The 115,343-nt window shown below is 35.9% G+C and carries 125 protein-coding genes (2 of these 125 cut by a window edge); 7 read left to right on the top strand and 118 right to left on the bottom strand.

The genetic code is table 11. The features are described 5' to 3' along the window. The 81 genes from dpaA to smc all read right to left on the bottom strand — a co-directional run. Positions 1-84 carry the start of a dipicolinic acid synthetase subunit A gene (dpaA, locus tag BMY57_RS00910; protein WP_091772129.1) on the bottom strand. 792 nt of this gene lie to the left of the window's left edge, so 84 of the gene's 876 nt are visible here — the first part of the coding sequence; the start codon lies at positions 82-84; its stop codon lies off the left edge, out of view. A gap of 102 nt (positions 85-186) precedes the next feature. Then, entirely contained in the window at positions 187-426 is a 240-nt protein-coding gene (locus BMY57_RS00905; protein WP_091772128.1) for a YlmC/YmxH family sporulation protein, read from the bottom strand. Positions 427-446: 20 nt separating this feature from the next. Further along, the gene (locus tag BMY57_RS00900) at positions 447-1,667 is read right to left on the bottom strand and encodes a M16 family metallopeptidase (RefSeq protein WP_091772127.1); all 1,221 of its coding nucleotides are present in this window, start codon (positions 1,665-1,667) and stop codon (positions 447-449) included. A 163-nt stretch (positions 1,668-1,830) separates the two neighbouring features. Then, positions 1,831-3,942, bottom strand: coding sequence for a polyribonucleotide nucleotidyltransferase (gene pnp, locus BMY57_RS00895; protein ID WP_091772126.1), 2,112 nt, complete (start codon positions 3,940-3,942; stop codon positions 1,831-1,833). Between the two features lie 76 nt (positions 3,943-4,018). Next, positions 4,019-4,288: a 30S ribosomal protein S15 gene (rpsO, locus tag BMY57_RS00890; protein ID WP_091772125.1), complete on the bottom strand. Its 270-nt coding sequence runs from the start codon at positions 4,286-4,288 to the stop codon at positions 4,019-4,021. Positions 4,289-4,413: 125 nt separating this feature from the next. Next, positions 4,414-5,355, bottom strand: coding sequence for a bifunctional riboflavin kinase/FAD synthetase (locus BMY57_RS00885; protein WP_091772124.1), 942 nt, complete (start codon positions 5,353-5,355; stop codon positions 4,414-4,416). Positions 5,356-5,376: 21 nt separating this feature from the next. After that, entirely contained in the window at positions 5,377-6,273 is an 897-nt protein-coding gene (gene truB, locus BMY57_RS00880) for a tRNA pseudouridine(55) synthase TruB (protein WP_091772123.1), read from the bottom strand. Between the two features lie 65 nt (positions 6,274-6,338). Next, positions 6,339-6,686 carry a 30S ribosome-binding factor RbfA gene (gene rbfA / locus BMY57_RS00875; protein ID WP_091772122.1) on the bottom strand — a complete coding sequence of 116 codons (348 nt, stop codon included), beginning with the start codon at positions 6,684-6,686 and terminating at the stop codon, positions 6,339-6,341. Positions 6,687-6,710: 24 nt separating this feature from the next. Beyond that, entirely contained in the window at positions 6,711-6,989 is a 279-nt protein-coding gene (locus BMY57_RS00870; RefSeq protein ID WP_091772121.1) for a DUF503 domain-containing protein, read from the bottom strand. Beyond that, on the bottom strand, positions 6,986-9,151 hold the full coding sequence (gene infB, locus BMY57_RS00865) for a translation initiation factor IF-2 (protein ID WP_091772120.1): 2,166 nt from the start codon (positions 9,149-9,151) through the stop codon (positions 6,986-6,988). The genes BMY57_RS00870 and infB overlap by 4 nt, the downstream gene beginning before the upstream one ends. 16 nt (positions 9,152-9,167) lie before the next feature. After that, positions 9,168-9,467 (bottom strand): L7Ae/L30e/S12e/Gadd45 family ribosomal protein, encoded by a 300-nt coding sequence (locus BMY57_RS00860; RefSeq protein ID WP_091772119.1) that lies wholly within the window; start codon positions 9,465-9,467, stop codon positions 9,168-9,170. Continuing rightward, a complete protein-coding gene (gene rnpM, locus BMY57_RS00855; RefSeq protein WP_091772118.1) occupies positions 9,467-9,739 on the bottom strand; it encodes an RNase P modulator RnpM in 273 nt (90 codons plus the stop codon). The genes BMY57_RS00860 and rnpM overlap by 1 nt, the downstream gene beginning before the upstream one ends. A gap of 5 nt (positions 9,740-9,744) precedes the next feature. Continuing rightward, the gene (gene nusA / locus BMY57_RS00850; protein ID WP_091772117.1) at positions 9,745-10,818 is read right to left on the bottom strand and encodes a transcription termination factor NusA; all 1,074 of its coding nucleotides are present in this window, start codon (positions 10,816-10,818) and stop codon (positions 9,745-9,747) included. A gap of 17 nt (positions 10,819-10,835) precedes the next feature. After that, positions 10,836-11,306, bottom strand: coding sequence for a ribosome maturation factor RimP (gene rimP / locus BMY57_RS00845; RefSeq protein ID WP_091772116.1), 471 nt, complete (start codon positions 11,304-11,306; stop codon positions 10,836-10,838). A gap of 191 nt (positions 11,307-11,497) precedes the next feature. After that, positions 11,498-15,787: a PolC-type DNA polymerase III gene (locus BMY57_RS00840; protein ID WP_091772198.1), complete on the bottom strand. Its 4,290-nt coding sequence runs from the start codon at positions 15,785-15,787 to the stop codon at positions 11,498-11,500. Positions 15,788-15,992: 205 nt separating this feature from the next. After that, entirely contained in the window at positions 15,993-17,693 is a 1,701-nt protein-coding gene (locus tag BMY57_RS00835) for a proline--tRNA ligase (RefSeq protein ID WP_091772115.1), read from the bottom strand. A gap of 30 nt (positions 17,694-17,723) precedes the next feature. Continuing rightward, entirely contained in the window at positions 17,724-18,989 is a 1,266-nt protein-coding gene (gene rseP, locus BMY57_RS00830) for an RIP metalloprotease RseP (RefSeq protein ID WP_256205213.1), read from the bottom strand. Positions 18,990-18,998: 9 nt separating this feature from the next. Further along, positions 18,999-20,153, bottom strand: a complete 1,155-nt coding sequence (gene dxr, locus BMY57_RS00825; RefSeq protein WP_091772114.1) for a 1-deoxy-D-xylulose-5-phosphate reductoisomerase — start codon at positions 20,151-20,153, stop codon at positions 18,999-19,001. 17 nt (positions 20,154-20,170) lie between these two features. Beyond that, positions 20,171-20,962 carry a phosphatidate cytidylyltransferase gene (locus BMY57_RS00820; protein ID WP_091772113.1) on the bottom strand — a complete coding sequence of 264 codons (792 nt, stop codon included), beginning with the start codon at positions 20,960-20,962 and terminating at the stop codon, positions 20,171-20,173. Between the two features lie 13 nt (positions 20,963-20,975). Then, positions 20,976-21,722, bottom strand: a complete 747-nt coding sequence (gene uppS / locus BMY57_RS00815; RefSeq protein WP_338157634.1) for an undecaprenyl pyrophosphate synthase — start codon at positions 21,720-21,722, stop codon at positions 20,976-20,978. A gap of 101 nt (positions 21,723-21,823) precedes the next feature. After that, a complete protein-coding gene (gene frr / locus BMY57_RS00810) occupies positions 21,824-22,381 on the bottom strand; it encodes a ribosome recycling factor (protein WP_091772111.1) in 558 nt (185 codons plus the stop codon). Beyond that, positions 22,374-23,108, bottom strand: coding sequence for a UMP kinase (pyrH, locus tag BMY57_RS00805; protein ID WP_091772110.1), 735 nt, complete (start codon positions 23,106-23,108; stop codon positions 22,374-22,376). Before pyrH ends, frr begins: the two co-directional genes overlap by 8 nt. Before the next feature lie 86 nt (positions 23,109-23,194). Continuing rightward, complete coding sequence (tsf, locus tag BMY57_RS00800; protein ID WP_091772109.1) at positions 23,195-24,079, bottom strand: translation elongation factor Ts; 885 nt, start codon at positions 24,077-24,079, stop codon at positions 23,195-23,197. A 117-nt stretch (positions 24,080-24,196) separates the two neighbouring features. Then, positions 24,197-24,949: a 30S ribosomal protein S2 gene (gene rpsB / locus BMY57_RS00795; protein WP_091772108.1), complete on the bottom strand. Its 753-nt coding sequence runs from the start codon at positions 24,947-24,949 to the stop codon at positions 24,197-24,199. A 146-nt stretch (positions 24,950-25,095) separates the two neighbouring features. Further along, positions 25,096-25,548 carry a DUF6115 domain-containing protein gene (locus BMY57_RS00790; RefSeq protein WP_091772107.1) on the bottom strand — a complete coding sequence of 151 codons (453 nt, stop codon included), beginning with the start codon at positions 25,546-25,548 and terminating at the stop codon, positions 25,096-25,098. A 17-nt stretch (positions 25,549-25,565) separates the two neighbouring features. Then, positions 25,566-25,868 carry a hypothetical protein gene (locus BMY57_RS00785; protein WP_091772106.1) on the bottom strand — a complete coding sequence of 101 codons (303 nt, stop codon included), beginning with the start codon at positions 25,866-25,868 and terminating at the stop codon, positions 25,566-25,568. Between the two features lie 12 nt (positions 25,869-25,880). Then, a complete protein-coding gene (locus tag BMY57_RS00780) occupies positions 25,881-27,272 on the bottom strand; it encodes a flagellar assembly protein A (RefSeq protein WP_175614616.1) in 1,392 nt (463 codons plus the stop codon). 45 nt (positions 27,273-27,317) lie between these two features. Further along, a complete protein-coding gene (locus BMY57_RS00775) occupies positions 27,318-28,082 on the bottom strand; it encodes a FliA/WhiG family RNA polymerase sigma factor (protein ID WP_091772104.1) in 765 nt (254 codons plus the stop codon). Between the two features lie 32 nt (positions 28,083-28,114). Next, entirely contained in the window at positions 28,115-28,606 is a 492-nt protein-coding gene (locus tag BMY57_RS00770) for a chemotaxis protein CheD (RefSeq protein WP_091772103.1), read from the bottom strand. Positions 28,607-28,609: 3 nt separating this feature from the next. Beyond that, a complete protein-coding gene (locus BMY57_RS00765; protein WP_091772102.1) occupies positions 28,610-29,233 on the bottom strand; it encodes a chemotaxis protein CheC in 624 nt (207 codons plus the stop codon). A 19-nt stretch (positions 29,234-29,252) separates the two neighbouring features. Then, a complete protein-coding gene (locus tag BMY57_RS00760) occupies positions 29,253-29,696 on the bottom strand; it encodes a chemotaxis protein CheW (RefSeq protein ID WP_091772101.1) in 444 nt (147 codons plus the stop codon). A 14-nt stretch (positions 29,697-29,710) separates the two neighbouring features. Next, the gene (locus BMY57_RS00755; protein ID WP_091772100.1) at positions 29,711-31,732 is read right to left on the bottom strand and encodes a chemotaxis protein CheA; all 2,022 of its coding nucleotides are present in this window, start codon (positions 31,730-31,732) and stop codon (positions 29,711-29,713) included. Continuing rightward, on the bottom strand, positions 31,733-32,779 hold the full coding sequence (locus BMY57_RS00750) for a protein-glutamate methylesterase/protein-glutamine glutaminase (protein WP_091772099.1): 1,047 nt from the start codon (positions 32,777-32,779) through the stop codon (positions 31,733-31,735). A 1-nt stretch (position 32,780) separates the two neighbouring features. Next, a complete protein-coding gene (locus BMY57_RS00745; RefSeq protein WP_091772098.1) occupies positions 32,781-33,659 on the bottom strand; it encodes a MinD/ParA family protein in 879 nt (292 codons plus the stop codon). Next, complete coding sequence (gene flhF, locus BMY57_RS00740) at positions 33,653-34,765, bottom strand: flagellar biosynthesis GTPase FlhF (protein WP_091772097.1); 1,113 nt, start codon at positions 34,763-34,765, stop codon at positions 33,653-33,655. Before flhF ends, BMY57_RS00745 begins: the two co-directional genes overlap by 7 nt. After that, a complete protein-coding gene (gene flhA / locus BMY57_RS00735; RefSeq protein WP_091772096.1) occupies positions 34,762-36,798 on the bottom strand; it encodes a flagellar biosynthesis protein FlhA in 2,037 nt (678 codons plus the stop codon). Before flhA ends, flhF begins: the two co-directional genes overlap by 4 nt. A gap of 19 nt (positions 36,799-36,817) precedes the next feature. Next, positions 36,818-37,900, bottom strand: a complete 1,083-nt coding sequence (gene flhB, locus BMY57_RS00730) for a flagellar biosynthesis protein FlhB (RefSeq protein WP_091772095.1) — start codon at positions 37,898-37,900, stop codon at positions 36,818-36,820. Between the two features lies 1 nt (position 37,901). Next, positions 37,902-38,681, bottom strand: a complete 780-nt coding sequence (gene fliR, locus BMY57_RS00725) for a flagellar biosynthetic protein FliR (RefSeq protein WP_091772094.1) — start codon at positions 38,679-38,681, stop codon at positions 37,902-37,904. A gap of 2 nt (positions 38,682-38,683) precedes the next feature. Beyond that, a complete protein-coding gene (gene fliQ, locus BMY57_RS00720; protein WP_091772093.1) occupies positions 38,684-38,953 on the bottom strand; it encodes a flagellar biosynthesis protein FliQ in 270 nt (89 codons plus the stop codon). Positions 38,954-38,968: 15 nt separating this feature from the next. Further along, positions 38,969-39,637, bottom strand: coding sequence for a flagellar type III secretion system pore protein FliP (fliP, locus tag BMY57_RS00715; RefSeq protein WP_091772092.1), 669 nt, complete (start codon positions 39,635-39,637; stop codon positions 38,969-38,971). Then, positions 39,630-40,277, bottom strand: a complete 648-nt coding sequence (locus BMY57_RS00710; protein ID WP_091772091.1) for a flagellar biosynthetic protein FliO — start codon at positions 40,275-40,277, stop codon at positions 39,630-39,632. Before BMY57_RS00710 ends, fliP begins: the two co-directional genes overlap by 8 nt. Before the next feature lie 20 nt (positions 40,278-40,297). Continuing rightward, the gene (locus BMY57_RS00705) at positions 40,298-40,660 is read right to left on the bottom strand and encodes a response regulator (RefSeq protein ID WP_091772090.1); all 363 of its coding nucleotides are present in this window, start codon (positions 40,658-40,660) and stop codon (positions 40,298-40,300) included. Positions 40,661-40,678: 18 nt separating this feature from the next. Beyond that, positions 40,679-41,830 carry a flagellar motor switch phosphatase FliY gene (gene fliY, locus BMY57_RS00700; protein ID WP_091772089.1) on the bottom strand — a complete coding sequence of 384 codons (1,152 nt, stop codon included), beginning with the start codon at positions 41,828-41,830 and terminating at the stop codon, positions 40,679-40,681. Beyond that, the gene (fliM, locus tag BMY57_RS00695; RefSeq protein ID WP_091772088.1) at positions 41,823-42,815 is read right to left on the bottom strand and encodes a flagellar motor switch protein FliM; all 993 of its coding nucleotides are present in this window, start codon (positions 42,813-42,815) and stop codon (positions 41,823-41,825) included. The genes fliY and fliM overlap by 8 nt, the downstream gene beginning before the upstream one ends. 37 nt (positions 42,816-42,852) lie before the next feature. Next, the gene (locus BMY57_RS00690; protein WP_091772087.1) at positions 42,853-43,275 is read right to left on the bottom strand and encodes a flagellar basal body-associated FliL family protein; all 423 of its coding nucleotides are present in this window, start codon (positions 43,273-43,275) and stop codon (positions 42,853-42,855) included. Next, the gene (locus tag BMY57_RS00685) at positions 43,268-43,486 is read right to left on the bottom strand and encodes a flagellar FlbD family protein (RefSeq protein WP_091772086.1); all 219 of its coding nucleotides are present in this window, start codon (positions 43,484-43,486) and stop codon (positions 43,268-43,270) included. The genes BMY57_RS00690 and BMY57_RS00685 overlap by 8 nt, the downstream gene beginning before the upstream one ends. Positions 43,487-43,530: 44 nt before the next feature. Continuing rightward, positions 43,531-44,427 carry a flagellar basal body rod protein FlgG gene (gene flgG, locus BMY57_RS00680; protein WP_091772085.1) on the bottom strand — a complete coding sequence of 299 codons (897 nt, stop codon included), beginning with the start codon at positions 44,425-44,427 and terminating at the stop codon, positions 43,531-43,533. 81 nt (positions 44,428-44,508) lie between these two features. Continuing rightward, a complete protein-coding gene (locus BMY57_RS00675; RefSeq protein ID WP_091772084.1) occupies positions 44,509-44,880 on the bottom strand; it encodes a TIGR02530 family flagellar biosynthesis protein in 372 nt (123 codons plus the stop codon). After that, positions 44,881-45,324, bottom strand: coding sequence for a flagellar hook assembly protein FlgD (flgD, locus tag BMY57_RS00670; RefSeq protein ID WP_256205212.1), 444 nt, complete (start codon positions 45,322-45,324; stop codon positions 44,881-44,883). 2 nt (positions 45,325-45,326) lie between these two features. After that, a complete protein-coding gene (locus BMY57_RS00665) occupies positions 45,327-46,565 on the bottom strand; it encodes a flagellar hook-length control protein FliK (protein ID WP_091772083.1) in 1,239 nt (412 codons plus the stop codon). 30 nt (positions 46,566-46,595) lie between these two features. Then, positions 46,596-47,156, bottom strand: coding sequence for a MotE family protein (locus tag BMY57_RS00660; RefSeq protein WP_177176301.1), 561 nt, complete (start codon positions 47,154-47,156; stop codon positions 46,596-46,598). Positions 47,157-47,160: 4 nt separating this feature from the next. Then, positions 47,161-47,607: a flagellar export protein FliJ gene (gene fliJ, locus BMY57_RS00655; RefSeq protein WP_091772081.1), complete on the bottom strand. Its 447-nt coding sequence runs from the start codon at positions 47,605-47,607 to the stop codon at positions 47,161-47,163. Continuing rightward, a complete protein-coding gene (gene fliI / locus BMY57_RS00650; RefSeq protein ID WP_091772080.1) occupies positions 47,600-48,922 on the bottom strand; it encodes a flagellar protein export ATPase FliI in 1,323 nt (440 codons plus the stop codon). Before fliI ends, fliJ begins: the two co-directional genes overlap by 8 nt. A 1-nt stretch (position 48,923) precedes the next feature. Beyond that, positions 48,924-49,673, bottom strand: a complete 750-nt coding sequence (fliH, locus tag BMY57_RS00645) for a flagellar assembly protein FliH (protein ID WP_175615304.1) — start codon at positions 49,671-49,673, stop codon at positions 48,924-48,926. After that, complete coding sequence (gene fliG, locus BMY57_RS00640) at positions 49,666-50,679, bottom strand: flagellar motor switch protein FliG (protein ID WP_091772078.1); 1,014 nt, start codon at positions 50,677-50,679, stop codon at positions 49,666-49,668. Before fliG ends, fliH begins: the two co-directional genes overlap by 8 nt. An 11-nt stretch (positions 50,680-50,690) precedes the next feature. Continuing rightward, a complete protein-coding gene (fliF, locus tag BMY57_RS00635) occupies positions 50,691-52,292 on the bottom strand; it encodes a flagellar basal-body MS-ring/collar protein FliF (protein ID WP_091772077.1) in 1,602 nt (533 codons plus the stop codon). 36 nt (positions 52,293-52,328) lie between these two features. After that, the gene (fliE, locus tag BMY57_RS00630) at positions 52,329-52,601 is read right to left on the bottom strand and encodes a flagellar hook-basal body complex protein FliE (protein WP_484573254.1); all 273 of its coding nucleotides are present in this window, start codon (positions 52,599-52,601) and stop codon (positions 52,329-52,331) included. Positions 52,602-52,651: 50 nt separating this feature from the next. Then, entirely contained in the window at positions 52,652-53,107 is a 456-nt protein-coding gene (flgC, locus tag BMY57_RS00625) for a flagellar basal body rod protein FlgC (RefSeq protein ID WP_091772076.1), read from the bottom strand. Between the two features lie 2 nt (positions 53,108-53,109). Continuing rightward, positions 53,110-53,499 (bottom strand): flagellar basal body rod protein FlgB, encoded by a 390-nt coding sequence (flgB, locus tag BMY57_RS00620; RefSeq protein ID WP_091772075.1) that lies wholly within the window; start codon positions 53,497-53,499, stop codon positions 53,110-53,112. Positions 53,500-53,730: 231 nt separating this feature from the next. Continuing rightward, positions 53,731-54,510: a GTP-sensing pleiotropic transcriptional regulator CodY gene (gene codY / locus BMY57_RS00615; protein WP_091772074.1), complete on the bottom strand. Its 780-nt coding sequence runs from the start codon at positions 54,508-54,510 to the stop codon at positions 53,731-53,733. Positions 54,511-54,536: 26 nt separating this feature from the next. After that, a complete protein-coding gene (hslU, locus tag BMY57_RS00610; protein ID WP_091772073.1) occupies positions 54,537-55,928 on the bottom strand; it encodes an ATP-dependent protease ATPase subunit HslU in 1,392 nt (463 codons plus the stop codon). Between the two features lie 3 nt (positions 55,929-55,931). Further along, positions 55,932-56,489, bottom strand: coding sequence for an ATP-dependent protease subunit HslV (gene hslV, locus BMY57_RS00605; protein ID WP_091772072.1), 558 nt, complete (start codon positions 56,487-56,489; stop codon positions 55,932-55,934). 17 nt (positions 56,490-56,506) lie between these two features. Beyond that, positions 56,507-57,406, bottom strand: a complete 900-nt coding sequence (xerC, locus tag BMY57_RS00600) for a tyrosine recombinase XerC (protein WP_439895777.1) — start codon at positions 57,404-57,406, stop codon at positions 56,507-56,509. A gap of 259 nt (positions 57,407-57,665) precedes the next feature. After that, positions 57,666-59,741: a type I DNA topoisomerase gene (gene topA, locus BMY57_RS00595; RefSeq protein WP_091772070.1), complete on the bottom strand. Its 2,076-nt coding sequence runs from the start codon at positions 59,739-59,741 to the stop codon at positions 57,666-57,668. A gap of 117 nt (positions 59,742-59,858) precedes the next feature. Further along, entirely contained in the window at positions 59,859-60,749 is an 891-nt protein-coding gene (dprA, locus tag BMY57_RS00590; RefSeq protein WP_177176300.1) for a DNA-processing protein DprA, read from the bottom strand. Positions 60,750-60,820: 71 nt separating this feature from the next. Then, positions 60,821-61,723 carry a succinate--CoA ligase subunit alpha gene (gene sucD / locus BMY57_RS00585; RefSeq protein WP_091772068.1) on the bottom strand — a complete coding sequence of 301 codons (903 nt, stop codon included), beginning with the start codon at positions 61,721-61,723 and terminating at the stop codon, positions 60,821-60,823. Positions 61,724-61,739: 16 nt separating this feature from the next. Continuing rightward, on the bottom strand, positions 61,740-62,900 hold the full coding sequence (sucC, locus tag BMY57_RS00580) for an ADP-forming succinate--CoA ligase subunit beta (RefSeq protein ID WP_091772067.1): 1,161 nt from the start codon (positions 62,898-62,900) through the stop codon (positions 61,740-61,742). Between the two features lie 127 nt (positions 62,901-63,027). Then, the gene (locus BMY57_RS00575) at positions 63,028-63,291 is read right to left on the bottom strand and encodes an EscU/YscU/HrcU family type III secretion system export apparatus switch protein (RefSeq protein WP_091772066.1); all 264 of its coding nucleotides are present in this window, start codon (positions 63,289-63,291) and stop codon (positions 63,028-63,030) included. Next, positions 63,288-64,841: a TP0910 N-terminal domain-containing protein gene (locus BMY57_RS00570; protein WP_091772065.1), complete on the bottom strand. Its 1,554-nt coding sequence runs from the start codon at positions 64,839-64,841 to the stop codon at positions 63,288-63,290. The genes BMY57_RS00575 and BMY57_RS00570 overlap by 4 nt, the downstream gene beginning before the upstream one ends. Before the next feature lie 15 nt (positions 64,842-64,856). Next, positions 64,857-65,627 carry a ribonuclease HII gene (rnhB, locus tag BMY57_RS00565; protein WP_091772064.1) on the bottom strand — a complete coding sequence of 257 codons (771 nt, stop codon included), beginning with the start codon at positions 65,625-65,627 and terminating at the stop codon, positions 64,857-64,859. A gap of 42 nt (positions 65,628-65,669) precedes the next feature. Beyond that, entirely contained in the window at positions 65,670-66,521 is an 852-nt protein-coding gene (gene ylqF / locus BMY57_RS00560) for a ribosome biogenesis GTPase YlqF (RefSeq protein WP_091772063.1), read from the bottom strand. A gap of 98 nt (positions 66,522-66,619) precedes the next feature. Next, complete coding sequence (rplS, locus tag BMY57_RS00555) at positions 66,620-66,964, bottom strand: 50S ribosomal protein L19 (RefSeq protein ID WP_091772062.1); 345 nt, start codon at positions 66,962-66,964, stop codon at positions 66,620-66,622. Between the two features lie 98 nt (positions 66,965-67,062). Next, entirely contained in the window at positions 67,063-67,812 is a 750-nt protein-coding gene (gene trmD, locus BMY57_RS00550; protein ID WP_091772061.1) for a tRNA (guanosine(37)-N1)-methyltransferase TrmD, read from the bottom strand. Next, entirely contained in the window at positions 67,812-68,330 is a 519-nt protein-coding gene (gene rimM / locus BMY57_RS00545) for a ribosome maturation factor RimM (protein ID WP_091772060.1), read from the bottom strand. The genes trmD and rimM overlap by 1 nt, the downstream gene beginning before the upstream one ends. An 11-nt stretch (positions 68,331-68,341) precedes the next feature. After that, positions 68,342-68,728 (bottom strand): YlqD family protein, encoded by a 387-nt coding sequence (locus tag BMY57_RS00540; RefSeq protein ID WP_091772059.1) that lies wholly within the window; start codon positions 68,726-68,728, stop codon positions 68,342-68,344. Between the two features lie 275 nt (positions 68,729-69,003). Continuing rightward, positions 69,004-69,231, bottom strand: coding sequence for a KH domain-containing protein (locus BMY57_RS00535; protein ID WP_091772058.1), 228 nt, complete (start codon positions 69,229-69,231; stop codon positions 69,004-69,006). A gap of 17 nt (positions 69,232-69,248) precedes the next feature. Next, positions 69,249-69,518, bottom strand: a complete 270-nt coding sequence (rpsP, locus tag BMY57_RS00530) for a 30S ribosomal protein S16 (protein ID WP_091772057.1) — start codon at positions 69,516-69,518, stop codon at positions 69,249-69,251. A 78-nt stretch (positions 69,519-69,596) separates the two neighbouring features. After that, positions 69,597-70,940 (bottom strand): signal recognition particle protein, encoded by a 1,344-nt coding sequence (ffh, locus tag BMY57_RS00525; RefSeq protein ID WP_091772056.1) that lies wholly within the window; start codon positions 70,938-70,940, stop codon positions 69,597-69,599. Positions 70,941-70,952: 12 nt separating this feature from the next. Then, complete coding sequence (locus BMY57_RS00520) at positions 70,953-71,279, bottom strand: putative DNA-binding protein (protein ID WP_091772055.1); 327 nt, start codon at positions 71,277-71,279, stop codon at positions 70,953-70,955. A gap of 17 nt (positions 71,280-71,296) precedes the next feature. Further along, positions 71,297-72,292, bottom strand: a complete 996-nt coding sequence (gene ftsY, locus BMY57_RS00515) for a signal recognition particle-docking protein FtsY (RefSeq protein ID WP_091772054.1) — start codon at positions 72,290-72,292, stop codon at positions 71,297-71,299. An 18-nt stretch (positions 72,293-72,310) separates the two neighbouring features. Continuing rightward, positions 72,311-75,880, bottom strand: coding sequence for a chromosome segregation protein SMC (smc, locus tag BMY57_RS00510; RefSeq protein WP_091772053.1), 3,570 nt, complete (start codon positions 75,878-75,880; stop codon positions 72,311-72,313). A gap of 120 nt (positions 75,881-76,000) precedes the next feature. Here smc and BMY57_RS00505 point away from each other — a divergent pair, with 120 nt between their 5' ends. After that, complete coding sequence (locus tag BMY57_RS00505; protein WP_091772052.1) at positions 76,001-76,222, top strand: DUF1128 domain-containing protein; 222 nt, start codon at positions 76,001-76,003, stop codon at positions 76,220-76,222. Positions 76,223-76,263: 41 nt separating this feature from the next. Here the strand turns inward: BMY57_RS00505 and rnc are convergent, their stop codons facing one another. The 9 genes from rnc to sdaAB all read right to left on the bottom strand — a co-directional run bounded on the left by rnc (position 76,264) and on the right by sdaAB (position 84,243). After that, entirely contained in the window at positions 76,264-76,938 is a 675-nt protein-coding gene (rnc, locus tag BMY57_RS00500) for a ribonuclease III (protein ID WP_091772051.1), read from the bottom strand. A gap of 65 nt (positions 76,939-77,003) precedes the next feature. Beyond that, positions 77,004-77,237 carry an acyl carrier protein gene (gene acpP / locus BMY57_RS00495; RefSeq protein WP_091772050.1) on the bottom strand — a complete coding sequence of 78 codons (234 nt, stop codon included), beginning with the start codon at positions 77,235-77,237 and terminating at the stop codon, positions 77,004-77,006. 51 nt (positions 77,238-77,288) lie between these two features. Then, positions 77,289-78,029, bottom strand: coding sequence for a 3-oxoacyl-[acyl-carrier-protein] reductase (fabG, locus tag BMY57_RS00490; RefSeq protein ID WP_091772049.1), 741 nt, complete (start codon positions 78,027-78,029; stop codon positions 77,289-77,291). 3 nt (positions 78,030-78,032) lie between these two features. Beyond that, positions 78,033-78,974, bottom strand: a complete 942-nt coding sequence (gene fabD / locus BMY57_RS00485) for an ACP S-malonyltransferase (RefSeq protein ID WP_091772048.1) — start codon at positions 78,972-78,974, stop codon at positions 78,033-78,035. Between the two features lie 3 nt (positions 78,975-78,977). Further along, positions 78,978-79,979: a phosphate acyltransferase PlsX gene (plsX, locus tag BMY57_RS00480; RefSeq protein WP_091772047.1), complete on the bottom strand. Its 1,002-nt coding sequence runs from the start codon at positions 79,977-79,979 to the stop codon at positions 78,978-78,980. A 15-nt stretch (positions 79,980-79,994) separates the two neighbouring features. After that, a complete protein-coding gene (gene fapR, locus BMY57_RS00475) occupies positions 79,995-80,555 on the bottom strand; it encodes a transcription factor FapR (RefSeq protein ID WP_091772046.1) in 561 nt (186 codons plus the stop codon). A 72-nt stretch (positions 80,556-80,627) separates the two neighbouring features. Then, positions 80,628-82,664: an ATP-dependent DNA helicase RecG gene (gene recG, locus BMY57_RS00470; protein WP_091772045.1), complete on the bottom strand. Its 2,037-nt coding sequence runs from the start codon at positions 82,662-82,664 to the stop codon at positions 80,628-80,630. Positions 82,665-82,684: 20 nt separating this feature from the next. Beyond that, on the bottom strand, positions 82,685-83,563 hold the full coding sequence (gene sdaAA / locus BMY57_RS00465) for an L-serine ammonia-lyase, iron-sulfur-dependent, subunit alpha (protein ID WP_091772044.1): 879 nt from the start codon (positions 83,561-83,563) through the stop codon (positions 82,685-82,687). 17 nt (positions 83,564-83,580) lie between these two features. Further along, entirely contained in the window at positions 83,581-84,243 is a 663-nt protein-coding gene (gene sdaAB / locus BMY57_RS00460) for an L-serine ammonia-lyase, iron-sulfur-dependent subunit beta (protein WP_091772043.1), read from the bottom strand. 156 nt (positions 84,244-84,399) lie between these two features. Here sdaAB and BMY57_RS00455 point away from each other — a divergent pair, with 156 nt between their 5' ends. Beyond that, positions 84,400-85,665: an NCS2 family permease gene (locus tag BMY57_RS00455; RefSeq protein ID WP_091772042.1), complete on the top strand. Its 1,266-nt coding sequence runs from the start codon at positions 84,400-84,402 to the stop codon at positions 85,663-85,665. Positions 85,666-85,854: 189 nt separating this feature from the next. Here the strand turns inward: BMY57_RS00455 and BMY57_RS00450 are convergent, their stop codons facing one another. The 3 genes from BMY57_RS00450 to BMY57_RS00440 all read right to left on the bottom strand — a co-directional run bounded on the left by BMY57_RS00450 (position 85,855) and on the right by BMY57_RS00440 (position 88,867). Further along, positions 85,855-86,586: a class I SAM-dependent methyltransferase gene (locus tag BMY57_RS00450; RefSeq protein WP_091772041.1), complete on the bottom strand. Its 732-nt coding sequence runs from the start codon at positions 86,584-86,586 to the stop codon at positions 85,855-85,857. Between the two features lie 209 nt (positions 86,587-86,795). Next, on the bottom strand, positions 86,796-88,475 hold the full coding sequence (locus BMY57_RS00445) for a DAK2 domain-containing protein (RefSeq protein WP_091772040.1): 1,680 nt from the start codon (positions 88,473-88,475) through the stop codon (positions 86,796-86,798). 32 nt (positions 88,476-88,507) lie between these two features. Then, positions 88,508-88,867 carry an Asp23/Gls24 family envelope stress response protein gene (locus BMY57_RS00440; RefSeq protein ID WP_091772039.1) on the bottom strand — a complete coding sequence of 120 codons (360 nt, stop codon included), beginning with the start codon at positions 88,865-88,867 and terminating at the stop codon, positions 88,508-88,510. Between the two features lie 190 nt (positions 88,868-89,057). On the opposite strand from BMY57_RS00440, the gene rpmB reads away from it, so the two are divergent. Continuing rightward, a complete protein-coding gene (gene rpmB / locus BMY57_RS00435) occupies positions 89,058-89,246 on the top strand; it encodes a 50S ribosomal protein L28 (RefSeq protein WP_091772038.1) in 189 nt (62 codons plus the stop codon). A gap of 66 nt (positions 89,247-89,312) precedes the next feature. On the opposite strand, the gene spoVM is transcribed toward rpmB, so the two are convergent. The 14 genes from spoVM to BMY57_RS00365 form a co-directional block, all read right to left on the bottom strand. Next, entirely contained in the window at positions 89,313-89,390 is a 78-nt protein-coding gene (gene spoVM / locus BMY57_RS16440) for a stage V sporulation protein SpoVM (RefSeq protein ID WP_091772194.1), read from the bottom strand. A 38-nt stretch (positions 89,391-89,428) separates the two neighbouring features. Then, positions 89,429-90,073, bottom strand: a complete 645-nt coding sequence (locus BMY57_RS00425; protein ID WP_091772037.1) for a thiamine diphosphokinase — start codon at positions 90,071-90,073, stop codon at positions 89,429-89,431. An 8-nt stretch (positions 90,074-90,081) separates the two neighbouring features. Beyond that, a complete protein-coding gene (rpe, locus tag BMY57_RS00420; RefSeq protein WP_091772036.1) occupies positions 90,082-90,732 on the bottom strand; it encodes a ribulose-phosphate 3-epimerase in 651 nt (216 codons plus the stop codon). A 3-nt stretch (positions 90,733-90,735) separates the two neighbouring features. Further along, on the bottom strand, positions 90,736-91,617 hold the full coding sequence (gene rsgA, locus BMY57_RS00415; RefSeq protein WP_091772035.1) for a ribosome small subunit-dependent GTPase A: 882 nt from the start codon (positions 91,615-91,617) through the stop codon (positions 90,736-90,738). Next, positions 91,618-93,630 carry a Stk1 family PASTA domain-containing Ser/Thr kinase gene (pknB, locus tag BMY57_RS00410; RefSeq protein WP_091772034.1) on the bottom strand — a complete coding sequence of 671 codons (2,013 nt, stop codon included), beginning with the start codon at positions 93,628-93,630 and terminating at the stop codon, positions 91,618-91,620. Then, on the bottom strand, positions 93,627-94,373 hold the full coding sequence (locus BMY57_RS00405; protein ID WP_091772033.1) for a Stp1/IreP family PP2C-type Ser/Thr phosphatase: 747 nt from the start codon (positions 94,371-94,373) through the stop codon (positions 93,627-93,629). Before BMY57_RS00405 ends, pknB begins: the two co-directional genes overlap by 4 nt. A 26-nt stretch (positions 94,374-94,399) precedes the next feature. Beyond that, positions 94,400-95,737, bottom strand: coding sequence for a 16S rRNA (cytosine(967)-C(5))-methyltransferase RsmB (gene rsmB / locus BMY57_RS00400; protein WP_091772032.1), 1,338 nt, complete (start codon positions 95,735-95,737; stop codon positions 94,400-94,402). Between the two features lie 4 nt (positions 95,738-95,741). Next, positions 95,742-96,680 (bottom strand): methionyl-tRNA formyltransferase, encoded by a 939-nt coding sequence (gene fmt / locus BMY57_RS00395; RefSeq protein WP_091772031.1) that lies wholly within the window; start codon positions 96,678-96,680, stop codon positions 95,742-95,744. Between the two features lie 12 nt (positions 96,681-96,692). After that, the gene (gene priA, locus BMY57_RS00390; protein ID WP_091772030.1) at positions 96,693-99,104 is read right to left on the bottom strand and encodes a primosomal protein N'; all 2,412 of its coding nucleotides are present in this window, start codon (positions 99,102-99,104) and stop codon (positions 96,693-96,695) included. Further along, a complete protein-coding gene (gene coaBC / locus BMY57_RS00385) occupies positions 99,101-100,306 on the bottom strand; it encodes a bifunctional phosphopantothenoylcysteine decarboxylase/phosphopantothenate--cysteine ligase CoaBC (protein ID WP_091772029.1) in 1,206 nt (401 codons plus the stop codon). The genes priA and coaBC overlap by 4 nt, the downstream gene beginning before the upstream one ends. A 103-nt stretch (positions 100,307-100,409) precedes the next feature. Beyond that, a complete protein-coding gene (gene rpoZ / locus BMY57_RS00380; protein ID WP_091772028.1) occupies positions 100,410-100,616 on the bottom strand; it encodes a DNA-directed RNA polymerase subunit omega in 207 nt (68 codons plus the stop codon). Beyond that, positions 100,613-101,233, bottom strand: coding sequence for a guanylate kinase (gmk, locus tag BMY57_RS00375; RefSeq protein WP_091772027.1), 621 nt, complete (start codon positions 101,231-101,233; stop codon positions 100,613-100,615). Before gmk ends, rpoZ begins: the two co-directional genes overlap by 4 nt. An 11-nt stretch (positions 101,234-101,244) precedes the next feature. Continuing rightward, on the bottom strand, positions 101,245-101,505 hold the full coding sequence (remA, locus tag BMY57_RS00370; protein WP_054751566.1) for an extracellular matrix/biofilm regulator RemA: 261 nt from the start codon (positions 101,503-101,505) through the stop codon (positions 101,245-101,247). A 97-nt stretch (positions 101,506-101,602) separates the two neighbouring features. After that, entirely contained in the window at positions 101,603-102,481 is an 879-nt protein-coding gene (locus BMY57_RS00365; protein ID WP_091772026.1) for a YicC/YloC family endoribonuclease, read from the bottom strand. A gap of 145 nt (positions 102,482-102,626) precedes the next feature. Between BMY57_RS00365 and BMY57_RS00360 the strand changes: the two genes are divergently transcribed. The 3 genes from BMY57_RS00360 (at position 102,627) to BMY57_RS00350 (ending at position 105,159) form a co-directional block, all read left to right on the top strand. Then, positions 102,627-104,327, top strand: a complete 1,701-nt coding sequence (locus BMY57_RS00360; RefSeq protein ID WP_091772025.1) for an Rqc2 family fibronectin-binding protein — start codon at positions 102,627-102,629, stop codon at positions 104,325-104,327. Positions 104,328-104,448: 121 nt separating this feature from the next. Further along, on the top strand, positions 104,449-104,925 hold the full coding sequence (locus BMY57_RS00355; protein WP_091772024.1) for a DUF2975 domain-containing protein: 477 nt from the start codon (positions 104,449-104,451) through the stop codon (positions 104,923-104,925). Between the two features lie 9 nt (positions 104,926-104,934). Further along, a complete protein-coding gene (locus BMY57_RS00350; protein WP_091772023.1) occupies positions 104,935-105,159 on the top strand; it encodes a helix-turn-helix domain-containing protein in 225 nt (74 codons plus the stop codon). A gap of 257 nt (positions 105,160-105,416) precedes the next feature. Here BMY57_RS00350 and BMY57_RS00345 read toward each other — a convergent pair whose 3' ends face one another. The 3 genes from BMY57_RS00345 to BMY57_RS00335 form a co-directional block, all read right to left on the bottom strand. After that, a complete protein-coding gene (locus tag BMY57_RS00345; RefSeq protein WP_091772022.1) occupies positions 105,417-106,088 on the bottom strand; it encodes an O-methyltransferase in 672 nt (223 codons plus the stop codon). Positions 106,089-106,413: 325 nt separating this feature from the next. Then, positions 106,414-106,662: an NUDIX domain-containing protein gene (locus BMY57_RS16550; RefSeq protein WP_439895776.1), complete on the bottom strand. Its 249-nt coding sequence runs from the start codon at positions 106,660-106,662 to the stop codon at positions 106,414-106,416. Further along, entirely contained in the window at positions 106,652-107,224 is a 573-nt protein-coding gene (locus tag BMY57_RS00335; protein ID WP_091772021.1) for a GNAT family N-acetyltransferase, read from the bottom strand. Before BMY57_RS00335 ends, BMY57_RS16550 begins: the two co-directional genes overlap by 11 nt. Positions 107,225-107,488: 264 nt before the next feature. On the opposite strand from BMY57_RS00335, the gene BMY57_RS00330 reads away from it, so the two are divergent. Beyond that, positions 107,489-109,075 carry a cation:proton antiporter domain-containing protein gene (locus BMY57_RS00330; RefSeq protein WP_091772020.1) on the top strand — a complete coding sequence of 529 codons (1,587 nt, stop codon included), beginning with the start codon at positions 107,489-107,491 and terminating at the stop codon, positions 109,073-109,075. A 75-nt stretch (positions 109,076-109,150) separates the two neighbouring features. Here BMY57_RS00330 and BMY57_RS00325 read toward each other — a convergent pair whose 3' ends face one another. The 8 genes from BMY57_RS00325 to carB all read right to left on the bottom strand — a co-directional run. After that, complete coding sequence (locus tag BMY57_RS00325; RefSeq protein ID WP_091772019.1) at positions 109,151-109,717, bottom strand: nucleotidyltransferase family protein; 567 nt, start codon at positions 109,715-109,717, stop codon at positions 109,151-109,153. A 64-nt stretch (positions 109,718-109,781) separates the two neighbouring features. After that, on the bottom strand, positions 109,782-110,219 hold the full coding sequence (locus tag BMY57_RS00320; RefSeq protein ID WP_091772018.1) for a PH domain-containing protein: 438 nt from the start codon (positions 110,217-110,219) through the stop codon (positions 109,782-109,784). 36 nt (positions 110,220-110,255) lie between these two features. Continuing rightward, complete coding sequence (locus tag BMY57_RS00315; protein WP_091772017.1) at positions 110,256-111,347, bottom strand: metallophosphoesterase; 1,092 nt, start codon at positions 111,345-111,347, stop codon at positions 110,256-110,258. A gap of 137 nt (positions 111,348-111,484) precedes the next feature. After that, positions 111,485-112,087 carry an orotate phosphoribosyltransferase gene (gene pyrE, locus BMY57_RS00310; protein ID WP_091772016.1) on the bottom strand — a complete coding sequence of 201 codons (603 nt, stop codon included), beginning with the start codon at positions 112,085-112,087 and terminating at the stop codon, positions 111,485-111,487. After that, positions 112,062-112,778 carry an orotidine-5'-phosphate decarboxylase gene (pyrF, locus tag BMY57_RS00305; protein ID WP_091772015.1) on the bottom strand — a complete coding sequence of 239 codons (717 nt, stop codon included), beginning with the start codon at positions 112,776-112,778 and terminating at the stop codon, positions 112,062-112,064. Before pyrF ends, pyrE begins: the two co-directional genes overlap by 26 nt. Beyond that, positions 112,775-113,683: a dihydroorotate dehydrogenase gene (locus BMY57_RS00300; RefSeq protein WP_091772014.1), complete on the bottom strand. Its 909-nt coding sequence runs from the start codon at positions 113,681-113,683 to the stop codon at positions 112,775-112,777. The genes pyrF and BMY57_RS00300 overlap by 4 nt, the downstream gene beginning before the upstream one ends. After that, positions 113,680-114,441, bottom strand: a complete 762-nt coding sequence (locus BMY57_RS00295) for a dihydroorotate dehydrogenase electron transfer subunit (protein WP_091772013.1) — start codon at positions 114,439-114,441, stop codon at positions 113,680-113,682. The genes BMY57_RS00300 and BMY57_RS00295 overlap by 4 nt, the downstream gene beginning before the upstream one ends. Further along, positions 114,441-115,343, bottom strand: the 3' portion of a protein-coding gene (carB, locus tag BMY57_RS00290; protein WP_091772012.1) for a carbamoyl-phosphate synthase large subunit. The gene runs 2,298 nt beyond the window's last position; only the last 903 of its 3,201 coding nucleotides appear in the window; its start codon lies off the right edge, out of view; the stop codon is at positions 114,441-114,443. The genes BMY57_RS00295 and carB overlap by 1 nt, the downstream gene beginning before the upstream one ends.

Genomic DNA, 115,343 nt, shown 5'->3' with positions numbered 1-115,343 from the left:
TGCGTCCTTTTCAATTAGTTGATTCATCATTTCAACATGGCGTGCATCACCGCCAATTACCACGATCGACTTTCCAGTTAACATTTTTTATCACCTCGCCTACGTCATTCAGCCCAATATATCTTATGTAGGAGCCCAAAAAAAGTGAAAAAACTGACCCTCAAACTTTTGAGAGTCAGCTTCAAATTAAGTATGATCTGGTTTTACGATAATCATGTCTTCACCAATGACTTCAATATCTTTCCAATTTATTCTCGCATTGGTATCTCCCTTTTTTAAACCGAGCATAGAAAAATCTTGAATGACAATCGAGTTAATCCGACCAGTCTGAGGATTAATATCAAGATCTGTATTACCTAAAACCCCGAGTCTTTCTCCTTTATATGCGTCGATTAACTCTTTACCAGTCAAATCTCGATAACGCATAAATAATCACCTCTGATACATTATACGTCCATTGGAAGAATACATGCTTTTGATGGAGAATTATTAAATATTTCAGAGGCAATTTTCATAATTTCATCACGAGTTACTTTTTCAATTTGCTCTATTAACTCATCTAACGTTAAATGTGGTTGATATAACAATTCATTTTGGCCATTTCGATGCATTCGGCTATTAGGATTCTCTAAACCTAATACAAGTTGCCCTTTTAATTGTTGTTTCGTATTTTCGAATTCTCTTTGGGTTATTCCTTGTTTTTGCAATTCATCAATCGTCTTATACACTTCATATTCCAATTGTTCTAATTGTTCAACAGTCGTAGCACCATAAATGGTTAGTAAACCATTGTCTCTAAACGCATTGTGATAAGAAAAAATAGTATAAGTTAATCCGAGATCTTCTCTAATCTTTTGAAATAACCGTGAACTCATGCTGCCACCTAGTACATTATTTAGGATGGATATATCATAAATAGATTTATTTCCAATAGGAATACCTTTATAGCCTAAACAGATATGAGCCTGGTTTGTATCTTTTCTTTTCTCAAGTGTTTGACTGGAATAACAATCTGTCAATAAATCATCAGGCGTTTTTTTTCTAGGGATTTGTTCAAACAAGGTTTTTACTTTTTGAGATATCTCGTCTGTGATATTCCCGGCAAGAGATATAACAATTCGATCAGCTGCATAAAAATTCTCTTTATATTTTAATATGTCGTCTCTAGTAATACTATCTAATGAACTATGATCGCCTAGTATTGGTTTAGATAACGGGTGATCTTTAAAACTGATATCATGTAAATAATCATGTATGATGTCATCTGGGGTATCTTCTGTCATCGCTATTTCTTCATAGATGACATTTTTTTCTCTTTCTAATTCTTCTTCATCAATTTTAGAATTAAACAACATATCAAACATTAAATCTAATGCATAATCAGCATGAAGATCCATTACTTTGGCATATAGGCAAGTGTATTCTTTAGAAGTAAAGGCGTTTGCATGACCGCCAATTGAATCAAAGGCTTCTGCAATATCTCGGGCAGTTTTAGTCGGTGTCCCTTTAAAAAGCATGTGTTCAATTAAGTGAGAAATACCATTATTTGAATCGGTTTCATTCCTTGATCCGGATAAAACCCATACCCCAATTGATATCGAACGTAAGGCAGGTAGGGCCTCTTCGACAATCCGAACACCATTTGATAATTCAAAACGGTTAATCATTTTTCCTCCCTCTTCCGTACAAGAAAAAATATTTTTTATTAAAGAACCATTTGATTGATTATTCATTCTATTAAAACGAAAAGAAAAACTTGGCTCCCGCCAAGCCTCGTAAAAATTTTATCCGCTAAACAGGAAAAAAGAACTGGCAAAACCAGCTCTATACCTACTGACTTTCTTTAGCTTCTTGTTCTTGAAGTGCTGCTTTTCTAGATAAGTTAACTCTTCCTTGACGATCGATTTCTTTAACTTTTACAAGCATTTCGTCACCAATATTAGCGACATCTGTGACATTTTTAACGTGTTTTACATCTAATTCACTAATGTGAACTAAACCATCTTTACCACTAAACAATTCGACAAATGCACCAAACTTCTCAATCCGTTTAACCTTACCTAGATAAATCTGTCCGACCTCTACTTCACGAACTAAATCTTCAATGATTTGTTTCGCTTTAGCGATTTTGCTACGGTCTGGAGATGAAATAAAGATTGTACCATCTTGTTCAATGTCGATTTTCACATCGGTTTCTTCAATAATTTTATTTATTTGCTTACCACTTGGACCAATGACATCTCTGATCTTATCAGGGTTAATTGCAATTGATTCAATCTTAGGAGCATATTCAGATAGTTCTTCTCTAGGCTGTGAGATTGTTTGCATCATATGTTCTAAGATATCCATACGGCCATTTTTAGCTTGGGATAACGCTTCATCTAGAATCTCTCTAGATAAACCATCCACTTTAATATCCATTTGAAGTGCTGTTACACCTTTAGAAGTTCCAGCTACTTTAAAGTCCATATCACCTAGTGCATCTTCCATGCCTTGAATGTCGGTTAATACGGTGTATTTTTCACCTGATTTTACTAATCCCATCGCAATACCAGCAACAGGAGCTTTAATTGGTACACCAGCATCCATCATGGCCATTGTACTTGCACAAATACTTGCCTGTGATGTAGAACCATTCGATTCTAATATTTCTGATACGACTCGAATTGTATAAGGAAAGTCTTTTTCACTTGGGATAATTGGATCTAATGCACGCTCACCTAATGCTCCATGACCAATTTCACGGCGACCAGGTCCACGGATTGGTCCTGTCTCTCCAACACTATATTGCGGGAAGTTATAATGATGCATAAAACGTTTTTCTTCTTCTAAATCTAATCCGTCTAATACTTGTACATCACCTAAAGCACCAAGTGTACAAATGCTTAGAGCTTGTGTTTGTCCACGAGTAAACATCGCTGACCCATGCGTACGTGGTAGTACATTTGTTTTAGAAGATAACGGTCTAATTTCATCTACTTTACGGCCATCTGGACGTACTTTTTCCTCAGTTATTAATCGTCTTACTTCACCTTTAACTAGTTGATCTAAGACCGTTTTAACTTGAGAAATATAGTCTTCTTCTACTTCTTCCGCTTCATATTTTTCTACGATTTCTGTTTTGACCGCATCAATATTCTCTTCACGTTCTTGTTTATCGAACGTTTGAATAGCTTTGACTATCTTTTCTTTAGCTATTTTACTAACTTCTTGAACAACTTCTTCATCAGGTGTGAATAGCTGAACTTCCATCTTTTCTTTACCGACTTCTCGAACAACTTCTTCTTGGAAAGCGACAATTCGTTTAATCTCTTCATGACCAAACATAATCGCTTCTAACATAACATCTTCCGGTACTTCATCTGCCCCTGCTTCAACCATATTAATGGCATCCTTAGTACCTGCTACAGTTAAATCAATATCACTTTCTTTTGCTTGTTCAACTGTAGGGTTAATAATAAATTCCCCATTAACTCGGCCAACATGGACTCCAGCAATCGGTCCATCAAACGGAATATCTGAAATAGATAGAGCTAATGAAGAACCAATCATAGCAGCAATTTCAGAAGAGCAGTCTTGATCAACACTCATTACGGTACTAATCACTTGTACTTCATTACGAAAACCGTCAGGGAATAATGGACGGATTGGACGGTCAATTAATCTTGAAGAAAGAACCGCTTTATCACTTGGTTTACCTTCTCTTTTAATAAAGCCTCCAGGAATCTTACCAACTGCATAAAGTCTCTCTTCATAATTAATAGTTAATGGAAAAAATGGAAGATCCTTTGGTTCTTTTGAAGCTGTTGCTGCAACTAGTACAGATGTATCTCCATAACGAACCATAGCAGCTCCATTAGCCTGCTTAGCGACTTCTCCTACTTCAAAAGTCAGAGTTCTGCCTGCAATATCAATGGAAAAAGATTTCATCTCATTGGACATATTGTTGAATACCCCTCTCAAAACTGTAAAACTATGTAAAAGTAAAGAAAAAGCGGGTATTCCCCCGCTTTTTCGTTTATCTACGTAGTCCTAATTTGTTAACTAAGTCACGATAGCGTTGGACGTCTTTATTACGTAAATAGTTTAATAAATGACGACGTCTACCTACCATTTTCATCAATCCACGACGTGAGTGATGGTCTTTCTTGTGCTCACGTAAATGATCGTTTAACGTGTTGATTTGCTCAGTTAGGATAGCTACTTGTACTTCTGGTGAACCAGTGTCGTTATCATGAGTTTTGAACTCACTGATTAATTCTTGTTTGCGTTCTTGTGAAATTGCCATCCTGTTACACCTCCTATTTTTGATCCCCTCACTCCTCGCAAACGTCGGTGAATCGTTGTGCCAAGAATAAGGTTGATTAATTACATTACTACGATACATTTTTTTTACTAAAAATGCAAGTCATTTCACCTTTGAATTTTAAAGAAATTTTTAGTCTGTGCCTCATCTTGTTTCATGTACTCAATGAGCTCTTCAACATTATTGAATTTTTCTTCGGGTCTGATGTAATGATGAAACTCAACTTCAATTGTTTCATTGTAAATAGATTGGTTAAAATCAAAGATGTGAACTTCTACAAGTGGCCGTTCTACGTCATCTGTAAATGTCGGGTTGTAACCAATATTCGCCATTCCATAGTAAGGTTGCTGATTCACATATACTTTTACAGCATAGACTCCAATTTTTGGTAGTTTATGACTTGAATCAACATCTAGATTGGCAGTCGGATACCCAATTTCCCTACCTCTTTTTTCACCATGTACAACCTTAGCCGTTAATGTAAATGGTCGTCCTAATAGTTTGCTGACTAACGACATATTCCCTTCTGTTAATAAATCTCTTACTCGTGTGGAGCTCACCTTTTCTCCTTCATAAGTAACTTTATCGACAACGGAATACGTTAACTGACCATTTGAATAGTCATCCATATACTGAATCTTTCCAGCACCTTTATGGCCAAATGAAAAATCAAACCCTCCGACTACATGTTTAACATTCATCTCGATAAAAAATTTATTTACAAACTCCTCAGGTGATAATTTAGCTAAATCATGATTAAATGTGACCACAAATAAATAATCTACGTTCATATCCTTAAGAATGTTAACTTTTTCATCAAGACTTGTGATTAAGAAATCTTTTAATGGAGCTTTTTTAATCACGGTGATTGGATGTGGATTAAATGTCATAACAGCACTTTTTATTTTTCGTTGCTCCGCTTCATTAATGGCTTCTTGAATGACCTCTTGATGCCCTTTATGTACGCCATCAAAATAACCGACTGCTACACTAGTCGGATCTAAGTCCATTTGATATTGACTTGGATAATTTAAATGAACGATTTGCATACTTTCACCAACTTTTTATCTTTAAAATACTTTAAATGGCTTCACCTTACCTCTTTTCGAAGGATGTGCTTGATAAATGGCTATTAAATGATTAGACTCATCCACAACTTTAAATAATGATGAGTAACATTGGTTATCAGGTTGATCTAATACTTGTCCGTGATGATATCGTTTTGCTTCTTCATCTGTTACATATAAAGACGGGATGGTTAATGCATCAGCCATATTAATGAACGGTAAATCATCATTATTAAGAGCTGTTTCAAGGTCCTGAAATGTATAAGTGTCTTTTAAATCAAAATTTCCAACTTTAGTTCTTTTAAGATCACTCATATGAGCTGGAAAACCTAAACCCTGACCAATATCTACACATAGAGTACGAATATAAGTGCCACTTGAACAAGATACCTTAAATCTAAAACGTACATCATAATCATTATACCAAGTTATCTCATTTGATAACATCTTTATTGAATGAATTTGTATCTCTCGACTTGGTCGTTCAATTACGATGCCTTCTCTAGCGTATTCATATAGCTTCTTCCCATTAACCTTTACAGCTGAATACATAGGTGGAGTTTGTTCAATTGTCCCAAGGAATTTTGATAGAATATCTTCACATGTTTCAATTTCGAGAGTTGAGCTTACTGCTTCTTTCTTCACTATCTCTCCACTATGGTCTTCAGTCGTTGTTAAGGTACCTAATGAAATTTCAGCTACATATTCTTTAGTCTGACCTGTTAAAAGCGATGCAATTTTGGTTGCTTTACCTACACAAATCGGTAAAACACCTTCTGCATCTGGGTCCAACGTTCCCGTGTGTCCTACTTTTTTCGTTTTTAATAAACGCCTGATTCTATTGACACAATCATGCGAAGTCATCCCTTTAGGTTTATTTAGTGGTATGACACCATCCATTGTGTCACCTCCTAAACCGTTATTACAATCTAAAAGGATAGACAATTTGTCTATCCTTCTAGAAATTAATGATCTTCATTTAAATCATGAATGATTCGTTCAATCTTATTACCATATTCAATCGTTTCATCAATTTCGAATGATAACTCAGGGACTTTTCGAAGTCTAATACGGTTACCAATTTCAGATCGAATGAATCCTTTAGACTTCGCTAAACCAACTAAAGTATCTTCCTTTTGTTGTTCATCACCAAAAATGGAGATAAATACTTTAGCTTGTTGTAAATCACCGGATACTTGAACATCCGTAACTGTTACAAATCCAACTCTTGGGTCTTTTATTTTACGGGATAAAATATCACCAAGTTCTTTTTTCATTTGTTCAGCTACACGATTTGAACGAATATTACTCACGTTAATCACCTCAAAAGCTAGAGGTTAAAGCCACTCGTATTCTACGATAGTGACTTCTAAATCCGTTCGTTGATCGATAGTACGAACGACCTCTTGTAATGTTTTTTCTGCCATGACTTTCTCTTTAGCAACAGCAGCAATCCCAAATGCACACCGCTGCCAAAGGTCGTGAAAGTCCATTTCAGTAATACTAATGTTAAATTTATGTTGAGTTTGATGAATGGTTTGTTTAATAATAGAACGTTTTTCTTTTAATGAATGGACATCATAAAGCATACATTCTACATAAACATATCCAATCATGTACGTTCAATTTCCTTCATAACAAATGCTTCAATGATGTCCCCAACTTTAAGGTCATTATAGTTTACAACAGTAATACCACATTCATAACCTTGTTGGACTTCTTTTACATCATCTTTATAACGTTTTAAGGAATCGATTTCGCCTTCAAATGTAACTACTCCATCACGAATCACACGAATTCCAGAATTACGTGTAATCTTACCTTCCGTTACATATGAGCCTGCAATCGTACCAACTTTAGAAACCTTAAATGTTTCTCTAACTTCAGCCTGACCGATGACTTGTTCTTCAAATTCTGGATCTAGCATACCTTTCATAGCAGCTTCAATCTCTTCAATCACTTTATAAATGATACGGTGTAGTCGAATATCAATATTTTCTTGTTCAGCAGTACGCTTCGCATTAGCATCTGGACGTACGTTAAACCCAATGACAACCGCATTTGAAGCAGAAGCTAATATGATATCTGATTCAGTGATGGCACCAACACCTGTATGAATAATCTTAATGTTAACGCCCTCTACTTCTATCTTCTGTAAAGAAGAAGCAAGGGCTTCAACCGTACCTTGTACATCAGCTTTGACGATGACATTGATTTCTTTAACGTCACCTTCTTGAATTTGTTTGAATAAGTCATCCAAACTTACTTTGCTCGATTCTTCACGTTGTGATTCAATTTCTTTTTGTTTTCTTAGGTCAGCAATTTGCTTAGCTTTTTTCTCATCATTAAAGACAACAAAACGGTCACCAGCCTGCGGAACATCTTGTAAACCGATGACTTCTACAGGTGTAGAAGGTCCAGCTTCATTAACCCGTTTACCCAAATCGTTCGTCATCGCACGAATTTTTCCGTAAGTGTTTCCGACTACAAGCGGGTCACCTACTTTTAATGTTCCATTTTGTACTAAGAATGTCGCAACAGGTCCACGACCTTTATCAAGCTCAGCCTCAATCACCGTACCATCAGCTAAACGATTAGGGTTGGATTTTACCTCTTCTACCTCAGCTACTAACTTAATCATTTCAAGAAGGTCATCAATTCCTTCACCTTGAATAGCTGATAACGGTACAAAGATGGTTTCGCCACCCCAGTCTTCTGGTACGAGTTCATATTCCATTAACTCTTGCATCACTCGGTTCGGATCGGCGCCTTCTTTATCCATTTTATTTACAGCTACAATAATAGGTACTTCTGCAGCTTTAGCATGGTTGATGGCTTCAACTGTTTGTGGCATCACGCCATCATCAGCTGCTACAACTAAAATAGCAATATCCGTTACTTGAGCTCCGCGTGAACGCATGCTTGTAAATGCAGCGTGACCTGGAGTGTCTAAGAAAGTAACTTTCTTACCATCAGTTTCGATTTGGTAAGCGCCGATATGTTGGGTAATCCCCCCAGCCTCTCCTTCTGTCACTTTAGTGTGACGAATGGAATCTAACAATGTTGTTTTACCGTGGTCAACGTGACCCATAATTGTTACTACTGCTGGGCGCTCTTGAAGTTGTTCAGGCTGATCTTCTTCGATGTAGTTTAATAAGTCTGTTTCTTCAACCACAACTTCTTCTTCAACTTCAACACCAAAATCTTCACAAATTAGTTCAATGGATTCTGGTTCTAAGTTCTGGTTTTTAGTCGCCATAACCCCTAACATCATAAGCTTTTTAATAATTTCTGAACTTTCTTTATTAAGTTTCTCAGCTAATTCTCCAACCGTTAATGAACCTTGGTAAGTAATTTTGTCTGGAGTTTTATTTTTAGCCTCTTGTTTTTGAGGTTGTTGTTTTTGCTGGTTCTGATTATTCTTTTGGTTTCGTTGCTTACCTTTTTGCTTTTTATTATGATGTTGCTGGTTCTTTCCTTTATGATGCTGTTTTTGATTTTTGTTTTTATTTCCTTGTTGATTTGATTGATTTTGTTGTGGTTTAGTATTTTGATTTGACTGTGATTGTTTTTGATCTGATGATTGCTTTTGATTACTTTGTTTCGTTTGTTCTTCAGATTTATGATTTAATTTATTATCGAGCTGACGCTTCGCATTCTCATTAATTGTTGACATATGATTAGATACTTCAATATCTAATTCCTTTAATTGATTAATGACTTCTTTACTTGATAAGTTGTTCTGTTTAGCGTACTCATAAACTCGCATCTTTTTCATACATTCACCCCCGTAATTAATCGTTAATCAATTGCAAGAATTTCTTTGTAAATCCTTCGTCTTTTATGGCAGCTGCTACTCGATCGTGCTTACCTAAAGCATGGGAGATTTCATCCCTAGTACCGACAACACGGTATGGTACCTCATAGCTTTGGCACTTATCCGTTAATTTTTTCTTCGTATTTTCTGAAGCATCACTTGCAATTAAGACTAACGTTGCCTGCTTTGATCGAATATCTTGTATAATGTTTTCTTCTCCTAAGCTTACTTTTTTTGCTCTAAAAGCTAAGCCTAATAAGTTTAAGTATTTTGACATTAAGAATCTCCCACTTTATCAAGGAGTTCCTGATAGATCGATTCATCAACAGAAGTATTCAATTGTTTATTTAAAATATTCGATTTCTTCGCCTTTTCAATGATTGTTTTATCCTTACTTAAGTAAGCGCCTCTCCCATTCATTTTCCCAGTTTCATCCACAAAAACTTCACCGTCTTTATTACGAACGATACGGATTAATTCATTTTTAGGGAGCATTTCTTGCGTTACAACACATTTCCTAAGCGGTTGTTTCTTCTTAGCCACAGTCATACCTCCTATTCGTCTAAGTCGTCATGATCTGCGTCTAATAAACCAGCTTCCCGTGCTTCTGATTCACTCTTTATGTCGATTTTCCACCCTGTTAATTTAGCAGCCAATCTAGCATTTTGCCCACGTTTACCAATGGCTAAAGATAATTGGTGGTCTGGAACAATAACTGTTGTCGCATGCTCTTCTTCATCTACTAATACCTCAACAACTTGAGAAGGGCTTAAAGCATTGGAAATATAGACAACCGGATCTTCTGACCACTGAACGATATCTATTTTTTCCCCTCTTAATTCATCAACAATCGTTTGAACACGTTGTCCGCGTTGACCTACACAAGCCCCTACTGGATCCACTTCAGGATCCTCAGCATAAACACTAATCTTAGAACGATCTCCTGCTTCACGTGCAACAGAACGTATTTCAACAATTCCTTCATAAATCTCTGGTACTTCCATTTCAAATAATCGTTTTAATAAACCTGGATGAGTTCTAGAGACAAATACTTGTGGTCCTTTACCAGTGTTTTCAACTCTTGTGACGTAAACCTTGATTCGATCATGAATATCATAAGATTCATTTGGCATCACTTCATTAAATGGCAATTTTCCCTCAAGTTTTCCTAAATGTACATATAAGAAGCGCTGATCTTTTCGTTGGATTTTTCCAGTCATAATATCATCAACACGATCGATGAAATCGTTATAAATGACACCACGCTCAGCTTCTCTTACTCGTTGTGTGACAACCTGTTTAGCGGCCTGTGCTGCAATACGCCCAAAGTCTCTAGGAGTCACTTCTTTATCAACAACATCTCCAACCTCATAGGATGGATCAAGCTCTTTAGCTTCTTCTTCACTGATTTCTAATTGATCATCCATGACTTCATCTACGACTTCTAGTCTGGCAAAAACTTTCATTCCCTCTGCTTCATTTAATTCCACTCTAACGTTTGTTCTTGAATTAAAATTCTTCTTGTAAGCAGATACCAAGGCTGCATCTAAGGCTTCTAATAATGTTTCTCGGTCAATTCCCTTTTCTTCAGATAAATACTCAATGGCACTATATAATTCCGAACTCAACTGATTTACCTCCTCAATTAAAATGTCACTGCTATGTTGGCTTTTGCAATTTTGTCATATGGGATTTGAATTTCTTTTTCTCTTGTTTTCTCTTTAATCACTAGTGTGACCAAATCGTTTTCAAATGCTGTCAAATCACCATAAAACTCTTTATTCCCATCGATAGGTTCATATGTTTTGACATATATATGTGAGCCAACAAAGCGTTCAAAATCAGAACGTTTCTTCAAACGACGTTCAACACCAGGAGAAGAAACTTCTAGAAAATAAGCTTGCTCTATTGGGTCAGCTTCATCGAGTTTTTCACTTAGTTGTTCGCTTACTTTCCCGCATTCTTCTATGTCGATTCCGCCTTCTTTATCAACATATACGCGTAAAAAGTAATTATTTCCTTCTTTTACGAATTCAACCTCAACTAATTCTAAATTCATCTCATCGACAATAGGTTGAACTAATTCTTCGGTTAACTCAACGATCTTTTTGCTCAATTGAATGCCTCCTTTAATAGAAAACCATTCTGTCTATTTTAAGTAATGTCCTTTTCATTAAATTTCCCTGCTGAAACCAGCAGGGAAAGATAAAACGAAAGAGTGGGAGGCGACCCACTCTTTCTTACTTTACCGTATCTTTTGCTTAACCAATTGAAAATATACCATAATAACCAATAAAATGCAAACGGTTAGAACAGTGACAATTGGTTTTGATCCGGTAAACCTTCAAGACAACCGTGTTGATCTAGATACTCTAAAACCGTTTTTGAAATACGACTACGTTCACGTAAATCCTCTTTAGATAAAAATTCACCGTCTTCTCTAACTTTCACAATATTGATTGCGGCATTTGTTCCTAGACCATCTACTGCGTTGAACGGAGGAATTAGCGTGTTTCCATCCACGATAAACTCACTCGCTTTAGAACGGTATAAATCTACTTTTTGGAAAGAAAATCCACGTTCACACATTTCAAGTGCTAACTCTAGTACAGTTAATAAGCTTTTTTCTTTAGGTGATGCGTCATTCCCTTTGTTTAGAATCTCTTCAATTCTAGCGCGAATGGCTTCAGAACCTTTCACCATCGTATCTAGTTCAAAATCACTAGCTCTAACTGTAAAATATGCTGCGTAGAATTCAATAGGATAATGGACTTTAAAATAAGCAATTCGAACCGCCATTAATACATATGCAGCAGCGTGTGCTTTCGGGAACATATATTTAATCTTTTTACAAGATTCGATATACCAGTCCGGAACACCGTGTTTTTTCATTTCTTCAATCCATTCATCAGCTAACCCTTTACCTTTACGTACATGCTCCATAATCGTAAAGGCTAAAGATGCTTCTAGTCCCTTATGCATTAAATAAACCATAATATCATCACGGCAACCAATAACATCACCTATTTCACATATGCCGTCATTGATTAACTCTTGAGCATTACCTAACCATACATCGGTACCGTGTGATAACCCTGATATAATAACTAATTCAGCAAAGGTAGAAGGCTTAGTATCTTCAAGCATCTGACGTACAAATCGAGTCCCGAATTCAGGAACGCCCAATGTACCTGTCTTACAAAGGATTTGGTCAGCAGTCACTCCTAAAGGTTCTGGACCTTCAAAGATTTTCATCACTTCAGGGTCATTAGTCGGAACATCTTTCGGATCAATTCCTGTTAAATCCTGCAACATACGAATAACGGTCGGATCATCGTGCCCTAGTATATCTAGTTTTAATAAGTTGTCGTGAATGGAATGGAAGTCAAAGTGTGTTGTCTTCCACTCAGAGTTACGATCATCTGCCGGATATTGAATAGGTGTAAAATCGTAAATTTCTTGATCATCTGGTACAACGATAATTCCACCTGGGTGCTGTCCAGTCGTCCTCTTAACACCGGTACACCCTTTTACGAGTCGAGAAATTTCAGCTTGACGGTACATTAAGGAATGGTCTTGAGCATATCCTTTTACATAACCAAAGGCCGTTTTTTCTGCTACGGTTCCAATGGTACCCGCACGATAAACGTTATCTTCTCCAAATAGTACCTTTGTATAATGGTGTGCCTTAGGCTGATATTCTCCTGAGAAGTTCAAATCAATATCCGGTACTTTATCCCCTTTAAATCCTAAGAACGTTTCAAACGGAATATCTTGTCCATCACGTACTAAGTCATGACCGCATTCAGGACATGCTTTTTCTGGTAAATCAAAACCAGAGCCAACTGACCCGTCATCAAAGAAATGATAATAACTACAATGATCACAAACATAATGCGGAGGTAATGGGTTAACTTCTGTAATATCTAACATAGTCGCTACAAAAGAGGACCCTACCGAACCACGAGAACCTACCAAGTAACCGTCACTTAAAGATTTTTTTACTAATTTTTCCGAGATCAAGTAAATAACAGAGAAACCATTATCTATGATACTTTTTAATTCTTTTTCAAGTCGGTTAACAACAATGTCAGGTAAGTTTTCGCCATAGATCGACTTTGCTCTGTTGTAACATGTTTCCCTAATTTCATCATCTGCACCTTCAATATTTGGTGTATATAAGTCATCTTTGACTGGTTTTATGTCATCAATTTGTTCTGACACCCAATTTGTATTGGTAATCACAATCTCTTTAGCCTTTTCTTCACCTAAAAACGCAAAATCCTCCAACATCTCATTTGTCGTTTTAAAGTAAACATCAGGCATTGTCTGTCGGTTCAATGGATTACCACTTTGTGAAGCCACTAATATTTTGCGATAAATTTTCTCATGTGGATCTAAGTAGTGAGTATTGCCAGTCGCGACAACTTTCTTATTTAGCTTCTCGCCAATTTTAACTAATTTTTTTATCAATTGTTTAATATGTTCAACCGATTGAGCTTGTTCTTTTTCAATTAAATGATAGTAATTCATCGGCGGTTGCACTTCGATATAATCGTAAAACTCAGCTACTTTTTCTGCCTCATCTTCGGACTTAAGCGCAATCGTATCGAATAACTCTCCTTGGTCACAACCTGAACCCACAATAATCCCTTCACGATGTTCAACTAATTTAGAACGCGGGATTCTAGGTACACGATAGAAGTAGTCAACGTGTGCTAACGATACTAACTTAAATAAATTCTTCAACCCTTCTTGGGTTTTAGCTAATAGAATGGCATGGTTAGGACGGGAACGTTTATAAGCATCCCCTTCACCTACATGACGATTCAACTCGTCATGGTTTATCATATCTTTCTCCATCGCTGATTTAACTAAATTCCAAAGCAAGTAACCTGTTGCTTCTGCATCGTAAATAGCACGGTGATGCTGTGTCAATTCTATGTTTAAATGTTTACAAAGGGTGTTTAAACGGTGATTCTTTAAGTTAGGATATAGTAGACGCGCCAGCTCTAATGTATCAATGACTGGGTTCGTGACTTTTTCATAGTTAATTCTTTCAAAAGCTGCATTAATAAACCCAATATCAAAGCTAGCATTATGGGCAACTAAAATATCTTGTCCCATCCATTCATGAAAGTCTTTCATAACCTCATCTATTTCTGGAGCCCCGACGAGCATATCATCTGTAATTCCAGTTAGATCAATCGTAGTTTGACTTAATTTCTGATGCGGATTAGCGAAACGTTCAAAACGATCAATAATTTCACCTTGATAGACTTTTACCGCAGCTAATTCAATAATTTTGTCGTAAGCAGCTGATAAACCAGTCGTCTCAACGTCAAATACGATATAGGTTGCTTCATTCAAATCAACAGGTGAAGGGTTATAAGCTACAGGAACCCCGTCGTCAACTAGATTTGCTTCTAATCCATATAAAACTTTTATTCCATGTTTTTCGCCTGCCGCATGTGCTTCAGGAAAAGCCTGAACAACAGCATGGTCCGTTATAGCAACAGCAGGGTGTCCCCATTTAGCTGCTCTAGCAATTAAGTTAGAGGCTGAAACTGTTGCATCCATTTGACTCATCGTCGTATGGGCATGTAATTCTACACGCTTGTTCTCTGAGAAATCTTGGCGCTCTTTAGGTTTTACTTCATGTAAATCATTACCCATCATCATGAGTTCGTTCGTAAATGTGTCTGTTTGGATGCTTCCTCTTGCTTTAATCCATACACCTTCTTTAACTTGCTTGAATAACTCTTTTTGTTCATCGCCTTTAGAGAACATTTTAATTTGAATAGAATCTGTATAATCCGTTAGACTGACGATTAACAAATCACGACCAGAGCGCAAATTACGAATATCTACATCGAAAATATATCCTTGAATCACCATACTCTTTTCTTCTTCAAGAATATCTCGAATCGGAGAAGGTTCGTCTTGAATTTCTCTACCAATTTTAAGAGGTAAATTCTCTGTGCCTTGTTCTTTATCCTGTTTAGCTCGCTCTTCTTTTTCTTTAATGGCTCGCTCGATATAACTTTGTTCTTCTTCTTTCTTTTGTTTTTGAAATTGCTCAAATTCTTCATCGTTTCGAGATATTTCAAAGTGTAACTGGTAATTTCTTAGACCTTTTTTCTGACAGAAGTCTTGAAACAGTGGATCTATTTTTCTCTTAATCATTTGGGCTTCAGTTTCATTTCTTGCATAAATGGTTAGCTGTGCACCATTGACCTCAGGTACCTGATTACAAATATAATCCTTATATGCTGGAAATAAATCATGTATGGAGTTGATGAAAAACTTCCAATAAGAACTAATCGCTGCTTCTGGTAGATCCTTTTCATCAGTTTCAACCGATACATCCACTTCAGCTATATGACGAAATGAATCTGTTAATCTTGCAATAAATATCTCTAAAGCCTCACTAGAAAAAGGGTTAGGATTATGTAATTGGAACTGCCATACTTTTCGATCTTTAATAACAGTTAATTTATCTAAGTATGCTTCATTAAACTCTCGGTCTATAAGCTCTTGTGGAATTCCGATTTGATTTAATAAGAGATTTAATTTCTCTTTTTTACTAAGGTCCATCATGATTTCCCCGCCTTAAATTATAATGTTCATTATGAGAATAATTGATTTTAAACAAGTCGTAAAGAGGAGATTAATCATCTTTACAACACTATTAAAAGACATAACAGTCCGATCATCAAATAAAAAATTCGCCTTTGGTTTACTAACATAGTCCAAAGGCGGATAGTTTTAAGTTTATGAAAAGAACTATTATAGACTTAGATTAGCCTAGTAGATTTTTTAAATGATTGAGTAAATCATCATTATGAATATCCTCTTGATCCCCTGTTTGACGATGTTTAAATTCAACATATCCTTCACTAGCTCGTTTTCCAATCACAATGCGATATGGAACACCTATTAAATCACTATCGTTAAACTTAACTCCAGGACGTTCTTGTCGATCATCGTATAATACATCAATTCCAGCATCTAACAGTTTGTTATAAATATCGTCTGCTAGTTCAACTTGTTCTTCTTTTTTAACATTTAGGTTAATTAGGTGTGCTTGGAAAGGAGCTAAATTTTTAGGCCAAACAATGCCATTGTCGTCATGATACTGTTCAACAATGGAAGCTAAAGTACGAGAGACTCCAATTCCGTAACAACCCATGACGTAAGTTTGTGCACGACCTTCTTTGTTCAAGAATGTAGCACCTAAGTCATCAGCATATTTTGTACCTAACTTAAAGACATGTCCAACTTCGATTCCTCTAGCAAATTCAATCGTTCCGTTCCCGTCAGGAGATAGATCTCCTTCTTGAATAAAGCGTAAATCAGCGTATTGGTTAACTTTGAAATCACGTTCAGGGCTCACATTTTTATAATGATAACCATCTTCGTTTGCACCACATGTTGCATTAACTAAATACTCAACGGCATGATCTGCTACCACATCAACGTTTTCTGGTACATTGATAGGGCCAAGTGAACCGAACCCTGCACCGATGACTTCTTTTGTTTCTTCTTCCGAAGCTAATTCAACAATTTCAGCTTCATATAAATTCTTTAATTTTACATCGTTAACTTCGTGGTCCCCACGAGTCACAACCATGACGAACTGTTCATCAACTTTAAACATAATGGCTTTCATGCCTTGATCTAAATCGTGCCCTAAAAAGTCAGCTACTTCTTGCATTGTTTTAGCATTTGGGGTTTCTACTTTTTCTAATGGCTTTGCTTCTTCAGCTGACTTTTCATAATTTGGAACAACTGGCGCCATTTCAATATTGGCTGCAAAATCAGATTCATTTGAATAAGCTATTGTGTCTTCTCCAACTTCTGATAATACCATGAACTCATGAGTATCTTTACCTCCCATTGCTCCGGAATCGGCAATGACAGCTCTAAAGTTCAAACCACAGCGTTCAAAAATACGTTTATACGCGTTAAAGATCACTTCATATGTTTCATCAAGAGAATCAAAATCCTCATGAAATGAATAAGCATCCTTCATTAAAAATTCACGACCACGTAATAGGCCGAACCTTGGACGTTTTTCATCACGATACTTTGCTTGAATTTGATAAAGAGTAAATGGCAATTTTTTATAAGAATTAACTTCGTCTCTTACTAATGCTGTCACCACTTCCTCATGGGTTGCACCTAAAGCGAAGTCACGTTCATGTCGATCTTTCAATCTCATTAACTCTTGTCCCATTGTATTCCAACGACCAGTCGTCTGCCATAACTCTGCTGGTTGTAACGCAGGCATTTGTACTTCTTGAGCACCAGCACGGTCCATTTCTTCACGTACGATATTTTCTACCTTACGAAGAACCCTTTTACCTAATGGTAAGAAGTTATATACACCTGATGCTAATTGTCGAATAAATCCGGCTTTTAGTAATAATTGATGGCTTTTAAGATCTGCTTCAGCAGGTACTTCCCGTAACGTTGGGATCAGTAAATTGCTCTGTCTCATAGTATCTCCACCTTTTTATTCGTTTTTCTCTTACATAAACAGTCGTTCAATATCATTCCAGGTTACGACAATCATTAACAGCATTAACAAAGCAAACCCTATGAAATGTACAAACCCTTCTTTTTCTGGATCAATTGGCTTACCTCTTACCGCTTCTAAACCAATAAACATTAGGCGTCCACCATCTAACGCAGGTAAAGGAAGTAAATTAATGATCCCTAAATTAATACTTAACATTGCTGTCCAAGTTAAGAAATTTAGAAAACCAGTCTGAACAACTTCATCAGTTGCATCATAAATTCCAACCGGTCCGGCTAATGCATCGAGTGATAACTGCCCAGTTACGAGTTGACCAAGGGCTTGTAAGATTAATACAGCCACATCGTATGTTTGTGTAAACCCAAATTTAATGGCACTCAGAGGTCCCTCAACAAAATTCCGCTGAATTCCAACCTGCCCAATCGATTCACCATTTTCTATTTCACGTGACATGGTCGTTAAGTTTAGCTCCATAACTTCACCATTACGTTCAACTGTCATGTTTATTTCTTCATTTGGCCGTTCTTGTACGTATTCTACAAAACCAACCCAATCATCAATGGATTCACCATTAATACTTAAAATTTCATCGCCAGTCATTAATCCAGCTTCATCTGCAGGAGAATCGACTTGCACATCGCCAACGACTGCTTCATTGTCAGGTACTCCTTGAAACAATCCTAAGCCTATAAAGATGGCAATCGCTAATAAGAAGTTCATCAACGGACCAGCAAAAACTTGCATTCCTTTTTTACCAACTGATTTGGATGCGAATTGCCGGTCATAAGGAGCGATTAACGTTTCCTTTTCATCCATTACAAATAATGCCTTACGGTCGACTTTATATTGATAACGCTCATCCGAATTGATATCAAAGCAGTCAATTATTAAGTCATGATCTAAATCAATTCGCTCAACTTCTACAATCTTAGCATTGGGGTGCTTCGATTTGTTATTAACAATAATTTTGTTTACCTTTTGTTGATGGTCAAACTCTAAACCGATATGGTATCCAGGTTTCAGGTCAATAATTTCAGGGTCTTCACCCGCTACTCTCACATAACCACCAATAGGGAGTAGTCGAACTGTATATAACGTTTCATCACGACGATAAGAGAATATCTTAGGGCCAAAACCTATCGCAAACTCACGAGCTAACATGCCCGCACGCTTAGCAAAAATCAAATGACCAAATTCGTGAATGAACACTAACACTCCAAACATAAAAATAAACGCAATAATTGTATCAAAATTCAAATTTAGCACCTACCTTTTGAGCACTGCATGACTAACGCTTTTCCTTATTTCTTGATCCAATTCTAAAATAGTATCTAAGTCAGGTTCTTTAATAACATGATGTCTTTCTAACTCTTTTTCAATAAGTTCTTCTATTTCTAAAAACGTGATTCGATCTTGTAAAAATAAAGAGACCGCTTCTTCATTTGCTGCATTTAAGACAGTTGGTAGTGAACCACCAATACGCCCTGCCTCATATGCCATTCTTAAACAAGGGAACCGTTCAAAACTCATCTCTTTAAAATTTAGTTGTCCAATTTTAACTAAATCAAGTGGCTCACTCGAATTAAATGGAAAACGATTAGGATAAGTTAAGGCATACTGAATTGGAATACGCATATCAGGGGTTCCTAACTGAGCCATAATACTTTGATCAACATATTCAACCATGGAATGAATAACACTTTCATTATGTAAAATGACATCAATTTGATTATACGGAACATCGAATAACCAATGAGCCTCAATCACTTCAAGTCCTTTATTCATCATCGTTGCAGAGTCAATGGTAATTTTAGCCCCCATGCTCCAATTCGGGTGATTTAAAGCATCATTTTTTGTAACCCCGATTAACTCTTCTCTTGTCTTATCTCTAAAGCTGCCACCAGATGCCGTTAGAATAATTTTCTTAATTTCATCTTGATGCTCACCTTTTAAACTTTGATGGATCGCTGCATGTTCGCTATCTACTGGTAATAATTCTACACCATATTTTTTAGCTTCTTTCATAACTAAATGACCAGCTGTCACTAATGTCTCTTTATTAGCAAAAGCAATCTGCTTATGAGCTTTGATCGCTTCTAATGTTGGTTGTAGCCCAACACTACCTAATACCGCGTTCACAACTAAATCCACTTCAGGTAATGAAACAATCTCGTTTAAAGCATCGATCCCAAATTCAACTTTGGGGTTATAACTTATTTTATTATTCAACTTTGATAAAATTTCATGATTTTGTACAACAATATATTTAGGTTTAAGATCTTCTATGATAGGTAAAGCTTTCTCGATATTAGAACCAAATGCAAAAGCATATAACTCAAATTCTTGTGGATGTTTTTTTATGATTTCAATCGTTTGTAAACCAATTGATCCTGTTCCACCTAACAGCGTTATTTTCTTCATCTTAATCCCTCATTTTATTATGTTATGAATTGGATAAAGTGCAAAAATGGCACCATAAATATTAGGCTGTCAAAGCGATCTAAGATACCGCCATGACCGGGTAAAATTTGTCCCGAATCTTTAATGTCATATATTCTTTTAAATGCAGATTGAATCAAGTCACCAATTTGAGCTAATAATGAAGCGAAAATAGAAACGAGTATGACAATTAATAAACTATCATGAAAATTGAACATAATTTGTAGAATAATGCCGATGATCACAGCTCCAATTATTCCACCAACAAAACCTTCGATGGTTTTCTTAGGGCTTATGATTGGCCATAATTTATGCTTTCCAAAAGCTCTTCCAGCAAAATAAGCTCCAGAATCCGTAAACCAAACAATTAAAAGAGCATATAAAATAAATTCAATCCCCGCCAAACGGGTTTCAATGACATACCCAAACCCAATTCCAACGTACAATGCTGATAATAAAACAAATGAGACATCATCAAATGAAAAACGATTTTTTACTAAAACAGTATAAGCTAATAAAATAAAAACCAATGCATATAAAATTTCGGTTTGAGTAAGTGGGATTGTATCAAGAAAACTTGAAAATTTATCACTAACTAAGAAAAACCATAACAAAAGAACACCAACAAGTGAAGGAAACGATATAATGGGAACTCTTTTCATCTTCAAAAGTTCAAATAAACCTACAGTTGCGATGATGTAAATAAATAAAATGAATGGCCAACTTCCATAAAAGACAAATGGTAAGAATATAACCAAACCTATAATTGCTGTAATTATGCGTGTCTTCATTAACTATCACACCTTATAGACCACCAAATCTTCTTTTGCGGTTCTGAAATTCGATTATTGCTTCATCTAATGCCGATTGATCAAATTCCGGCCATAATTTTTCAGTGAAATAAAACTCAGAATAGGCAACTTGCCATAGTAAATAGTTACTCAACCTTTGCTCCCCACTTGTTCGAATGACAAGGTCTGGATCTTGTATATGTCTAGTATATAAATAATCGGATATAATACCTTCATCTATATCTTCAACACTTAAATTATTTGATTGCACATCTTCGCAAATACTCTTAACAGCATCCACTATTTCAGAACGACTTCCATAGTTTAAAGCGAAGTTTAACACTAAACCTGTATTATTCTTAGTTTGTTCAACAGAATATTGAACAGCTTGTTTTGTTAATTCAGGTAATCCATCGTAATGGCCAATCGTAGTTACCCTAACATTATTTTGTATCAAATCTGGTAAATATGTATCTAAAAATTGAGAAGGCAACTTCATGATAAATTCTACTTCTTTTGGCGGACGTTTCCAATTTTCAGTAGAAAACGCATATAAAGTCAGCGCATCAAGCTCTAACTCTACTGCTCTTTCAACCACTTTTTTTATCGTTTTCATACCTTCTCTATGTCCAGCGACTCTTGGAAGTCCTCTTTTTTTAGCCCAACGACCATTGCCGTCCATTATGATCGCGACATGTTTTGGGACATTGGTAAGGTCTAAACTATTCTGTTCTTGATTTTTTTTCGTTTTAAATCTCATGTCCATCCCTCGCCAATAAATTAAGAAAAATTTAGCTTTCGCATGATGCGAAAGCTACTATTAAATATTATATCAGAAAACATAAATGTGTATATCTAGATTTATACTTCTGTGATTTCCTTCTCTTTAGCTTCTAATAGATCATCAATTTCTGCGATATGCTGGTCTGTTTCTTTTTGTACATCGTCTTGATAAGCACGTAGTTCATCTTCTGTGATATCGCCGTCTTTTTCTAATTTCTTTAATTGATCATTAGCATCACGACGAATATTACGAACTTGAACCCTAGCTTCTTCAGCATACTTCTTCGTCACTTTAACTAAATCTTTACGGCGTTCTTCAGTTAGAGCAGGAATGCTGATTCTAATAACATTGCCGTCATTATTCGGAGTTAATCCTAAGTCAGCTTTTTGAATTCCTTTTTCAACGTTTTCAATAGCTGATTTATCAAAAGGAGTAATGACTAATAAACGTGGTTCAGGAGCTGAAACAGTTGCTAACTGATTTAACGGAGTGTTCGCTCCGTAATACTCAACATAAACACTGTCTAAAATCGCTGGGTTCGCTCTTCCCGCGCGAACAGTTGATAATTGTTTTGAGAAGGCTTGAACAGCTTTGTTCATTTTGTCTCTGCACTCTTGAATTACTGAATCACTCATGGTCTTCTTTCCTCCTAATAATTGTTCCAATATTTTCTCCAGTTAAAACTCTTTTAATATTTCCTTTGTCTAATATTGAGAATACTATTAATGCGATGTTGTTGTCCATACATAATGATGAGGCAGTTGAATCCATAACGCCTAATCCTTCATTCAATAAATCTAAGTATGAAAGCTCGTCATATTTGTATGCATCAGAGTCAACTAATGGGTCCGCATTATAAACACCGTCCACATTATTTTTAGCCATAAGAATAACATCTGCTTCCATTTCAGCAGCTCTTAACGCAGCAGTAGTATCAGTAGAGAAGTAAGGGTTACCAGTACCACCTGCAAAAATGACAACTCGTTTTTTCTCGAGATGACGCATGGCTCTTCTACGAATATAAGGCTCTGCCACTTGGCGCATTTCAATTGAAGTTTGGACACGAGTCGGTATATCTAAGTTTTCTAGACCGTCTTGTAAAGCTAATGAATTCATAACTGTCGCAAGCATTCCCATATAATCGGCGTTCGCACGATCCATACCTACTTCACTACCTATTTTACCACGCCATAGGTTACCGCCGCCAACAACAATTGCAATTTCTACACCTAATTCATGAATTTCTTTAATTTGTTCCGCAATTGATTTTATAAATTTAGGATCAATTCCATATCCTTTATCTCCACTTAGGGCTTCGCCGCTCAATTTAAGTACAATACGATTATATTTTGCTTTCGACATAATTACCTCCGTTATGTTTGCAGATTATTGTATGTCCAGGCTTGAAAAATAGGAGACACATTGTGTCCCCTATTCATCAGTACCACTTATTTATTGACTTGGTTCATAACTTCATCTACGAAGTTATCTTCACGTTTCTCCATACCTTCGCCAACTTCATAACGAACGAATGATTTAACCGTTGCACCGCTAGCTTCAACAAATTTTCTAACTTTCTGATCAGGGTCTTTTACAAATTCTTGATCTAATAAGCAGATTTCTTCAAAGAATTTTCTTAGTCGACCTTCGACCATTTTTTCTACGATGTTTTCAGGTTTTCCTTCGTTTAAAGCCTGTTGTTTTAGCACTTCACGCTCTTTATTAACTTCCTCTTCAGGAACTTCTTCACGAGAAACATAACGAGGGTTTACAGCAGCTACGTGCATAGCAACATCTTTAGCCACTGATTCATCTGTAGTACCTTCTAGTAATGTCAGAACGCCGATACGGCCACCCATGTGTAGGTACTGACCAAACGCAGAGTTATCATCTTTTTCTACGATTTCAAAGCGACGAAGGGAGATTTTTTCTCCGATTTTTGCAATTGCAGACTTGATATAATGCTCAAGTGTATCGCCTTCACCATGTAGCTTCTGTTCCATTGCTTCTTCAACAGTAGCTGGCTTAAATTTAAGTAAATGTTGTGCAAGATCTTCTAATAAGTTCTTGAATTGTTCGTTTTTAGCAACAAAGTCTGTTTCACTGTTCACTTCAATAATAACCGCTGTATTGCCTTCACTTACGATATGTGTTGAACCTTCAGCTGCTACACGGTCAGCTTTTTTAGCTGCTTTAGCCATACCTTTTTCACGTAGATATTCAACAGCTTTGTCTAAATCACCATCTGTTTCAGTAAGTGCTTTTTTACAATCCATCATACCAGCACCAGTTTTTTCACGTAATTCCTTAACCATTTGCGCTGTTACAGCCATATGAATCCTCCTTAACCTAATTCATTTAATATAAGTTAATTATAGCCTCGCCAATATTGGCGAATTTATTGCTTTAAAAAAGGTGATAAAAGGCTCAACCTCTTATCACCTCACCTTTTACTCTTGCACTGTTTCAGTTTCTTCTACTTGTTCTTCAGTAGTTTCTTCAGAAACATCTTGAGTTGTTTCACCTTGTTTTACTTCTAAAATAGCGTCAGCCATTTTTGCTGTAATTAGTTTAACTGCACGAATAGCATCGTCGTTAGCTGGGATAACATAATCTACTTCATCAGGATCGCAGTTTGTATCAACCATTGCAACGATTGGGATGTTTAATTTGTGAGCTTCTGCTACAGCAATACGTTCTTTGCGTGGGTCAACGATAAATAATGCATCAGGTAACTGATCCATATCTTTAACGCCGCCTAAGAACTTTTCAAGACGCTCTTTTTCTTTAAGGATCATAACAACTTCTTTTTTAGGTAATACATCAAATGTACCGTCTTCTTCCATACGCTCAATGTCTTTTAGACGGTTAACACGTTTTTGGATTGTTTTGAAGTTAGTTAAAGTACCACCTAACCAACGTTGGTTTACATAGTACATTCCAGAACGAAGAGCTTCTTCTTTCACAGTATCCTGTGCTTGCTTCTTCGTACCAACGAATAGTACACTACCTCCGTCTTCAGCTAATTCTTTAACGAAGTTGTACGCTTCATCAATCTTCTTAACTGTTTTTTGTAGGTCAATGATGTAAATGCCGTTACGCTCAGTGAAAATGTATTTTTTCATTTTCGGGTTCCAACGGCGAGTTTGGTGTCCAAAGTGAACACCTGCTTCAAGTAGTTGTTTCATTGAAATAACAGACATACTTTAAATTCCTCCTATGGTTTTATTCCTCCGCTCATATCATAAATGAATCTAACTTATGTTTATAAGCACCAAGATTCATTTCAATAAGCGTGTGTATTAACACCAAAAGTTAATATATCATAACACTCTTATACAAGCAAGGATTAATAGTGTATTTTTTGATTAAATTTTACAATTAGGTCGACTTCAGTATTTCCCTTATTTAATTTTTTAGCAATCTCTTCAATGGTATACCCTTGATCAAACAAATATAATATTTGTGCCTCATCAGAAGGTTGTTCCATATTAACTGGCACATCATCTTGGTCTTCTTGATTTATTTTTTCATAGTCATCATTCGTTTTAGAGTCTACTTTATCATGATTAAATGTATCCGTATCTGAAGTTTCTAGTTTAGAGACTTTATGGATAAACTTTTCATTCTCATCTTTAATTTCCAGTAGATAAGAATTGAGCATATCCTCCGTTTCTTTAACCTTTTGTTCAAAATATGCATCACTAGAGTTAATGTTTTGAACTTTTTGGTATAATTTAAAAATCACAACGAAGGAAACGCCATGTAATAACAAACTTAATAACATTAAAAAAGAGTTCATGGATACCTTCCTTATCTTTAACCTCTGTAATCAACTTGTTGACCTAAAAATGGATGCTGAGAATCAGGTCGATCTCTAGTGTGTTGATCCTCACCTGAATGATTGAACCCATTATCCTGTTTGGATGTTTTTTGCTCGGAAACTTCTTCAGATTGATTCGTAACCTGTACTTGCTTTCGTTTAGCCGTTTCTTCTTCTAGGTGTGATTGTACAAGGTGATGTTGTAGTTGTTGGCCCCTTTGATTTAACTGTTCTTGAATTTGAGCAGCATCTTGGACCCTCGGTAATGCAACTTGCAACTCAACTGCCTTCCAACTCACTTTAACCTCTCCTTAATCAATCGGCTCTGTATAAAAATCATTTTCTTTAAAAAGAACAACAACCTTTTGTTGGATCCGATTAAACTTTTTTGAGTACTTTCCGCTAAACATTTCTGTGTTTGGATATAGAGTACCATGAATCGTCAACTTCATAAACTCCGACAGATCATAATATTGGTCAAATGCTTCATACTCTTTGCTCAACTCTTGTAATTTAAGTTGTTTTTCAACTAAAAGTTGAGTTTGTTTTTCTAATGTTAGTTTTTCTTTGTTTGATAATCCTTCTTGTTGCTGTTTACGCTTTAATAGCTGTCCTAATTGTGTTAGTTTGGATACTTCAGATTTCAACTTCTCATATTCTATGTCTGTGTTGACACGATGTTCTCTTGAAGTCTTACTTTCACCAAGAAAAACCTGAGTAGGTGTATGCATGCGATTTCCAATATCTTGGCAGGAGATGGAATTCCCAGCAGAAACAGTCCCGCCGATTACATGACCCTTTTGACATGATATAGAGGCCCCCGCAGACACGTTGCTGTGTATGATGGATTGTTCAACTCTAATATGACGCCCTGCATAAACATAACCTTGATTAATGTGATTAGTGGTAAGATCAACTCCTGCTTTAATAGCCCCTTTTCCAATAGCCGTAATCCCTTCTCTGATGTAAATGGAGCCACCTGCAGTTATATTTGCACCTTCTACTAATCCTTCAATCGTTATATCACCTTTTGCATCAACCTTAAAACCTTCAGGTACGTCACCTTTAATTAATACAGAACCGTTAAAGTCGATACTACCAGTTTTCAAGTCTAACGTACTTGATACTTCATAAAGAGGTAGTACTTTTATTTCCTGATTAATTAATGAGACTTGGCCAAAATTTGAAGCATAAATCGCTTGTTCTTCTTCTACATAAGTCGTGTTCTCACCTGCTGCTAAAGAAATAGAAACTCCTTCTTTAGGTTTCAATACCTCCCCGTATACGTTTTTACCCGCTTGTCCTATTGTCGGATCATGTATGACAGCAATGATTTCACCAGGTTCTACCGTAGGGATTTTCATAACATTTTTAAAATCAATTTGTTCACGCTTATTTAATTCCATCCTAACAGAATGATCCACCTTAAATTCTACACTTCCATCGACACCATTAACAGGTGGCATACCTTCAGCAATCAGCACTGGAAACTGAACCTCATCTATATTCTTTATAATTGAATGCAGGACATCCTGTTTAATACCATATTGGATTTTATGGTGATGTAAAAATTTAATGAGTTCATTTATCAAAACATCACTTGGTTCATGACTCGACTCCCATTCTGAGCGATTGACCAAATGAAGATACGCATATAAATATTGGTCAGATGTCGTTATGTTAAAGATTTTTTTTAAATCCACTGCCTCCCACTCCCTTACGGCAAAAAACTTTATAGGTTTACATAATTATTTTACGAACAACTTATCCCGTAATTTAACAATAGATTTACTATGAATTTGAGATATTCTTGAGGTTGAAAGGCCCAAAATTTCGCCAACTTCTGTTAAAGTTAATTCTTCTTTATAAAATAAACTGATCACTAATTGTTCTTTTTCATTCAATTCTTCAATAGCTCTACTAAGTTCTTCAATATTTTCATCTTTTACCACTGCCTCAAAAGGTGTTGGCCTTTTATAATCCGGAATAGTATTTCTTAAGCTTTCACGCTGCTCTTCTGTTGAATCGTTTGTTTTTTCTTCTATAGATAATACATTCGCGTATAAAGTATCCTTTACAACCTCTGCAACTTCCTCTTCTGTTAAGTTAACATCGCTGGCAACTTCTTCGATTGTAGGAGTTCGTTTCAACTTTTGCTCTAACTCTTCGTATGTTTTTTCTATTAGCTTAGATTTCTCTCTTACTGTTCTAGGTAGCCAATCTTCTTTCCTTAATCCATCAATAATGGCACCTTTTATTCGAAAAGAAGCATATGTATCAAACTTTAAATCTCGATTAAGGTCGAATTTCTCGAGAGCATCAACTAAACCCATAAATGCCAAGCTTTTCACATCTTGACGATCAACGTTTTGGGGAAGATGAGCAAAAACACGATTGACCTGATAATCCACTAATGGCATATAGTATTCCACCAATAGGTTACCCGCTTCTTTGTTTCGATCTTTTTGCCATTTATCCCAAAGTGTCGTTAAAGAAGCTGTCGCTTGTTTCATCACCAATCCCCCTTAATATTGTTCAAGAAAGTTTATATAAAAGAAACACCTTGATAAACCGTTCTAATTTTCAACTTAAATGTTTCTAAATTAAACTCTATTGATCGTCCATTATGCCCACCAATATCTTTAGAAACGATGGGGATGCCGATCTGATTCAGTTTCTCTTCAACCGCAAGTACATTTTTATTTCCTATATTAAGCTTATTCCCTGAAGTTGTCTTAAACATTTGAGCTCCGCCAGCTATTTTGGCTTTAAGATTTGTTATTTTACTTCCCTCTTTTAGTAACAGGTTGATGAGTTCGTCAGTGCCTGTGTCCGCAAATTTACCTACTTTAAAATCATTTTGTCTGGATAAAGAAGAATCAGGAAGCATGATGTGGGCAAGTCCTGCTACAGATAACGTTTCGTCGTAAATTACTAATCCAACACAAGACCCAAGTCCTGAGGTCATTAACATTTGAGGTTGTTTAGCTGTTTTAATATCAGCGATTCCAACCTTTACTTGACTACAATTATTCATTTTTTATTTGACTCCTAAACGATCAAAAATCTTCTCAAATGCTCCAGGATCAGGCAATAAAAAGAAATGACCTTTTATGTCTTGTTTAAAATGTTCTGATTGGAACACGGTTTCAATAATGATTGAGTAATCTGAAACAACAGAAGTCTCAATTAAACCTTGTGTCATAATAGCGCCTGCCATATCTACTGTTGCATTAGGAACATGAGCATATAAATTTACTTGTAGGAAGTCTGATAGTGCCCTTAAATATGAACCCGTTAAAATATTTCCTAATTCCAAAAATGCAGAATGAGCCAGCTTTTGATCATCATTTAATATGGATTGCTGCTCATCCTGAATTAATATTTGGACAAATTGGTCTGCTTGATCTGGTGAAATAAAGAAAAAAACATTACCTGTAAAATCACCACTAAATTCCAAAAATGTAGTGGCCATCACTTCTTCAGGTCCACCTGTTAACTCCACCATCTCATCAAACGATACAACTTTGACAGTCGGAACACTCATTTGAACGGGTACTGATAATAAGTTAGATAACGACGTCGTCGCGTTCCCAGCACCTATATTACCTACTTCTTTTAATAAATCTAGGTGTATGTTTTTTAAATTAAATAAATCGCCCATGTCTTTTGTCTCCTTCAAGCTATTCAACTAATTGTACTAACTCACTATTAAAAATTTGATTTAGATCTAGAAGTACGATTAGTCGATCTTCATCCTTAATAACCCCTGTTATATAATCCATTTGAACTTGATCAAATGTTTCAGGAGTGGGTTTGATGTTGCTCTCGTCAATTTCTATAACATCGTTAGCTTCATCTACTATCAAACCTGTTGAATCATCTTGGAGATGGGCAATAATAACTCTCGTATGGTCATCTTCTGCTTTAGCATTTAACTTCAATCTCTCACGTAAATCTATAACAGGCGTTATGATTCCTCTTAGGTTCATGATTCCCTTTACAAATGACTTTGTGTTCGGAACCCGTGTAATAGATTGAATACGTTCAATCGATTGTACTAATCGAACAGGTATAGCATAAAATTCTTGATCCAGCTTAAATACAATAAATTTTTGGTTTTCCATACCTTATCTCCTCTCTATTTAATTAACGCATTCGTATCTAAGATAAGTGCGACCTCTCCATCTCCTAAAATAGTGGCTCCAGAAATACCGAATACATCTTTTAAATATGTTCCTAAATTCTTTAAAACTATTTCTTTTTGTCCTATAAACGAGTCAACAATTAACCCTGCTAGATTATTACCTTTACGAACTATGACAATCGAATATTCTGTAACATCTTGATCTTGTTCAGTGACGTCTACATTAAACACTTCTCTTAAATTAACTAGGGGAATGATTTGTCCTCTAAAATCAATAACTTCTCGATCTTGTACTTTATAAATGTCGCTACGTTGAATAACGGCCGTTTCCATAATGGTTGATAATGGAATAGCATAAGTTTCAGTATTTAATCGAATTAATAGAGCCGAAATAATTGATAGAGTTAATGGTAATTTAATAGAGAAAGTTGTCCCTTCATTTAACTCAGAATCAATCTCAATAGTTCCACCTAGTGATTCAATTGTGTTTTTTACCACATCTAATCCAACGCCTCGACCAGAAATATCCGAGATTTCCTCAGCTGTTGAGAATCCACTTGACATAATTAATTCATAAATTTGTTGGTCAGTAAGGTTCGATGTCTCTTCTTTTGAAATCACTTGATTTTGAATGGCTTTATTTAATACTTTCTCTTTATGAATCCCTGCACCGTCATCCTGAATTTCAACAAACACATGATTTCCGCTATGATAAGCTTTTAGAATTAACTTACCAGTTTCCGGTTTCCCTAATTGTTTTCTCTGTTCGGGTGTTTCAACCCCATGATCAATAGCGTTTCGAATTAAATGTACAAGTGGATCGCCAATTTCATCAATGACCGTACGATCTAATTCTGTCTCTGCACCTAAAACTTCTAAGTCAATTGATTTTCCTAATTCTTTTGATAACGATCGAACCATTCTTGGAAAACGATTAAATACTTGATCGATCGGTACCATTCTCATTTTCAATATGACATTTTGTAATTCACTGGATGTACGGGTCATTCGTTCAACCGTTTCTTTAAAATCATGATGTTCAATTGTTTGAGCTAATTGTTCTAAATGACCTCGGTCGATAATTAATTCTTCAAATAAGTTCATTAAGTCATCTAAACGCTCAATATTGACACGAATAGATTTACTAGCAGCTGGCTTTGGTGTCGATTTATTATTGGACTCTTCAGTAGTTTCTTCAACTGTAACTGTTGCTGCTACTTCTTCCGCACTAGAAGTAGCAATGTCTTTAATTTCAGATTGGTTAAATGAAACGTTTTGTATTTGAACTTCTTTAACTTCGGAAACATTTAATATTTGAGATTTTAACGAATCTAGGTTTTCTTCTGTTACAAATAATACATCAAATGACTGTTCGAACTCTTCATTTTCTAATTCTTCTACAGTTGGGTTCGATTTGATGACACTGCCATATTGCTCAAAAATGTTAAAGACCATATAAACTCTTGCTGCTTTAAGTAGACACTCATCATCGAGGGAAACGTTAATCTCAAATATGTTTTGACCTTGAGAATTTGCTTGTTCTACAACCGTGAGCTCAAATTCATCAAGGTCCATAGATGAATGGTTATGTATTGGGTCATTTGGGTTGTTTTTTTCATTGAGGTCGATTTCTATTTCACCTGCCTCAATAGCTTTGAGGCTTTGAAGAATTTGTCCGTTGTTTTGTTTTCCATCACCACCATTAGAAATGTCATCCACCATCGTTTCTAATGCTTCAAGGGCTTCAAACATAGTGTCTAATACATTTGGTGTAACGGATAATGTTTCATTTCTTAATTGATCTAATACATTCTCCAATTGATGGGTCAAATTAGATAAATCTTCAAAACCCATTGTCGCTGCCATTCCCTTTAAGGTATGAGCTGCCCGAAAAATCTCTTGAATATGTGTAACATCAGTTGGTGTAGCCTCTAATTCTAAAAGGCGATTATTTACTAATTGCAAGTTTTCAATACTTTCATCAATAAAGACATCCAAATATTCATTTGTATCCATTTACTCTCTCCCCCTCTGGCTAATAATATCTGTTATGACTTGTCCTATTTGATCGATTGGTAAAACTGTATCAACTCCAACTTGATTAATAGCCGCATTCGGCATGCCATTAATGACAGCTGTTTCTTTTGACTCTGCTATGACATAATTTGACGCCTGACAATTTTTAATAGATTTTAATCCTTTAACTCCATCCGATCCCATACCAGTTAATATAGTTGAGATGATGTTATAACCACTAATGTGAGACAATGATTCAAACATATAATCAATCGAAGGACGATAATGACTCTTAAATTCATGTTGACTCGTTTCAAATACTAAAGCTTGCCCAACTTGTTTTACACTTAGGTGTTGACCTCCAGGTGCAATATAAACCTTCCCTGGAATTAAAATTTCGCCACTCTGAGCTTCCACGACTGACAAATTGGAAATTTTATTTAACCGTTTAGCCAATGATAAAGTGAACTTCGGTGGCATATGTTGAACGATGATGACGGGTGCTTTAAATTCATGCGGTAAATCACATAGAACAGTTTGCAAAGCTTTAGGTCCTCCTGTGGATACACCAATTGCAACCAAGCTTTTTGAATAGATTAATTTTGGGTTCTCTCTCTTAAAATGATTGGACTGACCAGTTTTAAGGTTTGCACGAGAAGCTAAATTAATTTTAGAAATTAGCTCTTCTTTAACATCCTCTATATTTAAAGAAATAGATCCTGATGGTTTCGAGATAAAGTCAATTGCTCCATTTTCAATGGCTTGAACTGTGATGTCTGCTCCTTTTTGAGTTAAACTGGATAACATGATGACAGGAATCGGATGAATTTTCATGATTTCTTTTAAAACAGACAAACCATCAATCTCAGGCATTTCTACATCAAGTGTCACCACATCAGGTTTAATCGTTTTTATTTTCTCTAGAGCTTGTCTACCATTTCTAGCTGTATCCACTACCTCCATACCATCCGATTGATTAATCATGTCTGAAATCATCTTTCTCATAAATGCGGAGTCATCAACAACTAAGACCTGTATGTGGTTCAAATTAATCTACCTTTCTGACAAATAAAGATTTAAGCTTATGAATAAATAGTTCTTTTGAGTCTGTTAATGTGGGTTGATCTTGATTTGCTTTCAAGTAATCTAATACGAGTTTCGCTAAAGTTTTACTAATTCTTGCACGATCATTCAATAAATAATACGGAATTTGTTCTTTAACTGCTTTTATAACAATGGGGTCATCTGGCAAACTGCCCAAAAGTTTTAATTGATATGAAAGAAAGTTCTGAACTACTGTATTGAGTCGATCATATACGAATAAAGCTTCACTTTCACCTGTCACTCGGTTAACCATTAACGAAACTTTAACTTCAGGTTTTTCTAAAATTAAGTGTTTTATGGCTGCATATGCATCAGTAATTGAAGTAGGTTCAGTTGTTGTAATGACGAAGCATTCGTCCGCTGCTGATATAAAGGCCATATGTTCTTCCGACATGCCAGCGCCAAGGTCAAAAATGATATAATCAAATTCCTTGGTGATTTTTTCTAATTGTTCTAAGAAATATTCAAACCGTTCCACATTAAGATGAAAGAAGTCAGTTAGTCCAGATCCAGCCGCTATATAAGATAATTTATGAGGCCCATTTTCAATAACTTCCTCAATATCTAGCCCCTCATCCAACAAATTTGACATGGTATGTTTCGGATACATCCCTAATAAAACATCGATGTTTCCCATCCCAATATCTAAATCAAATAAAAGAACTTTCTTTCCTTGTTTGCTAAGACAAATTCCAAAATTCAAAGCAAAACTGGATTTACCAACACCACCTTTACCACTAAAAACAGCGATAGTATGGGCTTGTTCCTTTCTCTCTTTACGACCCATTTGTTTTCTTAACTCAAAAGCTTGATCCTTTACCATTGCTTTTCACCTACTAACAATTTAACGATTAGTTCAGGTGAGGCCTCTTGGATGTCGTCTGGGACACTTTGTCCATGTGTTAAATAAGACATTTTAAATTGATATTTATACCACAAATTATAAATGGAACCAAACTGGGTTGTTTCATCTAACTTAGTAAAAATAACGCGGTCAATTTTCAATTGTGAAAAACGAGAATAAATATCTTCTAAATCTTTCTGTTTAGATGTTAATGATAAAACGCAATAAATTTCTTCATCTTCATGAAAGTTTACATATTCTTTAAGCTCATCCATATATTCATCTTTTCTATAGTTTCTACCAGCTGAATCAATAAAAACAACATCATAATCTTTAAATGATTCTTTCGCTCTTAAAAAATCTTCATGATTGTATGCGACTTTAATTGGGATGTTTAGAATCTTTGCATATGTCTTCAGTTGATCAATAGCCGCAATTCTATAAGTATCTAGTGTGATAAAAGCAACACGTTTTCCCTCTGTAATAGACTGAGATGCTGCAAGTTTAGCAATCGTTGTCGTCTTACCAACACCAGTTGGACCAAATAAATAAATATATTTTGCATTGCAAAGAGAAGTTGAATCGGATTGTTCCTTATGTAGCTGATTCTCAAAAAATTGTTTAGTTTCATTTAATAGGGACGAATAATCTTTTAGACGATCAGCATAATATTTTTCTAATAAAAATGGTGTTAATTGTTCCATTACTTTATTATCTATTTCTTGTTGCTCCAATTGATTGAAAATGTATTGAATTGGCTTTGGCAATACATTTTGCTGATCCTGATGATGCTGGGTTTGATTCAATTGTCGTTTAAGTCTTTCTAATTCTTTTAATAAATCATCTTCAGGTGGTTGAACTCGAAACTCTGTTATTGGCCCTTTTTTAGGCTTTTCTAGTTTCTTCGGAACCGGATTGGGTTCAACAGCAGCAAAGACTTCGATATATTTTCTTCTGAAAAGCCCTAAAAAACCTTTAGTTTTTTGTTCTCTTGAGTTTAAAATCACAGCTGATTTACCTAAGTCATGTCGAACGACTTTCATAGCTTCCGGCATGGTAGGTGCTGTATATTTTTTTACCTTCATGACATACTCACCACCCCTGAACTTTCCACATCTACATCAGGTTCTAATTCGTTATAAGATAAAACAACAACGTCTGGAAGATAACGCGAAATCAATTGTTTTACATACATACGAACTGCTGGAGAACATAATATAATAGCTGTTGCATCATGTATAAATGCTTTGTTGCATTCTTGATTAATCGCTTCGATTACTTTTTGTTGGTTCTCTGGATCTAGGTTTAAGAAATTACCGTGCTCCGTTTTTTGTATATGATCTACTATTAATTTTTCTATATCTGGAGCTATTGTGACAACTTTAATAACTCCTTCTTCGTTCATATATTGTTTCGTAATTTGTAACGATAAAGATTGACGACAATATTCTGCTAATAAATCTGTATCGTTGGTCATCTTACCGAAATCCGCTAATGTTTCAAAAATTACAGTTAAATTCCGGATAGAGACTTGTTCATTTAGCAATTTAGCCAAGACTTTTTGAACATCTCCAGTTGATAAAGGTTCTGGGGTAACTTCTTCTACTAATGTTGGATGAGTTTCTTTTAAATGTTCAATTAATTGTTTAGTTTCTTCCCTGCCTAGTAATTGACTTGCATACTTCTTAATTAATTCAGTAATATGGGTTGACACAACAGATGGTGGGTCAACCACTGTATAACCTGCCAGTTCAGCTTCATCTTTAATTTCTTCACTTACCCACTTAGCAGGCAAACCGAAAGCAGGTTCAATCGTATCGATGCCATCAATCAAGTCATCATCAACCCCAGGACTCATCGCTAAATAGTGGTTCAAATACAATTCACCTTTTGCCACTTCATTACCTTTAATTTTTAATTGATATTCATTTGGATTGAGTTGTATATTGTCCCGAATTCTTACGACTGGTATAACCAATCCCAACTCTAACGCTAACTGGCGTCTAATCATCACAATTCGATCTAGCAAATCTCCACCTTGGTTGGCATCTGCAATTGGAATTAAAGCATAACCAAATTCAAATTCGATCGGATCGGTATTCAATAATTGAACAACATTTTCTGGTGACGAAAACTCTTGCTTTGTTTCTTCTTCATCATCTACAAAGTCTTCCAAATCAACTTCTTTCTGTTTAGCAGCATCTAAGTAATAGCCTCCTACTCCTAAAACAACTGCAATGGATGTTGTTAATCCAAAATTGATTGGCGTAAGCCCAAGTAAGAAGATGGCTCCTGCTGCCACATACAATAACTTAGGATAACGGAACAATTGAGCTGTGACATCATAGGATAGGTTTCCTTCCGCCGCAACACGTGTCACAATAATTCCTGTCGCTGTTGCAATAAGTAGAGCTGGGATTTGGGATACCAGACCATCACCTACAGTTAACCTTGTAAACACATTGACGGTTTCACTAAATGATAATCCCATCTGAGTCATACCAATAATAAATCCAAAGATAATATTGACCAGAACAATAACAATTCCTGCAATGGCATCCCCTTTAACGAACTTACTGGCTCCATCCATTGCACCATAGAAGTCGGCTTCGTTTTCAATTTTTTCTCGACGCTCTTTAGCTTGTTGTTCTGTTATTAATCCAGCATTTAAATCGGCATCAATACTCATTTGTTTACCCGGCATCGCATCAAGTGTAAATCTAGCTGCTACCTCTGAAACACGTTCTGCACCTTTTGTAATAACGATGAATTGGATGACGACCAATATTAAGAATATAACAAACCCTACTAACGGATCGCCTCCTGTTACAAAATTACCAAATGTATCTACAACGCCACCTGCATCTGCATCAGATAGTATTGAGCGAGTCGTCGATACGTTTAGACCTAATCTGAATAACGTAAGTAAAAGTAATAACGAAGGAAAAATAGCAAAGTCCAATGGCTCTTGCGTATTCATGGATACTAAAATAACAACGAGTGCTAACGTAATATTCATTAAGATTAAGAAGCTTAATAAACCACCTGGAAGTGGTATAACAAGCATGATGACAATTAATATAACACCTATTAAAAAGGATAAATCCCTTGCTGACATAATCTACTACCTCACTTCGTCACACTTTACGTTGCACGCTATAGACGTACGCTAATACTTCTGCTACAGCTTGAAAAAAATCTTCTGGTATTTCTTCATTTAAATCGACTGCTTGATACAAACTGCGTGCTAACCATTTATTTTCCACTAACATAACTTCATTTGATTTAGCAATTTCACGTATTTTATACGCGACATAATCAACACCTTTGGCCACAACTATCGGTGCATCAGAACGATTTTCATCGTATTTCACTGCAATTGCATAGTGAGTTGGGTTAGTGATCACAACATCCGCTTGTGGTACTTCACTCATCATGCGCTGTTGAGCCATTTGGCGCTGTCGTTCTTTAATTCTGGATTTAATTAGAGGGTCTCCTTCAATGTTTTTGTGCTCATCTTTGACGTCTTGCTTTGACATTTTAATGTTCTTTTCATGATCATATCGTTGATACAAATAATCAGGTATCGAAAGAAACATTAAAATTAACGATGAAGCGACTCCCATATAAATCGTTAATTCTCCGAAAAATATAATAGATTCGTTTACACTTTTCATCGATAGGAGCATAATATCATCTTTATTCAGCCAAATAACTGCAAGACAAACAGCTCCAATCGCTAATATTTTAAACATTGATTTTAAAAATTCGACTAAAGCTCTAGCTGAAAAAATTCTTTTAAAGCCCTTGATAGGATCAACTTTTTTCAAATCAAATTTTAATGTTTCAGTTGTAAACAAAAATCCTATTTGCATGTAATTAGCTAAGAAAGCTGCAACCATGGCAACTGCCATAATAGGAAATACAACTTTGACGCCTTCGATTGTCATTTGAAACAAAACAGATTCTAAGTTTTTAATTGTAAGATCCCAATGAATAAATTCAGTAAAGCTGTATGTATACATGCCAGTCAAGGTCTCTCCCATATAGGATCCAAAAACGATTAAAAACATGAAGATACTAAATAGCATAATCGACGTATTGACATCTTGGCTTTTTGCTACTTGACCTTTTTTTCTAGAATCTTGTCTTTTCTTTGGAGTGGCCTTTTCTGTTTTTTCTTGATTAAAAAATTGTAAATCCAAGCGTAACAATTCCATATTACGCCCCTCCTAATATTTGCATGAGATCACGCATGGCTACCAACATGTAGTCAAAAAGATTTGTTATTAATGCAAAGAAAAAGCTAAAAAAGATTAACAAGACGCCAAAACTAACAAGGATTTTTAACGGTAAGCCTACAACAAAAACATTAACTTGTGGTACCGTGCGAGCAATCATTCCTAATGCGACGTCCACTAAAAATAACATTCCAACAATCGGGATTGCCATTTGAAAGGCAATTAAAAACATTTGACCGAAAATATCGATTATGAGTTCAGGAAAAGATGAATCTGAAATATTAATTAATTCGGTTATCCCAATAAATTGATAACTGTAATAAATTCCATCTAATAGTAGATGGTGCGCGTTAGTTGTCACTAATAATAACAACGTAAAAACATAAAAGTATTGCCCTAAAATTGGACTTTGAATCCCTGTCTGTGGATCAACTACATTCGCAATAGCGAATCCCATTTGAAAATCTATGAATCCACCAGCAATTTGGACGGCAACAATGATTATATAAGCGACTAAACCAATCATCAGTCCAACGGTTACTTCTTTTAATAATAAAATGATAAAATAGCCATCAAATATCATAACTGGTATGTCAACAGAGAAGAACATCACCCAAGTTAACATGACGACGAATGCAATTCGATGAGTCATAGGGATTGAGCGATAAGAGAAAAATGGAACCATCATAAAAAATCCAGATAAACGTGCAAATATTAAGAGTATTCCTGGCAGTCTAGCTAAATCTACTGCATCGATCATGATTAACCAACCACTCGAGTTATATTATTAAAAACTTGAATTGTAAACTCAATCATCCGCTGTAACATCCATGGTCCAAAAAAGACTATTCCAACAAAAACGGCTACGATTTTAGGAATAAAGGCTAACGTTTGTTCTTGGATTTGTGTGGTTGCTTGAAAAATACTGACTAAAAGCCCGACCACTAGCGCAAGAATCAATAATGGACCGACAACGATCAAAATAGTGTATACACCATTTTCCGCTAATGAAATGACGGTATCTGCATTCATAGCTAAACCAACTCTCTATAAGTAACTTTCTAAAATGGAATGGGTAATTAAGTACCATCCATCTACCATTACGAACAATAGGATTTTAAACGGTAATGAGATCATAACTGGTGGTAGCATCATCATTCCCATGGACATAAGTACACTGGCAACTGCCATATCAATGACTAAAAATGGGACAAATATCATAAAGCCCATTTGAAAAGCAGTCTTTAATTCACTGATCGCAAATGCCGGAATTAATGCTGTCATTGGTATATCGTCAATTGAATTTGGCCGGTCTGCACCTGAATAATTCAAAAACAACATTAAATCTTTTTGCCTTGTATGGTCAGACATAAACTCTTTAAAGGGTACACTCGCTCGATCATACGCTTCGTCTAATGTAATCTCCTCATTGAACAACGGATCTAACGCTTCATCATATACTTCATTAAACGTTGGAGCCATGATGAAGAATGTTAAAAATAAAGCTAATGCAATTAACACCTGATTGGGTGGCATTTGTTGTGTTGCTAAAGATGTTCTTACAAACCCTAATACAATAACAATTCTCGTAAAACAAGTTAACAATATTAACAGACTAGGTGCTAGCGATAAAATGGTTAAAAGTAATAATAATTGAATTGCGGTAGAAATATTTGTAGGGTCATTTTCTGTAAATATATTCACAAATTCATCCATTTGGAGGACCCTCATTTCTGTCTTTATAACGTTTAAGGAGTCGCTCCCGAGTCTGCTTCATCGATTGTAGTTGATGATTAAATTGTTGTTTCGTATCATCTTGCTGATAAGGATTCGTCGGCTTTTTTTGAAACGATTTTAAAACATCCTGAAATGTAGTTCCTTGCTGATTGTTTTGATTTAACAAATGATCTATCGTTTCTTCATCTTTTATTTCACTTAATAACTGAATATCTTCTCCTACGCCGATCAGATAATAATGTTGGCCAACTCTAATAATCTGTACCGATTTATTAGACCCTAGTGAAAGACCACCTAAATTTTCAAGTGAACGACTTTGCTGATAAAGTTTATTTCGTTTTTGTATAAACTTAAGCAAGAAATAAATCAATGCTAAGACAACAATTAATGCCAACACCATTTTTAGAAAATCCAAAAATAATGATCTGTCTGATTGAAACGCAGTATCAGAACTTTCTTCATTCTGATTGTTTACTAGGTTAGTAGAATCGTTTTCCGATTCTTGATCATCATACAAATCAGATACATTACCATCATTTGGTGATGCCTCTAAAGTAATGGGTTGCTCACATATTATAAATAAGCTAATACTAAGAAGTATTGAAATAAGAGTTCTCATCCATATCTACCTAACTTTTTCTAATTTAGAACCTTCTTAATGGCTTCCAATACACGTTCTGCTTGGAATGGTTTAACAATAAAATCCTTTGCTCCAGCTTGAATGGCATCAATGACCATAGCTTGTTGACCCATCGCTGAACACATAATAATTTTAGCGTCCGGATCATCACTTACAATTTCTTTTAACGCTGCAAGACCATCTTTTTCAGGCATTGTAATATCTAAAGTTACTAAATCTGGTTTTAGTTCATGATATTTTTCAACTGCTTGTGCTCCATCTTCTGCTTCTCCAACAACTTCAAATCCATTTTTTTCAAGAATGTCTTTGATCATCATTCTCATAAATGCTGCATCATCTACAACTAAAATTCTCTCTCCCATTTTGAATCCCCCTTGTATTTATCTTAATTTTTTTAATCGGTCGGATTTGTTTAAGATATCTGTTACTCTAACACCAAAGTTTTCATCGATGACCACAACTTCACCTTTAGCAATCAACTGATTGTTTATAAGAATATCAACAGGCTCTCCTGCTAATTTATCTAGCTCTATGATGGAACCAGTATTTAATTCTAAAATCTCTCTAATCGATTTCCTCGTGCGTCCTAACTCCACTGATACGTTTAGTGGTATATCCATTAATAAATCAAGATTACGGTGTTCAGATGGTGCAACCTTTGATGTATCTTCAAAACTCGAAAATTCTGCCGACTCGATAGGATTAGCATCCTTATTAGAACCACCATAACCAAGTGACTGTGGTTTACGTTCAGCTGTCTTACTTTCAACCATAGGCTCTTGATTCTCCTTAGTCTCATCGTAAGTATTTTCTTTACTAAACTCTTCTTTTAGATTAATTAAGTTTTCAACATACTTCTTCGTAAACTCTAAAGGCATGAGCTGCATAATACTAGAATGTATTAGGTTCCCTACTTTTAAATCAAATGAAACTTTAACGAAATAATCGTCATTTGGGACATAATCCATTCCTTCACCTGTTTTAACATCAATTAATACCGTTTTGGGTGGTGATATATCAATTTTACGATCAAAAACTGAGGATAAACTAGTTGCAGCTGTACCCATCATTTGATTCATAGCTTCTTGAACAGCGCTTAGTTGCAATTCGCCTAAATCAGCATTAGGATTTGTACCATCCCCACCCAACATAAGGTCCGCAATAACTGCTGCATCATAACTTTTGATAATTAATAGATTAAGTCCTTCAACTCCTGAAGTATAATCAACCACTACTGCTACATGCGGAGTTGGAAATTCATCAATTAACTCTTGGTTGCTAACTAAATTCACTGTTGGTGTTGTAATTTCCACTTTCTGATTTAATAGAGTAGATAGAGCGGTAGCTGAACTCCCAAAAGAAATATTACCTAATTCACCGATGGCATCAACTTCCATCGCAGTCAGAATATCTTCGATTGGGGGCTGGGTGTTCGTTTCTGTTTGGTTATTAACTTCTTCGGTGCTCGTCTCCTTTTTACCGTTCAACAATGCGTCAATCTCTTCCTGGGATAACATATCGTCATTACTCATCATCTTCCCCCCTATATTCTTCAATCACTTGAACCGCTAAGTGATTATTTTTCTTTCCAGGTTGTACATAAAACTTAGGTTCATCATTGGTGGTTAATAGTAATGGTTCTTGTATTTTTTGATTTAAGACAATGACATCATCACTTGCTAAATTTAAAAATTCTTCGATTGTAATAGAAGATTCACCTAATAATACTTTTGCATCGACTTCTACTTTTTTAATGTTTTGACTTAAGCGCTCGTATTGTTCTTCGTCTATTTCAGTTACCTTTTCTTCCATCCAGTAATGCATCGATAATTTAGAAATAATTGGCTCAAGTACAATATGTGGGAGACAAATATTGATCATACCGCTTGAATCTCCGATTGTAGTATTCAATGTTATAACAATAACTGTTTCATTTGGAGAAACAAGTTGAACAAACTGAGGATTGACTTCTAGATCTTCTAAGATCAATTCAATATCAATCATAGACGCCCAAGCTTCTTCTAATTGCCCCATGGACTGTTCAAAGGTTCTTTTCATAATCGTTGTTTCAATTTCGGTTAAGTTCTCAACCTTATTCATTCCTGAGCCTTTACCACCAAGCATTCGATCAAGGACGGCATACGCAATATTTGGATTAATTTCAAACACTATTCGACCTTCTAAAGGTGCCACTGAAAAAATGTTTAAAATGGTCTTTTGGGGTACTGATCGAATAAACTCCTCATATGGAATTTGCTCTACTGATGCTAAAGAGATATTCACATAAGTTCTTAATTGTGCTGAAAGGTGTGTGGTTAGTAGTCTCGCAAAATTTTCATGAATTCTCGTTAGCCCTCTAACTTGATCCTTTGAAAACCTTAAAGCACGCTTAAAATCATAAACTTTAACTTTTTTCTCTGCTTCTTCCTCTTTTAGCTCATCAGCATCCATTTCACCACTTGATATTGCTGATAGTAAGGCATCAATTTCACCTTGGGATAATACTTCTTCTGACAACTTTATTCACCTCCATATTGGAGTGAGTTTATAAACTCTACTGTAGTACTTTTTCAATCACATATACCTCTGTCACTAATCCTTCATCTAAAAGTTCATTTAACTTTAATTTAATAGATTCCTCAATTTGTTCTAACCCCGTACGAAAGTCAGCTGACTCTTTTACGGTAAGTACTTTAATAATAGAATTATTGAGTTGAAATCCCTCACCTTTTTGTAAATAACTTAACGCTTGTTGGCTATCCGTGACGATTCGAAATTTTATTTTCACAAATGAACCATCCAACAAATCTGTTGTTATTTCCTCAGTTACAAAGGAATTCTCTACTTGATCATCAATTGATGGTTCGCTCGCTTCACTTGTTGAAGAATCTAGATATAGTAAGGCGACTATTACAATGACTCCAACTAAAGTTAATGTTACGAGACTTGTTAACATAATTTTTATAGGTTTACTCATCCTCTACCCCTTCTTTCTCGGTCAGGTTAATGAGTCCAATTTTTTGGTAATAATCGTTGACCGTGTTTACAACTTCAGACACCGATTCTCTCACAAAATGCTTTTTTCCATTGACTAACGTAATCGTTGTATCTGGTAGTGATTCAATTTTCTCAATATAAAGTGCATTTAATACAAATGGTTGACCGTTTAACCTTGTGATTTTAATCATAATTAGGGCAGGGGCTAAATTTAATCAGCCCCTATTCCTCCTTATTATCGTTTTAGATTAACGAGTTCTTGTAAAATTTCATCAGATGTCGTAATAACTCTTGTGTTGGCTTGGAACCCACGCTGTGAGGTAATCATTTCGGTAAACTCTTCTGATAAATCCACATTGGACATTTCTAAAGATCCTGCGAACAATCCACCGACACCATCACGTTCTGGTGTATAGAGATCATTAAGGTCATTGAATTCATCTCCATCAATTACGACCCCTTCATTACCAGATAATTTATATTGGTTTCCTCCAATCTTTTCTAAACCTTCAGGATTGGAAAATTTGGCGAGTTGGATTTGTCCAGCTGTGTGACCAACACCATCCTCATCAACATAATTAACTTTACCGTCTCCACCAATACTAAAGCCTTGTGCGTTCTCAGGAATTTGGATACGTCCTGCCGTTTCTGCTCCTTCCTCCCCAATAGAACCAACTAAATATTGGCCATTAGCATTAACGATGTAACCATCATCATCTAAATAAAAATTACCTGCTCTCGTAAAACTAATGTCGTCTTGATCTAGTTGAATCTCATCAGTATCACCATTTGCAGACTTCTCAGCCAATACAAACATTCCGTCTCCCTCGATGGCTATATCTAAAGGTCGGTTTGTTGTTTGGCGATTTCCTTGGGTATGAATATTATCAATTGTTCCAGTGGATGAACCTAAACCAACCTGCATTGGATTACGTCCACCTAAAACTGGGCCGCCCCCTTCATTAACTGGAGCAGTTGCACCTTGCATCGTTTGACTCATAAGATCAGAGAACGTTAAACGTCCTTTTTTATAACCGAATGTATTAACATTGGCGATGTTGTTTGATACTACATCAAGTTTTGTTTGAAAACCTTTCATTCCTGAGATTCCTGTGTACATTGAACGTAACATTTAAATCTCTCCTCCCAATATTGGTTTTTATGTGTTACTTCGGTCAGTCCGTAACACGTTAGGCTCCCATACGGTCCAGCCTTAGTCTTGAATAACAATCGTCCCATTAACATTCGTGACAATTTCAGCTTCATTTCGATCCATTGCAGTTATAATCGTATTATTTTTGGCACTTGCGATTAATACGGCATCTTGTAGGATGACTGCAGGATCAGTTACACCTTTCTCTTTGGCTTCATTCATTTTTTCATTAATAACATTCCATGTTTGTTCCGATATTTGTATATTTCTTTCATCTAACCGCTTTTGAGCATGTTTACTGACTTTAATTGAGGACACTTGATTTAAAACATCTTTGAATGATGATGTTTTTATATTCTTATTCGGGCGTGTTGACGTAGAAGGTTGTAATGGTAATGTTTGATGATGTAACGGATTAATTTTATGGCTCAATTACAACACCTCATTTTCATTCATTGATGACTCAATTTCATATACTTGTTCAGCTTTAATAACTTCATCATTCTGTAATGTTAATAAAATGTCTTCTCCTTGGCGTTTTACTGATTTGACAGTAGCTTGTAGTTCCTGAACTTTGTCATCGACCACCGCCCTATAAGTTACTTCCTTCCCAATTAAATGTGAAAACTGTAAAAAATTCTGACTTAACTGCCCATTAAAAAACCTACTAAATTCACTAGACATATTGGTCATTTGCTCTAGTTGTGAAAAGGATGCCATTTGAGCAACAAAATCTTGATCTTTCATCGGGTCTAGTGGGTCTTGATTAGTAAGCTGTGTCATTAAAATCTTCAAAAAGGCATCTTTATCTAAATCAGAATTTGTTTCTGGTCCTCGGTTTTGATTACTTAACATTAATGATGGATCAACTTTCAAACCTACACCTCCTCTTCAAATAGATAGTCTTTAAAAGATTTTTCATTATGTTCATCATTAGAATCTGATTGATTCTGCTCATCTTGTTCTGAACCCTCTCCAGATTTAGATGAATCATCATCTTGATTTAAGAAAGCATGGTTTTCATCTGTTTGAGTCGAATCAACTTGTCGTTCGATTACGACTTGATTTGGAGAAAACATATGTCTTAATTGCTGAATGTTACTTTCAAGCATTTCTTTAGCAGCTTGTGTGGTTACACTGATTTTCACCGCCATTTGACCATCCATTTGAGTAAATTTCACTACCATATCACCTAAATTGGCAGGTTTCAATTGAATTGACAATTGCTTTTGACCACCGATTTGATTGAATCTAGTAGATTGAATAATCTTTTGCAACTGTTCTATTAAGGGTTGTGATGAATTCGTGCTGGTTGACTGTTGCGGTCTTGACATATGAATAACCAGTTGTTCTTGCTGTGATAGGTGTCCTTGATTAGCTGCAACCACTTTAGAACCATCTGCTTGAAGATGAGGATTTCTAGGGATTTGTAATTTATACTCATGAGCAGATTGTTTTGGTTGAACCACTAAATCTTGAACTGCCTTAACCAATTGATTGGATAAAGTACTTGAATGGTTCAATTGACCACTCTTATGATTCGTTATGTGTGATACAAGCTCATTCCATTGGTTTGACCAATTTTTTGGTAATGAGTTTTGAATTTGATGTGAAGATTTTCCATTATTCAATGTGTTACTTAAGTTAAGAATCTGAGCCAGCAGTTTTAAATCACCTTGATTAATCGATCTTGATGGGTCAAATTGATTATTAGTTTTGGGTTGATTGATATTTTGTAATAAAACCATACCGACTAATTCAAAAATCTGATCGGTGTTATAATCTGAGAATTCTTCAGAAATTTGACTAACCAAGTTTGTCAATTCATTAGGCAGTTCATCACCTAACACCTGACTGAGTTCTCTCAGTGATTCAATTAATTGCTTGGCGTCTTGATCAAGTGATTGGTCACCCTGCATTAACTTCTCCAGGATAGATTCTAAGGCTTGTCTAAACGATGTTATTAACTCAGAGTCAGAAGACAAATTTAATTCACCAGCCGCTATTTTTTCATTAATCATAGATTTAAAATCATGTCCTTTAGTATTGATCGCTCTAGTGCTTAAATTAGATGAAGTAGAATTAAACATTATTAGACCACCGATTGCCATTTCCATGTTCTCACCCCCTTTCAAGTTTATTTTGAACTATTGATTAAACAATTCGTTTGTAAAAGAGGCTGCATCTTCTGCTTCCATAGCACTTAATATTGAACCTCTTGTATCATCCGGGAGCTGAGCTAGCACTTGAACAGCATGATTGCTCTCCATTTCAACGATAATATCAGCTGCTTTTTCTGGTTCCATTTCCTTAAAGGAATTGGTTAGTTTTTTTACAGATTCTTCTTGATAAATCTGATGATCATTTAATTCATTAATTTGACTCTCGTATTCTTGAATTTGTTCTTCTAACTCTTGAATTTGGTCATCTTTATTTTTTATTTGTGTTTGTAAATCATCGATATCAGCTTCTCGGTCTTTAATGGCAGCTTCATAATGGCCTAATTCCGTTTCTTCTTGCTCATCATCTGAATCCGATGCAATAAATGGAATTTTTGATCCAACGTCTTGGACTTTTTGCCATACATCTACACCTGCGACAGACGAAATAATAAACGTTAATATAATCGCGAAAATTAAAAGAACAATAATCGCAAATAAAAACCATTGGAATTTTTTTGCTTGCTTAACTTCATGTTCAACCGACATGTAATCACCCATTTACTCTAACGTATTGCTGTACAGACACCTCATCAAGCTGTTGATTTTCTAAGTTTTTCATTCTTTTCTTTAAAGCGATGAGTCGATTTTCTTTAACTTTTTCTAACTTCTTATATTCAAAGTGTGCTTCAGTTCGTTTTTGTTCTTTATCTTGCATATTCATTCGTGCTTGATGAACTTTCATTTGTAATTCGTTCTCTTTTTTCTTTAATTGATCTAGTTGTTGCTGATAATTTAATAATTCATAAGCTTTTATGCGGGATTTTAAATGGTCATTTAAAGCTTTTTCTATTTTTTCTTTCGTTTTTAATAAATCGTATAATTGATTCCCTACTGTTTCGAAGTATTCCATTGCTCGTTTGAACTGTGCCTGGGATTGATTAAATTGTTCTTCTTTAAATTCTAATAATTTATCAATCGAACGTAATTCATTATTCATTAGCTACACCTACTAAATCTATTAAATTTGTGATTGCATCATCAAATGATACTCCCTGGTCCATAGATTGGTATAAATACTTCAAAATCTTCGGCTGATAATAAATAGCTTCATCTACATGACTCGAAGATCCCTTTTTATACGCTCCAATTTGGATTAATTCTTTGTTTTCTTCATATATAGCTAATAAATTTCTTAAACGTTGACTAGCACTCATATGTTCAGGAGTAGTGATTTTCTGCATTAATCGGCTAACAGATTTGAGTATATTAATAGCTGGAAACTGTCCTCTCTCAGCTAAGCTTCGATCTAAAACAAAATGCCCATCTAATAAACCACGAACAGCGTCAGCAATCGGTTCATCCATATCATCACCATCAACTAAAACTGTGTAAAATGCAGTAATACTTCCATTCTTGTCTGTTCCAGTTCGTTCTAACAACTGTGGTAACATAGCAAAAACACTCGGAGTGTACCCTTTAGTTGTCGGAGGTTCACCACTTGCTAAGCCGACTTCGCGCTGGGCCATCGCAATTCTTGTTAATGAATCCATCATCAAGTTCACATGAAAACCTTTTTCTCTAAAATATTCGCTAATGGCCGTTGCAGTAAAAGCACCTTTAATTCTTTGCAACGCTGGCTGATCAGAAGTAGCTACTACGACAATTGATTTTTTTAATCCTTCTTCGCCTAATTCGTGTTCAATAAACTCTCTAACTTCTCTACCACGTTCCCCAAGTAATGCGAACACATTAATATCGGCATCGCTGTTTCGAGCTAACATTCCTAATAAAGTACTTTTACCTACACCACTACCAGCGAAAATCCCAACACGTTGACCCCTTCCGACTGTTAAACAACTGTCAATGGCTTTTATTCCAGTTGATAAAGGTTCTCTGATCGGTGGTCGACTTAATGGGTTCGGAGGCTCTTGATCAGTAGAATAATGTATCAATCTACTTGGATTCGAGTTGTATATTTGGTTTAAAGGCTCTCCAAGTCCATTTAGTACTTGACCAATTAAGTCTTCTCCAACTTTTACCGTTAACGGCTCATGAGTCGTCTCAACTAAACTTCCTGGTCCAATTTGATTAGTTCTTTCATATGGCATTAATAATACGTGCTCGTTTTGAAAACCCACTACTTCTGCTTTCAACTTTTTGGCAGTCTTTTTGTTATGAATCAAGCAGACATCTCCTAAATTCACTTCTGGACCTTTAGATTTTAATAAGACCCCCACATTTCGATAAACCTTACCGAATCTTTTTATTAGATCACATTTTTCAATAGAATCTAGAACACTTTCTGTATTCAATTTATTCAACCCCTTTAGTAAGACCTAAAAGGTGTTGTTTTAACTGCTCTAATTGTGTATCAATACTAGAGTCAATAATCCCATAAGGTGACTCGACTATACATGATTTATGAGATAAAGTTTCGTCTGGATATAACGTGATCTTTGCTTTATTAGGAAATAATTGTTCAATTTCTTCTCGATATTCAGTTATTAGTCCATATTCATTTGGATGAACCTTAATCATTATGTCTGATTGTTCTATGACTTCTTTAATCGTAGCTTTAACAATTTTTATGAAGTTCTCTGGTTCATCAATTAACTTTTGATGTAAAATTTTCTCAGCAGATTTGATTGCGATTTGAACAATATCCTGCTCAGAATTTATTAAGACTGACCGATATTCTTTTTCGGTTTGACTAACGATTTGTTGGGCTGTTTTAATTAACGCTTCATGTTCTTGTTCGGCTTTTAACAGCCCTTCTTGATAACCCGCATCGTATCCAGAATCTTTAGCTTCTTTAATCGCTTTTTCTTTTTGAATTATCGTCTCATTTTTAATAGTTTCAGCTTGTTGTCTTGCTTCTTCTAAAATTCGTTGCGCTTCAGCTTTAGATTGTTCAACTTCTTGTTGAGCTAGTTTTAACACTAGTTGAGGGTCTTGGTCAGTACTTTGTTGATCTTTTGTTTTTTCTTTATAAGCATGAACCGATTTTAATTGAATTAATTTCTTAGGATGACTTTGCTCATTCCATTTATGAATATTAGACAATGATATCGTCACCTCCACCACGAGCGATTACTATTTCACCCATTTCTTCTAATTTTCTAATGGTTGCGACGATTCTTGTTTGAGATTCTTCAACATCTTTCAACCTAACAGGACCCATATATTCAATTTCATCTTTAATGGTTTCTGCCATTCGACTGGACATATTTTGATAAAGTACTTCCTGTACCTCTTCACTAGCCACTTTCAGTGCTAAAGTGAGGTCTTCGTTCTCAACATCACGAATAACGCGTTGAATGGCTCGATTATCAAGAGTAACAATATCTTCAAATACAAACATTCTCTTTTTAATTTCATCAGCAAGCTCTGGATCCTTCATCTCAAGATCGTCTAATATTGTACGTTCAGTTGAGCGATCAACACCATTTAAGATTTGAACAATAGACTCTACTCCACCTGTTTCGGTGAAATCTTGCGTGACGGTCGTTGATAACTTTCTTTCTAGTAATTTTTCAACATCACTAATTACTTCAGGAGGGGCCGAGTCCATTACGGCGATCCGTCTGGCTATATCAGATTGTTGCTCTTCAGGTAATTCAGATAATATTTGTGATGCTTGCTCTGAATCAAGATATGATAGAATCAAAGCAATCGTCTGAGGGTGCTCATTCTGAATAAAATTATAGATTTGACTTGGATCTGATTGTCTCGCAAAATCAAATGGTCTAACTTGTAAAGACGATGTTAACCTACCAATAATCTGATTGGCCTGGTTTTCTCCTAACGCTTTTTCTAATACGGTTTTAGCATAGTTAATGCCACCTTGAGAAATGTAGTCTTGAGCTAAGGCCATCTGATGAAACTGCTCTAAAACTTCTTCTTTTTGAGTGCCATCTACTTTTTTAACTGAGGATATTTCTAAAGTTAATCGTTCTATTTCTTCCTCAGATAAATGTTTATACACTTGAGCTGACACGTCAGGGCCTAGTGAGATTAAAAGGACTGCTGCTTTCTGTTTACCTGTAAGTTTCCCTTTTTTTGTTGCCATTCTATTGCCTCCTAATCCTCAGTAATCCAAGTTCGAATTAATTTAGCGAATTCATCAGGCTTTTCTTGGGCAAGTTTTTCTAGTTGTTTTCGACGCATATCCGATTCAGATTCCATATCAGGAATCGATGGTAATTCTTCCTCTTCTACTTGTGGACCAACTACTTCTTCAGACTGAACCCATTCTTCACTTGACTTATTTTTTCTAGCCATTAAAAAGATTAATAGAATAATAACTAAAATCAAGGCTACACCAACAATATAAACCCACGTTGGGATTGATGAAGGTTCATTAGGAGTATTAGGTTCATTTGAGAAAGGTTGAAAGGCAATGTGCACTTTATCAGCCGGATTAAACGTATCGTTATTGTTAATGACTTCTGAAGAAATAGATGTTTCTATCATGGAAGAAAGTATAGCTTGAATATCTTCTTCAACATTCATCATCTCAGCTTCTGATAACGTTACAGTCTCTCCGTTTTCTTCAACCGTGTTATCTACGGCTACTTGAACCCCAATATCTCTTACCTCATATGGGCTTTCAACAATCTCACGACGAACACGATTAAATTCGTGATTAATCGTTTCACGTACCATTTCATAATCAGATAATCGATCTGGGTCTTCTTCACCTAAGTACTCTGGTATATCCGTTTCACCTTCTGGTAATTGACCACCATCCAAACCTGCATAGGTTTCTGTTACACGTTCAACACTAACAGGTAAGCCTTCCATCGCTTCTACATCAACTGGTTCTACTAGTTCTTCAACTCGATTCTCAACGGTAAAATCAATATCAGTTGTAACTGATACAACGACTTTGTTTTGTCCAATCATCGTGCCGAGTAGCCTTTGCACTCGACGCTGTAAATCCCGCTCGATGTCTTTCTTTATGTTTTGTTGTTCTGTATATGTATTGCCACCGCCGATTGAATTGGACTGATTTAAATCGTAATATTCCGAGTATTGGTTCATAATCACAATGTTTTCTGCCGGCAAATTTTCGACTGCTTTAGATACTAGATGGTATAAACTTTGAATCTCAGATTGTTCAAATTGATGATTGTAACTAGTATTTAAAACTATAGATGCAGATGACTCTTCTGGTTGTTCACCTACAAAAACTGATTCTTTGGGCCGGTTGATTAATACTTTTGCATCATCTACACCATCTATTGTAGTTATTAGTTCAGCTAACTCTGTTTGTAAAGCGTCAAGTTCTATAATTTGACGCTCCTCACTCGTCATTCCCCAAGATACATTTTCACTAAAAAATGAATAATCAATGTTCCCACTATTAGGAATTCCTTGAGCAGCAAAATCTACTAATAATCCATCTGCTTGACCTTCAGGTACTAATATGGTTGTTCCACCGTCTGCTAATTCATATTTGACTCCTCGACTATCAAGTTCCTCTGTTAACTGGCCGGATTCTTCCAAAGATAGATTGTTATATAATGGCACCATATTACTTGAAGTAAGAAGAGTCGTCGCGATGATTAGTATTAAGATCAGCCCAACAACTCCAGAAGTGATTCCAATTTTTTGTGATTTGGTGCGACCACTCCAAAATTCTACGACTTTGTTCTTATATTGTTGTATTGTTCCGTTCATCGTAGTCCTCCGATTCTTTAAACCTTACTTCTATATTTAAATTTGCATACGCATAATTTCTTTATAAGCATCAATTGCTTTACTTTGCATTTGAGTAGCAGTTTGTAATGAAACACTCGCTTTTTGAGATGCAATCATGACTTCATGTAAATCATCAATTTCACCTGAAACAAGAGCGTTTGTCTTTTGATCTGATACTTGTTGCATTTCATTTACATTATTTACAGCATCTTTTAATGCCTGGGCAAATTTTGCATGTGTATCACTAGGTGTCGTTTGTTGATTAACTGTATTTTGAACAGACTTTATATCAGAATTTAAAAAACTAGCGTTAATTGGTTTCAAATAGACTCAACTCCTTATCTACCGATTTCTAAGGCTTTCATTAACATGCCTTTTGAAGCATTCAAGGCTGTCACATTTGCTTCGTAAGTCCTAGTTGTACTCATTAAATCTATCATTTCTTTTAATGGGTCGACATTTGGCATTGAAACATACCCATCTTCATTTGCATCTGGATGTTCGGGATTATAAACTTCTTTAAAAGGAGACGGATCTTCAACAACCCAACTAACCCGAACACCTTCGCCTTGAGAATTAGCTTTATTCATAGCTTTGTTTAAAAAATTATTAAACTGTTGCCCACGCGGCTCTTGCACGACTGTTTTCTTACGATAAGGCTCCCATTCCCCATTGTCGTTTACACGTGCTCGAGTCGTATCTGCATTAGCTAAATTAGATGAAATAACATCCATTTTAAATCGATTTGCAGTAAGAGCACTACTGTTTATGTTCATACCATCAAATATGCTCATGACTAATTCCCTCCATTTAACACGCTTTTAATCGAATTAAACTTACCATTGATACGTTCCACTAAGGCCTGGTAATAAATTTGATTCTCAGCTAGCTCTGACATTTCCTTGTCCAAATCCACACTATTACCATTATGATTGTATGTAACCCCAGTCCTCGTCGAAGTTTTAATCTCATTAGAAGTTTGATGAAATGGTAAATGCTTCTCATGTGTTTTATTAGCTTGTAGATGGCCTTGGGCTTGGCTTAAATGTTCCTTAAACGAAACATCCTTTGCTTTATAATTCGGTGTATCTACATTAGCAATATTTTGAGCAATCGCTCTGTTTTTTACAGAAGAATACTTTAAACCATTTTCTAAATTAGTAATCGTATCACTAAATAATTTCATCAAAACACCTCGACATTTTTGGTAATACAAAAATAAATAAAAATTCCATATTATTCTACAGTTTTTACGTCCATATTACAATTTTATGATTACATTATTACATAAATCGAGAGTTAATGATACAGTTTGGAGGAATTTTTATGAAATTTGTCGAAATCCCTCTACTGACTAAAAAGACACAAAAAAAGACCAGGTCAGATGACCTAGTCTTATACTTATACAACTACTAAATTACCTAATGGTGTGCTTTTCTAATTCTAATAAAAACTTGTCATTTAAGACTTTAATATAAGTACCCTTCATACCTAGTGAGCGTGATTCTATAACGCCTGCACTTTCTAGTTTACGAAGAGCGTTAACAATAACAGAACGCGTAATACCTACACGATCAGCGATTTTACTTGCGACAAGTAACCCTTCTTGTCCATCTAATTCTTCAAAAATATGTTCAATCGCTTCTAACTCACTATATGAAAGTGAGTTTATAGCCATTTGAACAACTGCTTTACTTCTCGCTTCTTCTTCGATTTCTTCAGATTTCTGGTGAAGAATTTCCATACCTACAACAGTTGCTGCATATTCTGCAAGTAGTAGGTCATCTTCTTCGAATGAATCTTCTAAACGACTAAGGATTAGAGTACCTAATCGTTCACCACCACCAATGATTGGAACAAGTGTTGTTAAACCACTAGCAAACAACTCTTTGTTTTCAACCGGGAAAGCTGTATAACTACTATCAATATCAATATTAGCTGTTGTTTCATTGATATTAAATAACTGTTGAGTATACTCGTCAGGGAAGCGACGATCTTCTAGCATTTGTTTCATACGCTCATTCTCAATCTCTTGATTAATTGCAAAACCTAATAACTTCCCTTTACGACTAAGGACGAATACGTTAGCAGAGATCACGTCACGCATAGTAGCTGACATGTCGTTAAAGTTAACAGCATTTCCTTTAGTTTTTTGTAACATTGCATTAATGACTCTTGTTTTTTCTAATAAATTCATTTTTATTTCCTCCTAAATTATGTTTTTTATAATATAAACTGAGACAAGTCTCTATTTTTAACAATATTTGATAGCTTATCATCAACATACTGTTCGGTGATTTCTACAGTTTCTAGATTAATATCAGGTGCTTCAAACGATAAATCTTCTAAAAGTTTTTCCATAATCGTATGCAGTCTTCTAGCACCAATATTATCTGTTTCTTGATTGACCTCGAATGCAATCTCTGCAATTCTCTTAATCGCATCTTCCTTAAACTCTAACTGGATCCCTTCTGTTTCTAAAAGAGCTGTATACTGTTTAATAATCGCGTTAGAAGGTTCCGTCAATATATTGATGAAGTCTTCAATGATTAATTTGTTTAATTCCACTCTAATAGGAAATCGCCCTTGAAGTTCTGGAATTAAATCAGAAGGCTTAGCCATATGAAATGCTCCCGCGGAAATAAATAGCATATGGTCAGTTTTAACGGCACCATATTTGGTCATGACCGTTGACCCTTCTACAATCGGTAATATGTCACGCTGGACACCTTCACGAGATACATTGGCATGTCCTTCATCTTTGCCACACACTTTATCAATTTCATCAATGAAAATGATACCAGACTGTTCCGCCTGATCTATGGCAACCTGATGAATATCATCCATGTCAATCATTTTTTCAGCTTCCACTTGTGTTAAGACTTCTCTTGCTTCTGATACTGGAAGACGACGTTTCTTCTTCTTTTTAGGCATAAATTGACTAAAAGCATCTTGCATATTCATTCCCATTTGCTCAATACCCGAACCTTGAAGCATGTCAAACATCGACGCTTGTTGCTCTTCTACCTCAATGGTCACCATTCGGTCTTCTAATTCTCCCAATTCGAGTTGATGCTGAATGCGTTGTCGCTCTTGTTTAATATCTGTTTCCTCATTCTCAGGTTGTTGTGTCTGTTCTTGGGACGAGTTATTAAACAGCATTTCAAATGGGTTTTTCATTTGATGATTTTTCTTTTTAGATGGCACTAGTAATTCTACAATTCGTTTATTCGCCATTTGTCTTGCTTCATCTTGGATTTCTAACATTTTTTCTTCTTTAACCATTCGTACACTAGTATCCACGAGATCACGAACCATTGATTCAACATCGCGGCCGACATAACCGACTTCTGTAAACTTCGTTGCTTCAACTTTTACAAAAGGGGCGCCTACTAGTTTAGCCAACCGTCGAGCAAGTTCTGTTTTTCCCACTCCTGTAGGACCAATCATCAAAATATTTTTTGGAACTATTTCCTCTCGAATATCCGGTTCCATTTGCATTCTGCGGTATCTATTTCTTAACGCTACAGCTAAAGCTTTCTTTGCATCTTGCTGACCAATAATGTATTGATCAAGCTTTTCCACTAATTGCCGTGGTGTTGCTTTTGTGCTCATGCTTTATTCTCCTTTTTCATCTAGAGTTTCAACTATGATTTGATCATTAGTAAAAACACAAATTTCACTTGCAATTTCTAAGGCTGCTCTAGCTATTCCCTCAGCTGTTTGCTCTTGACTATAACGCTTAAGTGCTCTTCCAGCGCTTAATGCGTAATGTCCTCCTGAGCCGATTGCTAAGATTTGATCATCCGGTTCAATCACTTCGCCTGTACCAGAGACTAATAACATCGTATCTTCACTCATAACAATTAACATGGCTTCGAGCTTTCGTAACACTTTGTCACTACGCCATTCTTTTGCCAATTCAACGGCTGCACGAGTTAAATTGCCATTGTATTTCTCTAAATAAGATTCAAACTTTTCAAATAATGTAAAAGCATCTGCAACTGAACCTGCAAATCCTGCTAAAACTTTACCGTTAAATAACTTTCTAACTTTACGAGCTTTATGCTTCATGACGACCTGATTACCAAATGTCACTTGGCCATCACCGCTCATGGCAGCTTTACCATTATGTAAACAAGCAAATATCGTTGTAGCATGAAATTGTTGTTCCAATGTATCCCTCTCCTATATTAAGATCTTGGATGTGCGTTCTTATAAACTTTCTGTAAATAATCTTTTGTCACGTGCGTGTATACTTGTGTAGAAGATAGGCTTTCATGTCCAAGCATTTCTTGAACGGTTCTTAAGTCGGCCCCTTCGTTTAATAAATGGGTCGCAAATGTATGTCGTAATTTATGTGGATGAATCGTTGATGTTAACGACGCACGTTTGATCATCTCATTTAAAACATATCGAACGCCTCTTTCAGTAATCGGTTTACCTCTATTGTTTAAGAATACTTTGTCTGTAGCATCATTACTTTTCTTCAATAACTCTTGACGTCCTTCGTTTAAAAAAGTTTCAAGAGCGTGTTGAGCGAATGATCCAAAAGGTACATACCGTTCTTTATTCCCTTTTCCATGAATTAATATCGTATTAATCGAAAAATCTATGTCATTTTTTTGAATTTTAACTAATTCACTCACACGAATGCCTGTTGCGTAGAACACTTCTAAAATTGCCTGGTTTCTTTGACCAATTGGTGTCCTTAAATCTTCAACTTCAAAAAGTTTAACGAGTTCTTCTTCGTAGAAAAACTCAGGTAACTTCTTTTGTGATTTAGGCATCGTCACCTGTTGAAAAGGGTTATGTGTCACAATTCCTTCATGCTCTAAAAAATTATAAAAAGTTCTTAAACTTGATAATTTACGAGATACTGAACGCCTTGAAAGATTTTGTTTATATAATTCAGTTAAAAACACTCTGATTGTTGTATGAGTAACCTGTTCAAATTCATGAATAACCTCATGATCTAAAAAGACCAAAAATTGATTAACATCATCGATATAATGTTTAACCGTTAAAGGAGAGGCGTTTTTCTCAATTTTTAGAAAGTCTTGAAACGCTTCAACATTACTTGAGTTCGCCACCAAATAGCTCCCCTTTCCAAAACGATTAAATCTTATCAAACTTTTCAAAGTATTTCAACAATTTTTTCGCGTTTGTCAAAATAAATTAATTTAAAACCTAACCAATCGCATATTTTATATGAAGGGGAGTAGAGAGTCAACGTAAACCTCTTGACTACATACATCTTTCACAATTCGGATACAAAATATTCAATTTATTGCAATTTTACCGTAAAAAATTAAAAGGATAGCGAATTAAATCGCTATCCTTAAAGCAGAGTTATTGTTGAACGCTTTCTTCGTAATCACATTCTGTACAAGTAATTTGTGTCCCTTTTTTCTTCTTCTTCTCAACCAATAATGAACTACATTTTGGACATGGACGCTCAATTGGCTTATCCCAGGATACAAAATCACAATCTGGAAAACGATCACATCCGTAAAAGGTACGTCGTTTTTTACTCTTACGTTCAACGACATTACCTTCTTTACATTTAGGACATTTCACACCGATTTCTTTTAAAATTGGTTTCGTGTTCCGACAATCCGGGAAGTTTGAACAAGCTAAAAACTTACCATACCTTCCCATTTTATAAACCATTTCATGACCACAATTCTCACATGTTACACCAGCAGGCTCATCTCGAACTTCGACTTTTTCAATTTCTTCTTCTGCTTTTTCTAGCCTTTTTTCAAAGTCTTCGTAGAATATGCCTATAATTTCTCGCCACTCTTTAGAGCCTTCTTCAATATTGTCTAAGTCTTGTTCCATTTTAACGGTGAATTCTACATTAATGATTTCTGGGAAGTATTCCTTTAATAAATCATTAACGATTTCACCTAATTCAGTTGGAACAAATCGACGGTTGTCAAGAGCAACATAACCTCTACGCTGAATCGTATCTAAAGTCGGAGCGTATGTTGATGGACGTCCGATTCCTTTTTCCTCTAACGTCTTAACTAACCTCGCTTCTGTATAACGTGGTGGCGGCTGAGTGAAGTGTTGATCAGGGTTAATTTCATCCGCTTCTACTACATCGCCTTCTTTTAATGGAGGAAGAATCTTGTTTTCCTCTTTCTTTTGATCATCTGTTCCCTCAACATACAATTTCATAAACCCTTTAAATTTAATCTGAGAACCTGATGCGCGAAATTCTACATCATTATTCCATAAATGAGCCGTTACAGTGTCTAATACAGCCGGCGCCATTTGACTTGCCATAAAACGTTCCCAAATCAATTTGTACAATCTGTATTGATCTCTCGATAACTTGTCTTTAATGTTGGAAGGTGCTCGTTTAGGTGAAGTTGGTCGGATAGCTTCGTGAGCATCCTGTGCACCTTCAGAGTTTTTAGCTTTACGATTTGGACCTAAAAAGTCTTTACCGTATTGTTCATTAATCCAATCTCTCGCTTCACTTTTGGCAGTTTCAGATATTCGAGTCGAATCTGTTCTCATATAGGTAATTAAACCCGTAGTACCTTCACGTCCACCGAGGTTGATCCCTTCATATAGTTGTTGAGCGATCATCATCGTTTTCTTGGCTCGGAAGTTTAATTTTCTAAAGGCTTCTTGCTGTAACGATGACGTTGTAAAAGGAAGTGAAGGATTACGTTTACGTTCACGTTTGTTTACTTTTTTCACTTCAAACTTTTGTCCGTTCATACGGTTTAATATGGCATCTACATCATCTTTTGATTTTAATTCTTGCTTCTCTCCATTAGTACCATAAAATTTAGCTTCAAAATCTTTCTTTCCTTTTTGGAATTGGCCTGTAATAGACCAATATTCTTCAGGAACAAAGTTTTTAATTTCGTTTTCTCGGTCGATAATCATTTTGACTGCAACCGATTGTACACGCCCCGCGCTTAGTCCTTTTTTTACTTTCTTCCATAATAATGGACTGATGTTATAACCAACTAAACGGTCTAACACACGACGTGCCTGCTGAGCATTCACTAAATTCATGTTTATACTTCTTGGGTTTTTAAAAGATGATTTGACCGCATCTTTAGTAATTTCATTAAATACTACACGACATGACTCATCTTCTTCGATATTTAATGTGTGAGCCAAATGCCATGCGATAGCTTCCCCTTCTCGGTCGGGGTCAGCTGCAAGATATACTTTTTTAGCTTTCTTTGCTGCCTTCTTTAATTCGTTTAATATAGGTCCTTTACCACGAACTGTGATGTACCGCGGTTCGAAATTGTTTTCAACATCGATGCCGGTTTGACTTTTAGGTAAATCTATCACATGTCCCATTGAAGCTTTTACACTATATTTTTTTCCAAGATATCTTTCTATTGTTTTGGCTTTTGCTGGAGATTCTACAATTACTAAATAATCTGACATGTACCGAATCCTCCTACGAGGTATTTTACATTAATTAAATCTGTTTCATTATTAAATAAATCGATATGATTTGTCAAACATCAATTTTCGACAATGTAAAGTTTTGATGAAATTTCATCAAGAAAATATCGAAGCGTTTTCATCGATCCACTGGTCTAATTCATTAGGATGAATCAATGGTGTGGCACCTTCTTGTATTAATTTCAAACAACCTTGAGCCTGATTAAGAAAGATGGAATCAGGAACGACAAAAACCTCTTTCCCTTGTTCTAAAGCTTGGTCAGCCGTAATCATTGTACCACTTCTTTCCGCAGCTTCAATAATTAATGTTGCCGCAGAGAGCCCACTTATAATCCTATTTCTTTCTGGAAAGTGCCATTTCTTTGCTTTCGTATTAGGATGATATTCAGAAAGAACCAAGCCATGATTTGAAATTTGTTGAAATAAATTCATATGTTCTTTTGGATATATATGATTAAAACCAAACCCTATCACAGCAATAGTAAAACCACCATTACTTAAAGTATAGCTATGTGCCATACTATCTATTCCATATGCCAAACCACTTACTACCGTTACACGGTTTTTTAATAATGAATTGACGAACAGATTAACTTTTTTTTGAGCAAAAGAAGAAGGATCTCTGCTGCCTATTACTGAGATTTTTTTAGATTTTATTATATCTATATTTCCTTTCCAATATAAAATTAATGGTGGGTCAGGGATTGTTTTTAAAGAATCGGGGTAGTCTTGATGATAAATGGTAAGAGGGTTTAACCTTTTAAATTCTTCATAGGATTGCTTAATTCGTGTAGAGTCTCTTAAATATTGATAAAAATGCTCGGGTGGTGAGTGGGGAAGTTGAAAAATTCGTTGAAGGTCGTTCGATGAGTAATAAAGTAACCGTTCAAGAAAATAATCTTGATTGAGATAATGTTGCAACTTTCGTCTTGTTATACCTTGAAACTGAGCTAAGTAATAGAGCTTAAAGGATGGATAATCGTTCAACCATGTCTCACCTCTTTTTCTTGATTCAAAAATCCCCCGAATTTTGTTAAAAATCCGGGGAAATTTATATATTAATGAGTTTTTGTTTTTTCTACAAGGTCATGTTCTTTTAATACTTCAATCATGGTTTCACCCATAACTGCAGGTGTCTCTGCAACTTTAATACCGCACTCTCTCATAATGCGTTGTTTTTCTTCTGCAGTACCTTTACCACCTGAGATAATCGCACCAGCGTGACCCATACGTTTCCCTGGAGGAGCTGTTGCACCACCAATGAAGCCGACAACTGGTTTAGTCATATTTTCTTTGATCCATTCTGCTGCTTCTTCTTCAGCAGTACCGCCGATTTCACCAATCATCATAACAGCGTGAGTTTCTGGATCTTCGTTAAATGCTTTTAGCACATCAATGAAGTTTGTACCGTTTACAGGGTCCCCACCAATACCAACAGCTGTTGATTGACCGAAACCTTCTTCTGAAAGCTGATGTACTGCTTCATAAGTTAAAGTACCAGAACGCGATACAACACCGATGTGGCCTTTCTTATGGATGTAGCCAGGCATAATACCAATCTTACATTCATCTGGAGTGATAACACCTGGGCAGTTAGGTCCTACTAAGCGTGTTTTCTTACCTTCCATATAACGCTTAACTTTAACCATATCTAAAACTGGAATATGTTCAGTAATACAGATCACAAGATCCATCTCTGCATCTACCGCTTCCATAATAGCATCTGCTGCAAATGGAGCTGGTACATAAATAACGGATGCATTAGCACCTGTTGCATCTACTGCATCTTGTACTGTGTTATAAACGGGTACACCTTCAACTTCTGTCCCGCCTTTTTTAGGAGTCACACCAGCAACGATGTTTGTTCCATATTCAAGCATTTGCTTTGTATGGAATTTAGCTGTTCCGCCAGTGATACCTTGAACTAATACTTTAGTATCTTTATTAATAAAAACGCTCATTTTCGCCCGTCCTTTCTTATTTTACTAATGATACAATCTTTTCAGCTGCATCTTGCATTGATTCTGCAGATGTAATGTTAAGTCCAGATTCATCTAGAATTTTCTTACCTAATTCAACGTTTGTACCTTCTAAACGAACAACTAATGGTATTTCTAAACCAATTTGTTTAGTTGCTTCTACTACACCTTCTGCGATGACATCACATTTCATGATTCCACCGAAGATATTAACTAAAATTCCTTCAACGTTATCATCAGATAAGATGATTTTAAATGCTTCTGTAACTTTTTCAGCTGTAGCACCGCCACCAACGTCTAAGAAGTTTGCTGGTTCACCGCCAGAGTGCTTAATGATGTCCATAGTAGCCATTGCAAGACCTGCACCATTAACCATACAACCGATGTTACCATCTAATGCTACATAGCTTAGATCATACTTAGATGCTTCAATTTCTTTTTCATCTTCTTCATCTAAGTCGCGATATTCTAATACATCTTTTTGACGGAATAAAGCGTTATCGTCGAAGTTTAATTTCGCATCAAGTGCAAGTACTTCACCATCACCTGTTGTTACTAGTGGGTTAATTTCTGCAATTGAGCAATCTTTTTCAACGAACACTTGGTAAAGGCTTAACATGAACTTAACCGCTTTACCTAATAATTCATCAGGAATGTTAATGTTGAAAGCTAATCTTCTAGCCTGGAATGGAGTTAAACCAGTAACCGGATCGATGACCTCTTTAAAGATTTTTTCTGGTGTTTCTGCTGCTACTTCTTCGATTTCAGTTCCACCTTCTTCAGAACCCATCATGACAACACGAGAAGTTGCACGGTCTAAAACAACACCGATGTAGTATTCTTTTTGAATGTCGCATCCTTCTTCAATAAGTAGACGTTTAACCTCTTTACCTTCAGGACCTGTTTGGTGTGTCACTAATGTTTTACCTAAAATGTCATCCGCATGTTGGCGAACTTCATCTAAACTTTTAGCGATTTTTACACCGCCAGCTTTACCACGGCCACCTGCGTGGATTTGCGCTTTAACAACTGATACATCTGAGCCTAACTCTTCTGCTGCTTGTACAGCTTCATCAACAGAAAAAGCCACTTTACTGTTAGGAACAGCTACGTTGTACTTGCGGAAAATTTCTTTCGCTTGGTACTCATGAATGTTCATGTTACATCCTCCCATCAATCTGTAACTACAAAAAAATAATATAATTTGGTTATAATTAAAACCACACCGTTTTTATTATACATAAAATTCGTCATATACAAAAGAAACTAGATGCATTAAGTCGAAATTAATCATATTTTTTATCAGTTTGATAGATAAAAGCAAACACTTCAGCCACTATCTCATACAATTCTTCTGGGATTGATTCATTTATATTAATTTCTTCTAAAAGGTTAACTAGGGATTCATCTTCATACACAGGAACATCAGCATTTTTCGCTCTTTCCATGATTTCATCAGCCACTAACCCTTTTCCCTTTGCTACGACTTTTGGAGCTGAATCTTCTTGTTCATCGTATTTTAATGCAAACGCTTTGTGCCTCTTATTCATACGCGATAATCAACTCCTGATTCAATCGGTAAATCTAATGATTTATTAGACAGAACTTCTTTTTCAAATATCGGCTTAAAATTAACATGAATAGAATGATACCCCTGTCCTTCTAAACGCTCAGATAACAGTGGAATCAACGGTTTTGTAATCGTTTTAAGTACATCTGGTTGATCGTGGTAAACCGAGAGCTCGACATGTTTATTTTGCACATGCATATCGATAATGGTTTGATTTAAATTTGGCATATCAAGATAAAAAATCACCCGACACTGATTTGAGGCAAGTTTGCCATCGTTTTGCTTCTTACCTTCAAATTCCATAAACAAGTCTTGGTTTAACCCTAAAGCTTCTTTTGGTAATTGTGCAGTAAATGTCATTAAGTCCCTAGTTAATTCATGATTAGATAGATGCATAGCATTTAACACTTGGTTTAGTTGTTGTATAGGCTCAGTTACAGATGTATGCCCAAGCTGATTGTTAACCACCTTTAACAAAGATTGGATAGATGGATAATCTTGATGTATGGAACGCTCAACCTGTGTTAATTGAAAGAAATTCTTTAACGATTGAGTATTCAATGGGTTGTTACCTTCTGCACCTATTAACGAAGACATCGCAAGCCAAAAAGAAACTGCTCTATTTTCATTAGGTAAATGAACGTTAGCATATTGTCTCATTGCTGCTACTACGTTTTCTGCTGGAAGATTAAATGGTAGTGCGGCGTTTAAAGTTGGATTAGAAAAAGAAAACGTTACTCGGTTTTGTGATGCCCAACTTTTCCACTGAATTGCCCAGTCTTCAAAACTCAGTTGATTAGAGATGAGCCCCGCTTTTTGAAATAATGAAAAAGTAGTAGTAGAACCTTGACCAATTTCTTTTAGTGTTTGAAACGCCACAGATTCTTGAAATTGTTGGACACTTATAGGTTGTGATCTGAGTATAGATAATCTTTGGTTTAATTGATAGAGCTCTTCTGTTACATTCAACTGAGATAATTGATTTTGTAACACTTGAATAGACTGAGAGAAAGAAACAGGCTGATTAATTCGTTGATGAACAGCCTGAAATGTCTCTCGATTTAACGGTAGACTTTGCTTAATCATTTCAGAAAAAATTTCATTTTGATTAGGCACCTGATGTTGTCTCATCAATTGAATAATTGAAGATATTTGATTCGGCTTGATTGGGAGTTGCTGTTTAAGTAAATTAGCCAATTGCATCTGTTCGTTTTTGTTTGCTTTTTCATTAGCAGAATAAATTAATCTCTGGGCAGCATCTCTGTAAGATGTGACTTCCGATGGATGAACGACTTTCAATTGAACGGATGGTTGGGTCCCTTTAACTTGCATGAGGTAGTGCTTATTGACTTGCAATGAGGTATCTAATTGCGCAATTAATTGATGCCCCAATAATGAAACAGCAGCTTTATTCCCGGGATAAAATTTTGTGATTTTTCCGGTAATGAGCTGCCCTTCTCTTAATGTTAGAACGTTTGATAGACGTTGATTTTGTTGAACTGAAGAAACCATTCTTTCAATTGATTTCATCCCACATTCACCTACTTATGTATATTGACGAACAGGTTGGAATGAACGCCGATGATAAGGAGTTGGTCCATATTCCCTTAAAGCTTCTAAATGTGCTTTAGTACCATAGCCTACATTACGTTCAAACTGATACATCGGGTACTCTTCTCCTATTTCTTTCATCATTCGATCACGCTCAACTTTTGCTATAATACTAGCTGCTGCAATTGAAATGCTTTTCGCATCTCCTTTGACTATAGATTGTTGTTCAATGTTAACTTGTTCAAGTCGCATCGCATCCAATAGTAAATAATCAGGCTGTGTCGTTAAGGCTTCTATAGAACGCTGCATAGCTATTTTAGTAGCTTGATAAATATTAAAATAATCAATCTCTTTAGCATCCGCTAGTCCAATACCAATTGAAGTAGCATGTTCTTGGATCACGTGATAGTACTCATTTCTTTGTTGTTCTGATAGTGACTTAGAATCATTAATACCAGGAAGATAAAAGTCTTGAGGTAACACAACAGCTGCGGTCACAACTGGCCCCGCTAAAGGTCCTCTCCCGACTTCATCCACACCTGCGATATAACAAAAACCTTGTTGATACAACTCTGTTTCAAACTCCGACATTTTTAAAAACTGTTCATGTAATTTAGACTGCTTTTCTTTTTGTTTTAAAAATCGGTTGAGTAACTGTTGAACGCCTTTACGTTCATCTTGTTTTATAGATTCTAGCCATTCGTGTGAAAATTCCTCGTTACTTAGTTTTTCCTTTATAACTGAAATAGTCTCTCTATCTTTCACAATATCCCCCACTATTCATTTTATCGGATCGTTTTTATATTTTTATAGGTCTTCAACATCATCGAACGTGACACCACCGAGTTTTCCATTTCTTAAATCTTGAATGATCACATCAGATGTTTTTTCATAATCAATGACACCACCAGGTGCAAGACAACCCCTCTTCTTACCAATGGTGTCAAACCAGACAATGATATCATCTTCATCTAAGTCGAGTTGATAACGGTCTTCTAACACTTCAGGATAATGGTCTTTCATATATTTAAGAACATAAACAGCTACATCATCCAAATGTAAGATTTGGTCTTTAATTGAGCCTATAGCAGCTAATTTATAGCCTATTTCTTGATCTTCAAATTTAGGCCATAGAATCCCTGGTGTATCTAATAATTCAAATTCTCCTTGAATTTTAATCCACTGTTGTTGTTTAGTAACACCTGGCTTATCCCCTGTTTGTGCACGTTTCTTATTAGCGAGACGATTAATTAATGTTGATTTACCGACATTTGGGATACCTAAAATCATAGCTCTTAAGGAACGAGGTTTAATTCCTTTTTCTTTTCGTTTTTCATTAATGGAATGTCCCATTTGTTTGGAAGTTTTTATAAGTGCTTGAATATCACTCTTCTGACTGACATCGATTGCCAAAGCTTCATGACCTTGAGTTTTAAAGTGTTCAATCCACTCCGATGTGCGTTGTGGATCTGCTAAGTCTTTTTTCATTAACACCATGAGTTTTTGTTTATTGCCTAACACTTCATGAAGCATTGGGTTTTGGGATGAATGTGGAGCTCTCGCATCAACCAACTCTATCACATAATCGACTAATTTTAATTTTTCTTGTACTTCTCTTTTGGCTTTCGCCATATGGCCTGGAAACCATTGTATCGTCATCCATATCACCTACTTTATCATTTAGTCTTATTGTACAAAATTTATGTAAGAAAGAAAAAGGAGCCTGACCAATGGCCAAGCTCCCCTTATGATTTTCATTAACGAATTTCTTTAATTCTTGCAGCTTTACCACGTAGGTTACGTAGATAGTAAAGTTTCGCACGACGTACTTTACCGCGACGAGTAACTTCAATCTTGTCTACACGTGGAGAATGTACTGGGAACGTACGCTCAACACCTACACCGTATGATACCTTACGTACAGTGAATGTTTCACTAATGCCGCCACCACGACGCTTGATGACAACACCTTGGAATACCTGAATACGCTCACGGTTACCCTCAACAACTTTAACGTGAACTTTTACTGTATCACCAGCACGGAATTCAGGAAGATCTGTACGTAATTGATCTTGAGCTACTTTGTTTAGAAGTTCTTGCATTCTCTTTCACTCCTTCTCACTAATGCTCTTGCTTTATTCGCAGCGGAACATCGTTTTAAGCTTAAACTACACTTAAGCACTAGATTAATATACCATAATCACTTATCTGTTGCAACATCTTCCGCCTTGATTTCTTCTAACATTTTTAGTTCTTTTTCACTTAAATGATCCACTTTAATTAAATCCGGTCTTCGTTGATAAGTTCGTTTTAATGATTGATAAGTACGCCATTCTTCTATTTTTTGATGATGACCAGATGTGAGAATATCAGGTACTTTCATTCCTCTAAAATCATTTGGTCTCGTGTAATGAGGGTGCTCTAACAAACGCGTTGAAAATGAATCATGTGTGGCTGATTGATCGTTACCTAAGACTTCTGGCTGCAAACGTATAACGCTATCGGTTATAACCATTGCACCTAACTCACCACCCGTTAACACATAATCACCAATAGAGACCTCGTCTGTTACTAAATGTTCTCGAATACGTTCGTCATATCCCTCATAATGCCCACAAATCATTATTAGGTGTTCCTCTTTAGCCAACTCCTCAGCCTTTTGTTGAGTAAAAGGTTCACCTTGAGGACATAGGAGAATCACACGAGGTTTATGTTCTTCTTTACTAACAACCTCTTCCACTGCATCAAATATAGGTTGAGGCTTTAATACCATTCCAGCGCCTCCACCATAAGGGTAATCATCGACTTTATTATGTTTATCTGTTGTATAATCACGGAAATCAATTAAACGATATTGAAAAGCCCCTACTTCTTGGGCTCTTTTTAAAATCGATGATTCAAACACACCTTTAAACATTTCAGGGAAAAGGGTTAGAATATCAACTTTCATTAATCTAACAATCCTTCCATCTCTTCAATTGTAATCCTTTTATTTTGAACATCTACACTTTTTACAACTGGTTCAATATAAGGAATTAGAGCATCTTTTTTCCCCTTTCTTTGTACGACCCAAACATCATTCGCACCAGGCTGAAGAATTTCCTTAACTTTTCCAACTAGTTCGCCTTCCGTGTTATAAACATCACAACCGATAATTTCATGATAATAAAATTCATCTTCATCTAGGTCATGAAGATCTGACTCCGATATTTTTAAAATTCCACCTTTAAACCTTTCAACATCATTAATATTATCCATAGACTCAAAAGTTAACAACTCAAATTGTTTGTGCTTTCTGTGTGACTTTACCGTTAAAGTTTCTGGATTTTCATCATGATCATCTTTAAAAAATAATAGTTGATTTCCAGGTGTAAAGCGTTCTTCAAAATCAGTAATTGGTATAACTCTTACTTCACCCTTGACTCCATGTGTGTTTACAATTTTACCTACATTATAATAACGTTCCATTCAACTTCACCCTAATTTATTTCAATAATTTGGCCATCTTTAATGGTCACGGTTCGATTTCCTGAGACTAAATCCCACTCATCTCCAATGTTAACTTCAACTAGCTCATCGACTTCACCCTCAATTAACTCACTACCCTCAGGTATATGGTCGAGCTGTTTGACTTGTTGTTCTAACCACTCAATCTTTTGTTTACGCTTTTTTTCTTCAACAGCAAACCGTTCTTCAACTTTTGGTGGATTATATCGCTTTTGATAAAGTAACTTTTTTTTCTCAAATTGCAACTGTTCAATCTCTTTTTTAGCTTGTCCTATTTTGTGATTAAATTTCTCTTTCAATTTTTCTCGGCTTTGCTCAGTTACAATTTGTTTAACCGTGGTTTTTCTAAATATTTTCATTGAATCCACCTACTGATTTATTTTAATCTCTCTGTCTATATTTTAACAGAGCCAGTTTAAACGTGAAGGTTAACCGAGCTGTTTCAAAAGAAAAATCGTCTTTGACCGATGAACTATTTCACATGATTATGCAGTTGAAATACACTTCGCCTTCCAACATACGAATCGCAGGAGTCAACATGTATTTCAACTGCAAAATAACACTTAATATTTTAAATAAAATAATAATCTTATCTTTTACTTGTTAAAAATGGGAAAGGTTAGACCTCTCCCATTTACATAATATCCACGAATATTTTTTTATCAATATCTGATCCAGCGGCATGAACGACCGTTCGAATCGCTTTAGCAATTCGGCCATTCTTACCAATGACTTTACCAACATCGTTCTCGTTAACCGTTAAATGATATCGAATTTTTTCATCCGTCTCTTCAACGGTTACCTGAACTTCTTCAGGATGATCAACGAGTGGTTGTACAATCGTTTCAATTAAGGCTTTCATGATATCACTAACCTTTACTATTTAGCTTTTGACTCGTGAAATTTCGTCATGATGCCTTCTTTTGAGAATAGGTTACGAACCGTATCGCTTGGCTTAGCGCCTTTAGATAACCAATCTAAAGCTTTATCTTCATCAATTGAAACTTCTGGAGTTTCGCTTAAAGGATTATATGTGCCAATCTGTTCAATAATGCGACCATCACGTGGAGAACGTGAGTCTGCAACTACTACACGATAGTAAGGTTTTCTTTTAGAACCCATTCTTTTCATACGAATTTTTACTGCCATCATTACACCTCCATCAAATTTCCTTCTCACAAGAATAAATTGTATCAGATGTCCAAAAGTGTGTAAAGTATTTTTCCATTACATGAACGGAAAATTTAATCCACCTTTTTTCTTTCCTTTTTTGCCACCCATCATTTGCTTCATCATTTTCTTCATTTCATTGAATTGTTTTAGTAGACGGTTGACTTGTGAAACCGATGTTCCAGAACCCTTAGCAATACGTTTTTTACGACTTGCGTTAATAACGCTTGGATCGACACGCTCTTGTTTGGTCATAGATTGAATAATGGCTTCAACATGATCAATTTGCTTCTCATCTAATTGCATATTTTTCATGCCTTTCATTTTGTTAGCTCCAGGCATCATGCTCATTAAATCATCTAAAGGTCCCATATTGCGCACTTGTTCCATTTGCTCTAGGAAATCCTCAAACGTAAAGGACATATCGCGCATTTTCTGTTCCATTTCCTTAGCTTTCTTCTCATCGACTTCTGTCTCAGCCTTTTCAATCAGGCTTAAAACATCGCCCATTCCTAAAATTCTTGAAGCCATACGGTCTGGGTGGAACGCTTCAAGCTGATCTAATTTTTCACCCATACCAGCGAACTTAATCGGTTTACCAGTAACAGCTCTAATAGATAATGCAGCACCACCACGTGTATCACCGTCTAACTTCGTTAAAACAACACCCGAAATATCAAGTTGTTCATCGAAGCTTTGTGCAACATTAACGGCATCCTGACCAGTCATTGAATCTACAACGAGGAATATTTCATCAGGATTGACCGCTTCTTTAATGTTGTGCAACTCATCCATTAACCCTTCATCAATATGAAGGCGACCAGCTGTATCGATGATCACATAATCTTTGTGTTCTTCCTTTGCTTGCTCAATCGCTTCCTTTGCGATATCAACAGGATTTGCCTCTGTTCCTTTAGAAAAGACTGGCATGTCTAACTGCTTACCTAACGTTTCTAATTGATTAATAGCAGCCGGACGATAAACGTCAGCAGCCACTAACATTGGATTACGATTGAATTTTTTTCTTAAATGATTGGCCAACTTACCAGTTGTTGTTGTTTTACCTGCACCTTGTAAACCAACCATCATAATAACAGTTGGCGGTTTGCTGGCTACGGCAATCTTGCTTTGTTCGCCACCCATTAAATCGGTTAATTCTTCTTTAACCACTTTAATGACTTGTTGTCCAGGGTTTAAACCTTGTAATACTTCCTGTCCGATTGCACGCTCTTTTATACGTTTAATTAAATCTTTAACGACTTTAAAGTTAACATCGGCCTCAAGTAAAGCTAATCGAACTTCACGTGTCATTTCTTTTACGTCTTGTTCAGATACTTTACCTTTACCGGTAATTTTCTTAATCGTGCCTTGTAATCGGTCGGCTAATCCTTCAAATGCCATTTGACCGTCCTCCTAATCTAGGTTTTCCAGCTCTTCAATTAAAGAACTAACACGCTTGAGGTCTTTTTTAGAAAGAGAGTCTCTCATCTCTTCTAAAATACGACTTTGCTCCTCAAACCGTCTATATAAGCCTAGCTTTTCTTCATATTCTTCTAGCATAGCTTCTGTACGTCTAATATTATCATAAACTGCTTGCCTACTAACATCATAAGTCTCAGAAATTTCCCCAAGGGAATAATCTTCCAAATAGTATAATTCCATATAATTTTTCTGTTTTGGTGTTAGTAATTCTTGATAGAAGTCAAATAAATAATTAATCCGTGTCGTTTTTTCTAACACACAAGCAGCCTCCTTATCTATTCATCGGATGGTTCAACCATTAAATCTCCAAATAATCCATAAACGAATTGGTGGGCATCAAATGGTTGTAAGTCTTCCATTTTTTCACCTAATCCAACAAATTTAACTGGAATATCTAACTCATTTCGGATTGCAAGGACAATCCCACCACGAGCTGTACCGTCTAGTTTTGTAAGAACGATTCCTGAAACATCCGTTGCTTCTTTGAACGTTTTCGCCTGACTTAAAGCATTTTGTCCAGTGGTTGCATCTAAAACTAATAATGTCTCATGAGGTGCCCCATCGATTTCTCTTGAAATCACTTTTTTAACCTTAGCTAATTCATTCATTAGATTGACTTTATTTTGTAATCGTCCTGCTGTGTCGCAAATTAATACATCAGCACCGCGTGACTTAGCAGCTTGAATTCCATCATAAATAACAGCTGCTGGATCACTTCCTTCACTATGTTTAATCACATCGATACCTGCGCGTTCACCCCATACTTCTAATTGGTCGATGGCACCTGCTCTAAACGTATCACCTGCTGCTAAGAGTACTGTTTTACCTTCTTCTTTTAAACGATGAGCTAATTTACCAATGGTCGTTGTCTTACCCACACCGTTTACTCCTACTGTTAAGATGACCGATAACCCATCTTCGTTAAGATTTAGCTTTTCAATCGATTCATCATCACCATCATAATAGATTTCAACCAATTTTTCTGAAATAACCTCTTTAACTTCTTCTGTTTCTTGGATATTGCGTCTTTTGACTTCCATTTCTAGCTCTTCAATTAGTGTCATGACTGTTTCAACACCAACATCAGCAGAAATTAATATTTCTTCAAGCTCTTCAAAGAATTCTTCATCAACTTTACGATAACGTGCAACTAAATCATTTACTTTAGTTGTAAATGAATCCCTTGTCTTTGCCATTCCATCTTTAAATTTATCGGTCACTTGATCGGTTTGAGAACTAATTTTATCTTTTAATTTTTTAAAAAATCCCATATCTGTCTTCCCTTCCTATCAATTTAATACCATTTCTTCTGTTTCTTCTAATTTAACAGATACAAGCTTCGATACACCTGATTCTTGCATGGTAATTCCATATAAAACGTCTGCATTTTCCATTGTTCCTTTACGATGAGTAATCACGATAAACTGGGTTTGTTTTGAAAACTCATTTAAATATTTTCCAAAACGCATAACATTTGCTTCATCAAGTGCTGCTTCAACCTCATCTAAAACACAAAATGGCACTGGTCTAACCCTTAAAATAGCAAATAGTAATGCAATTGCCGTAAGAGCTCTTTCTCCACCTGATAACAGACTTAAATTTTGGAGTTTTTTACCTGGTGGCTGTGCGATAATATCTACACCTGTCTCTAATAGATCATCCGGATTCGTTAACTTAAGTTCTGCTCGTCCACCACCAAATAATTCTTTGAACACAGTCGTAAATTGCTCTTGAATTTGTTCGAATGTTTCGCTAAATCGGCGAATCATTTCTTCATCCATTTCTTGAATAATAGAATGTAATGTTTCTTTTGCTTCTAATAAATCTTGTTGTTGTTCAGTTAAAAATTCATACCTTTCTTGGATTCGTTCATATTCTTCAATTGATCCAAGGTTAACCGTACCTAATTCATCAATCGCACGTTTAATCAATTTTACTTTTTCACGTGTTTCTTCAATTTCTTCAGTTATTCCATAGTCACGTTTAGCTTTCTCAAATGTAAGCATATACTCTTCTCTTAAATGATTCAATCGATTTTCTAAGTCGACATCTAAACGATTCGCTTTAACTTCAAGTTGCTGCATATGACTATTCTTTTGTTGATATTGTCGATTTCGTTCTTTTAACTCTCGTTCTAAATCATCACGAGATTGAATGTGTTTTTGACGTTCTTCACGAGATTGATCAAGCTGATCATTAATGTTAACTAGTTGTGTACGCGCCTCTGTAATCGTGTTGGATAGTTCATCAATTGTTTGTGAGTTTTGATGTGACTCCTCAAGACGCTCTAATTCTTCTTCATATTGTTGTTTTTCAACCCTTGCTTCGTTTAAATTCTCTTGTATTTGATTTAATCGCTCGTTTTGGTTTCGAACTTCACTTTCTTGTTCAGCCAATCTGATTTGCATATGGTTTAACTTCTCTTTATGTTTTTCAACATTAGCTTTAAAGTCAGATTGATTGGATGATAAATTATCTATTTCTTGACGAAGTTTTTCAGATTGTTCATCTTGAGTCGATAATTTCTCTGTTATGGACTCTAATTCTGCTGACAGTTGTCCAATTTCTTCTTCGTGCTGATTATTTTCTTGATCATAAACCGATAGTTGGTCGTTAATATTTGATAAACGAGCTTGTAATGATTGATAACTTTCTTTTACCATTTGATATTTGTCATATAATTCATCTTTAGCAGTTTGCTTTTCTTGTAAATCTTGTTGTATTTGTTTATGACGTTTTTTCTTTTCACTAAGCTTTCTTTCAAAATCTAAGCTTTTGGTTTCAAAATCTTTTAATTTTGATTGTACTTCTTCTAATTCACGATCCCGAGTAAATAACGATGTTTGATTGGATTGTTTTTTTGCACCACCGCTCATTGAACCACCTGGGTTCACAACGTCACCCTCTAAAGTCACAATACGAAAGCGGTGGTTGCTCTTTCTTGCTAAATCATTTGCATCTTTTAGTGTTTTAGCAATTAAAACATTTCCAAGCAGGCTTTTTACGATTGCGTCGTAAGTAGAGTTATATTTAACTAAGTCTGAACCTATACCTACAAACCCATCGTGGTGATGAATTTGATCGATCACTCTTGAATCAATGTGACGTGGTTTAATCGTTGACATAGGTAAAAATGTTGCACGTCCACTGTTCGTTTTCTTTAACCATTGAATCGCTTTTCTTGCTTCTTGATCATTCCCTACGACGATATTTTGAGCTTGTCCTCCTAATGCGGTCTCCATCGCTGTCACATAATCATTCGGAATATCGATTATTTGTGCAACAGCACCGTGGATTCCTTCAAGACTTCCTTTTTCTTTTGCCTGTAAAATTGACTTAACCCCGTGAAAGAAACCGCTATATGATTCTTTCATATCTTCTAGCATGTCCTTTTTTGAACGTAACTGTTCAATGATTCGGTAGCCTTTATAAAGTTTTTCTTCATCTTGACGGATTTCATCAGTTAATTGCTGATGAAGGTCTTGTAATTCCTTTAACTCTTGGTTAATTTTTTGAAGTTGGTCATCTAAAGAGACTTTTTCTTGGGCTTGAGCGGATTGATCTTCTTCTAACGATTCTCGCTCTTCAATTAATTTTTCAAAACGTTCATCCAAACGTTGCTTACGGGCTTTGGTTTGTTCTATTTGTTTCTCAATCGAGGCTTTCTCATTTCTGTTTGCAGCTTGTTCATTTAATACCTCGATATACTCTGCTTTCATTGATTCAATTTGATCTTCGATATCAACACCTGAATTATCTATATCTTCCTTGATATCTTTAATCGTTTGTTTTGTTTCATCACGTTGAGCTCGTAATACGTTAAGCTTCATCTCATGATCTTCGTAATCTAGCTCATATTGATCAATTTGATCTTGAGTTTCTTTTATATCATGAACGAGCTTCTCCTTGCTCTCATCGTAATGTTTTAACCGCTCGACTAATAAATTCTTTTGACCATCTAATTGCTCAATCTGTTGTGTAAACTTAAGTTTTTTATCTTGAAGGTCTTCAATCTTTTCATCTAGCGACTGAATATGCTGTCCAATTTCTTCTACTTTGGATTCATCAGCTTGTATTGACGTTTTCTCTTCAACTAACTGTTCTTTGATCGTGTCAATTTCTTGGAGTAACTCGCCCCATTGCGTATGAATTTGTTCAATCTCTGTTACTATAAGTGATACTTCATGTTGTTCTAATTCTTCTTTTTTCTCTAAATATTCTTTAGCAACGGCAGCTTGTTCTTTTAAAGGTTCTAACTGCCCTTCAATTTCATGGATAATGTCTTCTACACGATTTAAGTTATCATCTGTCTCACTCAATTTTTTAACTGCTTTATTTTTACGCTGTTTATATTTTAAAACACCAGCAGCTTCTTCAAAAATAGAGCGTCTTTCTTCGGATTTAGAACTCAGGATTTCTTCGACTTTACCTTGGCTAATAATCGAAAAAGCTTCCTTACCTAAACCAGAATCCATAAACAGATCAACGATATCTTTTAAACGGCATGACTGTTTATTAATTAAATATTCACTCTCACCAGATCGATATACTCGTCTTGTCACTGCTACTTCTTCATAATCGATTGGGAGTCTTTGGTCTTTGTTATCTAACGTTAGTGTTACTTCTGCAACATTAAGCGCTCTTCTAGAATCACTTCCTGCAAAAATAATATCTTCCATCTTGGCTCCACGAAGTGATTTAGCTGATTGCTCACCTAGCACCCAACGAATCGCGTCTGTGATGTTTGACTTTCCACTTCCGTTTGGTCCAACCACTGCTGTCACACCCGGAACAAAATCAACTGTGATCCGTTCAGCAAATGATTTAAACCCAACAGACTCTAATTTCTTTAAAAACATATGTAAACACCTACTCAATTTTTCCGTTCTAAGCTTAACATCTGAACTTTTTTATTTTATCATAAAATCAGTGGCTGAAGAAGGTTACGAACAATCATAAAAGTGAATGGAGTGAATGAAATGAATTTAAATGAAGCAAATGAAGACAATTTGAAATATATCATTGATGATTTGTCCAAAAAACTTCAAGTGCTTAACCCTACCATTATGGATCCTGATAACTTTTCCCTAAAAGATTATCACGAGATTAAACAGTTATATGATATGGTTAAGAGTAAAGATCAGATCAGTGTACCTGAAATACACGCCATTATTGATGAATTAAAGAAATTACGTAAATAATAAACCAGGGCTGTCCCATATAGATAGGACAGCCCTATTTATTACATATCATTCAATGCCTTTTCAGCAGCCTGTTGTTCTGCTTCTTTCTTCGTGCGTCCAGTACCTTCACCCTTCTCAACATCTCCAACATATACTTTCGCAACAAAGTGCCGATTATGAGCTGGACCAACCTCATCTACGATTCGATAATGAACTTGTTGCCCATCCTGCTGTACAATCTCTTGCAATTGAGTCTTGTAATCCATCGCATGTGAAAAAGCACCAGGTTCAATTTTTGGAAACATAAAACGCGATAGAAAGGATAATACAGAATCAAATCCTTGGTCTAAATAAATAGCACCAATCAATGCTTCATAAGCATCAGCTAATAAGGAAGGGCGCTCGCGTCCACCTGATTTTTCTTCACCTTTACCTAATAAAAGGTATTCATTTAATTGAATATCTTTAGCAAATTGTTCAAGCGAAGGTTCACATACAATGTTTGCCCTAAACTTCGTTAATTCTCCTTCACTCATATCCTTATACTCTCGGTATAAGTATTGAGATACCGCTAATTCTAACACTGCATCGCCTAAAAATTCTAGACGTTCATTATCTTCTAATTGTTCATCGCGGTGCTCATTCACATACGATGTATGCATAAAAGCCTGCTTTAATAAATGCTCATTATTAAAATCTGTATAGATATATTCTTGTAATTGTTTAAAGTCCATTTTTTTCACCCGTTTAAAGAAGATGAGGATGGCTGTTACAACGGAGCCATCCCCTATTAATTTTATTATTGGTTGCTGTCTATGTAATCAACAGCATCACCAACTGTTTGAATTTTTTCTGCGTCCTCATCAGAAATTTCCATGTCGAATTCATCTTCTAATTCCATTACTAATTCAACAACGTCTAATGAGTCCGCTTCTAAATCATCTTTAAATGAAGCCTCTTTAGTAACTTTAGCTTCATCAACATCTAAACGTTCAACAATAATTTGTTTTACACGATCAAACACATCTGCCATATGTTTCACCTCCCTTCAAAAGGATCATATGTCTGTCAAGACAGACGAAACTTACATGACCATTCCGCCATCAACATGAATCGTTTGTCCAGTAATATAATCAGAGTCACTAGATGCTAAGAAACGCACCACTTTTGCAACATCTTCCGGCTCTCCTAAACGATTTAAAGGAATCATATCATGCATTCCTTGTTTAGCTTCTTCCGATAACGCATCGGTCATATCTGTCGTAATAAATCCAGGGGCCACTGCGTTAACGTTAATGTGACGAGCAGCTAATTCTTTTGCTACCGATTTTGTCATTCCAATTACACCCGCTTTGGCCGCAACATAATTTGTCTGTCCTGGATTTCCTGATACACCGACAACTGATGCTACATTAACAATTTTACCGCCACGTTGTTTCATCATTGGTCGCGTAACAGTTTTAATGCAATTAAACACACCTTTTAGGTTTGTTTCAATGACATCATCAAATTCATCTTCTTTCATTCGCATTAATAAATTATCGCGTGTAATCCCTGCGTTATTAACTAAAATATCAATGGAACCAAATTGATCTGTCGTTGATTTTACCAATTGTTTTACTTCGTCTGCATTCGCAACATTAGCTTTAACTGCAATAGCCTCTTGACCTAAATCCTGAATTTCTTGCACAACTGATTCTGCTCGTTCTTGACTCCCTGCATAGTTCACGACAACATTAGCCCCTTTTTGAGCTAGTTCAAGTGCAATCGCACGTCCAATGCCACGAGAAGCACCAGTTACTAAGGCAACTTTACCATCTAACATGCATTATTCCTCCTTTAACCAACTTTTAAAACCTTCGAGAGCTTCAACTTCATTGATTGTAAAAACTTTTGCTCTTCTATGAACTTTTTTAACTAATCCTGACAATACCTTACCATTACCTATTTCAACAAACGCATCAACATCTGCATTTAGCATATTTTCAATCGTCTGAGTAAATTGTACAGGTGAATATAACTGTTCGACGAGTAATTTCTCAATTTGATCTGCTTCTTGTTCAGCATTTGCTGTTACATTTGCGTATACTGGAACTTCTGCACGATTAACGTTCACTTGTGCTAATTCTTTTTTAAAATCTTCACTTGCAGGTTTCATTAAATCTGAATGGAATGGACCACTCACGTTTAAAGGAAGCACTCTCTTAGCTCCACGTTCTTTTAATTGCTCTGAAGCTTTCTCTACCCCAGCTACAGTACCCGAAATTACAATTTGTCCAGTACAATTGTAATTGGCCACATTAACGGTATCTCCTTGCTCAGTTATTTCTTTTGTCACTTCATTGATGACATCAGCATCAACTCCTAAAACAGCTGCCATCGTACCTTGACCTGTCGGAACTGCTTTTTCCATGTATTTTCCACGTTTATGTACAAGTTGGATGGCGTCTTCGAAAGATAATGATCCAGCTGCATAAAGGGCACTGTATTCACCTAGGCTATGTCCTGCAACCATAGAAGGTTGGGTTCCATCCTCTTTTAACAAATTAAAAATGGCAGCACTGTTTAATAATAATGCTGGTTGTGCATTTTCAGTCTTCGTTAATTCATCACTCGGCCCATTTAACATTAAATCGCTTAAAGAATAGCCTAGAATTTCATCTGCTTGGTGATATAAATTTTTTACTGATTCATAGGATTCATAAAAATCTTGTCCCATTCCAACACTTTGTGAGCCTTGTCCAGGGAATAAAAACGCTAATTTCTTCATGAATTACCCCTCCCGTTCTTGTAAAGCTTTAACTTCCTTTTCTATTAAATCTACGACATTTGCTTCTACTAAATGATATGTTTGCTTGATGGCATTCAATATTGCCCGTTCATTTGACGAACCGTGTGCTTTAATCACAGGTGCACTTAAACCGAATAATCCTGCACCACCATACTCTGAATAATCCAGTTGATCTTTCAAACCCTTTAAATCTGATTTAACTAAGGCTGCTGCTAACTTGGTTTTGGTACTCTTCATGTAAGTATCCTTAATCATAGAAAACATTGTTAATGCAGTACCTTCAATTGATTTCAAGGCAATATTGCCTGAGAATCCGTCTGTTACGACAACATCGGCAACGCCTTCTAGTAAATCACGGGCTTCTACATTCCCAACAAAATTAATTGGGGCATGCTGTAATAATTGATAAGCTTCTTTAACTAGCTCAGAACCTTTCTGTTCCTCTGTTCCTACGTTTAATAAGCCAACTCTTGGTTGATCTATGTTTCGTACATTTTCAACATAAATCGATCCCATGATAGCATATTGTAATAGATGGTTAGGCTTGGTTTCAACATTAGCCCCAACATCTAATAAAAGAAAACCTTTGCCATCTACAGTTGGTAAGGTTGGACTTAAAGCAGGACGGTCAATTCCTTTAATACGTCCAACTTTAAAGAGACCTGTACTCATTAAAGCTCCAGTGTTCCCCGCCGAGATACAGGCATCAGCCTCTTTATTTTTAACAGCTTCAGCCATTAACACCATAGAAGCTTTTTTCTTTTTTCTGACAACCCTTGCTGGTTCATCAGTATTTTCTACTTTTTCATTTGTATGGTGAATATGAATTCTCGGGTGTTTTGAATCTAGATATGTTTTAATTTTTTCTTCATCACCATAAAGTGTTATTTCTAAATCCTCATAATAATCAACTGCCATTAAAGCACCTTTTACTGGCGCTTCAGGTGCGTGATCTCCACCCATAGCATCAATTGCAATCTTCATTATACCGATCTCCTTTTATTTTTCCGCGCTTCTAAACATATAGAATTTACCTTCAAACACTAATTCATCTTGTACATAGCTTTTTACTTCAATGATAGTACGATTCTTATCTTGATCAATGACAGAAGCTTTTGCCACGACACGTTCTCCAACTTTTACAGGTCGTGTGAAATTAATTTCTGCATTGGCTGTTAAAGCTAGCTCATCATTGATGACAGCTACTGCTAATGAATTAGCTTGGGCAAACAAATGATGTCCTCTTGCTATTTTATTACGGGAAAAAACATGTTCTTCTTTAATATCTAATATAGAGATGGCTAGATTATCAAGCTCTAAATTAACCACTTCACCAATGACTTCTTCCACTGGTAACGCTCTTAATTCTTCATTCCAGTTTTTATTAGCTACATTCTTTATGCGCTCTCTTAATTCTGGAATAGAAAGCTCTAATCTGTCTAAACGAATCGTTTGAATACTAACTCCAAACTTTTTAGCTAACTCTTCATCTGTAATAAATGGGGTTTCTTCAATCATTTCTACTAATTTATTTTGTCGATCTTTTTTCTTATATTTCATGATTTACACCGTCCACTATTATGACTAGGTCCTAATAGTAATATATAATACCTTCACGTTTCTTGCAATCCTTTAATCAAAAATTCGTTCTTGAATTTTTGGGTCGGACTCAATCATATGTCTCAATAGTTTATATTCTGGGTCATTCATTAACAAATTATGTTGAACTACTTCATTAGCATCTCTTCTTGCTACTTCTAATGCTCTGTAATCATCCACAATATTAGCCACTTTAAATTCTGGCAGACCACTTTGTTTTTTACCAAAAAAGTCACCTGGCCCTCTTATTTGTAAATCGTGTTCTGAAAGAGTAAACCCATCATTGGTTTCAGTCATCACTCTCATGCGTTCTTTTCCAGTATCCCCTTTTGGATCTGCTAATAAGATACAGTAGCTTTGATGGGATCCCCTGCCAACACGCCCACGCAGCTGGTGCAATTGAGCTAGTCCAAATCGCTCTGCATCATAAATAACCATTAACGTTGCATTTGGTACATTGACTCCAACTTCAACTACGGTTGTAGAAACAAGGACTTGTATATCATTAGAAGCAAAATCTCGCATCACTTCATCCTTCTCTTGAGGGTTTAATCGACCATGCATAAGCCCTACTTTTATATCATTGGGCAGCGTATCTTGTAACTCCTCATACACGTCAACAGCATTTTGAATATCCAATTGATCCGACTCTTCAATAAGAGGACAAATCACATATACTTGATGGCCATTTCGGATTTCACTAACCATAAACTGATGCACTCTTTCAATCATATTCTCTTTGACCCAGTAAGTTTCAATAGGCTGACGACCTTTAGGTAATTCATCAATGATGGATACATCCATATCGCCGAATGTCGTGATTGATAATGTTCTTGGAATTGGTGTTGCGGTCATAAACAGTACATCAGGATTTAACCCTTTGTCTCTTAATGATTTTCGCTGTGCCACACCAAATCGATGCTGCTCGTCTACAATGACTAAGCCTAGGTTTTGGAAAATAGTGTCCTCTTGGATTAATGCATGCGTTCCAACAACTAAATCCACTTCTCCTTGTCTAATGCGTTCTAGTCGTTCTTGTCGCTTTTTCCCTTTTATAGAACCTGTTAAGAGTTCAACGGTTAATAAATCTCCAAATAAGTCTTTTAACGATGCTTCATGCTGTTCAGCGAGAATTTCGGTCGGTACCATTAAAGCACCTTGTTGACCAGACAAATATGTAGCATATAAAGCAATAGCTGCCACCACCGTTTTACCTGACCCAACATCTCCTTGCAATAATCGATTCATTCGGTATGGACTTCTTAGATCAAATATTATTTCTTCTAATACACGATTTTGACTATTGGTTAATGTAAAGCCTAATCCGTCTATAAACTCTTTAATTTTTTCTTCCTCAAACATTTTAGGTAATCCATAAGACTCTTTACGATTGTGTTCTTTAATCCACTGCATTTTTAACTGAAAAATAAATAATTCTTCAAATATGAAACGTCTTTTCGCATGTTTGAGCGCCGTCTTAGAAGATGGTTGATGCAGCTCTTTAATAGCTTGTCTTCGACTCGGAAGTTTATATTCCGCAAGATATTTTTTAGGTAACATCTCTTCGACTTCATCTAGTGAAGATTTCAGTGCATACGAAACCAAGTTTTTAATTTGTTTAGTAGAAATATTACCCTTTGTGTGGTAAACAGGTTGAATGGTTTGTTCATCATCAAAAGATTTAGTGTGAAGTTGTTGAACGGTTATTTGTAAACGGTGCATATCCCATTTACCTGTGACTGTTACCGTTTCACCTTTTTGGAGTTTATCTTTTAAAAATGCTTGATTAAAAAATACAGCCTTAATCGCCACCACACCTACTTGCAATGTACAAGTTAATCTAGACTTTTTACGTCCAAAATAACTAACAGTAGGAACCGAAGCTACTTGTCCCTGTATGGTTGCAACTTCCTCATGTTTAATTTCATTTATCGGTTTTAATTCAAAATGGTCATAACGAAAAGGAAAGTGGAAGAGTAGATCTCCCACTTTCGTAATGTCTAATAGTTCTAGTTGTTCTTTTGTTTTCTCCCCGACACTTGGAATCACATCGACTGGATCATTAAACAAAATTATCACTCTCTCTTAATCTACTCTGCAGCTGATCCAAAGATTTTAGCTGCTAATGCCTTTCCTGTAGGTGTAGCAGCTAGGCCACCCTCAGCGGTTTCTTTTAACGTAGAGGACATTTTTTGTCCAATTTGATACATCGCTCCAATAACCTCATCACATGGAATACGACTCGTAACACCAGCTAATGCTAAATCAGCTGATACGATAGCCTGTGAAGATCCCATAGCGTTACGTTTAACACATGGTACTTCCACTAAACCAGCTACTGGATCACATACTAATCCCAACATGTTTTTAAGCGTGATGGCCATAGCTTGTGCTGATTGCTCAGGTGTTCCACCAGCCATTTCTACTGCGGCGGCACTAGCCATTCCCGCTGCTGATCCTACTTCTGCTTGACAACCACCCGCTGCCCCAGAAATAGAAGCATTATTAGCAATCACTTGACCAAACGCTCCAGCTGTAAATAGAAATCTAACCATTTCTTCACGTGTTGGATTTAAGCGATCTTTTAGTCCAAATAAGACTCCGGGAACACAGCCTGCACTTCCCGCTGTTGGAGTTGCACAAATGGTTCCCATTGCCGCATTAACTTCGTTCGTTGAAACAGCTTTACTCACAACATCTAATAATAGATCGCCTGAAAGCGGTTGCTTTTCTTCACGATATTTATTAATAAGGACAGCGTCGCCCCCAGTTAAGCCAGACCGCGACTTAACGCCCTTGAGGCCGTCTTCAACTGCTTTTTCCATGATATCTAAATTACGTTCCATTTCTGTAAAGATCTCTTCTCTAGTTTTACTAGATTCTTCGATTTCTTGCTGAATCATCACTTCAGAAATGGGTATATTTTGATCTTCTGTTATTTGAATTAATTCACTTACACTTCTAAACATGTTTCTCACGTCCCTTCTTAGTCAGCAATCGTTACCACCTGTAAAATATGATCACATGTTCCAAGTTGATTCATAACATCATCAGGTATAACCTGATCGGTTTCAATGACCATCATAGCGTCTTTCCCCTGTTCTTTACGAACGACTTCCATATGACCAATATTGATTTCGTGTTCAGCTAATACTTTTGTAACGGAAGCAATAGCACCATAACGGTCATTATGCATGACTAATATGGCTGGTGATCCACCTGAAAGTCTTAGTTCAAATCCATTTAATTCTGTAATCTCTGCCTTTCCGCCACCAATAGAGATACCCACCAGCTCGAAATCACCATCTTTGTCCCCAATTTTAATTCGTGCTGTGTTTGGATGGTCGGATGAACCTTCCTCTTCAATAAATTCTACCTTCATCCCAGCTTCTTCAGCTTGGCGAAAAGCATCTTTTATTCTTTCATCAAACGTATCATAATTTAATAAACCACCAATAATCGCCACATCAGTCCCATGGCCTTTGTACGTCTTTGCAAACGATCCATATAGATATATTTTAGCCCACTCGGGTTGTCGACCAAATAATTGTCTTGCCATTTTACCAATTCTTGCAGCTCCTGCTGTATGAGAACTAGATGGTCCAATCATCACTGGACCTATGATATCAAATACCGATCTGTATTTCATAGAATACACCACCTTAATATCTTTCTACTTCTATTTTAAAGGGAAATAGAGTAAAAGCCAACCTGTTATTTGAAAGTAACACAGTTTTATCGTTATAATACTTTTTGGGTATAATACCTGGGTGGGCGAGGGCTAACTACAAAAGAAGGAGTTTACATGAAACAACTGAATAATCAACAGTGGCCAACGGAAGTAATTGCAGGGATCATTGGTTACCTTACCACGGTTTATATCGTAGCTGTGAACAGCTCAATATTATCTGAAGCTGGTATTGGACGGGAGCAAGCCATGATTGCTACTATATTAGCCAGTTTATTCGGAAGTATGTTAATTGGAGTTTGGGCGAAGGTACCCATTATTGTCATTCCAGGTATGGGGGTTAACGTGTTATTCGCGTTTTCAATCGTTCAACAATACGACTTTTCCTATGCTGAGGGTTTAGGAGTTGTAGTGGTTTCAAGCGCGATCTTTTTAATCACAGCTATCACACCACTAGGTGAAAGCTTTAAACAAGCTGTACCTGATTCATTAAAACACGGGATTACGATTGGGTTAGGTTTGTTTTTAGTACTAATTGGATTAGAGAATGGTGGTCTAATTGTTAATGGTGACTATTCGATTGTTACCCTTGGTGACTTTTCATCACCGACGGTTATTGTCAGTTTACTGTCATTAGCTATAGGAATTCTGTTATTTGTTAAAAATGTACCAGCTAACTTCTTAATTACGATGATCATTGGTACATGGTTCGCTTCTATGTTTGGGATTTTAGATACCGAAAAAGGTACAAGCTTAAGCGTTGAAGGGGTTACAGATTTATTTGTGATGCCAGAATTCGGTCATATCGGCCAACTTACTTTCTGGATTGCTGTCTTACCATTATCCATCGTATTGATCTTTGAAAGCATGGGTTTAATACATGGCCAACTTAACATGCTAGATCGAACTAATTCTTTTAAAGCAACAAATCGAAGTAGTGCTGTCTCTGCCTTAATGAGTGGTTTTTTCGGAACTTCTCCTACCGTTCCAGCTGCTGAGAGCGCTGCCGTCATAGCTTCCAAAGCTAGAACTGGATTAGCAAGCATGGTTGCAGGGGCTCTATTCTTATTAACATTTTTCTTTATCCCTTATATATCCATGATTCCAGCTAATGCTATAAGTCCGATCTTAATTATTGTTGGGGTCCTAATGATGCAGAATATAAAATATATCAAAATTGATGATTTAACAGAAGCATTCCCAACCTTTTTAATTATGTTTATGATTCCATTTACGTACAGTATTGCGGACGGTATGGCATTTGGTTTTATCGCTTACCCAATTATAAAGCTTGTTACGCGACAAAAGGAGCAACTGTCACCAATTCTAATCATTATATCAACTTTATTCTTAATCGAATTTTTTATAAAAGCACTAATATAAAAGAAAAGATTAATATATGACTAAGCATCGCAATAGGTAGTGACCCCAGAAGTTAGATTTTTTACTCTAAATTTTTTGGGGCAGCACCCATAGCGGTGCTTTTTGTTTTTATAACTTTATTTTTAAAGAGCTTTTGTAATAAAAAACACCCATTTTTTTATATAAGTGTAATTAATTTATACACCCCTTTTACTTCTCTGCATAGATCATTAAGAACATGGGTCTTCTAAGTTCATCTTTCATTTCTGGGACACTCTTTAACATTTCTTCTGAAGGTACAGGTTCTTTAACATTCTTTATTGTAAAACCAGCATCAATTAAATCATTCACATAGGTTGCAAATGTCCGATGATATTTTATAACGTTTCCAGTAAGAAAAGATGTTTCTCGTAAACCTTCTGATTGATAATGGTCAACTGCCCAATGCAGACGATTACCTTGTTCATCATAATACCAATCTTGCTCATTTCGAGTAGTGAAAATTGGATGTTCAACTGAAAATACAAAAGCTCCACCTGGCTTTAAGCATTTATAAACTTTATTGCAAATATCTTCAAATGATTTAATATAGTGTAAAGCCAATGAACTCAACACAACATCAAATTGTGATTCTGAAAAATTAATGCCTTCAATTGGCATATTCATGTATGAAATCGCGGGATCATCAGTCAACTCACGAGCTTTTGCAAGCATCTTTTCTGAAATATCAACCCCAAGAATAGAACTTGCTTGCTGTTCACTAGCATAACGACAATGCCAACCAAAACCACACCCTAGATCAAGTACACTTTTATTACGTAATTCAGGAATTAGCTTTTTAAACTCATGCCATTCTCCAGCAGCTTCAAGTCCTTTGATTGAACGTGGCATTTTTTCATACATAGAGAAAAATTTTTCATCATCATACTTGTTTTGTTTCATGATTAATCCATCTCCTAAATAGTTGGGGTGATTGAACCAGTCACACCTTATTTAACCGAATCGAACATAAAAATTTTAATTTTAATGATGCCATTATACCTTTAACCTTAAGTGATCAAACCGTATTTTAGAGTGAAAAATAAAAAGTTCAGTTTAAGTATATCACCACTTAAACTGAACGGACTTAATTTGTATTAGCATATATAGTATTATTCCACGGAAAAGATAAATGAGTAAATAGGTTGTTTTCCATCAACGACTTCTACTTCCACGTCTTCAAAATGGTCTTCGATAAATTGTTCGATTTGTTGTACTTCGTCATTAGTTCCTTCTTCACCTTGAAGGATTGTTACAATTTCATTTTCATCTGGATCAATCATTTGGTGTAATAAATCAAATATGGTTTTCATTTTATCTGTATCGACGGCTTCAATAGCTCCGTCCAGAATTCCCATAAAGTTACCTTCTTCAATAGTCTTTCCATTGATTTGAGTATCTCTAACGGCATAAGTAATTTGACCAGTCTTTACAAATTGTAATGACTCAGTCATCGCCTCATGATTTTCCTCTAAGCTAGCCTCTGGATTGTAAGATAACATAGCTGTCATACCTTGAGGTACAGTCTTAGTTGGAACGACTTTTACATCACAGTCTACTAGATCGTGTGCTTGTTCTGCTGCCATTATGATATTTTTATTGTTAGGTAAAACTAACACATGATCTGCATTTGCCTCATTAATGGCTTCTACGATATCTTGCGTACTAGGGTTCATCGTCTGTCCACCCTCTATAACGACGTTAGCATTCAGGCTTTCAAACATTGTTTTAATACCTTCACCCATAGCAACCGTAACGACTGCCATTTTAGAACGCACTTGTTCTTGTGTAGGAGCTTTTACTGTGTTCGGTTTATTCTCATCTATTATGGCAGAATGTTGTTCACGCATGTTTTCAATTTTAATATTAATTAAGCTTCCATATCGTTGACCGATTGTCATAACTTCACCAGGATATTCAGCATGAATATGAACTTTTACCACTTCATCATCAGATACTACAAGCAATGAATCACCGTGCTCACTAAGTTCTTCACGGTATTGTTGTTCATCAAACGGATTTTGAGCAAGCTTATCTTCTTCGAATTTAACCATAAATTCAGTACAGTAACCAAATTCAATATCTTCAGTTTCCATAAAGTCTTGGTGCATTTTATGGTGTTCAGCATTAACTAACTCATCTAAGGATGGTTGTGAAGCGTTTGTAGGTAATTCTTCACCTTTCAATGATGCAATGAACCCTTCATAAACCGTCACTAACCCTTGTCCACCACTATCAACAACCCCTACTTCTTTTAGTACAGGTAAAAGATCTGGTGTACGTTCTAGAGACTGCTTTGCTTCTTCTAAAACAACTTCAAACCAATCAGTAATATTATTAACTGATTGAACAGCTTTTTCTCCCGCTTTTGCAGCATCTTTTGCAACGGTTAGAACAGTTCCTTCAACAGGCTTCATAACTGCTTTATAAGCAGTATCTACACCTGATTGTAAAGCATCAGCTAAATCCTGGAGTTCTAACGTTTCTTTATCTTGTACACTTTTTGAAAAACCTCTAAATAATTGCGACAAAATAACACCCGAGTTCCCTCGAGCTCCCATTAAAAGGCCTTTAGCAAAAGCATTTGCCACTTCTCCTACATGATTTGAACCAACATTTTCAACTTCTTTTGCACCTGAAGTCATCGTTAAGTTCATATTTGTTCCTGTATCACCATCTGGTACAGGGAATACGTTCAATGAATCAATCATATTTGCCTGATTAGACAAATGATGCGCACCTAATAAAATCATCTGCGCAAACTGTTCGCCATTTAGTGTTCGATTAGACACTCTCTTTTTCCTCCTTCAAAACCGATGTCAACCTAGGATGTTACACGAACTCCGTGAATATAAATATTCACTGTATTGACATCTAAACCAATCATTTTCTTTAATGAATATTTCACTTGATTTTGAACATTGTGTGCGACTTCCGACACTTTTGTTCCATAGCCGACGATAATGTACATATCAATATCAATGTTGTCTTCTTCATTTCTTACGACAACACCTTTAGAAAAGTTTTCTTTACCTAGTATTTCAGATAAACCATCTTTTAATTGTTTGCGTGATGCCATACCTACAATACCATAACATTCAACAGCGGCACCACCAGCAATTGTCGTAATGACTTCTTTCGAGATCGAAACGGTTCCATATTCATTACGTACTTCAATCGACATATCCATCCTCCTCGGGTTCATGACTACGGTTATTTTACTATAAGGTAAATAAAATGAAAAGGTATACAACACTGTCAAGTTAAAAAACTTGATAAGATTAACCAGAAATATTGAAAACATGCAATCCATATGGTAAATTAGTTAAGTAACGATTTAGAGATATTTGTTTGAAAGCTAGGAGGGAATTATAGTGGCACGTAAATGTCAAGTAACTGGACGTAAAACTAAAACTGGTAACCACCGTTCACACGCTATGAACGCTACGAAACGTAAATGGAAATCAAACGTACAAAAGGTACGTGTTATGGTAGACGGTAAACCTAAAAAAGTTTACGTATCAGCACGCGCACTTAAATCTGGTAAAGTAGAACGCGTTTAAATCCGTTCACTTAAATGATGATATACAAAAAAGCTACCTGATGACACGTCAGGTAGCTTTTTTGTATTATTTTTTAAAAAGATTCATAATACCGCGGACTAGCCCACCTAAAAACCTAGGAAGCTTCACTGTATAAAATCTCATCTTCCCCCTCCTATACTAACGCTGACGATGGTCAAAGATTAATCACGACTCTTTATAACTAATATTATGCCTGAGGTAAAAAAATAAGTACCTTTTTTTTCAGACCATTCGTTAGAAATCGTTAGTGACGATCCTTGAACAATTGTATGTTGGTCAAGTGGATATCTAAATCCTTGCAGCGTTAGATTTTCAACTTTCTCCGAAAAAGGAAGAAATGAAATATATGGGAAAGATAAATCCTTTTCTAATTCATATTTCCCTGGCTTTTTAAGTGTTATTTCATTTTGTCCATTCACTAGCCATGCATTAATGTTTTGATCAGCAAACATGTTTAGTAATTGCACGTTCATCCATGCATGATCTAATCTTCCACCTGTTGCCCCAAATATTAAAACCTGATCTGGTTTTAAGTGAATAGCCTCAAGAAAAGCTAATTCTAAATCTGTTTCATCTTTTACGGTAGGAAAGACTTTAACAGATTGTGCTGATTGTTGAAGGGTTTCAATTAAACTTGGATCAATAGAATCAAAATCTCCCATGACCAAATCTGTTTGAATTCCAGCTTCATATAAAACTTTTGCACCTTCGTCTACACCAATCCAATAATTTACTTTAGGATAATTTGATAAATCTGGTATCTCATCTATTGGACCAGCAGCAACGATTCCGACATGTAAACTCATATGATCACCTAATCAATTGAATCTTTGATAGCGTTAATAGCTTCTTGACGGTTAGAGTGATTAAAAATCGCACTTCCTGCCACTAGTACTTCTGCCCCTGCATCCACACATGCTTTTGCCGTTTCTGGTTTTACCCCGCCATCAACCTCAATTTCATAGTGATAGTTATATTGTTGTTTAAGTTCTTTTAATTGTTTAATTTTAGAAAGCGTAGACTCTATGAACGATTGACCACCAAATCCTGGGTTAACAGTCATCACTAGTACTAAATCAACATCCCCTAAGATTGGCATAATTGATTCTACTGGGGTCGCTGGATTAATAACGACGCCCGGCTTTACTCCCTCGTTTTTAATCTGTTGGATGACACGGTGTAAATGAGGAGTTGCTTCTTGATGAACGGAAATAATATCTGCACCTGCTTTAGCAAATGCAGGCACATATTGTTCAGGATTCTCTATCATTAAATGAACATCCAATGGTAATTGAGTGATCGGTCGAATAGACTCGACAATTAATGGACCAATCGTAATATTCGGTACAAAATGTCCGTCCATGACATCAACATGAATATAATCTACATCTTTTTCAACATCTTTAATTTCGTCGCCTAATTTAGAAAAATCAGCGGATAATATAGATGGAGCAATTTTTAACATCAATTAATACCTCGGCTTTCTCTGTTTTATTTCTTCGTAAAAGTTTTGGTAATGTTCATATCTAAAATTAGCAATTTCACCTTGTTCAACTGCTGATTTAACTGCACACTTGGGTTCATTCATATGCAAACAACCTCTAAACTTACAATCATCTTGATAATCTAAAAACTCTCTAAAACAAAAACGTAAATCTTCTAATTCAATTTCATCAAAATCTAACGAGCTAAAACCCGGCGTATCTGCTACATATCCACCACCAACATGATATAACTCTACATGACGCGTGGTATGTTTACCCCGTCCTAAGCTCTTTGAGATGGTTCCCGTCTCAATTTCTAATTCGTCATCTAATTTATTTAATAAAGTAGATTTTCCCACACCAGACTGGCCTGCGATCACTGATAGTTTATTAGCAAGATGCGGGTAAATCTTATCATTTAAATCTTCCATGACTTTAGAAACAATTAATACTTTAAAACCGATATCCCGATAGATGTTAGCATAGGCATTTAACTCATCTAACTGCTCATCGGTCGTTAAGTCTTCTTTGGTAAATACAATTAATGGCTTTATATCTTTATATTCTATTAAGACCAAAAAACGATCCAGCAAAAGAGGGTTAAACTCTGGTTCTACAACTGAACTGACAATGATCGCTTGATCTACATTTGCGATTGGTGGTCGAATAAGCTCATTTCGGCGATCTTGGATCGATACAATCGTACCCGTTGAGTCTGATTGAGCATCAACTTCAACATAGTCACCCACTAAAGGCGTAATCTTCTTTTTTCGAAAGACACCTCGACCTTTACATGTATATAGGTGATCATCAGCTAAAACATCGTAGAACCCACTTAAAGCTTTTATTATAATACCTTGGATCATTTACGAACCCTCTCCTGCTTCTTCATAAGAAATCACTTCTTCCTTATATAATTCACCATCTCGATGTACTTTATAACGAGCACTTTCATTAGGGTTAATCGTTAATCTAATCGTATAAGTCACATCACCGTTAATCTGATCTTCAAACGCTACGTCATCTATACTACGATTTGCATCATCTACATAAATTTCAATTAATTGTTCAGGTTTTTTATTTCCGTTACCGTTCCCATTGCCATTTCCGTTGCCATTTCCATTACCATCCTCATTCGGTGGTTCATATTCAACGTCGACTTCAATCTCAGTCGTAACAGGTTTAGGTTCTGGTCCTTTTGAAATAAAGACCTTAACATCGTCACCTTGTCCAAGCTCTGTATTAGCTCCGGGTTCTTGCCTTATGACTTCACCTTCAGGCACAGTATCAGAGAACTCTTCTTCATGTATTAACGATAAATTTTCATCATTAATATAATTCTCTACTTCATCTAAGGTCCAACCTCTCAAAGATTGTAATGTAATTTTTGGTGGACCGGAACTGACGTCAAAAATGACTTTTGTCTCTTCTGGTATGATTTGATCACCAGGATCTGGTTGAATCTGCCGGATAATCTCACCCTCAGGCTGCTCAGACTCTTTTGGATAAGAAATAATTTCTTGATATCCTCTGGACTCTAAAAATCGTTTGGTTTGTTCATACTGCCGTCCCACATAATCATCAAATTCAATTTTCTCACGACCCATACTTGTATATAAGGTGACATTAGAACCCTCTTTTACAGTGGAACCTCCGTCTGGTGAAGAGCGAACGACATAATCTTCTTCAACCTCTTCGGAATAAACCGATTCACGTTCTACATCTAACCCTAATTCAGTTAACTCCCTTAGGGCATCCTCATACCTTTCTTCAGAAACATCAGGTAATACAACTTCATTCGGTGCTAGCCACTTTGGTAATAAAAATAAGGCAATAACCGCAGCTGTTATCAATAATGCTAAAATTGATACAGTGATAATTAACCACTTTTTACGCTTCTTTTTCTTAGGTTCTTTGTTTGTTTGTTGTGCGCTCAATTCTTTCGTTTCCTCTTCATCAGTCTGATCTGAAACTGATTTTTCATCTGAAATGATGGGGATGGCTTTGGTCTGTTCTCCCTCCTCATCAGGGACAACAAAAGGTTCTTCATCTACTCTTTCTGGGTCTAAAACCGTGTCTAAATCTTGCTGCATTTCTTCAATAGATTGATAACGTTGTAATGGATCTTTAGCAGTTGCTTTTAATACAACGTTCTCTACACTTTGTGGTACGAGTGGATTAAAGTCCTTAATAGATGGCGTGTTCTCTTGCATATGTTTCAAGGCGATCGACACAGCAGATTCACCTGAAAACGGTAGCTCCCCTGTTAATAACTCATACAAAACAATACCTAAAGAATAAATGTCAGATTTTTTAGTGGCTGTACCGCCTCTGGCTTGCTCAGGAGATAAATAATGAACCGAACCTAGCACATTATTAGTCTTTGTTAATGACGTTGAACTTAACGCCATAGCAATTCCAAAGTCCGTAATTTTCACCTGACCATCCTGGTCCACTAAAATGTTTTGAGGTTTAATATCTCTATGAATAATTCCATTTTCATGGGCATGAGAAATAGCTGAAGCTAATTGATTCATAATATGTACAGCTTCATCTACGGATACTGGGCCATACTGTTGAATATGTTCCTTTAAAGTCATGCCTTCTACATATTCCATTACAATATAATAAATATCTTCTTCTTGCCCTACATCGAATAAATTAACAATATGATTATGAGATAAACTAATCGTCGATTCAGCTTCACGTCTAAACCTCTCAATAAACTCTCGGTCATTGGAGTATTCCATACGTAAGATTTTCATCGCAACGTTACGGTGAAGAATGATGTCACGGGCCAAATAAACTTGGGCCATTCCTCCGCCGCCTATTGGACGAATGAGTTTATAACGTTCGTTTATAATACGTCCTACCATCATTGTGATTCACCTGCTTTACGCTGAACAAGAACCACTGAGATATTATCTTCTCCTCCATTTTCATTAGCTTGTGAAACTAAACGATTTACTTTATCTTCTAATGTTAAATCCAAATTTAGAATGTCATGAATCTCATTAACTGTTAATTTATTAGATAATCCATCGGAGCAAGACAATACAAAATCTTCACCTGCCCAAGAAAATTGATTAACTTCTATTTCTATATCAGGCTCTGTTCCAATTGCTTGTAGTAAAACATTCTTTTTAGGATGAGCTTCTGCTTCCTCTTCTGTTAGTTCTCCATTATTGACTAACTGCTGTACAAAAGAATGATCTTCCGTTATTTGTTCAACCTCTTCATGTGTAATGTGATAAAGTCGACTATCTCCTACATGCGCTACAATAACGACATCATTGAAGTAAACGGTTGCAACGATGGTCGTCCCCATTCCAATACATTCCTGATTTTCTTGCGCATGACTAAATACAAGTGAATTAGTTTTTCGGATAGATTCTAGCAACCAATCTTCTACCTCTTCATATTGTTCAAATGCATCTGTTTGTTCCCATAATTCACTCATATATTTAGAAGTTAAATCACTAGCAATATCTCCTGCCTTATGTCCACCCATGCCATCTGCAATGATGGTTAGCATTTGATTCGACTGATTATAAAACACACCCCCAGAATCTTCATTTACTTTTCTCACTTTCCCTACATCTGATACAAAACAAGCGTTCATTCAAAGGTCACCTCATTTCAGACGAATTAAATTCTTTTAATTCTCGTTATAAAAAATCCGTCTGCATTAAAATCTTGTGGGAAAATTTGAATCCCGTAATCGGATATCCCATCTAATTGTCGACAACTTAGTGGTAATTGTTCAAAAAAGTTCTGATCAATTTCGAAATCAGGATGATGATCTAGTAGTTTTTTAATCTGCTCCTCATTTTCATGTCGATCCACAGTACAAGTACTATAAACTAATGTTCCATTTGGCTTAAGTAATGGAAGAACAGAATCTAACAATTGTCCTTGAATTTCAGCTAAATCATAGATGTCATTTTCTGTTTTATGATATTTAATATCAGGTTTACTTCTCAAGACACCTAATCCTGAACAAGGAGCATCCAATAATATTCGATCAAACGTCTCAGTAGCGTGTATGTCTTGTAAATGGCGACTATCCTGTGCTGATGTATGAATGTTGGTTAATCCTAATGTTTCAGCTTTTTCTTTTACCAGCTTTACTTTTTTATGGTGTAAATCATATGCATAAATAACGCCTTCATTATTCATTTTTTCTGCAATATGAGTCGTTTTACCACCTGGGGCACTACACGCATCTAAAACGGTCATTCCTGGTTTCGCATCCAACATTTCCGCGACAAGCATCGATGTTTCATCTTGGATGGTCAAATTGCCAGGAAACAATTGACTCGTTAAAGGATTTCCAGATTTAATATTTAATCCTTGTTTGCTTAATTCGGAACGTGCAGTTTCAATTCCTTCTTCTTTCAAAATCTCTTCAACTTCTGCCAACGTATTTTTCAACGGTTGAATTCTAACGGAGATTTTTTTAGCTTCCAAATTTGATTCACACATGTCTTTAGTTGTTTGAATCCCATACATGTCTACCCATCGTTTTACTAACCAATAAGGATGACTAGTTTGAATAGAAATTTTTTCAACAGGGTCTTTTATAGATTCTAAATTAGGTAAGCCTTGTCTTTGAACATTTCTTAATACTCCATTGACGAAACCACTTGTACCACGATGGCCGCGTTTTTTGGCGATTGTAACAGCTTCATTAATGACAGCATGATCAGGGACTCTTTCAAGATATACCATTTGATAAATGGACATGTATAGCAGCCACTTAACCCAAGGGTCTGTTTTCTTTTTAACAAAAGGTTTTAAATAATACTCTAACGTTAATTTCCGTTGTAATGTGCCATAAACTAATTCAGTTAACAAACCTTTATCTTTTTCAGACACATCATGGTTTGATATCGCTTGGTTAATTAGGATGTGGCTAAATCCCCCACTCTCACCAACTTGATTAAGTAACTTTAAGCCTATTTCTCTTACGCTATTTTTCGACATGAGATCATCCTAACTGTTTCCCAGGTTGAAAGTAATCACTTGAACCTCTTAAGAAATCTTCTGCTTTTACCCGTTTTTTACCTGGAACTTGTAATTCAGTAATTTTTATAGCTTTTCCATCTCCGGTTGCTACTAAAATACCGTCCGTTTCAAGGTCAATAATCGTTCCTGGATTCTGATTCGTCGATTGTTGGTCCTTAATCGCCCACCAAATTTTAATATTTTTGCCTTCATAAACAGTATAAGCGACTGGCCACGGGTGTAACCCTCTAACATGATTGTAAATATCATATTGTGACTGATTCCAATCGATTTTTTCTTGTTCACGTTTAATATTATAAGCAAAAGTCGCCTCGTCATCATTTTGTGTAATCGGTGTGATCGTTCTAGCAAACAATTCTGGAAGAGTATCCATTAACAATTCAGATCCTAGTATTGATAGCTTATCGTGTAATGATCCGACATGATCTTCCTCATCAATATCAATTGATCGTTGTGAAATAATATCTCCTGCATCAAGCGCTTCTGCCATATACATAATAGTAATCCCGGTCTCTTTTTTACCTTGGATGATAGCGTAGTGAATTGGAGCGCCACCTCTTAGTTCAGGTAATAATGAAGCATGAACATTAACACAGCCAAATTTCGGACGATCTAATATAGCTTTAGGTAAAATTTGTCCATAAGCTGCGGTCACGATTAAATCAGGTTCATAAGCTAAAATGTCTTCATAATCATGTCTAATTTTTTCTGGTTGAAGAACTGGAAGTTGATATTCTAATGCTCTTTCTTTTACTGGCGATGGAGTTAACTTCCGCTTTCTTCCTTTTGGGCGATCAGGTTGAGTGACGACAGCCACTACTTCATATTCAGATTTTACTAATGCCTCTAACACCGGCACACTAAAATCCGGCGTTCCCATAAAAATAATTTTCTTCGTCATGTTTATCCCTTCTTACATAAAATGATATGGTTCAAAGTCAATCGTTAGTTGTAATTGTTGTTGATTGATTTGTTTTTGGAAATGTTTTAATACTTCTTGAAGTGCTTCTTCGACATTTTCTCTGCGTTTATATTTTAACATGCATTGATAACGGTAACGATCTTTGATTCGTAACATTGGAGATGGGCTAGGACCCATTAACTGACAGTTTCCTGTCGTATTCTTAGAAATAATATTGGCTACTTCATTAGCGACTTGAACTGCCTCTACATGATTATCATGAGAAATATTTATAAGTGCTAGATAAAAATAAGGTGGATACTGAAATTGTTTACGAACTTGCATTTCTTTATTAAAAAAAGATTCGTAATCATATTGACTGGCATATTCCACACTGTAATGCTCAGGTGAATACGTTTGAATCACTACTTCTCCTGGTAATTCGTGACGACCCGCACGGCCACTTACTTGAGTTAATAACTGAAAAGACTTCTCTGAAGCTCTAAAGTCTGGTAAATGAAGCATGGAATCTGCAGCAATGACTCCTACTAACGTTACATTTTTAAAGTCTAAACCTTTTGCAATCATTTGAGTTCCAAGTAAAATATCGGCTTCATGATTACCGAATTTTTGAAGTAAACGCTCATGAGCTCCTTTACGGCTCGTCGTATCTACATCCATTCTAATGACCCTTGCTTCTGGAAAATGAATGTTGAGCGCCTCTTCAACCTTCTGAGTTCCAGTCCCAAAGAACCGAATCGCATCACTTTCACAGTTAGGACAAATATTTGGCATTGGCCGTTCATCATTACAATAGTGACATTTTAATTTATGTTGATGACGGTGATAAGTCATTGAAATATCGCAATGATCACACTTAACCGTCTCACCGCATTCACGACACATTACAAAAGTTGAATACCCTCTTCGATTGAGCATTAAAACGACCTGTTCTTGTCGCTCTAATCGTTCGTTAATTTTGTCTGTCAGTGTATTTGAAAACATAGCTCGATTCCCTTGCATAAGCTCCTGTCTCATGTCCACAATTTCAACTTCTGGCATGGCCTGCTCATTCACACGTTCAGTCAATTCTAATAATTGATAAACACCTTTTAATGCTCGAGCGTAAGATTCTAATGTAGGAGTTGCACTTCCTAACACAACTGGGCAACTGTGATATTGGGCTCTTTGTTTAGCCACTTCTCTCGCATGATATTTAGGGTAATCTTCTTGTTTATAAGTTTGTTCATGCTCTTCATCAATGATGATAATTCCAATATTTTCAAATGGAGCAAAAATGGCAGAACGAGCACCTACTACGACTCGAACTTCTTTACGATGAATTTTACGCCATTCATCATATTTTTCACCTTGTGATAAACCACTATGTAAAACAGCCACATCAGAACCAAAGCGTGCTTTAAAACGTGAGACCATTTGAGGGGTTAAAGCAATTTCAGGTACGAGTACAATGGCCTCTTTACCAAGATCAAGTACTCGCTGGATGGATTGTAAATAAATTTCCGTTTTTCCACTGCCCGTAACCCCGTGTAATAGGAATGTTCGATAAAAAGATTCATTAATAGATTCCCAGATCGGTTCTATGGCTTTTCTTTGAAATGTTGTCAGTTCTAACGGTTTCGTTGTTGAGTGGGATTTTTCTTCAAATGGATCACGATAGACTTCTTTTTTAACTAATTTTAATAACCCTTTATCCACTAAAGCATCAACTGGACCTCTAGTTGTATTCAGCTCTTTTGTTAAATCTTTTATAAAAACCGGATCGTTTCGATCAAGAATATAGGCAAGTACTTCTCTTTGTTTTTTGGCTTGAGCACTCATTGTTTCAAGCTCTTCCATCAATTTGACTTCATCAACTGCTTTTTCTACTGCAGTAAACGTTTTAACTCGATTTTTCCCTTTAACGACGTATTTAATATCAATTAACTGATCTTTTATAAATTTTTTCACTTGCTGATCTGAAATCGTACTACTTTCAATATCTGAAAAAGGAAATACTTCTCGACCTTGAGAGATCTCTCTTAGTGATTCTGGGAGGGAATCGAATTCATCTAATAACCACACCTCTTTATCGTAAGATGCTTTAAAAACAGCTGGTAGCATGGCTTGTAATGCAGAGATTCTAAAGCAAAGTGTTTCTTTCTGTAGCCATGTTGATAATTCAAGTAACTCATTCGTTAAAATAGGTGTATAATCCATAACTTCTTGAATAGGTTTTAATCGATCAAAATCACTGTCATCCGTTAATCCAACAACAAAACCCATGACTTTCCTTGGACCTAAAGGAACGATGACTCGTATACCTGGTTGAATAATATCAATCAAATGAACTGGTATTTCATAATCTAATGCGGAATCGATTGGTGAAGCTGCAACATCAACCACGACTTTTGCGACTCTCAATTTGTTTCCCCCATCATATCTTCAATAAATATTTCAAAGAGCTGGTTTGCGATGTCTTGTTTGGATCCTAATGGTAATGCCTTTTCTTGGCCACTTCGAGTTAGGACATGCACTTCGTTTTCATCTGATTGAAAGCCAATATGTTGATTTCCAATATCGTTAACGACTATCGCATCTAAATTTTTCTTTTCTAATTTTTGTCTACCATAATGGATTAAGTCATTCGTTTCAGCAGCAAAACCGACTAAATATTGATGGTCTTTCTTTTCACCAAGTGTTTTAAGAATATCTTTAGTTCTTTCTAATTCAAGAACTAATGGACCATCTTTTTTCTTAAGCTTTTGATTGATTGCGTCTTTAGGTCGATAATCTGCAACCGCTGCAGCTTTGATTACCATATCTTGTTCCTCAAACCGATCTATGACGGCCTCATACATTTCATCGGCTGTTGTCACCTGAACAACTTCAACACCTGGTACTGGATCTAACTGAACAGGTCCAGACACTAATGTCACAGATGCACCTAATTTTTTAGCTTCTTGAGCTAGAGCATAACCCATTTTACCTGATGAGTGATTGGTGAAATATCGTACGACATCAACTGATTCTTTCGTCGGACCAGCAGTAATCAGTATTCGTTTGCCCTTTAGTGGTTGAGGTTGATTTTCATTTTGCTCAATGACCTTCAAAATATTTTCCGGTTCTTCTAAACGACCTTTTCCTACATAACCACATGCTAAATAACCATCACCCGGTTCTATAAAATGGTAACCATACTTTTCTAAAGTTAATAAATTATCTTTAACTGCTGGGTGATCATACATATGTACATTCATGGCGGGTGCAATATAAACAGGTGCTGTTGTGGCCAATAAAGTTGTCGTTAGCATATCATCTGCCATTCCATTAGCAATACGTCCAAGTAAATGAGCAGTGGCAGGCGCTAAGATCACAAGATCCGCCCAATCAGCTAAATCTATATGTGCAATTTTTTCAGGATTTTTTTCATCAAACGCATCCGTATAGACAGGGTTTCGAGATAAAGCTTGGAATGTTAAAGGTTGTACAAATTGTGTAGCCCCCTCAGTCATAATGACTCTGACATCTGCGCCACTTTGTACAAGTTTGCTTGTTAAAGCACATGCTTTATAAGCCGCAATTCCTCCAGAAACTCCAAGTAAGACTTTTTTTCCGTTTAGCATGTCCTCATCCTCCAATGAACCTCATTCTTATCTATAGTTTAACATGAACCTATATCAAAAAGAAAAACAACCTGATGTTCAGGTTGTTATCCTAGTAAGTATTTTATAATACGACGTCTTCGTCTAAAGTTAATTTTTCATCCATTATTTCTTCAAGAGCAACTCCAACGTTTTTAGAAGATTTCGGTGATTCAACTAACGTTTGATCCTCTTCTTGTAATTCACGCGCTCTTTTCGATGAAATAATAACTAACGCATATTTAGAATTAATCTTCGTCAATAAATTATCAACTGACGGTTCTAAAATCAAGACAATTCACTCCCTAACGCTTTTTTATACTGTTTGGCTACACGTTCACGTTTACAGTGTTCGCTCACAACAATCGATTGTATACGTTGGACCGCTCGCTCAATTTTATCATTAACCACTACATAATCATAAGCATCCATCATATCAATCTCTTTTTTGGCTTCTAATAAACGGTTACGTATCAGATCTTCAGATTCTGTTCCTCGGTTAATGATACGATTTTTAAGCTCTTCTAAACTTGGCGGGAACAAGAATATATAAACACCTTGAGGGAAGCTTTCTCTCACTTTTAAAGCGCCTTGGACTTCAATTTCAAGAAAAACGTCTTTCCCTTCTTTTAATGTATCCTCTACATATTTTTTCGGTGTGCCATAATAATTTCCAACGTATTCAGCATATTCTATTAGCTCATCTTGTTCAATCATTTCTTCAAATTGTTCACGAGACTTAAAGAAATAATCGATTCCATCTTGTTCACCTTCCCGAGGGTTACGAGTGGTAACAGATATAGAATATTGTAAATGTGAATCCTCTTCAAATAATCTCTTTCTTACTGTCCCTTTCCCAACCCCTGAAGGGCCAGATAGTATAAATAATATCCCTTGCTCTTCCTTCAAAACTAGTCCTCCTAGTTGTCAATGTTCATATCTTCGTTAACGACACGTTGTCCAACTGTCTCAGGTTGAACAGCAGATAAAATAACGTGGTCGCTATCTGTAATGATCACTGCTCTTGTTCTTCTTCCATATGTAGCATCAACTAACTTATTATTATCTCTTGCAACCGTAATAATTCGTTTTATCGGGGCTGACTCGGGTGATACAATCGAAATAATACGATTGGCTGAAACTACATTTCCGAACCCGATATTAATTAGTTTTAAATTCATTCCATACTCCCCTAACTACAAAATATTATCGTGATATTCTAACATATGTTTTTCTTTAATAACTATTATAGTCTAAAATTCATTAAAATCTCAAATATTATTCAATATTTTGTACTTGTTCTTTAATTTTCTCTATTTCACTTTTTAAAGCTACAACAATCTTACTGACGTGAACATTGTTAGATTTTGATCCAATTGTATTCGTTTCTCTCAGTAATTCTTGAGTGATAAAATCTAGTTTGCGACCAATTGGTTGTTGAAGTTCAATAGTCTCTTCTACTTGTTCGACATGAGACAATAACCGGATGATTTCTTCGGATATGTCTGCTTTATCCGCTAATAGAGCAACCTCTTGAACAACTCTAGATTCATCATGAGTCCCAGTCGTTAAATGTTCTTCAATTCTTTCCTTAATTTTGATTCGGTATTCTTCTTGGATCGAATCAATATGCTCTTTTAATTCATACGTCAATCGTTTTATCTCTTGTATATGATTTAATACATCTTTTTTAAGTACCTTACCTTCCTCTTGACGCATCATTTGAGCTTTTTGCAATACCTCTTCTAATATCGATAAAACTTTCTCCTGTAAGAATTCATCTACGTTAGCTTCTTCATCTTCTAGAAATATTCCTTCTAATTGTAAAATATCTTCAAACTCTAAATCTCCTGAAATAGAGCGTTTCGACTTAATTTCATCCAAAGCATTTAAATATTGATCTAAAACATTCCAATTCACTTGGACCGTCTTTGTTTTAACCCCTTCACCTGAAACATGGATAAAAACTTCCACGCGTCCCCGATTAAAATATTGACGTACCTTCTGTTTCATAGCATCTTCAAAGACTGAAAATTCCCGAGGCATCTTAAAAGAAAAGTCGAGAAATCGATGATTAACGGTTTTTACTTCGATCGAGATGGTTGTGTGATCAAATTTCTCTTGGGCTTGGCCGAAACCAGTCATACTATTAACCATTTTTTTCACCTACTCCACTATTTTAACAAAATTATTACGTCATTATTGTTTCATTATTTTATATGATTTTTCAATAGTTTTCCATAATGCCTAACGATTTAAATCTAATTCATGCTATACTATTCTTCGTATAGAGGTGATTTTTATGGCATTCGATGGAATCGTCACTCGTGCCGTTACACATGAACTTCATGAAGAACTTTCGAGTGGCCGTATAACGAAAATATACCAGCCAACAGATACTGAATTAATCTTTACCATTCGAAAAAATGGTCAAAATAAACAACTTTTAATTTCCATACATCCCAACTACGCAAGGGTCCATTTAACAGATGAGAAATTTAACAATCCAAAAGAACCCCCAATGTTCTGTATGGTGTTAAGAAAACATCTAAATGCTGGCTTTGTAGAATACGTAGAACAAGTTGAGTTAGAGCGTATTATTCATCTTTCGGTAAGAAGTAAAGACGAAATTGGGGATGAAAAAAACAAAAAACTCATTATTGAGATTATGGGAAAGCATTCTAACGTTATTCTCATGGACCCTGAACGAGATATGATATTAGATAGTTTTAAACACATAAGCTCCTTACAAAACCGACATCGTTCGATTTTACCAGGACAGACTTATATCGCTCCACCTGATCAAGGAAAGTTAAACCCGCTTAACCTTGATGGTGATTCATTTGTTAGGAAATTAGATTTCAATCAGGGACGAATGGATCGGCAAATGCTTAACTTATTAATGGGAGTTTCTCCAACGGTAACGAAAGCCCTAGCTGACCAAGCTTATTTAGGAAATCAAAATACTTATGAGCAAACATATAATGGGTTTAAAGAGAAACTAACTAACCATGAATACAAACCGTTTATCATATCTGGTCAGAAAGATGACTTTCATGTACTCGACCTGATTGGTGAACATGAGCATAAAACCTATTTTAATCAAATCAGCGAAATGTTAAACGAGTTTTATAAAGGAAAAGCTGAGCGTGACCGCGTAAAAGGTATGACTCATGACCTCATGCGCTTTTTGAAAAACGAGCGAGACAAAAACGAACGTAAAATTAAAAAACATGAAAAAACATTAAAGAAAGCTGAAAAAGCTGATGACTACCAGAAAAAAGGTGAATTATTAACAGCTCACATGCACTTGGTTAAACAAGGTGATTCAAGTGTGACGGTAGTCGATTACTATGACCCAGACCAAACTGAAATGACTATTGAGCTTGATCCTAACAAAACGCCCAGTCAAAATGCGCAACACTATTTTAAAAACTATCAAAAACTCAAAAAATCGAAAGAAGTTGTATTAGTCGAGATAGATAAAGCTAATGAAGAGATAGATTACTTTGAAAGGCTGATTCAACAGCTAGAACAAGCTCGTGAAGAAGACATCGAAGATATTCGAGAAGAGCTTCAAGATCAAGGATACTTTAAAGCAAAAGCGTCTAATAAAAAGAAGAAGAAAAAGACGATTCAACCTGACTATTATCAAGCAACAGATGGGACGGAAATCGTCGTCGGGCGAAATAATAAGCAAAACGAATTTGTCACAAATCGACTCGCAAACAAAGAAGATGTTTGGCTTCATACTAAAGATATTCCAGGGTCACACGTCATCATTCGTTCTCAAGATCCGAGTGAAGAAACCATTATCGAAGCAGCAACGATTGCAGCTTTTTATAGTAAAGCTAAGATGTCTTCATCAGTCCCAGTCGATTACACGTTAATCAAACATGTTAGAAAACCAAATGGCGCAAAGCCAGGTTACGTTATTTATGACAACCAACAAACGGTTTATGTGACACCTGATGAAAACATGGTGAAACAACTAAAGAAATAACCTGTGTAAGGACTTGAACGTGATGTTCAAGTTCTTTTTTGTTCATAAGAATATACTAAACAATAAAAATTTATTGCAAAACAATAAATACCTTGTATAATAAAGTTAAGGAGTGATGATGATGAGGATTAATTCCGTAAGATTTCTCAGATTAACTATTTACGTTATAGGGTTATTCATACTACTCTTATCCATCTTTTGGTTACCTTATGTTTCGAATGATTTAGCCGTTAATAACCCAGAATATGCTTATTTGAGATTCCCTTTACTCTTTGGTATATATTTAACTGTCATCCCTTTTTTGATAGCCTTAAAACAAGGGTTAAACCTTCTAAAACAAATTGACAAGTTGAAGGCTTTTTCAGAAGCTGCAGTGAATGCCATAAACATGATTAAATACTGTGCATTAGTCATTATGATCATTTATCTAGTAGGAATCATTTTTTTATTAATTCAAAGCGCTCTACACCCTGGTATTGCCTTAATAGGGTTGATGATCATATTTGCATCAGTGATTATTTTTACATTTGCGGCCGTTTTACAAAATTTATTAAACAATGCTCTAACCATTAAAAGTGAGAATGACCTGACCATCTGAGGTGATGATATGGGAATTATAATCAATATTGATGTGATGTTAGCCAAAAGAAAAATGAGTGTAACCGAATTATCAGAACGAGTTGGAATCACCAAAGCGAATATGTCTATTTTGAAAAACGGAAAGGCAAAAGCGATTCGAATTCAAACATTAGAACGAATTTGTGAAGCTCTAGATTGCCAACCTGGGGATCTTTTAGAGTATCAACCTGATGATGATCAAGAAGAAAAATAAAAGAAACCGAGACAAACTTTTAAATAATAGAAGGCGAACCTAAAGTGTATATAACACCTTAGGTTCGCCTTTTTCTCTTGTAGCTTCGTAAAAATTTACTTTCCGCAAACGTGGCTTCTATAGGTGTTTGTTTGAATTCTATAGGGATATTTTCTGAATCTATAAGGGTATTTCCCGAACCTATGGGGGTTTTTTGATTTCTGTAGGTGTATGTCTTTTCATAGAATGTTGATAGTCTATCATTTTAAATAGAAACTCTATTCTTTCACAATCCCTAAGACAAAGCCATCATATCCTTTTATTCCAACAGTTTGAATAGCAGTTGTTTCGATGCGTGACTCTTTAGATAACAATTCTACCATTTGACGAGTTCCCACGACACTCGGTTCTTCACTATTGTCATCAGCAACTCTTCCATTACGTACAACATTATCGACAATGATCACTGTTCCAGGTTTAGACAATTCTAATGCCCATTTCAAATAGCTTGGGTTGTTAGGTTTATCAGCATCAATGAAGATTAAATCAAATGTCGAAAACCCTTTACCTTTAAGAGTAGGTAATGTGTCCAGTGCTGGTCCAATCATAATTTCGATTTTGTGTTCCAAACCAGCATTCCTTATATTTTCTTCAGCTACTTTAGCGTGCTTCTGACTATATTCAAGGGAGATTAAATGCCCGTCATTAGGTAACGCACGTCCAAACCAAACCGTGCTATACCCACCAAGCGTACCAATCTCTAAAATGTGTTTAGCACCTTTGAGCTTTGTAAGTAAATAAAGAAATTTACCTTGGTTGGGAGAAACATCTATAGCTGGTAAACCCGCTTCTAAGTTTTCTTTCAAGATCGAATCCATAACTATATCAGAGGTTTTAAGGTGATCGCTAAAATAAATATCTACATCTTCCCACACTTTTGAATTATTCATCATAACTCTCCTTTATATTAGATTAAAACAAGTCGTTAATTGGAAGGGTCATATATGCTGACTTATATCACTTCAATGTATTTGAACAACCCCACATGAAATTACCTTCTTCTATTAACTTAGACAAAAATAATAATTGTGGAAAAGGCTCTAAAATTAAATTTCTATTTATAAGTTGAATATCATTATGAGAAAGTAATAAAGTCCTTTTGTTTCTGAGGAAGGCTTTGATTTAGTAGTTGTATAAGATAAATACATGACATTATAAGTATCCTTTTGATTTCCCTTAATTAATAAAGGAGCTATCTGGTTTGAAACATGTATTTTAGTTTGCATTTGCTCCCATTACGTTTAAGTGAAATGTCTCTGGAGAATGGATTGGAATCATATTAATAGATGCTTCTTCATACACCTCTCGTTGAGCAGCTTCCAAAGCTGCTTCCTCACTTTCTCTATGCCCCCCTAACCTTACCACCCCAAGCTTATCGCCCTCTTTTATTGGCCCAACCTGAAATACAAATAATCCATGATATAAAACATAACCCCCTGCTGTTCTAGCATTATTAATATCCATCACTCTTACCACCATTCTCTGGATTCCACTTTAGTTTCTTACCCATAATAACTTGTAAATTTTGATCTGTTATGACGGCTGCATTATTTTTAATAACTTCCCAATTGTTTCTTCTATAAAATTGAATAGCTGGGTAATTATCAATGGAAGTTGTTAATAATGACGTGGTATGTACGACTGAATTTAACAATTGATCATGAAGTAATTTAGCGATTCCTTTCCGTCTATACTTTATATCTACAGCTAATTCTACAAACTCAAAACAATCTTCTAACCAATATTTTAATTCAACACCACTTAATTGAGCTTCTATTTTTTGTCGGTAAAATTGATCTGGTAAACTCGTGTAACCATAAGTAAAACCAATGATGTGTCCCTGATTACTTTTAGCTTTTAACCCTACAAACCCTTTGTAAGTCGAGTGTTTAGATATATTTTGGATAACAGATTTGAGGTCTTCACCTGTAAAATGAGTTCTAATGAAAGTCTTACAATACAACTTTCCGATATTTTCAAGGTCCGTGTCATCATGATTAAAAAATTTATATTGTATCTCTCTCAAATAATCCCCTCACTGAAATTTAAAATATAAAACTAAACTGATCTAATCCTGTTCCAGATTACACAATTCAAACTAAGTATATCATTAAAAAAACTTCATGATATTCGTTTCAGTGCATTTTTTTGAAAACTTTTATAATTTAAGTTGTGTTAATAAAACTAATGGCTATTATCTTTTACCCTTTCTTTTTATATAAGGTGGAAGCATGTAGGACATACTATAATCACCACTTTCAAGTTACAAAATTTATAAAAAGGTGATCCAATGGTACATGAATTTAATGAAGTGTTTATGCAAGTATTAATATTACTCGCATTAAGTGTTGGGGTATCCATCATTGCAAAATATTTCAAACAACCTTACAGTATTGCATTAGTTATTGTTGGCTTAGTGATTGGACTACTTCATTTTCCCATTATTGAAGAGTCGAAGGATTTTATTACTCAATCGGCCGTGTTTCAGGTTGTCATTCTTTCAATATTTTTACCGACATTACTAGGTGAGGCCACGTTAAATCTTCCTTTTTCAGATTTAAAAGAGAACAAGAAACCAATCTTTACGCTAGCCTTTGCGGGGACTTTTATTACGGCATTAATCATTGGTTTTTCTGCTTATTTTCTTCTAGGACTTCCTATAGAAGTTGCCTTTACGTTCGCAGCTTTAATTAGTGCGACGGATCCCATTAGTGTGTTGTCAATTTTTAAATCACTTGGCGTTACCAAAAAACTGACAACTATTATTGAAGGGGAATCGTTATTTAACGATGGAATAGCTGTTGTTCTATTCACAATTGCATCAGTCTATTTACTTGACTATATCGATATGGGATGGGCTGGACTAGGTAGTGGTGTTCTTTTATTCTTAAAATTTGTGATAGGTGGTTTAATAGTAGGCGCTATTTTTGGGGTTTTAGCCTCGCGCTCAATTAAGCTCATTGATAACTATCCTCTTGAGATTACCATTTCAATGTTATTGTTCTTCGGAAGTTTCTTTACAGCTGAAGTCATCCATGTAAGTGGTGTCATTGCCGTCGTCGTTTCCGGGATTATTTTTTCAAACTATGGCGGCTCAATAGGTATGAGTCCTGTTACCAAATTAAATATTAATAATTTCTGGAGTGTGATTGCCTTTATAGCGAACTCAATCATTTTCTTAATGGTTGGGCTTGAAATTAATAACATTGACCTGTCAGGAAAGTGGGGAATGATTTTACTTGGGATTTTCATTGTAGTTGGGGCTAGAGCCATTGCTGTTTATACTGGCTTATCATTCATTAAAGGTTTTCCCATGAAATTTAAACATACTCTTAACTGGGGCGGATTAAAGGGAAGCTTATCTATTGCATTAGCCCTTAGCTTACCTACTGACTTTGATGGGCGAGATGAAATTTTAGTTTTGACCTTAAGTTTTGTTTTATTTTCGTTAATTGTTCAGGGGTTAACAATCAAACCTCTCATTAAAAAAGTTGGAATTCTAGATAATGATGAAGGTATTGAACAATATGAGGAAGTGATCGCAAGTATTTATCGAAGTGAAAATGCTATTAAAGATTGGGAAGAAATGAGACAAAACTCTTTCATTACAAAAGCTGAGCTAGAGGAATTAAAAGAAGATTATCAAGAAAAGTTAGATCAGTATTATGAGAAATTGGAAACATTATATAACCAATATCCTGAAATTAAGAAAAAGCATTTAAGAAGTGCTAAACGCGATGCCTTATATGTTGAATATCAAGCGGTAAAAGAACTAGCGAGAAGGGAAATGATTTCAGATACCGTAGGTTCAAAGCATATGGATGAAATCATTGAACGAATCGAAGAAATCGAAACGAAGATGGATCAAGACAAGTAAAAGTTGAACGGTTGCCTGAACTTACAAACCACCTTCATGTTTAAAATGTAAGGTGGTTTGGTATGTTTCATTTGATTACATTCCTCCGTTATATGCTTCATTAATCAAAGGTGAAATTCTATTGCGAATTTTTTCTGGAAGAGGATTTGCTAAAGATTGTTGTAACACCTCTGGATGGCGAATACCTTCATCCATAAGGTAATTTTCAATAATTTGTACTTTCTCTTCCCTATTAGGTATTAATTGATAAAGGATAAACCAGTCTTCTAATGTACAAAAAGGAACTTCTATTCCATGAATATTAAAATACTCAACCTCATGCTTTTCAAAAGGTAATACGTAGATTCCATTCTCATATTCTATTTTAAATTCACCCATGATATCCACGGGTAAACCCATGATGTTAAATTTATAATAAAAAGTCGTTTTATATGGGCCTAACCGATTGGCGTTTATATCGTCTCCTAAGCTTCTAAGTTCGCCAATAACAGGTTCTACATCAGCCTTACTAACGATAATATCCAAATCATTCACAACGTCTATTAATCCATGTTGGTATAAAAGCCGTGAACCACCTATCCCCCATTTTACATTTGTTTTATTTAACTTATCAGCTATGAGAACTAATTTATTATTGTTCATATAAATTGACCTCTTTCTAATCAATTCCTATTATAACCTGTAGAATGCTGAGGTACTACATTTTCTATGTTTTTACTTTAATATTAGGACATCGTTTGATTAATTCGTCTATGAACTCATCTTTATTCTGTGGTGAAATTTTGACACTTCCTAGAATGGCAGTTCTATAAAAAATTTCAATGGCATCACGGGATGATAAGATTCGATATCCTGTTAATATGTCATCCGTAGGTGCAACTTGAGTGATGTCTTTATAATGAATTTTACTTCTGAAAGGTCCACCTTTAACGTAAAGGTATTCATCATAAAAAACATATTTAACTCCATAGTACACCCATAGTATAAATACGGATGTGACCAAAAATATAGACATTAAAACGACGGTTCCAGTTAAATTAATACCATCTAGAAACAATGGAAATAAAGTACTGACGCCTATAAGAATGATGCTCAGCACTATGAGACGATTAACATAACGATCTTTTTTTGAACGAAACACCATTCACAAATTCACTCTCCATGAAGGTAATATTATTATTTATAATCTAATTTCTAAGTAATCTTTCGGTACCCAACCTATTTCTCCACTTTGCTTTTTGACTAAAGAATATCCTTCACACTTATCGTCTAATAAGTAAACTTCTTCTTTAGCCTTAACAGACAGTAAAGTCGTACTGACTGATTTTGAAGTGGCTTTATTCCCATTACGGCTACTTAGATATTCGTTTTTGATCCACTGCTCTACATTAAGTTGATCATTTTTGCATAAAGTGAAATATTCATTTTCCTGAAGGATCGTCACCTCATAATAGGGATAACTAACGGTTCCTACGACATCCTCAGGTGGAGTGTAATCTGTTTTTATGTACGATTTGTCTGTCAAGGAATCTACGTAAGTATATGAATAATCTTTATTTTCTACTATAAGAGCATTTAATTGACCATCTCTTTTGACTGTATTTCCACCATCAATCGCAATGATTCGTTTATCAAAATCGATCATTGGGTTGTTCGAGCACACGTTGTTAAAACGATAATTTACAACCGGCCAATGTCCTACAATAATCACCTTATCTTCAGAGTGCCCTTTTTCATAAAAAGAAGGTATTTGCAGTGCGGTGGTTTGGTCTGTTTGTTCCAAGGTTCGATTGATTCCAGCATGAATCATAAGGAACTCATCTGTTTCATATCCTACTGGAAGGGAATCTAACCATTCTAACTCTTCTTTAAAGTTTTGATAGTAAAACTCACTTAAACCTTTTATATGGCTAAAATCATCTAATGTTTTACCGTGTATCTCCAACATTTCGTTCAGCAATGTTTCTTTCCGGTTTTTCATATAGTCATAGATTCCTTCGTGACCTTCATAAACATAACGATGAAGAATATCACAATTCCCTTTGGTCACAAACACACGGTCAGATTTTAGAGTTAATTCTCTTACAAAATGAATGACTTCTAGACTGTTCTTTCCTTTATCACAAAGGTCGCCATTTATAAACAAGTAATCTTCATATGTATAATTAACTTTCCTTAATAGCTTTTTTAGTAAGTCCAAGCTAGCATGGATATCCGAAATAAAAATTTGACGTCTTTGTTGATCTAATTGTAATGATCTAACATCTATCAACGTATTCCCTCCTTGAAACTCTTATTAATAAACTAATCTTAACATATATTTCTAATTAATCTGACTTTTAATTTTAAAAGTAGATTAATCAAAAAATCACACGTGAATTTACATCAACATTCACGTGTGAGATTCTCTTAAAATGCATCTCGCCATTCTAATAAATCTTTAATTTGTTGTTCATCGTATTGTCCTTTAGACTGTAATTCGTTCAATAAAGTATCAAATGTTAGAAGGCTATCCGATTGGTAACCATGTTCTTTCATATTTTCCAAACTTTTTTTCATGTTATATGAAAAAATTGAGAGAATCCCCAATACATGACCACCTGCATCCGTTGCCGCATTGGCCGCCTTAATTGAACTACCGCCTGTTGAGATTAAATCTTCTATAATTAAAATCCGATCTCCCTTATTTATTCGCCCTTCGATTTGGTTGTTTAACCCATGCTTCTTCGCTTTATCACGAACATAAACCATGGGTAGGTTAAGACGATCTGCTACCCAGGCGGCATGAGGGATCCCAGCAGTTGCACAACCTGCGATCACATCTACATCTTTATAAGTTTCTTTAATCTTATTCACCATCGCCTCTATCACTTCTTCTCTTACTTCAGGATACGAAATAATGAGTCGATTATCGCAATAGATTGGAGATTGAATACCCGATGTCCAAGTGAAATATTTCTCTGTATTTAATTTTAAGGCTCCGATCTTAATCAATTGTTTGGCTATGCTCATCATTCCACTCCTTTATTGCTTGTTCATATGATTTCTTAGGATTTTCTGACTGTGTTATACTTCGTCCCATCACCAAAAAATCAGAATAGCTGGCTTGATTGGGAGTCGCTACACGTTTTTGATCATTCGATTGATCGCCTTTTAGACGAATTCCCGGAGTAACCGTCAGAAAGTCATCTCCACAAGTTTGCTTTATTTTTTGCGCTTCCCAGACTGAACTTACAACGCCATCAGCTCCTGCTTTTTGAGCTAATGCTGCGTAAGAATCTACGATTTGTTCCATTGAATCATTTATTAATAATTCCTCTCTCAACATATCTTGAGTTGTTGATGTTAACTGAGTAACAGCCAATAAAACGGGACTTTGATCACTTCCAATTTCATTCAAACCTTCTTTTGCTGCTTTCATCATTTCAAAACCACCAGACGCATGGACGTTAACCATATCCACTTCTATAGCAGCTAAGCTTTTCATAGCTTGGTAAACAGTGTTAGGAATATCGTGAAGCTTTAAATCTAAAAAGATAGGATGCCCTTGTTCTTTTAACGTTTGAATTAAGGATGGACCTTCACGATAAAAGAGCTGCATTCCTACTTTAACCGGAGCTCCAGTTAAATGATTGTTTTTTAAAAATTGAATGGCTTCTTCTTGGGTTGCAAAATCTAGCGCTATGAATATAGACCGATTCATGAGATAGCTGCCCCTTTCAGTTCATCGAGAGAGTGAATACCATATTGTTCTAAGACCTTAGGCAGGTTATCAACCAGCTCTTTACATATAAATGGATTCTGAAAATTTGCCGTACCAACCGCAACAGCATCTGCACCAGCTATTAAAAATTCAAGAACATCTTCAGCCGTACAAATGCCCCCCATCCCAATGATTGGTAGACTTGTTTGTTGACGCACTTGATGAATCATGCGAATCGCAATCGGTTTAATCGCAGGTCCAGATAAGCCACCCGTCTCATTCGCAATTAATGGTTTACGACTTTTTAAATCTAGTTGCATCCCCGTTAAGGTATTGATCATCGACAAGCCATCTGCACCAGCTTCTTCAACCGCCTTAGCAATGCTCACGATATTGGTGACATTAGGTGATAATTTAACAAATAAAAGCTTATTCGTAACGTCTTTTACCTTTTTAGTTAACTCATATGCTAAGTCAGGCTCTGTTCCAAACTGTATACCGCCTTCTTTCACATTTGGGCATGAAATATTAAGTTCCAGTGCTTTAATCGTGGAGCTCTTTGAGAGCTTTCTGGCAACCTCTACATACTCTTCCTCAGAGCTGCCAGCCACATTGGCTATTACAGGGGTATGGAAAGGTTCTAAAAATGGTAGTTCGTTTTCAATAATTTGATCCACACCTGGGTTTTGAAGTCCAATAGCATTTAACATGCCAGACGGTGTCTCCGCAACTCGAGGAGTGGGGTTTCCAAAGCGTGGATTGCCTGTTGCTGCTTTGATGACAATCGCACCTAATTCATTTAAATCATAAAACTGGCTAAACTCTTTTCCAAAGCCAAAACATCCTGATGCTGGCATAATCGGATTTTTAAGGACTAATCTACCTAATTTAACAGATAAATTCATAATGTCACCTCTTTTGAATGAAAGACAGGTCCATCTTGGCAAATCTTCACATAGCCTTTCTCGTTAATGGCGGGACATACGCAGGCAAAGCAAGCTCCGACTCCACATCCCATACGTTCTTCAATTGATAAATATCCATCTACATCTATTAATCTTTGTTGAACAGCTCCGAGCATTCCTAAAGGACCACATGCGTAATATTGGTCGAACTTAACACCCATTTGATCTATGACATCTGTTACAAATCCCTTATAACCATACGAACCATCATTAGTAGCAATAAACGTGTCGGCAAAACGACTAAACTTTTGTTCATAGAAAATGGCATCTTTAGATTGATAGCCTAATATGGCGGTGACATGATTTTGGGTGCTTAACTGTTTGACTAGATTATATAACGGTGGGACTCCGACGCCTCCACCAATAACTAAAATGTGCTCATCTTTTATGCCTTCTACTTCAAAACCGTTTCCTAACGGTCCTAATACATTTAAGTTCTCACCGGTTCGGCGATGACTTAGCCACTCCGTTCCATCTCCTATTAATTTATAGATAATCGTTAATTGATTTGCCTTTATATTATAATCAGCTATGGAAAAAGGACGGCGCAACATGTGTGTGGACCCTTCTCCGATTTTTATATGAACAAATTGCCCTGGCCTGGAAATTTGTTGAACTACATTTCCTTGTAATACGATTTCGAACGTATCTGAAGCAATTAATTTGTTAGACTTTACCTCTAAATCTCCTCGAAACATTAAACTAACACCACCGCTCCTTGCTTCGGCATCGGCTCAGCTGTAAATGTCATCGATTCGATGACACTAATCATGGCTCTAGCTGTGTCTAAAGATGTTAAACATGCGACTCCATGTTCAACCGCTTCTCTACGGATTTTAAATCCATCCGTATGAGGCTGTTTACCTCGAGATAACGTATTGATCACGAACTGCACTTTACCCGATTCAATTAATTCTAGTAAATTGTTTTGAGAACCAATTTTATTAACCTTTTGGACTGGGATTCCCATAGATTCAATCGCATTTGCTGAACCCTCAGTCGCAAATAGTTCAAATCCAATGGCATGGAAACGACTAGCAATAGCCTGCATTTCTGATTTGTCTTGATCTGCAACCGTTAATAAGACAGCACCTTCAGTTGGTACGGATAATCCAGATGCTATAATTCCTTTATATAATGCTTTTTCTAAGTTTTGATCTCTTCCAATCACTTCGCCTGTAGACTTCATTTCTGGTCCTAGGGTGATATCCACGCTTCTTAGTTTTTCAAAAGAGAATACCGGAACTTTTACAGAAATTAAGCCTCTCTCTGGTATGACACCATCGATATAGCCTAATTCTTTCAATGTTTTCCCTAACATAATTTGTGTTGCTAGGTTTGCCATCGTCACACCAGTTATTTTACTCAAGAAAGGCACTGTTCGACTCGATCTTGGGTTCACTTCTAACACATAAACTTCATTTTGATGATAAACAAATTGAATATTGATTAAGCCTCTGATTTGTAATTCTTTAGCGATTTTCTTAGTAATATCAACACATCTCTCTTTGATATCCTTGGAGATATTTTGAGTCGGGTAAACGGCAATCGAATCCCCAGAGTGTACGCCTGCACGTTCAATATGTTCCATAACTCCTGG

It is taken from the genome of Piscibacillus halophilus, from assembly GCF_900110685.1.
GTDB classification, from domain to species: Bacteria; Bacillota; Bacilli; order Bacillales; family Alkalibacillaceae; genus Piscibacillus; species Piscibacillus halophilus.
This window is presented reverse-complemented; position numbering and strand designations above follow the sequence as displayed.

What these genes read in the sequence shown, in the direction of transcription:
- BMY57_RS00905 (WP_091772128.1), bottom strand. Translation starts at nt 426, where the DNA reads ATGCGTTATCGAGATTTGACTGGTAAAGAGTTAATCGACGCATATAAA.
- BMY57_RS00900 (WP_091772127.1), bottom strand. Translation starts at nt 1,667, where the DNA reads ATGATTAACCGTTTTGAATTATCAAATGGTGTTCGGATTGTCGAAGAG.
- pnp (WP_091772126.1), bottom strand. Translation starts at nt 3,942, where the DNA reads ATGTCCAATGAGATGAAATCTTTTTCCATTGATATTGCAGGCAGAACT.
- rpsO (WP_091772125.1), bottom strand. Translation starts at nt 4,288, where the DNA reads ATGGCAATTTCACAAGAACGCAAACAAGAATTAATCAGTGAGTTCAAA.
- BMY57_RS00885 (WP_091772124.1), bottom strand. Translation starts at nt 5,355, where the DNA reads ATGCAAATCGTTCATTTAAATTATCCAAGTCAATATCAAATGGACTTA.
- truB (WP_091772123.1), bottom strand. Translation starts at nt 6,273, where the DNA reads ATGGATGGTGTCATACCACTAAATAAACCTAAAGGGATGACTTCGCAT.
- BMY57_RS00870 (WP_091772121.1), bottom strand. Translation starts at nt 6,989, where the DNA reads ATGATTGGATATGTTTATGTAGAATGTATGCTTTATGATGTCCATTCA.
- infB (WP_091772120.1), bottom strand. Translation starts at nt 9,151, where the DNA reads ATGAAAAAGATGCGAGTTTATGAGTACGCTAAACAGAACAACTTATCA.
- BMY57_RS00860 (WP_091772119.1), bottom strand. Translation starts at nt 9,467, where the DNA reads ATGTCAAAATACTTAAACTTATTAGGCTTAGCTTTTAGAGCAAAAAAA.
- rnpM (WP_091772118.1), bottom strand. Translation starts at nt 9,739, where the DNA reads ATGACTGTGGCTAAGAAGAAACAACCGCTTAGGAAATGTGTTGTAACG.
- BMY57_RS00840 (WP_091772198.1), bottom strand. Translation starts at nt 15,787, where the DNA reads ATGGACCTTAGTAAAAAAGAGAAATTAAATCTCTTATTAAATCAAATC.
- BMY57_RS00835 (WP_091772115.1), bottom strand. Translation starts at nt 17,693, where the DNA reads ATGAGACAGAGCAATTTACTGATCCCAACGTTACGGGAAGTACCTGCT.
- dxr (WP_091772114.1), bottom strand. Translation starts at nt 20,153, where the DNA reads ATGAAGAAAATAACGCTGTTAGGTGGAACAGGATCAATTGGTTTACAA.
- BMY57_RS00820 (WP_091772113.1), bottom strand. Translation starts at nt 20,962, where the DNA reads ATGAAGACACGCATAATTACAGCAATTATAGGTTTGGTTATATTCTTA.
- uppS (WP_338157634.1), bottom strand. Translation starts at nt 21,722, where the DNA reads ATGAGATTTAAAACGAAAAAAAATCAAGAACAGAATAGTTTAGACCTT.
- frr (WP_091772111.1), bottom strand. Translation starts at nt 22,381, where the DNA reads ATGAGTGATTCAGTAATTCAAGAGTGCAGAGACAAAATGAACAAAGCT.
- pyrH (WP_091772110.1), bottom strand. Translation starts at nt 23,108, where the DNA reads ATGTCGAAAGCAAAATATAATCGTATTGTACTTAAATTGAGCGGCGAA.
- tsf (WP_091772109.1), bottom strand. Translation starts at nt 24,079, where the DNA reads ATGGCTGTAACAGCGCAAATGGTTAAGGAATTACGTGAAAAAACTGGT.
- rpsB (WP_091772108.1), bottom strand. Translation starts at nt 24,949, where the DNA reads ATGTCTGTTATTTCAATGAAACAACTACTTGAAGCAGGTGTTCACTTT.
- BMY57_RS00790 (WP_091772107.1), bottom strand. Translation starts at nt 25,548, where the DNA reads ATGAACTCTTTTTTAATGTTATTAAGTTTGTTATTACATGGCGTTTCC.
- BMY57_RS00775 (WP_091772104.1), bottom strand. Translation starts at nt 28,082, where the DNA reads ATGAAACAAGCGACAGCTTCTTTAACGACACTTTGGGATAAATGGCAA.
- BMY57_RS00770 (WP_091772103.1), bottom strand. Translation starts at nt 28,606, where the DNA reads ATGAATAATTGTAGTCAAGTAAAGGTTGGAATCGCTGATATTAAAACA.
- BMY57_RS00765 (WP_091772102.1), bottom strand. Translation starts at nt 29,233, where the DNA reads ATGGGCGATTTATTTAATTTAAAAAACATACACCTAGATTTATTAAAA.
- BMY57_RS00760 (WP_091772101.1), bottom strand. Translation starts at nt 29,696, where the DNA reads ATGGAAAACCAAAAATTTATTGTATTTAAGCTGGATCAAGAATTTTAT.
- BMY57_RS00755 (WP_091772100.1), bottom strand. Translation starts at nt 31,732, where the DNA reads ATGGATACAAATGAATATTTGGATGTCTTTATTGATGAAAGTATTGAA.
- BMY57_RS00745 (WP_091772098.1), bottom strand. Translation starts at nt 33,659, where the DNA reads ATGGTAAAGGATCAAGCTTTTGAGTTAAGAAAACAAATGGGTCGTAAA.
- flhF (WP_091772097.1), bottom strand. Translation starts at nt 34,765, where the DNA reads ATGAAGGTAAAAAAATATACAGCACCTACCATGCCGGAAGCTATGAAA.
- flhA (WP_091772096.1), bottom strand. Translation starts at nt 36,798, where the DNA reads ATGTCAGCAAGGGATTTATCCTTTTTAATAGGTGTTATATTAATTGTC.
- flhB (WP_091772095.1), bottom strand. Translation starts at nt 37,900, where the DNA reads ATGGAATTGTTACGCTTGGATTTACAATTTTTTAATCAAGAAAAAACA.
- fliR (WP_091772094.1), bottom strand. Translation starts at nt 38,681, where the DNA reads ATGATCGATGCAGTAGATTTAGCTAGACTGCCAGGAATACTCTTAATA.
- fliQ (WP_091772093.1), bottom strand. Translation starts at nt 38,953, where the DNA reads ATGAATGCAGATACCGTCATTTCATTAGCGGAAAATGGTGTATACACT.
- fliP (WP_091772092.1), bottom strand. Translation starts at nt 39,637, where the DNA reads ATGGATGAATTTGTGAATATATTTACAGAAAATGACCCTACAAATATT.
- BMY57_RS00710 (WP_091772091.1), bottom strand. Translation starts at nt 40,277, where the DNA reads ATGAGAACTCTTATTTCAATACTTCTTAGTATTAGCTTATTTATAATA.
- BMY57_RS00705 (WP_091772090.1), bottom strand. Translation starts at nt 40,660, where the DNA reads ATGGGAGAGAGAATTTTAGTTGTAGATGATGCAGCATTTATGAGAATG.
- fliY (WP_091772089.1), bottom strand. Translation starts at nt 41,830, where the DNA reads ATGAGTAATGACGATATGTTATCCCAGGAAGAGATTGACGCATTGTTG.
- BMY57_RS00690 (WP_091772087.1), bottom strand. Translation starts at nt 43,275, where the DNA reads ATGAGTAAACCTATAAAAATTATGTTAACAAGTCTCGTAACATTAACT.
- BMY57_RS00685 (WP_091772086.1), bottom strand. Translation starts at nt 43,486, where the DNA reads ATGATTAAAATCACAAGGTTAAACGGTCAACCATTTGTATTAAATGCA.
- flgG (WP_091772085.1), bottom strand. Translation starts at nt 44,427, where the DNA reads ATGTTACGTTCAATGTACACAGGAATCTCAGGAATGAAAGGTTTTCAA.
- BMY57_RS00665 (WP_091772083.1), bottom strand. Translation starts at nt 46,565, where the DNA reads ATGGAAATGGCAATCGGTGGTCTAATAATGTTTAATTCTACTTCATCT.
- BMY57_RS00660 (WP_177176301.1), bottom strand. Translation starts at nt 47,156, where the DNA reads ATGTCGGTTGAACATGAAGTTAAGCAAGCAAAAAAATTCCAATGGTTT.
- fliJ (WP_091772081.1), bottom strand. Translation starts at nt 47,607, where the DNA reads ATGAATAATGAATTACGTTCGATTGATAAATTATTAGAATTTAAAGAA.
- fliG (WP_091772078.1), bottom strand. Translation starts at nt 50,679, where the DNA reads ATGGCAACAAAAAAAGGGAAACTTACAGGTAAACAGAAAGCAGCAGTC.
- fliF (WP_091772077.1), bottom strand. Translation starts at nt 52,292, where the DNA reads ATGAACGGAACAATACAACAATATAAGAACAAAGTCGTAGAATTTTGG.
- flgC (WP_091772076.1), bottom strand. Translation starts at nt 53,107, where the DNA reads ATGAGCATATTTGATGGTATGAACATAAACAGTAGTGCTCTTACTGCA.
- flgB (WP_091772075.1), bottom strand. Translation starts at nt 53,499, where the DNA reads ATGAAATTATTTAGTGATACGATTACTAATTTAGAAAATGGTTTAAAG.
- codY (WP_091772074.1), bottom strand. Translation starts at nt 54,510, where the DNA reads ATGAATTTATTAGAAAAAACAAGAGTCATTAATGCAATGTTACAAAAA.
- hslU (WP_091772073.1), bottom strand. Translation starts at nt 55,928, where the DNA reads ATGAGCACAAAAGCAACACCACGGCAATTAGTGGAAAAGCTTGATCAA.
- topA (WP_091772070.1), bottom strand. Translation starts at nt 59,741, where the DNA reads ATGTCAGATTATTTAGTAATTGTAGAATCTCCAGCAAAAGCCAAAACA.
- sucD (WP_091772068.1), bottom strand. Translation starts at nt 61,723, where the DNA reads ATGAGCGTTTTTATTAATAAAGATACTAAAGTATTAGTTCAAGGTATC.
- sucC (WP_091772067.1), bottom strand. Translation starts at nt 62,900, where the DNA reads ATGAACATTCATGAGTACCAAGCGAAAGAAATTTTCCGCAAGTACAAC.
- BMY57_RS00575 (WP_091772066.1), bottom strand. Translation starts at nt 63,291, where the DNA reads ATGAATAAGAGGCACAAAGCGTTTGCATTAAAATACGATGAACAAGAA.
- BMY57_RS00570 (WP_091772065.1), bottom strand. Translation starts at nt 64,841, where the DNA reads ATGAAATCAATTGAAAGAATGGTTTCTTCAGTTCAACAAAATCAACGT.
- ylqF (WP_091772063.1), bottom strand. Translation starts at nt 66,521, where the DNA reads ATGACGATACAATGGTTTCCAGGCCATATGGCGAAAGCCAAAAGAGAA.
- rplS (WP_091772062.1), bottom strand. Translation starts at nt 66,964, where the DNA reads ATGCAAGAACTTCTAAACAAAGTAGCTCAAGATCAATTACGTACAGAT.
- trmD (WP_091772061.1), bottom strand. Translation starts at nt 67,812, where the DNA reads ATGAAAGTTGATATTCTAACCCTTTTCCCTGAAATGTTTAAAGGTGTG.
- rimM (WP_091772060.1), bottom strand. Translation starts at nt 68,330, where the DNA reads ATGGAACGTTATTATAATGTAGGTAAAATTGTAAACACACATGGAGTC.
- BMY57_RS00540 (WP_091772059.1), bottom strand. Translation starts at nt 68,728, where the DNA reads ATGAAAATATTTAGAAAAACCACGGTTAAACAAATTGTAACTGAGCAA.
- BMY57_RS00535 (WP_091772058.1), bottom strand. Translation starts at nt 69,231, where the DNA reads ATGAAAGCCTTAATTGAAACGATTGTACAACCACTCGTTGATCATCCT.
- rpsP (WP_091772057.1), bottom strand. Translation starts at nt 69,518, where the DNA reads ATGGCAGTAAAAATTCGTATGAAAAGAATGGGTTCTAAAAGAAAACCT.
- ffh (WP_091772056.1), bottom strand. Translation starts at nt 70,940, where the DNA reads ATGGCATTTGAAGGATTAGCCGACCGATTACAAGGCACGATTAAGAAA.
- ftsY (WP_091772054.1), bottom strand. Translation starts at nt 72,292, where the DNA reads ATGGGATTTTTTAAAAAATTAAAAGATAAAATTAGTTCTCAAACCGAT.
- smc (WP_091772053.1), bottom strand. Translation starts at nt 75,880, where the DNA reads ATGTTTTTAAAGAAATTAGAGTCTGTTGGGTTTAAATCATTTGCTGAA.
- BMY57_RS00505 (WP_091772052.1), top strand. Translation starts at nt 76,001, where the DNA reads ATGAATTTAAATGAAGCAAATGAAGACAATTTGAAATATATCATTGAT.
- rnc (WP_091772051.1), bottom strand. Translation starts at nt 76,938, where the DNA reads ATGGACTTTAAACAATTACAAGAATATATCTATACAGATTTTAATAAT.
- acpP (WP_091772050.1), bottom strand. Translation starts at nt 77,237, where the DNA reads ATGGCAGATGTGTTTGATCGTGTAAAACAAATTATTGTTGAACGTTTA.
- fabG (WP_091772049.1), bottom strand. Translation starts at nt 78,029, where the DNA reads ATGTTAGATGGTAAAGTTGCCTTAGTAACTGGTGCTTCTCGTGGCATT.
- fabD (WP_091772048.1), bottom strand. Translation starts at nt 78,974, where the DNA reads ATGAAGAAATTAGCGTTTTTATTCCCTGGACAAGGCTCACAAAGTGTT.
- plsX (WP_091772047.1), bottom strand. Translation starts at nt 79,979, where the DNA reads ATGAAGATTGCAATTGATGCTATGGGTGGAGATCACGCACCTGAAGCG.
- fapR (WP_091772046.1), bottom strand. Translation starts at nt 80,555, where the DNA reads ATGAAATATAAGAAAAAAGATCGACAAAATAAATTAGTAGAAATGATT.
- sdaAA (WP_091772044.1), bottom strand. Translation starts at nt 83,563, where the DNA reads ATGTTTAGAAGTGTAAGTGAATTAATTCAAATAACAGAAGATCAAAAT.
- sdaAB (WP_091772043.1), bottom strand. Translation starts at nt 84,243, where the DNA reads ATGAAATACAGATCGGTATTTGATATCATAGGTCCAGTGATGATTGGA.
- BMY57_RS00455 (WP_091772042.1), top strand. Translation starts at nt 84,400, where the DNA reads ATGAAACAACTGAATAATCAACAGTGGCCAACGGAAGTAATTGCAGGG.
- BMY57_RS00450 (WP_091772041.1), bottom strand. Translation starts at nt 86,586, where the DNA reads ATGAAACAAAACAAGTATGATGATGAAAAATTTTTCTCTATGTATGAA.
- BMY57_RS00440 (WP_091772039.1), bottom strand. Translation starts at nt 88,867, where the DNA reads ATGTCGATTGAAGTACGTAATGAATATGGAACCGTTTCGATCTCGAAA.
- spoVM (WP_091772194.1), bottom strand. Translation starts at nt 89,390, where the DNA reads ATGAGATTTTATACAGTGAAGCTTCCTAGGTTTTTAGGTGGGCTAGTC.
- BMY57_RS00425 (WP_091772037.1), bottom strand. Translation starts at nt 90,073, where the DNA reads ATGAGTTTACATGTCGGAATCGTTGCTGCTGGTCCAATAGATGAGATA.
- rpe (WP_091772036.1), bottom strand. Translation starts at nt 90,732, where the DNA reads ATGTTAAAAATTGCTCCATCTATATTATCCGCTGATTTTTCTAAATTA.
- rsgA (WP_091772035.1), bottom strand. Translation starts at nt 91,617, where the DNA reads ATGATCCAAGGTATTATAATAAAAGCTTTAAGTGGGTTCTACGATGTT.
- pknB (WP_091772034.1), bottom strand. Translation starts at nt 93,630, where the DNA reads ATGATGGTAGGACGTATTATAAACGAACGTTATAAACTCATTCGTCCA.
- BMY57_RS00405 (WP_091772033.1), bottom strand. Translation starts at nt 94,373, where the DNA reads ATGAACGCTTGTTTTGTATCAGATGTAGGGAAAGTGAGAAAAGTAAAT.
- rsmB (WP_091772032.1), bottom strand. Translation starts at nt 95,737, where the DNA reads ATGTCGAAAAATAGCGTAAGAGAAATAGGCTTAAAGTTACTTAATCAA.
- fmt (WP_091772031.1), bottom strand. Translation starts at nt 96,680, where the DNA reads ATGACGAAGAAAATTATTTTTATGGGAACGCCGGATTTTAGTGTGCCG.
- coaBC (WP_091772029.1), bottom strand. Translation starts at nt 100,306, where the DNA reads ATGCTAAACGGAAAAAAAGTCTTACTTGGAGTTTCTGGAGGAATTGCG.
- remA (WP_054751566.1), bottom strand. Translation starts at nt 101,505, where the DNA reads ATGAATTTAAAACTAATTAATATCGGGTTCGGAAATGTAGTTTCAGCC.
- BMY57_RS00365 (WP_091772026.1), bottom strand. Translation starts at nt 102,481, where the DNA reads ATGGTTAATAGTATGACTGGTTTCGGCCAAGCCCAAGAGAAATTTGAT.
- BMY57_RS00360 (WP_091772025.1), top strand. Translation starts at nt 102,627, where the DNA reads ATGGCATTCGATGGAATCGTCACTCGTGCCGTTACACATGAACTTCAT.
- BMY57_RS00355 (WP_091772024.1), top strand. Translation starts at nt 104,449, where the DNA reads ATGAGGATTAATTCCGTAAGATTTCTCAGATTAACTATTTACGTTATA.
- BMY57_RS00350 (WP_091772023.1), top strand. Translation starts at nt 104,935, where the DNA reads ATGGGAATTATAATCAATATTGATGTGATGTTAGCCAAAAGAAAAATG.
- BMY57_RS00345 (WP_091772022.1), bottom strand. Translation starts at nt 106,088, where the DNA reads ATGAATAATTCAAAAGTGTGGGAAGATGTAGATATTTATTTTAGCGAT.
- BMY57_RS16550 (WP_439895776.1), bottom strand. Translation starts at nt 106,662, where the DNA reads ATGGATATTAATAATGCTAGAACAGCAGGGGGTTATGTTTTATATCAT.
- BMY57_RS00330 (WP_091772020.1), top strand. Translation starts at nt 107,489, where the DNA reads ATGGTACATGAATTTAATGAAGTGTTTATGCAAGTATTAATATTACTC.
- BMY57_RS00325 (WP_091772019.1), bottom strand. Translation starts at nt 109,717, where the DNA reads ATGAACAATAATAAATTAGTTCTCATAGCTGATAAGTTAAATAAAACA.
- BMY57_RS00320 (WP_091772018.1), bottom strand. Translation starts at nt 110,219, where the DNA reads ATGGTGTTTCGTTCAAAAAAAGATCGTTATGTTAATCGTCTCATAGTG.
- pyrE (WP_091772016.1), bottom strand. Translation starts at nt 112,087, where the DNA reads ATGAGCATAGCCAAACAATTGATTAAGATCGGAGCCTTAAAATTAAAT.
- pyrF (WP_091772015.1), bottom strand. Translation starts at nt 112,778, where the DNA reads ATGAATCGGTCTATATTCATAGCGCTAGATTTTGCAACCCAAGAAGAA.
- BMY57_RS00300 (WP_091772014.1), bottom strand. Translation starts at nt 113,683, where the DNA reads ATGAATTTATCTGTTAAATTAGGTAGATTAGTCCTTAAAAATCCGATT.
- BMY57_RS00295 (WP_091772013.1), bottom strand. Translation starts at nt 114,441, where the DNA reads ATGTTTCGAGGAGATTTAGAGGTAAAGTCTAACAAATTAATTGCTTCA.